The sequence below is a fragment of the Stutzerimonas marianensis genome (assembly GCF_022810315.1).
In the GTDB taxonomy this organism is placed as follows: domain Bacteria; phylum Pseudomonadota; class Gammaproteobacteria; order Pseudomonadales; family Pseudomonadaceae; genus Stutzerimonas; species Stutzerimonas marianensis.
The window spans coordinates 1-113,216 of the sequence record NZ_JALGRD010000012.1; the positions used below are offsets into that span (position 1 = coordinate 1).

At 62.2% G+C, this 113,216-nt stretch carries 113 protein-coding genes and 1 other RNA gene (1 of these 114 running past the window's edge); 48 read left to right on the plus strand and 66 right to left on the minus strand.

Annotated features, from left to right (window positions below; translation table 11 throughout):
- Positions 1-215 precede the first annotated feature (215 nt).
- The 6 genes from msrQ to MST27_RS19225 all read right to left on the minus strand — a co-directional run bounded on the left by msrQ (position 216) and on the right by MST27_RS19225 (position 6,156).
- A complete protein-coding gene (msrQ, locus tag MST27_RS19200) occupies positions 216-821 on the minus strand; it encodes a protein-methionine-sulfoxide reductase heme-binding subunit MsrQ (protein WP_243607528.1) in 606 nt (201 codons plus the stop codon).
- The gene (gene msrP / locus MST27_RS19205) at positions 821-1,834 is read right to left on the minus strand and encodes a protein-methionine-sulfoxide reductase catalytic subunit MsrP (protein WP_243607529.1); all 1,014 of its coding nucleotides are present in this window, start codon (positions 1,832-1,834) and stop codon (positions 821-823) included. The genes msrQ and msrP overlap by 1 nt, the downstream gene beginning before the upstream one ends.
- Positions 1,835-1,891: 57 nt before the next feature.
- Positions 1,892-2,725, minus strand: a complete 834-nt coding sequence (pssA, locus tag MST27_RS19210) for a CDP-diacylglycerol--serine O-phosphatidyltransferase (protein ID WP_243607530.1) — start codon at positions 2,723-2,725, stop codon at positions 1,892-1,894.
- 148 nt (positions 2,726-2,873) lie between these two features.
- On the minus strand, positions 2,874-3,890 hold the full coding sequence (gene ilvC, locus MST27_RS19215; RefSeq protein ID WP_243607531.1) for a ketol-acid reductoisomerase: 1,017 nt from the start codon (positions 3,888-3,890) through the stop codon (positions 2,874-2,876).
- Positions 3,891-3,937: 47 nt separating this feature from the next.
- The gene (gene ilvN / locus MST27_RS19220) at positions 3,938-4,429 is read right to left on the minus strand and encodes an acetolactate synthase small subunit (protein WP_243607532.1); all 492 of its coding nucleotides are present in this window, start codon (positions 4,427-4,429) and stop codon (positions 3,938-3,940) included.
- Between the two features lie 2 nt (positions 4,430-4,431).
- Positions 4,432-6,156 carry an acetolactate synthase 3 large subunit gene (locus MST27_RS19225; RefSeq protein ID WP_243607533.1) on the minus strand — a complete coding sequence of 575 codons (1,725 nt, stop codon included), beginning with the start codon at positions 6,154-6,156 and terminating at the stop codon, positions 4,432-4,434.
- Between the two features lie 400 nt (positions 6,157-6,556).
- On the opposite strand from MST27_RS19225, the gene MST27_RS19230 reads away from it, so the two are divergent.
- Entirely contained in the window at positions 6,557-6,985 is a 429-nt protein-coding gene (locus MST27_RS19230; RefSeq protein WP_243607534.1) for a DUF4124 domain-containing protein, read from the plus strand.
- Between the two features lie 41 nt (positions 6,986-7,026).
- Here MST27_RS19230 and MST27_RS19235 read toward each other — a convergent pair whose 3' ends face one another.
- Genes MST27_RS19235 through mrcB form a run of 3 tightly spaced genes read right to left on the minus strand, consistent with a single transcriptional unit; the run spans position 7,027 to position 10,412 of the window.
- Positions 7,027-7,359 carry a YqcC family protein gene (locus MST27_RS19235; RefSeq protein WP_243607535.1) on the minus strand — a complete coding sequence of 111 codons (333 nt, stop codon included), beginning with the start codon at positions 7,357-7,359 and terminating at the stop codon, positions 7,027-7,029.
- On the minus strand, positions 7,359-8,048 hold the full coding sequence (locus tag MST27_RS19240) for a tetratricopeptide repeat protein (RefSeq protein ID WP_243607683.1): 690 nt from the start codon (positions 8,046-8,048) through the stop codon (positions 7,359-7,361). Before MST27_RS19240 ends, MST27_RS19235 begins: the two co-directional genes overlap by 1 nt.
- Positions 8,049-8,099: 51 nt before the next feature.
- Positions 8,100-10,412 (minus strand): penicillin-binding protein 1B, encoded by a 2,313-nt coding sequence (gene mrcB, locus MST27_RS19245; RefSeq protein WP_243607536.1) that lies wholly within the window; start codon positions 10,410-10,412, stop codon positions 8,100-8,102.
- A gap of 154 nt (positions 10,413-10,566) precedes the next feature.
- Between mrcB and MST27_RS19250 the strand changes: the two genes are divergently transcribed.
- From MST27_RS19250 to MST27_RS19265, 4 genes are all read left to right on the plus strand, one after another.
- Entirely contained in the window at positions 10,567-12,129 is a 1,563-nt protein-coding gene (locus MST27_RS19250) for a bifunctional aminoglycoside phosphotransferase/ATP-binding protein (protein WP_243607537.1), read from the plus strand.
- A 113-nt stretch (positions 12,130-12,242) separates the two neighbouring features.
- Positions 12,243-13,028 (plus strand): class I SAM-dependent methyltransferase, encoded by a 786-nt coding sequence (locus MST27_RS19255; RefSeq protein WP_243607538.1) that lies wholly within the window; start codon positions 12,243-12,245, stop codon positions 13,026-13,028.
- Positions 13,010-13,282: a TfoX/Sxy family protein gene (locus MST27_RS19260; RefSeq protein ID WP_243607539.1), complete on the plus strand. Its 273-nt coding sequence runs from the start codon at positions 13,010-13,012 to the stop codon at positions 13,280-13,282. The genes MST27_RS19255 and MST27_RS19260 overlap by 19 nt, the downstream gene beginning before the upstream one ends.
- Positions 13,283-13,386: 104 nt before the next feature.
- Positions 13,387-14,184 carry a cyclic nucleotide-binding domain-containing protein gene (locus MST27_RS19265; RefSeq protein WP_243607540.1) on the plus strand — a complete coding sequence of 266 codons (798 nt, stop codon included), beginning with the start codon at positions 13,387-13,389 and terminating at the stop codon, positions 14,182-14,184.
- 218 nt (positions 14,185-14,402) lie between these two features.
- On the opposite strand, the gene MST27_RS19270 is transcribed toward MST27_RS19265, so the two are convergent.
- Positions 14,403-15,284, minus strand: coding sequence for a ChaN family lipoprotein (locus tag MST27_RS19270; RefSeq protein WP_243607541.1), 882 nt, complete (start codon positions 15,282-15,284; stop codon positions 14,403-14,405).
- 133 nt (positions 15,285-15,417) lie between these two features.
- Between MST27_RS19270 and MST27_RS19275 the strand changes: the two genes are divergently transcribed.
- From MST27_RS19275 to MST27_RS19330, 12 genes are all read left to right on the plus strand, one after another.
- Entirely contained in the window at positions 15,418-15,765 is a 348-nt protein-coding gene (locus tag MST27_RS19275) for a Rieske (2Fe-2S) protein (protein WP_243607542.1), read from the plus strand.
- The gene (locus tag MST27_RS19280; RefSeq protein ID WP_420864257.1) at positions 15,743-17,545 is read left to right on the plus strand and encodes a protein-disulfide reductase DsbD; all 1,803 of its coding nucleotides are present in this window, start codon (positions 15,743-15,745) and stop codon (positions 17,543-17,545) included. The genes MST27_RS19275 and MST27_RS19280 overlap by 23 nt, the downstream gene beginning before the upstream one ends.
- Positions 17,546-17,692: 147 nt before the next feature.
- On the plus strand, positions 17,693-18,136 hold the full coding sequence (aroQ, locus tag MST27_RS19285) for a type II 3-dehydroquinate dehydratase (RefSeq protein WP_243607543.1): 444 nt from the start codon (positions 17,693-17,695) through the stop codon (positions 18,134-18,136).
- A 75-nt stretch (positions 18,137-18,211) separates the two neighbouring features.
- Positions 18,212-18,667: an acetyl-CoA carboxylase biotin carboxyl carrier protein gene (gene accB, locus MST27_RS19290; RefSeq protein WP_243607544.1), complete on the plus strand. Its 456-nt coding sequence runs from the start codon at positions 18,212-18,214 to the stop codon at positions 18,665-18,667.
- 17 nt (positions 18,668-18,684) lie between these two features.
- Complete coding sequence (accC, locus tag MST27_RS19295; RefSeq protein ID WP_243607545.1) at positions 18,685-20,034, plus strand: acetyl-CoA carboxylase biotin carboxylase subunit; 1,350 nt, start codon at positions 18,685-18,687, stop codon at positions 20,032-20,034.
- 148 nt (positions 20,035-20,182) lie between these two features.
- Positions 20,183-21,064: a 50S ribosomal protein L11 methyltransferase gene (gene prmA, locus MST27_RS19300; RefSeq protein WP_243607546.1), complete on the plus strand. Its 882-nt coding sequence runs from the start codon at positions 20,183-20,185 to the stop codon at positions 21,062-21,064.
- Positions 21,065-21,152: 88 nt separating this feature from the next.
- Positions 21,153-22,427: a DUF3426 domain-containing protein gene (locus tag MST27_RS19305; protein WP_243607547.1), complete on the plus strand. Its 1,275-nt coding sequence runs from the start codon at positions 21,153-21,155 to the stop codon at positions 22,425-22,427.
- A 193-nt stretch (positions 22,428-22,620) separates the two neighbouring features.
- Entirely contained in the window at positions 22,621-23,634 is a 1,014-nt protein-coding gene (gene dusB / locus MST27_RS19310) for a tRNA dihydrouridine synthase DusB (protein WP_243607548.1), read from the plus strand.
- Positions 23,631-23,951, plus strand: coding sequence for a DNA-binding transcriptional regulator Fis (fis, locus tag MST27_RS19315; RefSeq protein WP_243607549.1), 321 nt, complete (start codon positions 23,631-23,633; stop codon positions 23,949-23,951). The genes dusB and fis overlap by 4 nt, the downstream gene beginning before the upstream one ends.
- Before the next feature lie 91 nt (positions 23,952-24,042).
- Complete coding sequence (gene purH / locus MST27_RS19320) at positions 24,043-25,647, plus strand: bifunctional phosphoribosylaminoimidazolecarboxamide formyltransferase/IMP cyclohydrolase (protein ID WP_243607550.1); 1,605 nt, start codon at positions 24,043-24,045, stop codon at positions 25,645-25,647.
- 98 nt (positions 25,648-25,745) lie between these two features.
- Positions 25,746-27,035: a phosphoribosylamine--glycine ligase gene (purD, locus tag MST27_RS19325; RefSeq protein ID WP_243607551.1), complete on the plus strand. Its 1,290-nt coding sequence runs from the start codon at positions 25,746-25,748 to the stop codon at positions 27,033-27,035.
- A 108-nt stretch (positions 27,036-27,143) separates the two neighbouring features.
- Positions 27,144-29,951 (plus strand): hybrid sensor histidine kinase/response regulator, encoded by a 2,808-nt coding sequence (locus MST27_RS19330; protein WP_338052461.1) that lies wholly within the window; start codon positions 27,144-27,146, stop codon positions 29,949-29,951.
- A 13-nt stretch (positions 29,952-29,964) separates the two neighbouring features.
- On the opposite strand, the gene MST27_RS19335 is transcribed toward MST27_RS19330, so the two are convergent.
- On the minus strand, positions 29,965-31,215 hold the full coding sequence (locus tag MST27_RS19335) for a cytochrome P450 (RefSeq protein WP_243607552.1): 1,251 nt from the start codon (positions 31,213-31,215) through the stop codon (positions 29,965-29,967).
- Between the two features lie 200 nt (positions 31,216-31,415).
- On the opposite strand from MST27_RS19335, the gene MST27_RS19340 reads away from it, so the two are divergent.
- Together MST27_RS19340 and MST27_RS19345 are read left to right on the plus strand one after the other, a co-directional pair.
- Complete coding sequence (locus tag MST27_RS19340) at positions 31,416-32,369, plus strand: lysylphosphatidylglycerol synthase transmembrane domain-containing protein (protein ID WP_243607553.1); 954 nt, start codon at positions 31,416-31,418, stop codon at positions 32,367-32,369.
- 78 nt (positions 32,370-32,447) lie between these two features.
- Positions 32,448-33,188 (plus strand): VC0807 family protein, encoded by a 741-nt coding sequence (locus tag MST27_RS19345; protein WP_243607554.1) that lies wholly within the window; start codon positions 32,448-32,450, stop codon positions 33,186-33,188.
- A gap of 9 nt (positions 33,189-33,197) precedes the next feature.
- On the opposite strand, the gene MST27_RS19350 is transcribed toward MST27_RS19345, so the two are convergent.
- Together MST27_RS19350 and rfbD are read right to left on the minus strand one after the other, a co-directional pair.
- Positions 33,198-34,097: an AEC family transporter gene (locus MST27_RS19350; protein WP_243607555.1), complete on the minus strand. Its 900-nt coding sequence runs from the start codon at positions 34,095-34,097 to the stop codon at positions 33,198-33,200.
- Positions 34,098-34,219: 122 nt separating this feature from the next.
- Entirely contained in the window at positions 34,220-35,140 is a 921-nt protein-coding gene (rfbD, locus tag MST27_RS19355; RefSeq protein WP_243607556.1) for a dTDP-4-dehydrorhamnose reductase, read from the minus strand.
- Positions 35,141-35,484: 344 nt separating this feature from the next.
- Here rfbD and MST27_RS19360 point away from each other — a divergent pair, with 344 nt between their 5' ends.
- The 3 genes from MST27_RS19360 (at position 35,485) to MST27_RS19370 (ending at position 36,664) form a co-directional block, all read left to right on the plus strand.
- Complete coding sequence (locus MST27_RS19360) at positions 35,485-35,880, plus strand: Rho termination factor N-terminal domain-containing protein (RefSeq protein WP_243607557.1); 396 nt, start codon at positions 35,485-35,487, stop codon at positions 35,878-35,880.
- A gap of 11 nt (positions 35,881-35,891) precedes the next feature.
- Positions 35,892-36,029, plus strand: a complete 138-nt coding sequence (locus MST27_RS19365; RefSeq protein ID WP_243607558.1) for a hypothetical protein — start codon at positions 35,892-35,894, stop codon at positions 36,027-36,029.
- A gap of 101 nt (positions 36,030-36,130) precedes the next feature.
- Positions 36,131-36,664: a ferritin-like domain-containing protein gene (locus MST27_RS19370; protein WP_243607559.1), complete on the plus strand. Its 534-nt coding sequence runs from the start codon at positions 36,131-36,133 to the stop codon at positions 36,662-36,664.
- Positions 36,665-36,756: 92 nt separating this feature from the next.
- On the opposite strand, the gene lpxC is transcribed toward MST27_RS19370, so the two are convergent.
- The 18 genes from lpxC to rsmI form a co-directional block, all read right to left on the minus strand.
- Positions 36,757-37,668: a UDP-3-O-acyl-N-acetylglucosamine deacetylase gene (gene lpxC, locus MST27_RS19375; protein ID WP_243607560.1), complete on the minus strand. Its 912-nt coding sequence runs from the start codon at positions 37,666-37,668 to the stop codon at positions 36,757-36,759.
- A gap of 111 nt (positions 37,669-37,779) precedes the next feature.
- Entirely contained in the window at positions 37,780-38,967 is a 1,188-nt protein-coding gene (gene ftsZ, locus MST27_RS19380; RefSeq protein WP_243607561.1) for a cell division protein FtsZ, read from the minus strand.
- 45 nt (positions 38,968-39,012) lie between these two features.
- Positions 39,013-40,260: a cell division protein FtsA gene (gene ftsA, locus MST27_RS19385; RefSeq protein ID WP_243607562.1), complete on the minus strand. Its 1,248-nt coding sequence runs from the start codon at positions 40,258-40,260 to the stop codon at positions 39,013-39,015.
- Between the two features lie 12 nt (positions 40,261-40,272).
- Positions 40,273-41,130 carry a cell division protein FtsQ/DivIB gene (locus MST27_RS19390; RefSeq protein WP_243607563.1) on the minus strand — a complete coding sequence of 286 codons (858 nt, stop codon included), beginning with the start codon at positions 41,128-41,130 and terminating at the stop codon, positions 40,273-40,275.
- A gap of 3 nt (positions 41,131-41,133) precedes the next feature.
- Complete coding sequence (locus MST27_RS19395; protein WP_243607564.1) at positions 41,134-42,075, minus strand: D-alanine--D-alanine ligase; 942 nt, start codon at positions 42,073-42,075, stop codon at positions 41,134-41,136.
- Positions 42,072-43,532 (minus strand): UDP-N-acetylmuramate--L-alanine ligase, encoded by a 1,461-nt coding sequence (murC, locus tag MST27_RS19400; RefSeq protein WP_243607565.1) that lies wholly within the window; start codon positions 43,530-43,532, stop codon positions 42,072-42,074. Before murC ends, MST27_RS19395 begins: the two co-directional genes overlap by 4 nt.
- Positions 43,525-44,595, minus strand: coding sequence for an undecaprenyldiphospho-muramoylpentapeptide beta-N-acetylglucosaminyltransferase (gene murG, locus MST27_RS19405; protein ID WP_243607566.1), 1,071 nt, complete (start codon positions 44,593-44,595; stop codon positions 43,525-43,527). The genes murC and murG overlap by 8 nt, the downstream gene beginning before the upstream one ends.
- Positions 44,585-45,817, minus strand: coding sequence for a putative lipid II flippase FtsW (gene ftsW, locus MST27_RS19410; protein ID WP_243607567.1), 1,233 nt, complete (start codon positions 45,815-45,817; stop codon positions 44,585-44,587). The genes murG and ftsW overlap by 11 nt, the downstream gene beginning before the upstream one ends.
- Positions 45,817-47,160, minus strand: a complete 1,344-nt coding sequence (gene murD, locus MST27_RS19415) for a UDP-N-acetylmuramoyl-L-alanine--D-glutamate ligase (protein ID WP_338052462.1) — start codon at positions 47,158-47,160, stop codon at positions 45,817-45,819. Before murD ends, ftsW begins: the two co-directional genes overlap by 1 nt.
- Positions 47,161-47,166: 6 nt before the next feature.
- Positions 47,167-48,249 carry a phospho-N-acetylmuramoyl-pentapeptide-transferase gene (gene mraY, locus MST27_RS19420; RefSeq protein ID WP_243607568.1) on the minus strand — a complete coding sequence of 361 codons (1,083 nt, stop codon included), beginning with the start codon at positions 48,247-48,249 and terminating at the stop codon, positions 47,167-47,169.
- A complete protein-coding gene (locus MST27_RS19425) occupies positions 48,249-49,625 on the minus strand; it encodes a UDP-N-acetylmuramoyl-tripeptide--D-alanyl-D-alanine ligase (protein WP_243607569.1) in 1,377 nt (458 codons plus the stop codon). Before MST27_RS19425 ends, mraY begins: the two co-directional genes overlap by 1 nt.
- Entirely contained in the window at positions 49,618-51,081 is a 1,464-nt protein-coding gene (locus MST27_RS19430) for a UDP-N-acetylmuramoyl-L-alanyl-D-glutamate--2,6-diaminopimelate ligase (RefSeq protein ID WP_243607570.1), read from the minus strand. Before MST27_RS19430 ends, MST27_RS19425 begins: the two co-directional genes overlap by 8 nt.
- On the minus strand, positions 51,082-52,809 hold the full coding sequence (locus MST27_RS19435) for a peptidoglycan D,D-transpeptidase FtsI family protein (protein ID WP_243607571.1): 1,728 nt from the start codon (positions 52,807-52,809) through the stop codon (positions 51,082-51,084).
- Complete coding sequence (ftsL, locus tag MST27_RS19440; protein ID WP_243607572.1) at positions 52,806-53,093, minus strand: cell division protein FtsL; 288 nt, start codon at positions 53,091-53,093, stop codon at positions 52,806-52,808. The genes MST27_RS19435 and ftsL overlap by 4 nt, the downstream gene beginning before the upstream one ends.
- Complete coding sequence (gene rsmH, locus MST27_RS19445; protein WP_243607573.1) at positions 53,090-54,028, minus strand: 16S rRNA (cytosine(1402)-N(4))-methyltransferase RsmH; 939 nt, start codon at positions 54,026-54,028, stop codon at positions 53,090-53,092. Before rsmH ends, ftsL begins: the two co-directional genes overlap by 4 nt.
- 5 nt (positions 54,029-54,033) lie before the next feature.
- The gene (mraZ, locus tag MST27_RS19450) at positions 54,034-54,489 is read right to left on the minus strand and encodes a division/cell wall cluster transcriptional repressor MraZ (protein WP_243607574.1); all 456 of its coding nucleotides are present in this window, start codon (positions 54,487-54,489) and stop codon (positions 54,034-54,036) included.
- A 288-nt stretch (positions 54,490-54,777) separates the two neighbouring features.
- An RNA gene (rnpB, locus tag MST27_RS19455) (RNase P RNA component class A) lies at positions 54,778-55,136 on the minus strand.
- Positions 55,137-55,215: 79 nt separating this feature from the next.
- Entirely contained in the window at positions 55,216-56,082 is an 867-nt protein-coding gene (rsmI, locus tag MST27_RS19460; protein ID WP_243607575.1) for a 16S rRNA (cytidine(1402)-2'-O)-methyltransferase, read from the minus strand.
- A gap of 121 nt (positions 56,083-56,203) precedes the next feature.
- On the opposite strand from rsmI, the gene MST27_RS19465 reads away from it, so the two are divergent.
- From MST27_RS19465 to MST27_RS19480, 4 genes are all read left to right on the plus strand, one after another.
- A complete protein-coding gene (locus tag MST27_RS19465; protein ID WP_243607576.1) occupies positions 56,204-57,979 on the plus strand; it encodes a penicillin-binding protein activator in 1,776 nt (591 codons plus the stop codon).
- 5 nt (positions 57,980-57,984) lie between these two features.
- Entirely contained in the window at positions 57,985-58,344 is a 360-nt protein-coding gene (locus tag MST27_RS19470; RefSeq protein ID WP_243607577.1) for a YraN family protein, read from the plus strand.
- 73 nt (positions 58,345-58,417) lie between these two features.
- Positions 58,418-59,011 (plus strand): phosphoheptose isomerase, encoded by a 594-nt coding sequence (locus MST27_RS19475; RefSeq protein ID WP_243607578.1) that lies wholly within the window; start codon positions 58,418-58,420, stop codon positions 59,009-59,011.
- Positions 59,008-59,586, plus strand: coding sequence for a BON domain-containing protein (locus MST27_RS19480; protein WP_243607579.1), 579 nt, complete (start codon positions 59,008-59,010; stop codon positions 59,584-59,586). Before MST27_RS19475 ends, MST27_RS19480 begins: the two co-directional genes overlap by 4 nt.
- 49 nt (positions 59,587-59,635) lie before the next feature.
- Here the strand turns inward: MST27_RS19480 and MST27_RS19485 are convergent, their stop codons facing one another.
- The 7 genes from MST27_RS19485 to rplM form a co-directional block, all read right to left on the minus strand.
- On the minus strand, positions 59,636-60,043 hold the full coding sequence (locus MST27_RS19485) for a ClpXP protease specificity-enhancing factor (protein ID WP_243607580.1): 408 nt from the start codon (positions 60,041-60,043) through the stop codon (positions 59,636-59,638).
- A 15-nt stretch (positions 60,044-60,058) separates the two neighbouring features.
- Complete coding sequence (locus tag MST27_RS19490; RefSeq protein ID WP_243607581.1) at positions 60,059-60,676, minus strand: glutathione S-transferase N-terminal domain-containing protein; 618 nt, start codon at positions 60,674-60,676, stop codon at positions 60,059-60,061.
- An 87-nt stretch (positions 60,677-60,763) separates the two neighbouring features.
- Positions 60,764-61,573 carry a cytochrome c1 gene (locus MST27_RS19495; protein WP_243607582.1) on the minus strand — a complete coding sequence of 270 codons (810 nt, stop codon included), beginning with the start codon at positions 61,571-61,573 and terminating at the stop codon, positions 60,764-60,766.
- Positions 61,573-62,784: a cytochrome b gene (locus tag MST27_RS19500; protein ID WP_243607583.1), complete on the minus strand. Its 1,212-nt coding sequence runs from the start codon at positions 62,782-62,784 to the stop codon at positions 61,573-61,575. Before MST27_RS19500 ends, MST27_RS19495 begins: the two co-directional genes overlap by 1 nt.
- Positions 62,784-63,377: a ubiquinol-cytochrome c reductase iron-sulfur subunit gene (gene petA, locus MST27_RS19505; protein WP_243607584.1), complete on the minus strand. Its 594-nt coding sequence runs from the start codon at positions 63,375-63,377 to the stop codon at positions 62,784-62,786. The genes MST27_RS19500 and petA overlap by 1 nt, the downstream gene beginning before the upstream one ends.
- A 249-nt stretch (positions 63,378-63,626) precedes the next feature.
- On the minus strand, positions 63,627-64,019 hold the full coding sequence (rpsI, locus tag MST27_RS19510; RefSeq protein WP_243607585.1) for a 30S ribosomal protein S9: 393 nt from the start codon (positions 64,017-64,019) through the stop codon (positions 63,627-63,629).
- Between the two features lie 14 nt (positions 64,020-64,033).
- Positions 64,034-64,462, minus strand: a complete 429-nt coding sequence (rplM, locus tag MST27_RS19515) for a 50S ribosomal protein L13 (protein ID WP_243607586.1) — start codon at positions 64,460-64,462, stop codon at positions 64,034-64,036.
- Positions 64,463-64,808: 346 nt separating this feature from the next.
- Here rplM and MST27_RS19520 point away from each other — a divergent pair, with 346 nt between their 5' ends.
- Entirely contained in the window at positions 64,809-65,846 is a 1,038-nt protein-coding gene (locus tag MST27_RS19520; RefSeq protein ID WP_243607587.1) for an NADP(H)-dependent aldo-keto reductase, read from the plus strand.
- Between the two features lie 99 nt (positions 65,847-65,945).
- Positions 65,946-66,638 (plus strand): energy-coupling factor ABC transporter permease, encoded by a 693-nt coding sequence (locus MST27_RS19525; protein WP_243607588.1) that lies wholly within the window; start codon positions 65,946-65,948, stop codon positions 66,636-66,638.
- 3 nt (positions 66,639-66,641) lie between these two features.
- On the opposite strand, the gene yacG is transcribed toward MST27_RS19525, so the two are convergent.
- The 5 genes from yacG to pilB all read right to left on the minus strand — a co-directional run bounded on the left by yacG (position 66,642) and on the right by pilB (position 71,386).
- Positions 66,642-66,839 (minus strand): DNA gyrase inhibitor YacG, encoded by a 198-nt coding sequence (gene yacG, locus MST27_RS19530; RefSeq protein WP_243607589.1) that lies wholly within the window; start codon positions 66,837-66,839, stop codon positions 66,642-66,644.
- Positions 66,836-67,444: a dephospho-CoA kinase gene (coaE, locus tag MST27_RS19535; protein WP_243607590.1), complete on the minus strand. Its 609-nt coding sequence runs from the start codon at positions 67,442-67,444 to the stop codon at positions 66,836-66,838. The genes yacG and coaE overlap by 4 nt, the downstream gene beginning before the upstream one ends.
- A 149-nt stretch (positions 67,445-67,593) precedes the next feature.
- On the minus strand, positions 67,594-68,463 hold the full coding sequence (locus tag MST27_RS19540; protein WP_243607591.1) for a prepilin peptidase: 870 nt from the start codon (positions 68,461-68,463) through the stop codon (positions 67,594-67,596).
- Positions 68,464-69,681: a type II secretion system F family protein gene (locus MST27_RS19545; RefSeq protein WP_243607592.1), complete on the minus strand. Its 1,218-nt coding sequence runs from the start codon at positions 69,679-69,681 to the stop codon at positions 68,464-68,466.
- 1 nt (position 69,682) lies between these two features.
- Positions 69,683-71,386, minus strand: coding sequence for a type IV-A pilus assembly ATPase PilB (pilB, locus tag MST27_RS19550; protein ID WP_243607593.1), 1,704 nt, complete (start codon positions 71,384-71,386; stop codon positions 69,683-69,685).
- 226 nt (positions 71,387-71,612) lie between these two features.
- Between pilB and MST27_RS19555 the strand changes: the two genes are divergently transcribed.
- Positions 71,613-72,035, plus strand: a complete 423-nt coding sequence (locus tag MST27_RS19555; protein ID WP_243607594.1) for a pilin — start codon at positions 71,613-71,615, stop codon at positions 72,033-72,035.
- 678 nt (positions 72,036-72,713) lie between these two features.
- Positions 72,714-73,259 (plus strand): REP-associated tyrosine transposase, encoded by a 546-nt coding sequence (locus MST27_RS19560; protein ID WP_243607595.1) that lies wholly within the window; start codon positions 72,714-72,716, stop codon positions 73,257-73,259.
- A 124-nt stretch (positions 73,260-73,383) separates the two neighbouring features.
- On the opposite strand, the gene cysN is transcribed toward MST27_RS19560, so the two are convergent.
- From cysN to MST27_RS19575, 3 genes are all read right to left on the minus strand, one after another.
- On the minus strand, positions 73,384-75,282 hold the full coding sequence (cysN, locus tag MST27_RS19565; protein WP_243607596.1) for a sulfate adenylyltransferase subunit CysN: 1,899 nt from the start codon (positions 75,280-75,282) through the stop codon (positions 73,384-73,386).
- Between the two features lie 12 nt (positions 75,283-75,294).
- The gene (gene cysD, locus MST27_RS19570; protein ID WP_243607597.1) at positions 75,295-76,212 is read right to left on the minus strand and encodes a sulfate adenylyltransferase subunit CysD; all 918 of its coding nucleotides are present in this window, start codon (positions 76,210-76,212) and stop codon (positions 75,295-75,297) included.
- Between the two features lie 153 nt (positions 76,213-76,365).
- Positions 76,366-77,124, minus strand: coding sequence for a Nif3-like dinuclear metal center hexameric protein (locus tag MST27_RS19575; RefSeq protein WP_243607598.1), 759 nt, complete (start codon positions 77,122-77,124; stop codon positions 76,366-76,368).
- A gap of 186 nt (positions 77,125-77,310) precedes the next feature.
- Here MST27_RS19575 and algW point away from each other — a divergent pair, with 186 nt between their 5' ends.
- The gene (algW, locus tag MST27_RS19580; protein ID WP_243607599.1) at positions 77,311-78,471 is read left to right on the plus strand and encodes a Do family serine endopeptidase AlgW; all 1,161 of its coding nucleotides are present in this window, start codon (positions 77,311-77,313) and stop codon (positions 78,469-78,471) included.
- Between the two features lie 53 nt (positions 78,472-78,524).
- Here algW and hisC read toward each other — a convergent pair whose 3' ends face one another.
- The 11 genes from hisC to MST27_RS19635 all read right to left on the minus strand — a co-directional run bounded on the left by hisC (position 78,525) and on the right by MST27_RS19635 (position 87,144).
- On the minus strand, positions 78,525-79,583 hold the full coding sequence (hisC, locus tag MST27_RS19585) for a histidinol-phosphate transaminase (RefSeq protein WP_243607600.1): 1,059 nt from the start codon (positions 79,581-79,583) through the stop codon (positions 78,525-78,527).
- A gap of 100 nt (positions 79,584-79,683) precedes the next feature.
- Positions 79,684-80,994 carry a histidinol dehydrogenase gene (hisD, locus tag MST27_RS19590; protein ID WP_243607601.1) on the minus strand — a complete coding sequence of 437 codons (1,311 nt, stop codon included), beginning with the start codon at positions 80,992-80,994 and terminating at the stop codon, positions 79,684-79,686.
- Between the two features lie 122 nt (positions 80,995-81,116).
- A complete protein-coding gene (hisG, locus tag MST27_RS19595) occupies positions 81,117-81,746 on the minus strand; it encodes an ATP phosphoribosyltransferase (protein ID WP_243607602.1) in 630 nt (209 codons plus the stop codon).
- Positions 81,747-81,906: 160 nt separating this feature from the next.
- Positions 81,907-83,172 carry a UDP-N-acetylglucosamine 1-carboxyvinyltransferase gene (murA, locus tag MST27_RS19600; RefSeq protein WP_243607603.1) on the minus strand — a complete coding sequence of 422 codons (1,266 nt, stop codon included), beginning with the start codon at positions 83,170-83,172 and terminating at the stop codon, positions 81,907-81,909.
- A gap of 104 nt (positions 83,173-83,276) precedes the next feature.
- Entirely contained in the window at positions 83,277-83,516 is a 240-nt protein-coding gene (locus MST27_RS19605) for a BolA family protein (protein ID WP_243607604.1), read from the minus strand.
- A gap of 98 nt (positions 83,517-83,614) precedes the next feature.
- The gene (locus MST27_RS19610; RefSeq protein WP_243607605.1) at positions 83,615-84,097 is read right to left on the minus strand and encodes a phosphate-starvation-inducible protein PsiE; all 483 of its coding nucleotides are present in this window, start codon (positions 84,095-84,097) and stop codon (positions 83,615-83,617) included.
- 11 nt (positions 84,098-84,108) lie between these two features.
- On the minus strand, positions 84,109-84,423 hold the full coding sequence (locus MST27_RS19615; RefSeq protein WP_243607606.1) for an STAS domain-containing protein: 315 nt from the start codon (positions 84,421-84,423) through the stop codon (positions 84,109-84,111).
- The gene (locus MST27_RS19620) at positions 84,416-85,069 is read right to left on the minus strand and encodes an MlaC/ttg2D family ABC transporter substrate-binding protein (protein WP_243607607.1); all 654 of its coding nucleotides are present in this window, start codon (positions 85,067-85,069) and stop codon (positions 84,416-84,418) included. The genes MST27_RS19615 and MST27_RS19620 overlap by 8 nt, the downstream gene beginning before the upstream one ends.
- Before the next feature lie 11 nt (positions 85,070-85,080).
- Positions 85,081-85,539, minus strand: a complete 459-nt coding sequence (gene mlaD, locus MST27_RS19625; protein ID WP_243607608.1) for an outer membrane lipid asymmetry maintenance protein MlaD — start codon at positions 85,537-85,539, stop codon at positions 85,081-85,083.
- Positions 85,539-86,336 (minus strand): lipid asymmetry maintenance ABC transporter permease subunit MlaE, encoded by a 798-nt coding sequence (gene mlaE, locus MST27_RS19630; RefSeq protein ID WP_243607609.1) that lies wholly within the window; start codon positions 86,334-86,336, stop codon positions 85,539-85,541. Before mlaE ends, mlaD begins: the two co-directional genes overlap by 1 nt.
- A complete protein-coding gene (locus MST27_RS19635) occupies positions 86,329-87,144 on the minus strand; it encodes an ATP-binding cassette domain-containing protein (RefSeq protein ID WP_243607610.1) in 816 nt (271 codons plus the stop codon). Before MST27_RS19635 ends, mlaE begins: the two co-directional genes overlap by 8 nt.
- A 258-nt stretch (positions 87,145-87,402) precedes the next feature.
- On the opposite strand from MST27_RS19635, the gene MST27_RS19640 reads away from it, so the two are divergent.
- The 10 genes from MST27_RS19640 (at position 87,403) to MST27_RS19685 (ending at position 94,524) form a co-directional block, all read left to right on the plus strand.
- The gene (locus tag MST27_RS19640; RefSeq protein WP_243607611.1) at positions 87,403-88,377 is read left to right on the plus strand and encodes a KpsF/GutQ family sugar-phosphate isomerase; all 975 of its coding nucleotides are present in this window, start codon (positions 87,403-87,405) and stop codon (positions 88,375-88,377) included.
- Position 88,378: 1 nt separating this feature from the next.
- Entirely contained in the window at positions 88,379-88,900 is a 522-nt protein-coding gene (locus MST27_RS19645; RefSeq protein WP_243607612.1) for a KdsC family phosphatase, read from the plus strand.
- Between the two features lie 8 nt (positions 88,901-88,908).
- Complete coding sequence (gene lptC / locus MST27_RS19650) at positions 88,909-89,481, plus strand: LPS export ABC transporter periplasmic protein LptC (protein ID WP_243607613.1); 573 nt, start codon at positions 88,909-88,911, stop codon at positions 89,479-89,481.
- Positions 89,468-90,016 carry a lipopolysaccharide transport periplasmic protein LptA gene (lptA, locus tag MST27_RS19655; RefSeq protein WP_243607614.1) on the plus strand — a complete coding sequence of 183 codons (549 nt, stop codon included), beginning with the start codon at positions 89,468-89,470 and terminating at the stop codon, positions 90,014-90,016. Before lptC ends, lptA begins: the two co-directional genes overlap by 14 nt.
- Entirely contained in the window at positions 90,016-90,741 is a 726-nt protein-coding gene (gene lptB, locus MST27_RS19660) for an LPS export ABC transporter ATP-binding protein (RefSeq protein ID WP_243607615.1), read from the plus strand. The genes lptA and lptB overlap by 1 nt, the downstream gene beginning before the upstream one ends.
- A 145-nt stretch (positions 90,742-90,886) precedes the next feature.
- Complete coding sequence (locus tag MST27_RS19665; protein ID WP_243607616.1) at positions 90,887-92,401, plus strand: RNA polymerase factor sigma-54; 1,515 nt, start codon at positions 90,887-90,889, stop codon at positions 92,399-92,401.
- A 77-nt stretch (positions 92,402-92,478) separates the two neighbouring features.
- Positions 92,479-92,787 (plus strand): ribosome hibernation-promoting factor, HPF/YfiA family, encoded by a 309-nt coding sequence (gene hpf / locus MST27_RS19670; RefSeq protein ID WP_243607617.1) that lies wholly within the window; start codon positions 92,479-92,481, stop codon positions 92,785-92,787.
- A 7-nt stretch (positions 92,788-92,794) separates the two neighbouring features.
- Complete coding sequence (gene ptsN / locus MST27_RS19675) at positions 92,795-93,259, plus strand: PTS IIA-like nitrogen regulatory protein PtsN (RefSeq protein ID WP_243607618.1); 465 nt, start codon at positions 92,795-92,797, stop codon at positions 93,257-93,259.
- A 126-nt stretch (positions 93,260-93,385) separates the two neighbouring features.
- Positions 93,386-94,243 carry an RNase adapter RapZ gene (rapZ, locus tag MST27_RS19680; protein WP_243607619.1) on the plus strand — a complete coding sequence of 286 codons (858 nt, stop codon included), beginning with the start codon at positions 93,386-93,388 and terminating at the stop codon, positions 94,241-94,243.
- 8 nt (positions 94,244-94,251) lie between these two features.
- Complete coding sequence (locus MST27_RS19685) at positions 94,252-94,524, plus strand: HPr family phosphocarrier protein (RefSeq protein ID WP_243607620.1); 273 nt, start codon at positions 94,252-94,254, stop codon at positions 94,522-94,524.
- A 129-nt stretch (positions 94,525-94,653) separates the two neighbouring features.
- On the opposite strand, the gene pmbA is transcribed toward MST27_RS19685, so the two are convergent.
- The gene (gene pmbA, locus MST27_RS19690) at positions 94,654-96,000 is read right to left on the minus strand and encodes a metalloprotease PmbA (RefSeq protein ID WP_243607621.1); all 1,347 of its coding nucleotides are present in this window, start codon (positions 95,998-96,000) and stop codon (positions 94,654-94,656) included.
- A 107-nt stretch (positions 96,001-96,107) separates the two neighbouring features.
- Between pmbA and yjgA the strand changes: the two genes are divergently transcribed.
- Positions 96,108-96,629 carry a ribosome biogenesis factor YjgA gene (gene yjgA / locus MST27_RS19695; RefSeq protein ID WP_243607622.1) on the plus strand — a complete coding sequence of 174 codons (522 nt, stop codon included), beginning with the start codon at positions 96,108-96,110 and terminating at the stop codon, positions 96,627-96,629.
- A gap of 60 nt (positions 96,630-96,689) precedes the next feature.
- On the opposite strand, the gene tldD is transcribed toward yjgA, so the two are convergent.
- The 8 genes from tldD to mreB form a co-directional block, all read right to left on the minus strand.
- Entirely contained in the window at positions 96,690-98,132 is a 1,443-nt protein-coding gene (tldD, locus tag MST27_RS19700; protein WP_243607623.1) for a metalloprotease TldD, read from the minus strand.
- Positions 98,133-98,134: 2 nt separating this feature from the next.
- Positions 98,135-98,980 (minus strand): carbon-nitrogen hydrolase family protein, encoded by an 846-nt coding sequence (locus tag MST27_RS19705; protein ID WP_243607624.1) that lies wholly within the window; start codon positions 98,978-98,980, stop codon positions 98,135-98,137.
- Positions 98,981-99,009: 29 nt separating this feature from the next.
- Positions 99,010-102,810, minus strand: a complete 3,801-nt coding sequence (locus MST27_RS19710) for a YhdP family protein (protein ID WP_243607625.1) — start codon at positions 102,808-102,810, stop codon at positions 99,010-99,012.
- Positions 102,811-102,859: 49 nt separating this feature from the next.
- Positions 102,860-104,317 carry a ribonuclease G gene (gene rng, locus MST27_RS19715; RefSeq protein ID WP_243607626.1) on the minus strand — a complete coding sequence of 486 codons (1,458 nt, stop codon included), beginning with the start codon at positions 104,315-104,317 and terminating at the stop codon, positions 102,860-102,862.
- A gap of 91 nt (positions 104,318-104,408) precedes the next feature.
- Positions 104,409-104,999 carry a Maf family protein gene (locus tag MST27_RS19720; RefSeq protein WP_243607627.1) on the minus strand — a complete coding sequence of 197 codons (591 nt, stop codon included), beginning with the start codon at positions 104,997-104,999 and terminating at the stop codon, positions 104,409-104,411.
- 86 nt (positions 105,000-105,085) lie between these two features.
- On the minus strand, positions 105,086-105,574 hold the full coding sequence (gene mreD / locus MST27_RS19725) for a rod shape-determining protein MreD (protein ID WP_243607628.1): 489 nt from the start codon (positions 105,572-105,574) through the stop codon (positions 105,086-105,088).
- Entirely contained in the window at positions 105,571-106,539 is a 969-nt protein-coding gene (mreC, locus tag MST27_RS19730; RefSeq protein WP_476756135.1) for a rod shape-determining protein MreC, read from the minus strand. The genes mreD and mreC overlap by 4 nt, the downstream gene beginning before the upstream one ends.
- A 250-nt stretch (positions 106,540-106,789) precedes the next feature.
- Entirely contained in the window at positions 106,790-107,827 is a 1,038-nt protein-coding gene (gene mreB, locus MST27_RS19735; protein ID WP_243607629.1) for a rod shape-determining protein MreB, read from the minus strand.
- Between the two features lie 313 nt (positions 107,828-108,140).
- On the opposite strand from mreB, the gene gatC reads away from it, so the two are divergent.
- The 6 genes from gatC to MST27_RS19765 form a co-directional block, all read left to right on the plus strand.
- Entirely contained in the window at positions 108,141-108,428 is a 288-nt protein-coding gene (gatC, locus tag MST27_RS19740; RefSeq protein ID WP_243607630.1) for an Asp-tRNA(Asn)/Glu-tRNA(Gln) amidotransferase subunit GatC, read from the plus strand.
- Positions 108,429-108,442: 14 nt separating this feature from the next.
- Entirely contained in the window at positions 108,443-109,894 is a 1,452-nt protein-coding gene (gene gatA, locus MST27_RS19745) for an Asp-tRNA(Asn)/Glu-tRNA(Gln) amidotransferase subunit GatA (RefSeq protein WP_243607631.1), read from the plus strand.
- A gap of 13 nt (positions 109,895-109,907) precedes the next feature.
- Positions 109,908-111,353 carry an Asp-tRNA(Asn)/Glu-tRNA(Gln) amidotransferase subunit GatB gene (gene gatB / locus MST27_RS19750; RefSeq protein WP_243607632.1) on the plus strand — a complete coding sequence of 482 codons (1,446 nt, stop codon included), beginning with the start codon at positions 109,908-109,910 and terminating at the stop codon, positions 111,351-111,353.
- Positions 111,354-111,475: 122 nt separating this feature from the next.
- The gene (locus MST27_RS19755; RefSeq protein WP_243607633.1) at positions 111,476-111,856 is read left to right on the plus strand and encodes a septal ring lytic transglycosylase RlpA family protein; all 381 of its coding nucleotides are present in this window, start codon (positions 111,476-111,478) and stop codon (positions 111,854-111,856) included.
- Positions 111,857-111,889: 33 nt separating this feature from the next.
- A complete protein-coding gene (locus tag MST27_RS19760) occupies positions 111,890-112,975 on the plus strand; it encodes a calcium/sodium antiporter (RefSeq protein ID WP_243607634.1) in 1,086 nt (361 codons plus the stop codon).
- A gap of 32 nt (positions 112,976-113,007) precedes the next feature.
- Positions 113,008-113,216, plus strand: partial view of a calcium/sodium antiporter gene (locus MST27_RS19765; RefSeq protein WP_243607635.1) — the start only. 889 nt of this gene lie beyond the right edge of the window; the window shows 209 of its 1,098 coding nt (coding positions 1-209); the start codon lies at positions 113,008-113,010; its stop codon lies beyond the right edge, outside the window.

A 113,216-nucleotide genomic window follows, 5' to 3' on the forward strand; every position in this document is an offset into this window, starting at 1 on the left:
ACCTCCTTCCACCACCCCGATCATCCGGCCAGAGCCGCCAGCAGCGCTTTACCTCCGCCCGGCCAGCGCGGCGCATTCTACTCGAATCCGCCCTCCGTGCAAGCCCTTTATCTCGATAACCTATTGATATACAAATGGTTTTTCGAAGAGGCCACGCCGGAGAAGGTGCGCATTATAGGGCGCACGACCAGCGCGTCAACAAATATCTTCGCGCCTCACCTACTACCCTGTCGCCCCACCCCCACCAACGAGCGCTGCACGCTCGGCAAGCGAGCTGTGAGCAACACCGCCCCGACAGTCGCGTACAGTGCCCACCGGCCCGCATCGGCCCTGACTACCCAGAGCATATGCAGAAGCGCCAGCAACAGTATTGGATAGATGCACTTGTGGAGCCGCTTCCAGCGCTTCCCCAATTTGAGCATGGCCCAACGCGTCGAAGTCGCAGCCAGTGCAAGCAATCCCAGCCAGGCAGCCGCTCCAACCGTAATATAAGGACGCTCGAGCACTTCCGTCGGTAGGCTCTCAACATCTAGCCCAAGAAGGAAAAAGAGGTACGCCATCAGATGCATCGAGGCGTAAGCGAAAGACCACAGCCCTAGCTGACGACGCAACGCAATCCAGCCGGGCCAGCCGGAAACCTTCTGCAGCGGCGTCATCGCCAACGAGCACAGTAGAAATACCAATGCCCCCTGCCCAAGGTTATCGACAAGCACCTTCCCCGGGTCCGGCCCGAGATCGCCCACGCCGCCAAGGTAGAGCCAGTATGCAGGCACAAGGGCGCCGATGATAAACACGGCCAACCGCAACCATGGGTAGCGCATCAATATTCCTTGCTCAGATCCATGCCGGCATAGAGCGACGCGACGTCATCAGCATACCCATTGAATAGAAGCGTATCGCGAACGTTGGGACTGAATAGGCTGCCTGGCAATCTTCGTTCGCGAGCCTGTGACCACCGCGGGTGGGAAACTTGTGGGTTCACGTTGGCATAAAAACCGTATTCCTGCGGAGCCATGGTTTGCCAGGTGGTGGCCGGCTGGCTACGTAGGAAACTGATCCTGACGATCGATTTGATACTTTTGAAACCGTACTTCCAGGGCACGACCAACCGCAGCGGTGCGCCATTCTGATTTGGCAAAACCCGACCATACATGCCAACCGCCATCACGGTTAATGGATGCATAGCCTCGTCCATTCTCAACCCTTCGACATAAGGCCAGTCGATGAGCGAAAAACCGGCTCGCATGCCAGGCATTTCCTCTGGCCGACTGAGCGTCTCGAAACTGATGTATTTGGCGTGCGAGGTCGGATCGAGGCGTTTGATCAGGTCGGCCAACGGAAATCCGAGCCACGGGATGACCATCGACCACGCCTCTACGCAGCGCAGCCGGTAGATCCGCTCCTCCAGCCGGGCCAACGAAAAGAGATCATCCAGTACGTAACGGCCAGGCTTCGACACCTCACCATCGACCACTACCGCCCAGGGTTCAGTCGACATTTTTGGCGCGTATCGAGCAGGGTCACCCTTGTTCGGACCAAACTCGTAAAAATTGTTGTAGCTGGTGGCGTCTTTATAAGGCGTGACAGCCTCGCCCTTTACCGTTACCGCTTGCCAACGAACATCAGTCAGCTTGGCATTGAACCATTCAGGCGCGTCGACGCTATCGACATCAGCATATTGACTGCCACTCGCAGCCAGGGTGTGCGACGGTAGTGCGGCAGCCCCCGCTGCCAAGAGCGATCCATGAACGAACCGGCGGCGACTGAGATACAGCGCCTCGGGAGTAACTTCAGATTCGTGACAATCGCTGCGACGGCGGTTTCGGATAAGCATGACGTGCTCCGCTGCCCGTAGGTGGGAACACCACTAGACAGCGGAACAGAAGAGAAATCAACCTTCGACGCGCTTCCGTCGACGCATCAGGAACTGAACGGGACCAGACACGGCATACGCCAGGAAAATCAACAAGAGGATACGCGGGGGATCACTGAACACTACTGCAAAGACCAGCACGACCACCAAGATGGCAACGAAAGGTACTCGGCCTTTCAGGTCCAGGTCCTTGAAGCTGTAGTACTTGATATTGCTGACCATCAAAAGCCCAGCGCCCGCCACCAACAGAGCAAACAACATCACCACCGCAAGCGGGAGATCCACTCCGCGGATACCTGGCTCATCAAGCGCCCAGACAGCCCATACCGAACCGGCGACTACACCAGCTGCCGCCGGACTCGCCAGCCCAATGAACCAACGCTTGTCCACCTTGCCGATCTGAGTATTGAAACGAGCCAACCTCAGTGCGGCACAAGCCACATAAATGAATGCCACTGTCAGGCCCACATTACCCAGACCAGAGAGTGCCCACTCGTAAGCCAGGACAGCCGGCGCAAGGCCAAAGGCCACCATATCGGAGAGCGAATCGTATTCCGCACCGAAAGCGCTTTGCGTATTCGTCAAGCGCGCCACCCGACCGTCCAGGCTATCAAGGACCATCGCGACAAAAACGGTGGCTGCCGCAACGTAAAAATTACCGTTGATCGCGGTGATGATGCAGAAGAAACCGGCGAACAGATTCGCCGTGGTGAACAGGTTGGGCAGCAAGTAGATGCCACGATGCCTGACCTTGCGCCCTTCTGAGTCCTGAATTTCCTCGACGTGCTCGTCGATCGGGAGCAGGCTCTCGGGCTCGACGGAATTGTTCGGCTCTTCGGGACGCTCATTCATGCACTTCACCCTACAGCTGCTTTAAATATTTTGGACCGGCGCCGGCTATGCGGGTTCACCCGGCACCAGCGGCGCTTTTATATCAGAGTTCTACTGGCATAACGAAAGAACGCGGCCTGGGCCGCGTTCTAGTCATCCAGAACTGCCGTCAGTTCTTGGTTTTGTCGACGATCTTGTTCGCCGCGATCCAAGGCATCATCGAACGCAACTTTTCGCCCACGACCTCAATGCCGTGAGCCGCATTGTTACGGCGATAAGCCGTCATAGACGGATAGTTGGCAGCGCCCTCGGTGATGAACATCTTGGCGTATTCGCCGTTCTGAATCCGCTTGAGCGCATTACGCATGGCCGCACGCGACTCGGCATTGATCACTTCCGGGCCGGTTACGTACTCGCCGTACTCCGCGTTGTTGGAGATTGAGTAGTTCATGTTGGCGATGCCGCCCTCGAACATGAGGTCCACGATCAGCTTCAGCTCGTGCAGGCATTCGAAATAAGCCATTTCAGGGGCGTAGCCCGCTTCCACCAGCGTTTCGAAGCCCGCCTTCACCAGCTCGACGCAACCGCCACAAAGAACGGCCTGCTCGCCGAAGAGGTCGGTTTCGGTTTCGTCCTTGAACGTTGTTTCGATGATACCGGTGCGACCACCGCCCACACCCGAAGCGTAGGACAGCGCTACGTTCTTGGCATTGCCGGAGGCGTCCTGATAGATCGCGATCAGGTCAGGAATACCGCCACCCTTCACGAATTCGGAACGGACGGTGTGGCCCGGAGCCTTGGGCGCGATCATGATGACGTCAAGGTCGGCACGCGGAACGACCTGGTTGTAGTGGATCGAGAAGCCATGCGCGAACGCCAGCGTTGCACCCTTCTTCAGGTTCGGCTCGATCTCGTCGCGGTACAGCCGCCCCTGGAACTCGTCGGGCGTCAGGATCATCACCACGTCGGCGGCCGCTACAGCAGCAGCTACGTTGTCGACCTTCAAGCCATGGGCTTCGGCCTTGGCCACCGAAGAAGAGCCAGCACGCAGGCCGACCGTCACGTCCACCCCCGAATCCTTAAGGTTGCAGGCGTGGGCATGACCCTGCGATCCGTAGCCGATGATCGCTACTTTCTTCCCCTGGATAATGGAAAGATCGCAGTCTTTGTCGTAGAAAACTTTCATGGTGATACCCCTGTTGCCGCCCATTCGGGCCATTCGATAAAAAGAAATTAAATGCTCAGCACTTTGTCGCCCCGGGATATCCCGGTGACACCGCTGCGCACGACCTCCAGGATCGACGTTGTGCCGATGGCCTGAATGAAACTGTCCAACTTGTCGCTCGTGCCGGCCAGCTGGATGGTGTAGACGTTCGAGGTCACGTCCACGATCTGGCCGCGAAAGATATCAGTGGTGCGTTTGACTTCGGCACGCTGGGCGCCGGTCGCTTTCACCTTGATGAGCATCAGCTCGCGCTCGATGTGAGCGCTTTCCGACAGATCCACCAGCTTGACCACTTCGATCAGCTTGTTGAGGTTCTTGGTGATCTGCTCGATCACCTCCTCGTGACCGATCGTAGTCAACGTCAGACGCGACAGCGTGGGATCTTCCGTCGGTGCGACCGTGAGGCTTTCGATGTTGTAATTGCGTTGCGAGAACAGACCGACCACGCGGGACAGCGCGCCTGGCTCGTTTTCCAGCAACAGGGAGATGATGTGTCTCATGATCAGGTCCGCTCCGTCTTGCTGAGCCACATGTCGCGCATGGCGCCGTCTTTGATCTGCATCGGGTAGACGTGCTCGCTGGTATCCACGGCAATATCGAGGAACACCAGGCGATCCTTCATTGCGAATGCCTCCTCCATACGCGGCCGCAGGTCCTTCAAGTCGGTAATGCGCATGCCGACGTGCCCATAGGCCTCGACGAGCTTCACGAAGTCAGGCAGCGACTCCATGTAGGAATGGGAGTAGCGGCTGTTGTATTGCATGTCCTGCCACTGCCGGACCATCCCCAGCGCACCGTTATTCAGATTCACGATCTTCACCGGCAGGTCGTACTGCAGGCAGGTCGAGAGTTCCTGGATGTTCATCTGAATACTGCCCTCGCCGGTCACGCAGGCGACATCGGCGTCTGGGAAGTTCAGCTTGGCGCCCATTGCGGCTGGAAAACCAAACCCCATTGTCCCTAGGCCACCGGAGTTGAGCCAGCGATTCGGCTTGTTGAACCGATAATATTGCGCGGCGAACATCTGATGCTGCCCTACATCGGATGCGATGTAGGCCTCGCCCTTGGTGACTTCGCACAACATTTCAACAACCGCCTGCGGCTTGATGATGGTGCCGTCACCCTTGTCGTACGGGAACAAGCCGCGGCTACCGCGCCACTCTTCGATCTGTTTCCACCAACTGGCCACCGTCTCGGCGTTGGGCGCCTGACCAATCTCCTTGACGATCGCGACCATCTCGGTCAGCACGCTGTCGACCGGTCCAACGATCGGAATATCGGCCTTGATCGTCTTGGAAATCGAGGCGGGATCGATGTCGATATGGATGATCTTGGCGTTCGGGCAGAACTTGGTCGCGCCGTTGATCACGCGATCGTCGAAGCGAGCGCCGACCGCCAGGATTACGTCGGAATGGTGCATCGCCAGGTTCGCCGTGTAGCTCCCGTGCATGCCCAGCATGCCGACGAACTGACGATCGCTACCCGGATAGCACCCAAGCCCCATCAGAGTATTGGTCACTGGCAGGTTGAGCATCTGCGCCAGCTCGGTCAGCTGAGAAGAAGCGCCACCCATGACAACGCCGCCACCTGCATAGATGATCGGGCGCTTGGCTGCCAGCAGCAGCTCGGCAGCCTTGCGAATCTGGCCGGAATGACCGCGCACTGCAGGGCTGTAGGAACGCAGCTTCGCCTTCTTCGGGTAGACGTATTCGAACTTCTCGGCGGGGTTGGTCATGTCCTTCGGAATGTCCACCACGACCGGACCGGGCCGACCCGACTGCGCGAGGTAGAAAGCTTTCTTCATCACCTCGGGAATTTCCGAGGGATGCTTGATCATGAAACTGTGCTTAACGATTGGCCGGGAGATACCGATCATGTCGGTCTCCTGAAACGCATCGGTGCCGACCATGTTGCTCGCGACCTGGCCGGAAATGACGACCATCGGAATCGAGTCCATGTAGGCAGTGGCGATACCGGTGATCGCGTTGGTTGCACCAGGGCCGGAAGTCACCAGCACGACGCCGGCCTTGCCGGTTGCGCGGGCGTACCCATCAGCCATGTGGGTTGCGGCCTGCTCGTGCCGGACAAGGATGTGCGTGACTTCTTTTTCCTTGAACAGCGCATCGTAGATGTGCAGCAAGGCGCCGCCTGGATAGCCGTAGATGTACTTAACGCCTTCGTCACGCAAGAAGCGGACGACCATTTCAGCGCCGGATAAAAGTTCCACGTTGTTCACCTCTAGAACGCCAGTTAGCCGCTCCGCGTCGGACCGGCCAGAAAGTAGGTTTACTGCCAAACAGCGGCGTGAGCGACGGTGGTCGCCGACTACGTCAGCTGCTGACTTGGCAATCAGGAAGGTCCCAAAGTGTTGCGGGACGCTCCTCCCAGCGCGAGGTAACGCGTTGCGGGTGTAGCAAGTCGGCGCGGGTGAGCGCCTATCGAAGGACTGAGTGCAGCACTTGGCCGGGCACTCAGAACGGCAAGCCCTGAATTGTTCGGATTAGATACCGGCAAGTCAAGCCCGCTATCGGCGTTCGACAGCTTTCACCTGTGATGCAGCGCAGCATGAGCGGTCAGCGCTTTTGCGTATAGTAGGGCCAGGTTTCGCATCCAGGATAGGGACAAGCATGCGTTCGAGGATTCTTGCGGGTGGGCTGCTGCTCGTATTGAGCGGTGGTGTTATGGCAGGTCAAATCTACAAGTGGGTGGACGCACAAGGCGTTACGCACTTCGGCGCGCAGCCGCCGGCTGGCCAGGCCGCCGAGTCGTTCAGCACCGCCACCCCCGTTCCGAAGCCTGTCAGCACGCCGCCAGCGGCTGGGTCCGAAACCGAACCGGACCAGCAGGCGATCGATGAAAAAGTGAAACGCGAGGTCGCCAGGCAAGAGGCGGATCGCAAGAGCTACTGCACGACCCTGCGCACCAATCTGGCGCAACTGGAAAACAACCCCAGAGTACGAATCGAAGAAGCCGGACAGCTCAGACGGCTGGGCGAGGAAGAACGTCAGCAGCGCATCAGCGAAACGAAACAGAAAATCTCAGACACCTGTTCCTGATTCGGTGAGCTGACACGCTTGACCGGTGGCGACCGTGCCTCTCAGGCGGGATGGCCACCGATCAACTGATCGAAACGTTCCAAGGCTTCCATGAGGCGCGACACCCGCGCCTGGTCGTTCTGGTACACCATTTCCGCCATCGCCAGAATGCCGGAAACCGAGGGAAGTGCCCGCCCCTCTTCCAGGATGGTCTTCATCCGTGGAAGAAAGATCCATTGCAGCCATTGCTCAAACGACAGCGTGTCCACGCAGAACGGCTCCTGACTGGCGAGTGCTTCGGGGCTCGGCGCCTCCATAGCCCAGGCGCCCAGGACACGCAATTCCCGCTCGATGAGGAGCAGCTGTTCGGCCAGCGCTGGCACGCGGCGGTCCATCACAATCGGACCTTGGCACGTTCACGCGCCTGAGCTGCGCCAGCCGCGTCACCCTGGCGCTCACGGGCCTGAGCGATGAGCTCCCACAGGCTCGCCTGCAGAGCCGGTCGCTCAGCGGCATAACCCAGGGCTCGGCGCGAAAGCTGCTCCGCCTGGACCGCATCCCCTTGCGCAAGACGGACCTGCGCCAATCGATAGAGCACCTGCGGCTCCCGAGGAGCGATCCGCTGCGCGCGTTCCAGACTCGACGCAGCACCGTTCAGATCGCCTCCGCCCTGTTGCTGCTGGGCGGTCGTCAGCAATGCCAGTACAGGCCCATCCAGTTGCTCATCCGCCGAGAGCGTGCCGGTGGACGGAATACCGCTCGGCGCCGGGCGAGGTGCAGGAGCGGGTTGTGCAGGTGCCGCTTGTTCAGACGCGCTCGGTGAAGGTACCGACCCACCGGACCATACGGATTCAGGTGCCGCGAAGGTCTGCAATGGCTCCGAGCTTTGCGGCGGTACCATGACCATGACCTCCGAGTCTTGTACAGCCGTTCCAGAGGCGGCCGCCGGGGCCGCAACCGAACCACCGGCCCGCCGCGACGACACCTCTTCCGACACCGGTGCACCGGCGTCAACGACGGGGATCGCGCCACGCTTGACCGAAGCGCAACCCTGCACCAGCACTAGGCCGGCCACCAGCGCCATCCAATATCTTTTCACTCTTTCGTCCTCAAGAATCTAACGCAGCAGTTCGAATCAGGGCAGCCAGCCGCGCACCCAGTCCATGACGGATTCGGCAGGGGCGCGCAACCCGCAGCCAGGGCCGGGAGCCGGTTCGCTGCCACGTATATATGGCATCTGGACAGCGTCGGGGCAGTTTTCCGCCGACCCCTGACCTGTGCGGGCGTCCACCCAGGCCATCACGACATTGCTTGGCGTCGGGGTTTGCAGGGGCAGTGGGTCGGCCCGACGCATGAAATCCGCCCAGACCTGCAACGCACCAGTCGCCCCCGTGAGGCTGGTCTTGCCGTTATCGTCTCGACCAAGCCAGACAACTGCGAGCAGATCCTGACTGAAACCCGCGAACCAGCTGTCACGCGAATCGTTCGTCGTACCCGTCTTGCCCGCCAATGCCAGTGATCTGGGCACGTGGTTATAGACGGATCGGCCAGTGCCCTCGAGCATCGTACGCTGCATCGCGTATTGCGTAAGGTAGATCGCACCAGCATCGAAGCGCTGCTGGATCTTGAACGGGTAACGACTCAGCGGCTCACCATCGGCCGCAACCACGCTGCGAATAGCACGCAACGGTGTGTTGAAACCACCGTTCGCCAAGGTCTGGTACATGTCGGCGACTTCGATCGGCCGCAAACCGCCCGCCCCGAGCAGCATCGACGGATAAGCCGGCCATTGCGGAGAGGCGCCTAGCCGCTCGAGCGTGCGCAGCACGTGCGGTACGCCAAGGTCCATGCCAAGGCGAGCCGTGGACAAATTGTACGAGTTGGCCAGCGCCTGATAGAGGTAGACGGTGCCGTGGGCAGTACGCCCGTAGTTCTGCGGCTTCCAGACCTTTCCATCGGCACCCTTGACGGAAAAGGGTTCATCCTGCAGCAAGCTGGTCAGGGTGTATTCGCTGGGTTTCTCCAGGGCGGCGAGGTAGATGGCAGGCTTGATCAACGAACCGATCGGACGCGACGCATCCAGCGCACGGTTGAAACCGGCGAATCCGGGTTGACGGCTTCCTAGCATCGCTTGAAGTTCCCCGGTTTCCGGATTGGTTACCAGCATCGCGCCTTCCACACCTTCTGCAGCCTTGCCCAGCCGCTTGAGCGTCTCGCTCATGGCTTTTTCAGCCTTGAGCTGAAGGATCGGATCGAAACTGGTGAATACGCGGAGCCCTTCCTCGGTCAGGTCCTCGTCGCGATAGTCCTCGCGCAGCTGCCTTTTAACCAGATCGAGAAACGCCGGATAGGAACTGTCGGCCATGCTGCCCCGCTGGGTGACGCCTAAGGGCGCCTTGCGTGCCTGGGTGGCCTCTTCCGCGCTGACCACCTGCTGTTGTTCGAGCAGGTCGATCACCAAATTGCGACGCTCCAACGCCCGCTCCGGATGACGACGCGGGTTGTAATAGGTCGGCCCCTTGACCATGCCGACCAGCAGAGCGACGTGTTGAAGCTTCAATTCGGCCAGCGGCCTGCCGAAGAAGTATTGGCTAGCCAGCCCGAATCCATGAATGGCGCGGCGCCCATCCTGACCGAGGAACACCTCGTTCAGATAAGCCTCGAGAATCTCGTTCTTGTCGTAATGCAACTCGAGCAACACGGCCATCATCGCCTCGGTGGCCTTGCGGCTGAGGCTGCGCTCGTTGGTCAGGTAGAAGTTCTTCACGAGCTGCTGTGTCAGGGTGCTGCCGCCCTGGCGCACCGCTCCTGCCGTCAGATTCACCCAAACGGCGCGGGCGATGGACTTGGGCGAGACACCGAAGTGCTCGAAGAACTCACGATCCTCGACGGCGACCAAGGTCTCGATCAGATACGGCGGCACCTGATCCAGCTTGATCAGGATGCGGTCCTCGTTGTGCGCTGGATACAACCCGCCGATCAACAGCGGCTCGAGCCTCGCGACCGGCAGGTCGCTACCGTCCGACTGCGCCAGACCCGCCACGAAATCGCCGGAAAAACGAACACGAATACGCCTCGACTCCTCGAGCCCTTCGTAGAACTGAAAACCACGGGTATGCATTTCCACGGCATTGGCAGCAACAGAAACCGAGCCAGGACCGCTGAGCGCGCGCTCGCGCCGATAGCCCAGCGCGTCCAGCTCCGCCAGGAAATCGTCCTTGTGCAATTTCTGCCCGACAAACAGCTCCAGCGGACGTGCGTAGACGCTGGCAGGGATGGTCCACCGCTTGCCGGAAAACTTTTCCTGCACCACCGCATCGAGATAAACGGCGATACCGGCGAGTATCACCAGCGCAACGATGGAGAGTTTGATGGCCCAACCCAACCAGGGGCGTGACCCACCGGAACGGCGTTTGGGGCGAGAACGAGCGGAGCGAGATTTAGTCATGGCGGCGCATTATACGCACTTCCGTTTCAGTGCAAGACGCCCTCCCGGCGGTTTGCACGCTCACGAGGGATCGACATAATGGTGCGCTTTCAGACTGTGTGACCTATGTCCCGATGTGCTCACACGCCCGTCCAACGCCTCGAAAGGAATGACCGTGAGCCAAGCATTGATCGCCGCGCTGCAAAACCCAGCCCTTTATCCACACCCGGTGGATGGATTCAAGGTGATCGAAACCCATATCTCCTGGGTCATCTTGACCGGCCGCCATGCCTACAAGATGAAGAAGCCAGTCGATTTCGGTTTTCTCGACTTCACCACACTGTCGGCGCGCAAGCATTTCTGCGAAGAGGAGCTGCGCCTGAATCAACGCATGGCGCCAGCGCTGTACCTGCAGGTGCTGCCGGTAACAGGCAGTATCGAAGCACCTAGCATCGATGGCGACGGGGAGCCGATCGAATATCTCTTGCAAATGAGCGAATTCCCGCAGAGCCAGTTGCTTGCCGAGGTGCAGGCCAGAGGTGAGCTGGGCGATGCGCACATCGATGCCCTTGCCGAACAGATCGCCCGGTTCCACATGGAGATTCCCCAGGTCCCGACCGGTCACCCGTTGAACAGCGCTGACGCCATCGTGGCGCCCATGCGCCAGAATTTCGAGCAGATCCGGCCATTGCTGAACGAGCCGGGTGATCTGCAACAGCTCGACGCACTCATGGACTGGACCGAAACCAGTATCGCGCGGCTCCAACCTCTGCTCGAGGCGAGATGCCAGGGCGGCTTCATCCGAGAGTGTCACGGCGACCTGCACCTGGGGAATGCCACCCTCATCGATGACAAGGTCGTGCTGTTCGACTGCATCGAGTTCAACGAACCCTTCCGCCTGATCGACATAGCGTCCGACGCCGCGTTCCTGGCAATGGACCTGGAGGATCGCGGGCTGAAATGCCAGGCGCGTCGCTTTATCAACGGCTGGCTCGAGCACACCGGCGACTACGCGGCGCTGGAACTGCTCAACCTGTACAAGGCCTATCGGGCGCTGGTGCGCGCGAAGATCAGCCTGTTCCGCCTCCACCAGGAGCAGGATCCGGTCCAGCGCCGGGTAGTCCTTCGCCAGTACCGCAGCTACGCGAACCTCGCCGAAAGCTACAGTGCGATTCCTTCGCGCTTCCTGGCGATCACCCACGGCGTATCGGCCGTCGGTAAAAGCGGTGTAGCGTTGCGCCTGGTCGAGGCCCTGGGTGCACTGCGGCTGCGTTCGGATATCGAGCGCAAGCGACTGTTCGGCGCCCAGGCGACCACAGCTGTTGGTCAACTTGACCGAGGCATCTACGATGCAGCCTCGACCGAAGCAACGTACCGGCGCCTTCATGAAATCGCCGAGCGAGCGCTGAATGCGGGTTTTTCCGTGGTGATCGATGCGACCTATCTCAAACAGCAGCCACGCCAGGCGGCGTGGCAAGTGGCCGAGGCCACCGGCGTTCCGTTCATGATCATCGACTGCCATGCGCCCGACGCGGTGATTGCCGAGTGGCTGAGCCAGAGACAGGCACAAGGAGGCGACCCCTCCGACGCTACGCTCGAAGTCATCGAATCACAGCAACGAAACCGTGAGCCGTTGACCGATGATGAGCGGTTGCTGGCACGGCGCGTTGACACGCTTGACGCCTCGAGCCTGGATGAACTTGTCGCCGCCATCCGGACGAAGCTGCCTGGTCTTTGACTACTCGATGCGGCGCCAGGCAGAACCGGGCGTCGCATCTATACTTGCGCAGGCCTGCCTGCGGAAATTAGCCATGCCAAACCGTTCAACAACCCCGCAACCGGCCCGTTGCCATGAGTGACAGCGTCCGGCTCTTCTCGATCGATTCGGGCCAGTACGCCCAGTTTCGGCCGACCTATCCCGCATCGCTGTTCACCTGGCTCGCCGAAAAGGCCCCGCGACATACGCTGGCGCTCGATGTGGCTGCCGGAAGCGGGCAGGCAACACTGGGACTCGTCCCACGGTTCGATACCGTCCTGGCCTGCGACGCCAGCGTCACGCAATTACAGGAAGCGTCAGGCTGGGCCACCGCCAAACGCTTCGCGGCGAACGCCGAGCGTTTGCCGCTGACCTCCGGAACAGTCGACCTGCTGGTCGTGGCACAGGCCCTCCACTGGTTCGCCACGCCTGTTTTCTTTGCCGAAGCCCGGCGCGTCCTCACGGCCGATGGCCTGTTTTGCGCCTGGTGCTACGGCCTGCTGCGTCTTACGCCCCGGATCGACGCAATCATAGATCACCTCCACGGCACGACACTCCGGGGCTATTGGCCAGACGGCCGCGCCAGCGTTGACGCCGGGTATCGCGACATTCGACCTTCGGTCCCCTTTCCACTCATCGAACCACCCGCGTTCTTCATCGAAGCACATTGGCGCCTGGACCAGCTGCTAGGCTACCTGCGCACCTGGTCAGCCGTCAGGCAATGGCAGCAGATCCACGGTGAAGACCCGATCGAGGCTATCGCAGCATCGCTTCAACACCTTTGGGGTAATCCCGAGCGCGAGCTCGACGTACGCTGGCCGCTGCACTTCATAACTGGCTATCCCGGTGCACAGGAGACACCATGCCCGACGAACTGCTGACCCTGAAGAACCTGGGAAAGACGTCCGCCCAATGGCTGCACGCCTCCGGCATCCACACGGCCGAGGATTTGCGCCGAATTGGTTCGGTGAATGCTTATCACGCGGTGAAATCAAGAGGGTTTGGCGCCTCGCGCGTGTTGCTCTATGCGATTGAGGGCGCATTGCGTGACGTCAGCTGGAAGGACCTACCCGACGTGCTGAAGCACGAACTGAACACCAACTTCGACAGTTGCATTCACGGCAACAAGAGCTAGCTCACAACCTCCACGCCGCGCGATTTACTCGCCGATAGCCGCCGCCTTATTGTCTGCGCGCGCACCGCTTTAATTCATCGTGGGCTCGCTCAAGGACCGTCGCCATGTATTTACTCGGGGAACAACCGGCCTACGCCGACCGCCTCATCAACCGCCTGCAGGGAATCCCCGCCCAGCTTCTCGAAGGCCTCGCCCCTTCTGGTGCTCCGATCGAAATCAAGGGATCGAATGATCTGGGTAGCCAGCTGCCGGAGCAGCAATTGTTCGTCATCGAGAGCGGCCTGCTGCATGCGCTTGTCGATGACCGCCCCCTCTTCTACCTCCAGGAGGGCGATCTGCTCGGCCTTCGGCAAGGCATCGAGCTGCCCCAATGCCGGTATCGCAGTGACGAGTCCATACGACTGATCCCTTATGCCCGCAGCGATGTATTCGCCCATATCCACGCTGATCAGCAGCGCCAGGAACTCTTTACCGAGTACCTGATTGGCCAGACTGCCCTGCTGTCCGATGCGCTGGCTCGGCTCAAGCAACCCGAGATCCACCCGACTACCGGCTTCCAGCATTTCGCTGTGGGCGAGGAGCTGATTCGCCAAGGCGACGAAGCCGATAACGTCTTCGTCATCATCGAAGGTCACGCCGAAGCGGTTGTGGATGGACAGAAGGTTGGTGATGTCCAACGTGACGAGATATTCGGGGCCATGGCCGTTTTCACCCGCGAAAAGCGCAGCGCCACCGTGGTCGCGACAGAACCCTGTACGGTCATGATGATTCCCAAGGATCAGTTTCTTAGCCTGATGCAGAGCAATCCAAAGATTGCGCACAGCCTCATCGAGAGCATGGCCCGTCGCATCGACCTCCTTAACAAGGAAGTCACTCAATTACGTCTGCCGATGAGCGCCTGAACCCTTCGCCTCAGCCCGACGAACGGTGACAAAGAAAGTACAGTTTCGCGGTTGACTGTGAAATGAGAATTGTTATTATTATCGCAACTGATCGCGAGATCAGTCGATAAGCTGGAAGGCCAGGCAGTCGGACTTTCAGGTTATCTCCTCATCAGGCTAATCACGGTTTTTGACCCGGCTCTTGCCGGGTCTTTTTTTGCCTGCTAACAAAGCATCACTTACTGCGCCTCGCGCCTGAAGCGGGCGCAGTGATCGACATACGGCTGGGCTGGCGTGAACCAGACGAAGTCCGCCTCCTCAGCGCCTACCGTGTCGCCCACTTCAGCCAATAGCAGTACCTTCGATTCATCCGACTGCCTGGCGTCAAGGTGCAACGGCACCCCCAGGTCCCGGCGTACATGGAAGGCTCCCGCGATCAGCATGGCCGGCAAGGGGGCCTGGCTCATCTGACGCGCCATACGCCGGTCACGCTGTTGTTGCACCGCGAGCATGGCAGGCAGCTGACCGTAGGGCAGCAGGTCGCAATGCGATTGACGGATCTGCTCGAGCAGCACGGATTGGACCTTCGGCTCTGCGGCTCGCCCGTCGACTTCGGGCTGCCCGCGGTAGATTTCACTGATCTCGCCCCGATCAAGATTCGCCTGCAGCAGGGGGTAAGTCTGGTGCAATGCGTATTCGACCAGCGGACCGTACTGCCTCCAGTCCCAGCCGTCCTGCCAGGCCAGCGCCACCGGCACATCCACTGGAGGCTTGCCCTCGGCGAAAAGAGTCTGGACCCGCCGAACCCGATCCTGCTGGTCCGGGCTGATCATCTCCATCAAAAGACTGCCCTGCTCTCGACGCTGGGCCAGTGCCTGCAGGAGCCAGAGCTGCAACGCGTGGTGATCCGGATTGTCGTGCCGCTCGCCGATCAGCAACAGGTCCGCCTCGGCCAGGTGATCGACGAGCTGCGCAGGGCTCAACGTCGTGTCGCCTCGCAGATCCAGAATCTGCCCGACGTCAGGGTGATCGAGCCCCTCGGGACTCTGCCACGCCGGAAGCGGAGGCACGGTCTGGCACGCAGCCAGGGCGACAAACACGACAGGGAATAGGAAACGCATCGGGACTCCATCACGGGTGGGCTCGGTGTCTGATGCTAACCAAACCCGAACCGGCACGGCCAAGAAACGCTGCGTCGCCTGCCCTGACACAACGCGGATCCTGAGCGACAATCGGCATTTGCCAGGAGCGACCATGATTCGATTATGCGCCGCAGACGAGCTGCTCGAAGGCCACAGCAAAGGCTTCGACGTGGAGGGCCAGCGCCTGTTCGCCGTACGCAAGGACGGCGCGATCCATCTCTACGAGAACAGCTGCCCCCACCGAGGTGTTCCCCTCGAGTGGCTGCCCGACCAGTTTCTCGACAGCAGTGCGAGCCTTATCCAGTGCGCGACCCACGGTGCCTTATTTCTGGTCGAAAGCGGCGAGTGCGTCGCTGGCCCCTGCGAGGGACAGAGGCTGAAATCTCTGCCAGGCATCGAGCTGGACGGCCAAGCGGCGGGCCGGTGCCTCCGGTATCATGAGCGACGTTGCTACAAGTGAGATGACCATGCGCCGCTTGCTGAGTCTGCTGCTAATACTCGTTGCCCTGCCCGCAGCCGCCGGGCTCTTTGACAGTCGACCCAGCCCGACGCTGGGTGGGCTCAATAACAGTGCCGACTTTCTACCGGTACGCGAAGCCTTCCGCCTGACCCTGGCCGAAACGTCTCCCGAGCGGGTCAAGCTCCGTTTTACCGCAGCCGAGGGCTACTACCTCTACCGCCATCGCTTCCAGTTCAAGACGCCCACGAGCACGGTCGACATCGGCGAGCCGGTGCTGCCTGCTGGCGAAGCCAAGAACGACGAGTATTTCGGCGACGTGGAGGTCTACTACGGAATACTCGACATCGAACTGCCGATACGCAACCCGAGCGGCGAGCCTTTCACGCTGAACGTCACGTATCAGGGCTGCGCCGACAAGGGCCTGTGCTATCCGCCTGAGACCGAATCGCTGAACATCGGGGCTGTCGCATCAGCAACAAGTGTGCTCGACGCCCCTGCCGCTGCCGATCGGGCAACCTTCACCTGGCGGGCAGTCGCCCTTTTCTTCCTGGCCGGCCTCGGGCTGACTTTCACGCCTTGTGTATTACCGATGCTCCCCATCCTGTCGGGAGTGGTGCTTCGCGGACAACCTGGCGGCATGCGAAGCTTTCTACTCGCGTTGGCCTACGTTCTGCCCATGGCCGGTGGGTTCGCGCTGCTGGGTGCCCTCATGGGCCTGTTCGGTGCAGAGCTGAACCTGCAAGCACGCCTGCAATCCCCCTGGGTGCTGATTCCCTTTGCCTTGTTCTTCGTCGCCTTTGCCCTGGCCATGTTCGGCCTGTTCGAACTGCGCCTGCCGCAATGGGTCGCCACTCGCCTGGACCGGGCTGCCGGAAGTGCCAAAGGCGGTTCATTCCTGGGCGCAGCATTGCTCGGTACGATTTCCAGTCTCCTCGTATCACCCTGCGTATCCGCGCCGCTCGCCGGCGCGCTGCTCTACATCAGCAGCAGCGGAGATGCGTTGGGCGGAGGGCTGCAGCTGTTCGCCCTGGGCCTCGGCATGGGTGTTCCGTTGATCATCTTCGCAACGGGCGGCGGCGCACTATTGCCACGAAGCGGCCCATGGATGGTGACGGTGCGCAACACCTTCGGCGTGCTGTTACTCGCCGTGGCCATATGGATGCTTGAACGCGTCGTTCCAGGCGAGGTGGCGCTGGCCCTTTGGGGCGGTCTCGCTGCGGGCGCCGCGCTGTTTCTCGGCACGCTCGAACTGACGAGCAAGACGCCCAGGCAGAAGCTCGCTCAGCTGCTTGGGCTGGCATTGCTGGTCTACGCCCTCAGCGCCTGGATGGGCGCGCTGCAGGGCGGTTCGGACCCACTGCGCCCCATTCCTCAAGGCTTTGCTGCAGCCGGCTCTGCAAAGAGTGCCGGTGAAGCCTGGCAGACCATCACCACGCCTTCACAACTTGACGCCGAGCTCGCCATGGCGAAAACAGCGGGCCAACCCGTTATGCTCGACTGGTATGCCGACTGGTGCATCAGCTGCAAGGTGATCGAGCGGGAGGTCTTTGCTGATACTCAGGTCGCACCACGCCTTGCTGACTACCGCCTGATCCGCTTCGACATCACGGAAAGCAATCCGGCACAAAGGGCGCTGCTCGATCGCTACAAGTTGTTCGGCCCGCCTGCGATCCTCTTTTTCGACCGCAAGGGGAGCGAGCTGCAGAATGCTCGCGTCGTGGGTGAAATAGACGCGGACGCCTTCTTGCAGCGACTGGACCGCGCCGAAGCCGCTCTTTGAGCAGTCTGTCGCAATCTCCAGTCATAATGCGGGCATTTACGCCGATCGCGACATGACTGGACAGTCAGCCCATCCTTCGTGCATAGTTTTTCCTTCACCGCAGGTGCCCGCCGCGCCTACGTCCGGCTAGAACAACAAGGAATGCCCATGGCGACGTTTCTGGTCTTGAACGGCCCGAACCTGAACATGCTCGGAACCCGAGAGCCCGGCGTTTATGGCGCCGTCACACTCGCCCAGATCAACCAGGATCTGGAACAACGTGCGCGTGACGCAGGCCATCATCTCCTGCACCTGCAGTCCAACGCCGAATACGAGCTTATCGAACGCATCCACGCCGCACGCAGCGAGGGCGTGGATTTTATCCTGATCAATCCGGCGGCCTTCACCCATACCAGCGTCGCGTTACGTGACGCGTTGCTGGCCGTGAGCATCCCATTCATCGAAGTGCACCTGTCGAACGTGCATAAACGTGAACCTTTCCGCCATCACTCCTACTTCTCCGATGTTGCGGTAGGCGTGATCTGCGGTCTCGGGGCCAGTGGTTATCGACTGGCACTGGAAGCCGCCATGGAACAAGTCACCGCATCCTGAGGCCGGCGCTACAGGCGCCAGCTTCGAGACGCGAGCATCAATGCCCCTCTGAACCTACTTGGGAGTTAACGCTTCATGGATATTCGCAAAGTCAAGAAACTGATCGAGTTGCTGGAAGAGTCCGGTATCGACGAACTGGAAATCCACGAGGGCGAAGAATCCGTCCGCATCAGCCGTCACAGCAAACAGGGCCCTGTGCAGCAACCATACTACGCACCGGCCCCAGCTGCTCCGGCGCCTGCGCCAGTCGCCGCAGCACCAGCTGCCGAAGCGGCACCCGCCCAGCCGAAACTCAATGGCACCGTCATCCGCTCTCCGATGGTCGGTACCTTCTATCGCGCCTCCTCGCCTGAGTCGGCCCCATTCGTAGACGTCGGCAAGACTGTCAAGAAGGGCGACATCCTCTGCATCGTCGAAGCCATGAAGATGATGAACCACATCGAGGCTGAAACCAGTGGCACTATCGAATCCATCCTGGTGGAGAATGGTCAGCCGGTCGAATACGACCAGCCGCTGTTCACCATCGTTTGAATCGCGGAGAGCCAACGATGTTGGAAAAAGTACTGATCGCAAACCGCGGTGAAATTGCCCTGCGGATTTTGCGAGCCTGCAAGGAAATGGGGATCAAGACGGTCGCCGTACACTCCACGGCTGACCGCGAGCTGATGCACCTGGCGCTGGCAGACGAGTCGGTGTGCATTGGCCCTGCCCTTGCCACTCATTCCTATCTGCACATCCCGGCGATCATCGCCGCGGCCGAGGTGACAGGGGCCACCGCAATCCATCCCGGCTATGGCTTCCTCGCCGAGAACGCCGACTTCGCAGAGCAGGTCGAGAATTCGGGCTTTGCGTTCGTCGGGCCGAGAGCCGAAACCATCCGCCTGATGGGCGACAAGGTGTCGGCCAAGGACGCGATGAAGAAAGCGGGCGTCCCCACGGTGCCGGGTTCCGATGGTCCGTTGCCGGAAGATGAGGAAACCGCCCTGGCGATCGCGCGCGAGGTTGGTTATCCGGTGATCATCAAAGCCGCGGGCGGCGGCGGTGGTCGCGGCATGCGCGTGGTGCACAAGGAAGAGGACCTCATCAAGTCCGCCAAGCTGACCCGCACCGAGGCCGGTGCTGCGTTCGGCAATCCGATGGTCTACCTGGAGAAGTTCCTCGGCAACCCACGTCACGTCGAGGTCCAGGTCTTGTCCGACGGCCAGGGCAATGCGATTCACCTCGGTGACCGTGACTGTTCGCTTCAGCGCCGCCATCAGAAGGTCCTCGAAGAAGCGCCCGCCCCGTACATCGATGAGAAGGCACGTGCCGAAGTGCTCCAGCGTTGCGTCGATGCGTGCGTCGAGATCGGCTACCGCGGAGCCGGTACCTTCGAATTCCTCTATGAAGACGGCAACTTCTACTTTATCGAGATGAACACGCGCGTGCAGGTCGAGCACCCGGTGACCGAGATGGTGACCGGCGTGGACATCGTCAAGGAAATGCTGAGCATCGCGGCGGGCAACAAGCTGTCGATCAAGCAGAAGGACGTCGTCATTCGCGGGCACTCGCTGGAATGCCGTATCAACGCGGAAGATCCGTCCAACTTCCTGCCCAGCCCGGGCAAGGTCAAGCATTTCCATGCACCAGGCGGCAATGGCGTTCGGGTCGATTCGCACCTGTATAGCGGGTATGCCGTGCCACCGAACTACGACTCGCTGATCGGCAAGCTGATCACCTACGGTGCCACGCGCGAAGAGGCCATGGCTCGCATGCGCAACGCACTGGACGAGATCGTCGTCGACGGCATCAAGACCAATATTCCGCTGCACCGGGACCTGGTGCGTGACGCGGGCTTCTGCAAAGGTGGTGTAAATATCCACTACCTGGAAAAGAAGCTGGGCATGGACAAGCACTAACGCTGCAAGCTGCAAGCTGCAAGCTGCAAGCTGCAAGCTGCAAGCGATATGATGCGCATTCGAAGGGAGCGGCCCAGCCGCTCCCTTTCTTTTTTCTCCAGCCTCAGGCGCGCCGTCTGAGGTTGCATCATCTGGAGGTCGCTTTCGCATGCCCTGGTTACAACTACGCCTCGCCATCGAACCGGAACAGGCAGCCGAACTCGAGAACGCCCTGCTCGAGGTCGGCGCCGTATCGGTCACCTTCATGGACGCCGCGGACCAACCGATCTTCGAGCCGGATCTCAACACCACCCCGCTGTGGTCTCATACGCACCTGCTGGCTTTGTTTGAGGGTGACGTCGACGAAACCGAACTCATCGCGCACCTGCGCTGGCTATTGGGCGCCGAACTGCCCGAACATCACCTGGAGCACATCGAGGACCAGGACTGGGAGCGCAGCTGGATGGACAATTTCCATCCGATGCGCTTTGGCCGAAGGCTCTGGATCGTCCCGAGCTGGCATGCCGCGCCGGAGCCCGACGCCGTGAACCTGTTACTCGACCCGGGACTGGCCTTTGGGACCGGCACCCACCCCACCACTGCGTTATGCCTGGAGTGGCTGGATGCGCAGACGCTTGCTGGTGAACAGGTGCTGGATTTCGGCTGCGGTTCGGGGATTCTCGCCATTGCGGCGCTACTGCTGGGTGCCGACCACGCCATCGGCACGGATATCGATATCCAGGCGATCGAAGCATCACGGGACAACGCCAAGCGCAACGGCATTGCTGAAGACCGCTTCGCCCTGTACCTACCCGAGCAGTTGCCTGCAGGGCAATCGGACACCGTGGTCGCCAATATTCTCGCCGGCCCGTTGGTGGCCCTTGCGCCGCAGATCATCGAACGGGTAAAGCCGGGCGGACGCCTGGCCCTGTCAGGCATTCTTGCCGAACAAGCCGATGACGTCCGCGCGGCCTATGCCGATGCCTTCCGACTCGATCCAACCGCGGAAAAAGACGGCTGGGTACGGATCAGCGGCACTCGTCACAAATGAACACCGCGGCCACGACCCCGGCGAAACCCACCTGCCGCTGATCCGCAGGCATGCGCTAGACTAGCCGGGTTTTCCGTCGGACCAGCGCATGACCAGCTTCGTCACTCAATGCCCCCACTGCCAGACCAGCTTCCGCGTGAGCGGCGCGCAGCTGTCCGCCGCACATGGCGTGGTGCGTTGCGGCGCGTGCATGGCCGTCTTCAATGCCGCGCGGTACCTGCAGGCACCAGTAACGGAGACGCCGCCCGCACCTCGGGCTACATCACCGATCCCGGAGTCGCCGCAGCATCTGCTTCAGCCTGCACCGATCAAACCGCCAAAAGGCGATCCGAACACCTTCTGGATTCACGATGACCTGGATCTGGACGATCTCGATCTGGACGAGGAGCTCGCCAAGCTCGAGCGCCAGGAACGAGAACTCTCCAGAGAGTTTCAGGCCCTGCAGAGCAACCACACCGGGACGCCGAGCCGGCGTGTTGAGCCCACTGACAGCCAGGACGAGACCTGGGCAGAACGGCTTCTCGGCGACGACATGTCCAGCACCGATACGCCTGCCGCGCCACATTCCGAGCCGGTCCACGATAGCGAACCACGCCACGCGGAGCTGCGCTTGACCGCCGTGACCGATGCGCACCCGGCACCACCTGCCCCCCTCGCCTCGACGGGCAGCCCCCTGAGCGATCACCTCGACGCACCGGCCGACCCGCCACGCAGCGAACCTGCCGTCGAGGAGATGCACGCTCCCGACGAGCCAGCGCCAACCGCATCGCCGGTGCGCGGCGAACGCCAGCCGCGAACCCGCAAGAGTCAGGACGACGCCCCTCTGTTCGAGCTCGACGACGAGCCACTGCAATTGGACTGGCAGCAGGCACGCCGCCGTCCCTGGGGCCGCTGGCTGGGCTGGGGCATGCTCTGTCTGCTGGCATTGGCGACCCTCGCCGGGCAATACGTCTACTTCAATTTCGACGAACTGTCCCGCCAGGATGAATACCGCCCCTGGCTCGCCCGCGTGTGTCCTTCACTGGGTTGCGAGCTGCCTCCCAAGGTCGATATCAGCCAGATCAGAAGCAGCAACCTGGTCGTGCGCAGCCATCCGGAATTCACGGGCGCCCTGGTGGTGGATGCGATCATCTACAACCGCGCGTCCTTCCCTCAGCCCTTCCCCTTGCTGGAAATACGCTTCGACGATATCAACGGCCGGACCTTGGCGCGTCGCACGTTCAAACCGGGCGAATACTTATCGGGCGAGCTTGCCGGGCAGCGGGAAATGCCTTCGCAAATCCCCATCCACATTGCGCTGGACATCCTTGACCCGGGCGCGAAAGCGGTCAACTACAGCTTGAGTTTCCGCTCGCCCGAATAGCAGGCGCAACGCTGCTGCCGACCGGCACCGCCCGTCGAATGGCCGTGCCAACCCAACCGCCCGATATAAGCTTCAGGCTGTTCAGATTTTGTTCAGGACAGCCTTTAACCGGTCATGCGGAGCGGGTATCATGCACACCCTTTTTTGCTGTCCCCGATCGACCTAACAAGCAGGCTCCAAGCAGGGAATCTTCATGTCCGCGGTACGCATCGGCCCCTACACCCTTCCGAATCGTCTGATTCTCGCGCCCATGGCCGGCGTGACCGATCGGCCGTTCCGTCGGTTGTGCCGCCAACTGGGCGCCGGGCTGGTCGTGTCGGAGATGGTTACCAGCGACATGCGCCTGTGGAGCAGCCGCAAATCGCGCCTGCGCATGCTCCACGAGGGCGATCCGGAGCCACGCTCCGTGCAGATCGCCGGAGGCGACCCGCAAATGCTGGCCGACGCCGCGGCCCGCAACGTCGAGCTCGGTGCGCAGATCATCGACATCAACATGGGCTGTCCCGCCAAGAAGGTCTGCAACAAGGCCGCCGGCTCCGCGCTCATGAAAGATGAACAACTGGTCGCTCAGATCCTCGAGGCTGTTGTCGCAGCGGTCGAGGTTCCGGTGACCCTGAAGATCCGCACCGGATGGGACCGCGAGAACAGGAACGGCCTGCGGGTCGCGAAGATCGCGGAACAATCGGGTATCGCAGCACTGGCGGTCCATGGCCGTACGCGCGCCGACCTCTATACCGGTGAAGCGGAATACGAAACCATCGCTCGCATCAAGCAAGCCCTTTCGATCCCCGTATTCGCCAACGGCGACATCGACTCGCCACACAAGGCCCGAGAGGTGCTCAACTTCACCGGAGCCGATGCGCTGCTCATCGGCCGAGCCGCTCAAGGCAGGCCGTGGATCTTCCGGGAGATCGACCATTTCCTCAGCACGGGCGAACCCTTGCCGGCGCCCGGGCTGGATGAGATCGAGCAGGTTCTGCTCGATCACCTGGAGGCGCTGTACGCCTTCTATGGCGACGTGATGGGCGTTCGCATCGCGCGCAAGCACGTCAGCTGGTATCTCGCTACACAACCGGGGGCACGGGAATACCGGGGCCGATTCAATTGTTTGGAAGACAGGGATGCGCAATGCGCCAGCGTCCGGGACTTTTTCGCCGAACGCCGTACACGCCCTGGCTCAGGGGATGAAACAGGGGTGGCTGCATGACGCTACTGAATGAAACATTGGCTATTGGAACAACGTCCGTGAGCGACAACGTGAACCTCAAGCAGCACTTGAACACCCCGAGCGAAGCAGGCCAGACACTGCGCGGGAGTGTGGAGAAAGCGCTGCACAACTACTTTGCCCACCTCGAAGGCGCTGACGTCACGGACGTTTATAACCTGGTGCTTTCGGAGGTCGAGGCCCCCCTGCTTGAAACCGTGATGACCTACGTCAAGGGCAACCAGACCAAGGCCTCCGAGCTGCTGGGGCTCAATCGCGGCACCCTGCGCAAGAAACTCAAGCAGTACGACCTTCTCTGACGCGGCAGTGGGCTCCGGCGGGCGCGGCTGCAGCACCGGGTCCTGTCTGCCGGGCCCTCCGCCAGCAGCCCGTAGCTCTTAGGAAAACTCTATGACCGACCAAAGCACCCGCCTTCCCGTCCGCCGCGCGCTGATCAGCGTGTCCGACAAGACCGGCGTCGTCGATTTCGCCCGTGAACTCTCCGCACTAGGCGTCGAGATCCTGTCCACCGGCGGCACCTTCAAGCTGCTACGCGAAAACGCCATCGATGCGATCGAAGTCGCGGACTACACGGGTTTTCCAGAGATGATGGACGGGCGAGTCAAAACGCTGCACCCCAAGATCCACGGCGGCATTCTCGGTCGGCGCGAACTGGACGCCGAAGTGATGAGCGAGCACGACATCAAGCCTATCGACCTGGTCGCGGTTAACCTGTATCCCTTTGCCGCCACCGTAGCCAAGCCAGGCTGCACGCTCGCCGACGCCATCGAGAACATCGATATCGGCGGCCCCACAATGGTGCGCAGCGCTGCGAAGAACCACAAGGATGTCGCCATCGTGGTCAATGCCGGCGACTATGCCCAGGTCCTGGAGAATCTGCGCAGCGGTGGTCTGACCTATGCACAGCGCTTCGACCTCGCGCTCAAAGCGTTCGAGCACACGGCAGCCTACGACGGCATGATCGCCAACTACCTGGGTACCGTTGACCAGAGCGCGCCCACCCTTTCGACCGAAGGCCGCAGCCCGCTGCCGCGCACCTTCACCACCCAGTTCGTCAAAGCCCAGGACATGCGCTACGGCGAAAATCCGCACCAGATTGCCGCCTTCTATGTGGAAACGCCCGACGAAGCCTGCGTCGCCACGGCGCGCCAACTGCAGGGCAAGGAGCTCTCGTTCAACAATGTGGCGGACACCGACGCGGCGCTGGAGTGCGTCAAGAGCTTCGTCAAGCCCGCTTGCGTTATCGTCAAGCATGCCAACCCCTGTGGCGTCGCGGTCGTTCCGGAGAACGAAGGCGGCATTCGCAAAGCCTACGAGCTGGCCTACGCCACCGACAGCGAATCGGCGTTCGGCGGCATCATCGCCTTCAACCGCGAACTCGACGGCGACACTGCCAGGGCGATCGTCGAACGTCAGTTCGTCGAAGTCATCATCGCGCCGAGTATTTCGGCGCAAGCGCGCGAAGCGGTCGCTGCCAAGGCCAACGTGCGTCTGCTCGAATGCGGCCAGTGGCCGACCGACCGCGCGCCGGGCTGGGACTTCAAGCGCGTCAATGGTGGGTTGCTGGTCCAGAGCCGCGACATCGGCATGATCACCGAAGCCGACCTCAAGGTGGTCACCCAACGCGCCCCGACCGAACAGGAAATTCATGACCTGATCTTCGCCTGGAAGGTCGCCAAGTTCGTCAAGTCCAATGCCATCGTCTATGCAAAGAATCGCCAGACCGTCGGGGTGGGTGCAGGCCAGATGAGCCGGGTCAATTCGGCGCGAATTGCCGCGATCAAGGCCGAACATGCCGGCCTTTCGGTGCCTGGCGCCGTGATGGCTAGTGATGCGTTCTTCCCCTTCCGCGATGGTATCGACAACGCAGCGAAAGCCGGCATCACCGCCGTGATCCAGCCGGGCGGCTCCATGCGTGACCCCGAGGTAATCGCGGCGGCCGACGAAGCCGGCATCGCCATGGTCTTCACGGGCATGCGCCATTTCAGGCACTGAAGCCGGCAGCTTGAGCGGGTCGCTGACGCCTGAAGCCTTGTCGCTTTCGGCTACCAGCCTCCCGCTTCGCGCTCCGGCTCTCGAAGAGAGAGCTATTCATGAATGTATTGATCATCGGCAGCGGCGGGCGCGAGCACGCGCTGGCCTGGAAAGTCGCGCAGGACAGCCGTGTCGAGAAGGTCTTCGTTGCGCCTGGCAATGCCGGCACCGCGACCGAAGCCAAATGCGAAAACGTGGCGATCGACGTCCTCGACATCGAACGTCTGGCCGATTTCGCCCAGGCTAACGTGCAGCTCACTATCGTCGGCCCCGAAGCGCCACTCGTGAATGGCGTCGTCGACCTGTTCCAGGCCCGCGGCCTGGATTGCTTCGGCCCGACCGCAGCCGCCGCACAGCTCGAAGGCTCCAAGGCCTTCACCAAGGATTTCCTCGCCCGTCACCGCATCCCCACAGCCGCCTACCAAAACTTCACCGAAGTCGAGCCCGCACTGGCGTACCTGCATGAAAAGGGCGCGCCTATCGTCATCAAGGCGGACGGCCTGGCAGCGGGTAAGGGCGTGATCGTTGCCATGACCTTGGCGGAAGCCGAGGATGCGGTGCGTGACATGCTCTCGGGCAACGCGTTTGGCGACGCCGGGGCCCGCGTGGTCATCGAAGAATTCCTCGAGGGCGAGGAAGCCAGCTTCATCGTCATGGTCGATGGCAAGAACGTGCTGCCCATGGCCACCAGCCAGGACCACAAGCGGGTCGGCGACGGCGACACAGGCCCCAACACGGGCGGCATGGGAGCCTATTCACCGGCGCCGGTTGTGACGTCCGAGGTCCATCAGCGTGTTATGGATGAGGTCATCTGGCCAACCGTCCGGGGCATGGAGGCCGAAGGCAACCTGTATACCGGCTTTCTCTACGCGGGCTTGATGATCGACCGTAGCGGCGCGCCCAAGGTTATCGAGTTCAACTGCCGGTTCGGTGATCCCGAGACGCAGCCCATCATGCTGCGCCTGCAGTCGAGCCTGGTTCTGCTGGTTGAAGCGGCACTGGCCAAGGCGCTGGACAAAGTCGAGGCCCAGTGGGATCCGCGGCCCAGTCTAGGGGTGGTGCTGGCCGCTGGTGGCTATCCTGGCGATTATGCGAAAGGCGCCGCCATTCAGGGTCTGGACGCAGCAGCCCAACTGAACGGCAAGGTCTTCCATGCCGGCACAGCGCTCGCGAACGGGCAAGTGACCACCGCAGGCGGACGTGTCCTCTGCGCCACCGCCCTGGGCGAGACAGTATCCGCCGCGCAGCAGAACGCCTATGCCCTGGCGGCTCGCATCGAGTGGCCGGGGCACTTCTACCGGCACGATATCGGCTATCGCGCAATTGCTCGCGAACAAGGATTCAGCTGACCGTTACGGCCCCTCATGTGCGCCCGGTCAGATACACCGTGGCGCCCATTACAGGGGTTCGTCCGCATGGCTATAATCTGCCGTCACACAGATGAAGGGATTTCAATCGTGCGTCGACTCGGGGTCGCCATTGCGTTTGCCTTCGGTCTGTTGCTGTTCGCTCTGGGTGCGCAGCCTTCGCTTGCCGCGTCCACTGAACCCGGCGAAACCGTCGCTCAATTGACGGAGTCCGATCCGCCCACACAACCCAACTGGCGCATGCTGATTGACCAGTCAGGGCGCCTGACGCTCGATGAGGTCGTGGCGCAACGCGCCCTGTTTCAGCGCATCGAGAAACGCTCCTACAGCGCTCCTGCCAGTGACAATGCGGTCTGGATACAGGTCAGCCTGCCTCCATACAGCGAACCCCACTGGCTGTGGTTCTTCGCACCGCGCGTGCAATACCTCGACTTTTACCTGTTGCGAGATGGCCAGCTCGAGCAAGTCGTGGAAACCGGCGAATTGCGCCCTCTGGAATCGCGGCCTTTACCAGCACGTGCCTACCTGTTCAACGTCCCGAACGATAACGTGACGCGTGAGGCCTACATCCGGCTGCACTCCTCGCATCCGATCATGGCGTGGTTCTTCACCGTCGATGAACGCCAGCTGGTCGAACACGCCCGCCCCGCATACTTGTTCGGCGCACTCTTCGGCGCGCTTGCGCTGCTGATGATCTACAACCTGCTGCGCTTCGCCTATACCTTTACCTATAGCCACATCTGGCTCGCGCTGCTGCATGGCGCCCTGCTCTGCTGCGCGGTAGCCAACCTCGGTCTGCTGGCGGTCTGGTCGCCGAAGCTCATCTACAGCCAGCCGATGGTAGCGGACATGTCGGCGATGCTGGCCTGTATCTCCATCCTGGTGTTTACCCTGGGCTTCTTCCAGCCCCGCCGCAAACCCTGGGTCAACTGGCTGCTGGGGCTGCAGATCGCTGTAGTGGTGGTGGTCGCGACGCTCATCCTGACCACGGGCCAGTTCTGGTACAGCTGGCTGATCTACTCGCTGGTGCTGATCGCGGCCCTCAGTGTCACGGGCGTTGCCTTCCATTACTGGCGTCAGGGCTACGACCCAGCCCGTCTGCTGGTCGCCGGCATGCTGTTGTTCGATGCCGGTTTCATATCGGTCTTCCCGATCCTGCTCGGCTTCAATCAGGTAGACCCAGACTGGCTGACCGGCGTGGTGTTCAGTGTGGCGACCTGCTCCGGATTGATCCTGAGCTTCGCCCTGCTCGAACGGCAGCGGCAGATCCAGGCCGACACCCGCTCGCAGCACACCGCGGCGGCCGTAACCAGTGCTGAACTGCGGACCAAAGCCGACTTCCTAGCCAAGATCAGCCACGAAATCCGTACGCCGATGAATGGCGTGCTCGGCATGAGCGAACTGCTACTCGGCACCTCGCTATCGGCGAAACAGCGCGACTACGTACAGACGATCCATAGCTCCGGCAACGAGCTGCTCAACCTGATCAACGAGATTCTGGACATTTCAAAACTAGAATCCGGCCAGATCGAGCTCGACGACGTCCAGTTCGACCTCAACGCGCTGATCGAAGACTGCCTGGGCATCTTCCGGGCCAAGGCCGAGCAGCAGAAAGTGGAGCTCATCAGCTTCGTCCAGCCGCAGATTCCTCATGTCGTCTCCGGCGACCCGACTCGACTGCGCCAGGCCTTGCTCAATCTGTTGGAGAACGCGTTCAAACAGACCGAGGAGGGCGAGGTGTTGCTGATAGCCGCCGTGGATGATGCCGACGCGGGGAAACCCCGATTGCGTATCACCGTGCAGGACAGTGGGCGTCCGCTGGAAAGCGAGGAGCGCGATGCCCTGCTCAACGCAGCGGTCGACAGCCGCGACTTCCTGGCAGCGACCTTCCACGGTGGCCGCCTGGGCCTGATCGTGGCGCGCCAGCTCGTCCACCTGATGGACGGCGAATTTGGCATCCAGACAGGAGGACTGACTGGAAACACGTTGTGGATCAGCCTGCCGCTCGATCCCGAATCCCTGATCCAGCCCGCGAATGACCTGGAAAGCCCGCTGCAAGGCGCTCGTCTGCTGGTCGTCGACGACAACGACACCTGCCGCAAGGTGCTTAGCCAGCAGTGCAGCAGCTGGGGGCTGGACGTCAGTGCCGTGGCGTCCGGCAAGGAGGCGCTGGCCTTGCTTCGCACAAAGGCCCACCTGAACGAGTATTTCGATGTCGTTCTCCTCGACCAGGACATGCCAGGAATGACCGGCATGCAACTGGCCAGCAAGATCAAGGAGGATTTCAGCCTCAACCACGACATTCTGCTGATCATGCTCACCGGGATGAGTACCGCCCCAAGCAAGATCATCGCGCGCAATGCGGGCATCAAGCGCATCCTCGCCAAGCCGGTCGCCGGCTACACGCTCAAGACCACGCTGGCGGACGAGCTCGCGCGACGCAGCAGTGCCAGCAGCAGTTGGCCCACCACCACGCAGGCCAGCGCGCCGCTTGCCGTACCGGAAGATTTCAAGATCCTGGTTGCCGAGGACAACACCATCTCGACCAAGGTGATCCGCGGCATGCTCAACAAGCTCAACCTCAAGCCGGACACCGCGAGCAATGGCGAAGAGGCGTTGGCCGCCATCAAGGCACAGCCTTACGACCTGGTTCTCATGGATTGCGAAATGCCGGTCATGGACGGCTTCCAGGCGACCGCCCTCCTGCGTGAATGGGAGGCCAGCACAGGCCGTCCCCGCACCCCGGTCGTGGCGCTCACCGCGCACATCCTCAGTGAGCATCGGGAGCGCGCGCGAGAAGCGGGCATGGACGGTCACATGGCCAAGCCGGTAGAAATGTCGCAGCTGCGCGAACTGATCGAGCACTGGGTCGAGGCCCGCAGTGCTCGTCACGCATGAGTGGTGCGGCTGCTCAGTCCCGCCGAGGCGTGATGTCCGAGATCACGAAAAGGCTTTCTGGCTGGGCCGGCATGCGCGAGCCCGGCATCTGCAAGTCCTGCGCCGGCACCCCGTAGCTCATCTCACGGGTCAGCATGATGAGCGCCTGTTTGAGCAGTTCGATTGCCAGCCGCTCACCCGGACATCGGTGCCCGGTTCGCACGTCACCACCCCCTTGGGTAATGAAATTGAACGCGCCGCCATCCCATTCGGCGAAGCGCTCGGGCCGGAACTGTTCCGGGTCGTCCCACAGACGCGGGTCCCGATTGGTCCCATAAAGGTCCAGCAGCACACGTGTGCCCTTGGGGAACCGATAACCTCGCCACTCGAAGTCGGTCCGCACGCGCGCGGCGGTGAAGGGAAAGAACGCATGCAAACGTCGAACCTCCTGAGCAAAAGGCTCGAGCATCGCATCGTCGCTTTGCAACCGCTCACGCCAATGCGGGTGAGCCAGCAGCTCCATGGCCGCATAAATGACGAAGCGGGACACGGCGACCGTCGGCCGCAGGAGGTTGAGCAGTTCGACCGCCGCGACACGCTCATCGAGCAAGGCGCCTTCTGGATCGCGGTGTGTGGCGACGACCGCAAGCGCGCAGGTCGGCTCGATAGTCAGCTGACCGCGGCGTACCTGCGCGATCATCTCGCCAACCCAAGCCTCGGCTTCACGGCGCGCCTTGCGGGCCTTCCAGTGCCGTGCGCCGACACCACCGGCTCCGTCGATCATCGCGGCCAACTGGTCGCGACGGTGCAGCACGTCGGCGTCTGCAAGCGGTACACCGGCCCACTGGCAGACTGCCCGCGTCATGATCGCCTGTACTTCAGGCAGCAGTGTAACGCGCTCTTGCAGCGCCCAGCTGCCGATCGCGCACCGCCAGTGGGCCGCAGCCAGTCGAACCATGTGCTCGACAGCCCGCTCATCCAACAGACCAAGAAACAGCGATTTGCGATGCCGATGCGCCTGGTCATCAAGGCCCTGGACACCGCCCCGGCCGAACAGCGTCTTCTGCAACATTCGCGGCGCAGCACGCTCGCGCTGGAAGCGTGTCTCGTCATAGAACAGCCTGGCCGCTTCCTCACCACTCATGCAGATGGTGTTCTGCATCAGCAAGCGCACCTGGAAGACATCGGTATTCAGCCGCCGACAGCGCTCCGGGATGAACGAGTACCCCTCTCCCAGCAGCGCCAGCGAACGCTCGACGTGCCCCTCTCGCGGGATATCCGGCATGACCACCTCCACAATGTTCGGTATAGCGGTGGACAGCGGTCGGCTCGTCGGGTGCCCGCCTCCTGTCCAGGTCGATGGAATGAACAAATCGCGCGTTGCGCTGCCGATAATCAGAACGGCCCAACAGTCCGTCAGGCGCGAATCCCGGTTGATCGGCCCATTCTCAGACCAAGCGCGCCGTCGCCAAGGAGCCCATCCGCATGATGAAGAGGAGCGATGCCGCCTGGACAGTCGTCGGCATCACCGCAGTGCTACTTTCCGGCTACCTGCTGTACCACGAGATCCGTAACCTCTCGTTGAGCGAACTGACCGACAGTCTCGCGGCCATCAGTTATCGCAACTGGATATTGGCGGGGCTGGCGACACTGGGTGCCTACGTCGCGCTGGCCTGGTACGACCGCATCGCCATCGCCCACCTGGGCCGCAGGATATCCTGGTGGTTCATTACCCTGTGCTCGTTCACCACCTATGCCTTGGCACACAATATCGGCGCCTCGGTGTTTTCCGGGGCGGTCGTCCGATACCGCGCGTACAGGAGCAAAGGGCTGACCCCGAACGAGATCGGTGTGCTCATCGTGTTCTGCTCGCTCACCTTCTTTCTCGGTACGCTGCTGGCCGGCGGCGCCGTGCTGATGCTGCGCCCGGACCTGCTGAACCGGGTGGTCGACGCCGACCCCTGGTGGTCACTGGCGATCGGCGCGGGGCTGTTGAGCCTGGTCGCGCTTTATGTCTTCGGGGCCTGGCGGCACCTGCCTCCACTGCAGCTGGGTAAATGGCGGATCGAATATCCGCGTCTGCCTATCGTGGGCAGACAGCTGATGGCGGCGCCATTGGAGCTGCTGTGTGCCGCAGCGATCATCTACTTCGCGCTCCCGGCGGCTGGCAATCCCGGATATCTCGTGGTGCTTGGAGTGTTCCTTGCGTCCTTTTCGCTGGCGTTGCTGTCCCACGCCCCCGGTGGCCTCGGCGTGCTCGAGGTGACCTTTCTCGCGGCAATGCCGGAATTGCCGACAGCCGACGTGCTGGCGGCACTGATCGTGTTCCGGGCCCTGTACCTGCTCCTGCCTTTTGCACTGGCGATTCTCGTCGTTGCGGGCTTCGAATCGAGCCAATGGGCCGGGCGCCGCCGAAAGGGCACCGACACGCATCCGTAAAGTCCTGTCACAACGCGGTATGGTCAAGTGCCCATGCGCGGGCGATCATGCGCGCTCTTCCCGTACGAATCGAACGACATGAGTGAATTCCGCGACAAGCAGGCCCATCCCGAACAAGCCAAACCCGAGCGAAGGCCGCGCCCATTGGTCGACCTGGTCATCAGCATCGTGATTCCTTCGCTGATCCTGATGAAACTGAGCGGCGAGGACCGTCTTGGCGCTGACGGCGCCTTGCTGCTGGCCTTGGCGTTTCCGTTGGGGTGGGGGGTGTTCGAGCGAATCCGCCATCGCACCTTCAATTGGATCGCGGTGCTTGGCCTGGTCAGCGTTCTGCTCACGGGCGGGATCGGCCTGCTGCAACTGGACCCGGAATGGCTGGCGATCAAGGAAGCGGCGATACCAGGCATCATCGGTGTCGCCGTGCTGGCCTCGACGCGCACCCGCTTCCCGCTGATCCGCACACTGCTCTACAACCCCAACGTGCTGAACGTCGAAAAGGTTCATGAACAGCTCATACGCCATGGTCAGGTCGAGCACTTCGAGACGCGTCTGCTGCGTGCCACCTACTGGCTCAGCGCGACCTTTTTCTTCTCGTCGTTCATGAACTACGTCTTGGCGAAATGGATCGTGCGCAGCCCCGCCGGCAGCGAGGCCTTCAACGCGGAGCTGGGCAGGATGACGCTGCTCAGCTATCCGATGATCGCCATTCCGAGCATGGTGATGATGATGGGCATCTTCTACTACCTCTGGCGCACCATTCACGGCCTGACCGGCTTGCGGCTGGAAGATATCCTTGCGAACCAGCGCCAGGAGCGCTGAAACCTCTGATCAGGCCGATACCAGCAGCATCCAGGCGGGCAGCGTAATCGCCGCCAGCACCGTGGACAGAAACACGGTCGAACTCACCGGACGGATGTCGTCCGGATTGACCGCGAAGGCCAGCACGTTCACACCGGAAGGGCATGCTGCCAGCAACACCAGGACGCTACGCGCCTCGCTTCCGATACCGGGCAAGAGGCCGCTAAGCCACCAGACCATCAGCGGGAAAAGGCCCAGTTTGATCGCGGTCAACACCAGACCCGAGAGGCTTGGGCGAAGCCGAAAACGTGACAGGCTGGTGCCTAGAACGATCAGCGCGCACGGTAGCGCGGCCTGCGCCAGCCAGTCGGCCATACGCCAAATGGGTTGAGGAAGCTCCAAGCCCGAGAGGTTCAGCGCGGCGCCCAACAGCAGACCGATGATCAGCGGGTTGGCCAGATTCTTGAGCAAGGCCCCGCCACTGATCTTCTGACCCGAGCCGAAGGCGCTGTAGAAGCTCTGCAGCGAGAACAGAATCAGGCTGTGAAAGACGAGGATCGAGAACACGTAGACCAGGCTGTGCGAACCAAGCAAGGTCGTGACCAGCGGGATGCCGACCAGCACGTTGTTCGAATAGGCGGCCGTAAGCCCCAGGGGCGACGCCCTACCCTGCATCCGATGGGCCACCAGCGAAACCCCGACGAAAACGGCCAGCACGGGGCCGAAATAGCCCAGCAGCAACATGGGCGACATGCCGTTCCCGAGATCCGCCCGAGCGATACCCGTGAACAGCACTGCCGGCATGAACAGCTTGAAGGTGATGCTCGCCAGGCCGTTGGCCGCTTCGCCCGTCAACCAGGCTCGTCGTCCCAGCACGAATCCGAGCATGATCAAACCGAAGATGGGAAGGATTGCCTGAAACACGACCACTGCACGAACTCCGGCGAGCGGCGCGGCCCGATGCCGCACTGCAAAAAGCCGCCAGAATAACCCGTCGCGGTCGCTACATCAGCTAGATGTTCGCCGTGCTCTACCCGGGCTGGGTGGGCACGTCAGGCCTGGGAATGGTGCACCGCTGCCTGGCGTGTCTCGCTGCGCTGAAGGGCGTCGAGCACGCCGGCGAGCTCCTCCCGCCAGTCATGCGTCGGGATACCGAAGGTGGACTCGAACTTGGAGCAGTCGAGTACCGACCACGCCGGGCGCCGGGCCGGAGTCGGGTATTGGGAGGTGGAAATGGAAGAGACCTTTGGCTCCTTGTCGAGCAGTCCCTTGGCGGCAGCTTGACGGAAGATCTCGACGGCGAAGTCGTACCAGGTGCATGGTGAGCGACCGCTGTAGTGATAAGTCCCCCACGCCAGGCGCTCCCCTTTTAGATGACGCTTTGCCAGTTCCAACAGCACCTCGGCAATGCTGGCCGCCGCTGTCGGGCAGCCATGCTGGTCAGCCACGACAGACAAGGCGTCGCGCTGGCGACCGAGGCGCAGCATCGTCTTGACGAAGTTGTGCCCATGAACGCCATAGACCCAGCTGGTCCGCAGAATCAGATGTTGCTGCAGCGCGGTCTGGATGACGCGTTCACCGGCGAGCTTGCTTTCGCCATAAACACCGGTCGGAGCGACCGCATCAGTTTCCTTATAGGGCTGGCGGGCTTCACCGGAGAACACATAATCCGTAGAAATATGCAGCAGGGGGATCGAGGCCCTCCGGCAAGCTTCGGCAAGGCTTGCGGCACCGTCTCGGTTGACGGCGTAAGCCTGCGCCGCGTTCGCTTCGGCGTTGTCTACGTGAGTATAAGCCGCCGCATTGATCACCAGGCCCGGGCCAAGGTTATGCACGGCGTCACAGACCGCTTCGGTCCGGGTGATATCGAGCTGCTCGCGCGTCATGCCGAGCGCCTCGAGGCCATATGTCCGAGCACGGTCGACCAATTCATGACCAACCTGGCCATTGGCACCGCAAACAAGGATTCGCATGGTATCGCCTCGTCGTAGGCCCGCTTCAACAAGCGGGATTGAAGAAACAGGTGGCACCGCGCTGCGCTACAACCAGCTAGCTAGCGCATGGCGTGCTTGGTTCAGGCCAAGATAAATCGCTTTTGTTCCCCTGGTGACAGGCGGGACCGCAATTATATTTTCGACTGCCTCGAAAGCCGGCCATTGGCCATACAAAACCCCGCTCCGGGCCGGTCGGGTCAGCGGGAGCCGAATGCTAACACAGGTGAAACTAGAGCCCCTCGCCGCGGCCCAAACAAGGGAGGCCAAACAGGCCCCGTGATTGTAGACGCATCATTTGATACCCATTTGCTCGAGGAACGGTCATGCCCAGAGGCGACAAATCCAAGTATTCGGACAAGCAGCAACGCAAGGCGGAGCACATCGAGGAAAGCTACGAAAAACGCGGCGTATCCGAAAAGGAAGCCGAGGCGCGCGCCTGGGCCACAGTCAACAAGCAGTCCGGCGGCGGGGAGCGCAAGGGCTCCGGACGAAACAAGAGCGAAACAGCCAAACGGGCTGACCGCAAGGACTCCGCCCATCGCGCCGCCGATGCTCGCAAAGGCGACTCGCCCAACAAGGGCTCTGCGCGCAATAAGGGTGGGGGCAGTACATCGCTTTCGGACATGACGCGCGATGAACTGATGCAGAAGGCGCGGGATCGCGACGTTAAAGGTCGTTCGCGGATGCGCAAGGACGAACTGATAAAGGCGTTGTCCTGAGGAGACTCCGCATGCAAGAGCCTGATCCACGCGACGACGGTACGCCCAGCCCGGTTCCGCCCCCCGAACAAAAGGAGCCAGGCGACCCCGTGCCCATCGAAGAGCCGGGCGGCGATGGCAGCGGGCCTGATGAATCGCACAAGCACTAAACTTTCCGCGCCCTCGCCCATCACAACTAACGGCCCAGCGAGACGCCCCAGGCGCACCGGCCAACAGAAGGATCAACAGGAAACGAATCCAGGAGACCGTGATGAGCTACGTACAACTCAGCGATAAACAAACCTTGCGCGAACGTGCACGCCAGCATGTCGAAAACGGCGCCGTGACAGAAAGCTATTCGGCCGATCGCGAGACAGTCATCAACTTGCTCAACGAAGCGCTGGCGACCGAGCTGGTCTGCTATCTGCGCTACAAGCGTCACTACTATATGGCGACCGGCCTGAAATCGAGCGTCGCCGCGGAAGAGTTCCTCGAACACGCCAATGAGGAACAGGAACACGCCGACCGACTTGCCGAACGCATCGTGCAACTGGGCGGCGAGCCCGACTTCAACCCCGACACCCTGACCGAACGGGCCCATGCGCAATATGCCGAGGGCAACGGTCTTCGCGACATGGTCTTCGAAAACCTGGTCGCCGAGCGCATCGCAATCGACAGCTATCGGGAGATCGTTCAATACATCGGCGACAAGGATCCGACCACCCGCCGGATCTTCGAGGACATCCTCGCCCAGGAAGAGGAGCATGCAGACGACATGGCTGGCCTGCTCGACGGGATGAACTGATGGCCGCAACCAGGGCAAAAGGTTGCCACGCAGCCAGATAAAAAAAGGCCACCCGAGGGTGGCCTGATAATTCAAGGAAGGAGAGTTGTTGCTCAGCCGGCGGCTGCCGGGCGCATATAGGAGATCGGTGCGGTCTGGGAATCATCGAACGTGACCATTTCCCACGCGTCTTTCTGGTCCATCAGAGTGCGCAGCAAGCGGTTGTTCAATGCATGTCCGGATTTATAGCCGCGGAATTCGCCGATCAGACTGGTTCCCAACAAATATAGATCACCGATAGCATCGAGAATCTTGTGCTTGACGAATTCGTCCTCGTACCGAAGGCCATCTTCGTTCAGCACGTGATCTTCGTCGACCACGATTGCGTTCTCCACGCTGCCCCCCAGGGCCAGGTTGTGCGAGCGGAGAAATTCGATATCGCGCATGAACCCGAAGGTCCGCGCACGGCTCACTTCCTTAACGAAGGAAGTGCTCGAAAAGTCCACGCTGGCGGTCTGGGTGCGCCCGCGGAAAACCGGGTGGTCGAAGTCGATCTCGAAACTCACCTTGAAGCCTTCGAATGGTAGGAAGGTGGCGCGCTTGTCACCGTCTTCCACCGTGACTTCACGGATGATGCGGATGAACTTCTTCGGGGCGTCCTGCTCCTGCAGTCCGGCTGATTGAATCAAGAACACGAAAGGACCGGCACTACCGTCCATGATCGGCACTTCCGAAGCGGAAAGCTCGACATAGGCGTTGTCGATCCCAAGCCCGGCCATGGCCGAGAGCAGATGCTCCACCGTGTCAACCTTGACGTCGCCGCTGATCAGCGTCGTCGACATGGTGGTCTCGCCGACGTTTTCAGCCCGTGCAGCGATCTCCACGGACGGATTGAGGTCGGTGCGACAGAACACGATACCCGTGTCCACCGGTGCCGGCTTCAGGGTGAGGTAAACCTTTTCCCCCGAATGCAGGCCGACGCCCGTGGCGCGAATGATGTTCTTCAGTGTGCGTTGTCTGATCATGGCTTGAGTTCGCTATTGCGCTGTTGCGAATGGTTTCCAACAAATGCGGCGATCATAGCAGAACCCCACTTTGCTGAATACCAATCGATCCAATCATGTTGATATAGCCTATCAATCAGCCTGACGACGCAGGAACGCCGGAATGTCCAAATAGTCTAGGTCCTCTTGAGGATTCATCTTGGCGGCAGTGGCGGCCGCATGGGCCTGGTTGCGCATGACCGTTGGGCGCTCCAGATCGCGGTAGTTCACGGCCGATTGCTCTTGGCGAGCCGCCGGAACGGCTTGCGGGGCGACCGCTGCGGTCTGCAGAGTATTGTCCACGACCTTGACCGGCTTCTCGTTGCGCGGTCCCAGACCGGTGGCCACGACCGTGACGTGCAGTTCGTCGAGCATGTCCGGGTCGATCACCGCACCGACCTTGACGGTCGCTTCGTCAGAGGCGAAGGCCTCGATGATCTCGCCGACAGCGGCGTACTCGCCCAGCGACAGGTCCAGACCAGCTGTGATGTTGACCAGAATGCCCCGCGCGCCCTGCAGGTTCACGTCTTCGAGCAGCGGATTGCGAATCGCGGCCTCGGTCGCCTCGCGGGCGCGGTTCGGGCCGGTGGAGCAGCCAGTACCCATCATCGCCATGCCCATCTCGCCCATCACGGTCTTGACGTCAGCGAAGTCGACGTTCATCAGACCCGGACGCTGCATGATGTCGGAAATGCCACGAACCGCGCCGGTCAGCACGTCGTCGGCCTTGGCGAAGGCGGCCAGCAGGCTGGCGTCCTTGCCGAGGATGGTCAGCAGCTTCTCGTTGGGGATGGTGATCAGCGAGTCGACACATTCGGACAGCTGACGGATGCCCTCCTCGGCGACCTGCATACGGCGACGGCCTTCGAACGGGAACGGACGAGTCACGACCGCGACGGTCAGAATGCCCATTTCCTTCGCCACCGAGGCGATTACAGGCGCGGCGCCGGTACCGGTACCGCCGCCCATGCCGGTGGTGATGAACACCATGTCGGCTCCCTGGAGAACCTCGGCGATTCGCTCACGATCGTCCATCGCGGCCTGGCGGCCGATGTCCGGGTTGGTACCAGCACCTAGTCCTTTGGTGATGGTCGAGCCCAACTGCAACACGGTCCGTGCTTCGATCTTTTTCAGTGCCTGAGCGTCGGTGTTGGCGCAGATGAACTCCACACCCTCGACGTTGTTACGCACCATGTGATTGACGGCATTGCCGCCTCCGCCGCCAACGCCGATGACCTTGATCACTGCACTTTGCGGGGTATGGTCTACGAGTTCGAACATTTCCCTCTCTCCTCCAGCTTTCTAGTTTTGGTACTGCCGCTTTGCTCAGAAATTGCCCTGGATCCAGCTCTTCAAGCGGTCCACGACAGATGTTTTGGGTTCGTCGGCATATTGGCCGAGACCGGACATGGGGATGCCGTCGGCCTGCTTGCGCAAGCCGTAGAGCAACAGGCCCACGCCTGTTGAATAGATGGGGTTGCGGACGACGTCGGTCAGCCCTTCGAAACTGTGGGGGACGCCCAGGCGTACCGGCATATGGAAGATTTCCTCGGCCAGTTCGACGGCGCCCTCCATCTTCGCGGTACCGCCGGTCAGCACGATGCCGGCGGGCACCAGATCCTCGTAGCCGCTGCGCCGCAGCTCGGCCTGAATCAGCGTGAACAGCTCGTCATAACGTGGCTCCACCACTTCGGCCAGGGCCTGACGCGAGAGTTCCCGCGGCGGACGGTCGCCGACGCTCGGGACCTTGATCGTCTCGCCGGGGCCGGCCAGCTTGGCCAAGGCGCAGGCATAGCGGATCTTGATCTCTTCGGCGTACTGCGTCGGCGTGCGCAAGGCCATCGCGATATCGTTGGTGACCTGATCGCCCGCGATCGGGATCACCGCGGTGTGGCGAATGGCGCCTTCGGTAAAGATGCAGATATCGGTCGTGCCGCCACCGATGTCGACCAGGCAGACCCCCAGTTCCTTTTCGTCGTCGGTCAGCACCGCATGGGCCGACGCGAGCTGCTCGAGGATGATGTCGTCGACTTCCAGGCCGCAGCGGCGGACGCACTTCTCGATGTTCTGTGCCGCATTCACCGCGCAGGTCACCACGTGGACCTTGGCTTCGAGGCGGACGCCGGACATACCCAGCGGCTCACGCACGCCTTCCTGATTGTCGATCACGTAATCCTGCGGCAGCGTGTGCAACACGCGTTGGTCGGCCGGAATAGCCACGGCCTGGGCGGCGTCGAGCACACGTTCGAGGTCGGCATTGCTGACCTCGCGGTCGCGGATGGCGACGATGCCATGGGAGTTCAGGCTGCGGATGTGGTTGCCGGCCAGCCCGACGAAGGCCGAATGAATCCGGCATCCGGCCATCAGCTGCGCCTCTTCCACGGCGCGCTGAATCGACTGCACGGTGGACTCGATGTTGACCACCACGCCTTTCTTCAAGCCGCGCGACGGATGGGTGCCGATCCCGACGATCTCGAGTTCGCCATCCGCCGTGACCTCGCCGACCAACGCCACCACTTTGGAGGTGCCGATATCCAGGCCGACGATCATCTTGCCGCTTTGCACGCTAGACATGTGTTTCATTCCTCAATTCTTCGCAACGACGGGTTCGTCCGTCGTGGTCGGGGCCGGCTCATGCCATGCCACGGCGAGGCCGTTGGCGTAGCGGAGGTCGATCCGCGCAATTTTGTCGTTTTGCTGGGCCAGCTCCTGCTGGTAGATGGCGATGAAACGCCGCATCTTCTCGATGATCTGGTCCCGGCCCAGCAGCAGTTCGATGCCCTGCTTGGTAGTCAGGAACCAGCTGCCTCGCGCTCGCAACTCGAGGCGAGAGATGGAGAACCCCAGCGGACGCAGCATCTGACTGAGCATCTGGTACTGCTGCATGACCCGCTGCTGGGCCCGCTTCGGACCATACAACTGCGGCAGGTGTTCATATTTCATCGGGTCATTCGGCGCAAATGCCTGCCCGTTGTTGTTCAGCAACGCTTCGTCGCCCCAGCGGGCGATCGGTAATTGTTCCTCGAGTCGTACCGTGACCTGGTCGGGCCAGACCCGGCGGACCTCGACACTGGCGATCCAAGGCATCTGTTCAAGGTCATGACGCAGGCCGTCGAGGTCAACCTCGAAGAAGCTGGCCTCGACGAACGGAGCCATTCGCGCCTGTACCGCCTGCTGATCCACATAGGTCAGGTCGCCACGCACGCTGACGTTGCTGATCGGGCGATCAGCGTAAGGCGCCAGATGCTGGGCCAGCTCATACAGCCCGAACCCCAGCGCAACAAGCATCACCGGCCACAGTCCGCGCTTGAGCCCGTTCAGGCTCGGCCGCGGCAAGCGCGCCGACAGAGGCTCGCGCGGGACCAGGCGACTCGCCCCCCGCGGAGCCGGCTTGCGCGTGGCGCGCCCGGCACCAGGCTGTGAATGACGCAGCGTGGCGATCATCGTTTACTCCCCCGCCATGCTGGCGTCGAGAATGGCCAATACCAGTTGCTGGAAATCCAACCCCGCCGCCCGAGCGGCCATCGGCACCAGGCTGTGGTCGGTCATGCCCGGGACGGTATTGACTTCCAGCAGCCAGAACGCGCCCGTGCTGTCCTGCATCACGTCCACGCGCGCCCAGCCCTGCACGCCAACCGCCTCGCACGCGCGAGCGGACAGGTCCCTGAGCTCCTGCTCCTTGGCGGCATCCAGTCCGCAAGGAATCCGGTACTGGGTGTCATTGGCCAGGTACTTGGCGTCGTAGTCGTAGAAGGTGTGCGGTGTGCCGAGGCCGATGGGCGGCAACACGGTGCCCCGCAGCGTGGCAATGGTGAACTCCGGGCCCTGTATCCACTGCTCGACCAATACCTGCGAGTCGTAGGCACTCGCAGCACGCCAGGCAGCGATCAGTTCGGCGATGCCGCCAACCTTCGCCATGCCGATGCTCGAACCCTCGTGGGCCGGCTTGACGATCAAGGGGAAACCCAGCGCCTGCGCGGCCGCATGACAATCGGCTTCGCTGGCCAGAACAGCATGTCGCGGCGTCGGCAGGCCAAGGCTCTGCCAGACCTGCTTGGTCCGCAGCTTGTCCATCGCCAACGCCGAGGCCAGGATGCCGCTGCCCGTATAGGGAATGCCGGCACATTCGAGCAGGCCCTGCATGCTCCCATCCTCGCCACCGCGACCGTGCAACACGATGAAGGCGCGGTCGATGCGCTCGCGGTCCAGGCGCTGCAGCAGGTCATCGCCGACATCGATGCCGAAGGCGTCCACGCCCGCAGCCTGGAGAGCCGACAGCACGGCCTCACCGGACTTCAGGGACACTTCACGTTCGGCACTCTTGCCGCCGTAGAGCACTGCAACCCGGCCGAAGGCCTGGGGTTCACGGGTCGATTGCAAGGCTGTCATTCGCTTTTCCTCGCGGCGCTTGCCTGGGCCGCAAACACAGGACTGTTGAGCAGTTGCGGGGCCAACCCACCGATATCGCCGGCGCCCTGGCAGAGCAGGATGTCGCCGGCGCGCAGCAACGGCTTGAGCACGGGCGCCAGGTCGACGCCGCGCTCGACATAGATCGGATCGAGCTGTCCGCGCTGGCGGATGCTGTGGCAGAGATGACGGCTGTCGGCGCCCGGAATGGCGTCCTCACCCGCCGGATAGACTTCCATCAGTAGCAGCACGTTGGCGTCAGCCAATACCTGGACGAAGTCGTCATAGAGATCTCTGGTACGGCTGAAGCGATGCGGCTGGTAGACCATCACCAGACGCCGCTCCGGCCAACCGCCGCGCACCGCCTGGATCACGGCCGCGACTTCGCGTGGGTGATGGCCGTAGTCGTCCACGAGCATCACGCTGCCTCCATCCGCCGGCAGCTCGCCGTAGACCTGGAAACGACGACCCACACCGGCGAAGCCGGACAGCCCCTGAACGATGGCCTCGTCATCGATGCCTTCATCCGTGGCAATGGCAATGGTTGCCAACGCATTGAGGACGTTGTGGTTGCCGGGCATGTTGACCGACACACCGAGCGGGTCGAAGCCGTCGCGCAACACGGTAAAGTAGGTCCGCATGCCCTCCTGACGGACATTGATCGCACGCACGTCAGCGTCTTCGCTGATGCCGTAGGTGGTGATCGGACGGCCAACCTGGGGGATGATTTCGCGAACCACCGGATCATCCACGCACAGCACCGCCAGGCCGTAGAACGGCAGGTTGTGGAGGAACTCGACAAAGGTCTTCTTCAGCTTGCCGAAGTCGCCGCCATAGGTACTCATATGGTCGGCGTCGATATTGGTCACCACGGCGACCATCGGCTGCAGGTGCAGGAAACTGGCGTCGCTCTCGTCGGCCTCGGCGATCAGGTAGCGGCTGGTGCCGAGCTGGGCATTGGTGCCCGCTGCGGTCAAACGCCCCCCAATGACGAACGTCGGATCCAGGCCGCCCGCGGCGAACACGGACGCCAGCAGGCTGGTGGTGGTGGTCTTCCCATGGGTGCCTGCAACAGCAATCCCATGGCGATAGCGCATCAGCTCGGCGAGCATCTCGGCACGCGGCACGACCGGAATCCGCTGCTCCAGTGCGAAGGCAACTTCCGGGTTAGCCTGGTTGATGGCGCTGGAAACGACCAGCACATCGGCACCGGCGACGTTGGCCGCCTCATGGCCGATAAAGATATGCGCGCCGAAATTCTGCAGGCGCTCGGTACTCGGCGAACGCTTCAGGTCCGACCCCGACACGTCATAGCCAAGGTTGAGCAGCACCTCGGCGATCCCGCACATGCCGACACCGCCAACCCCGACGAAATGAATTCGACGGATACGACGCATGCGCCGCACTTCCGCCTTGACCGCTGCAGGTGACTTAGCCATGCGCGACCTCCAGGCAAATGTCGACGACGCTACGGGTCGCGTCCGGGCGAGCCAGGCGACGCGCGGTGGCGCCCATGGCCTTGAGTTTTTCCGGCTGCATCAGTACCTCGTTCAGCTGCGCGGCCATGGTGGCGGCGTCAGTCGTAGCTTGCGGCAGAAGGACGGCAGCACCCTCCTTCGCCAGGTATTCGGCGTTGCGTGTCTGGTGATCGTCGATCGCATGGGGCAGCGGCACCAGGAACGCCGGCAATCCCGCAGCGGCCAGCTCGCAAACGGTCAGCGCGCCGGCACGGCACACCACCAGATCGGCCCAGGCATAGGCCTGCGCCATGTCTTTGATGAAGGGCGCCACCTCGGCCTCGACTCCGGCCTGTGCGTAGCGCTCGCGGGTGATCTCCGCGTGCTGCTTGCCAGCCTGGTGGAAAACCTCCGGGCGCAGTTCCGCGCTCACTTGACCCAGCGCTTCGGGGAGCAGCTTGTTCAGCGGCTCGGCGCCCAGGCTGCCGCCGAGCACCAGCAAACGGGGCCGCCGCCCCACCAGCGTTTGTCGCGGCGTCTCGAGAAAGAGCTCCTGGCGCACCGGGTTGCCGGTGGTCCGCCGCTTCTCGCTCGGACGGAACGTGCCGGGGAAGGCTTCGCAGATGCGCTGGGCGAAAGGCACCAGGCTGCGATTGGCGGTCCCGGCCACGGCGTTCTGTTCATGAATGACCAGCGGCACGCCTGCCAGCTTCGCCGCCAGCCCGCCTGGACCGGTCACATAGCCACCCAGACCCAGCACGCAGACGGGCCGGAGTTCGCGCATCACCCGACGAGCCTGCAACAACGAGCGCGCCAATTGGAACGGTGCCTTCAGCAGCGACGCGACACCCTTGCCCCGCAGGCCGGTCACCTGGATCAGGTGAAGCGGCAGGCCAGCGGCTGGCACCACTTCGTTTTCGATACCGCGCGGCGTACCGAGCCAATGCACGCGGTAACCGCGGCTCTGGAACTCGTAGGCACAGGCGAGCGCGGGGAACACGTGGCCGCCGGTGCCGCCCGCCATGATCAGCACGTTACCGGCCATGTGCGATCTCCCTGCCCTTGGTCTGCGGTGGTTCCTGGAAGTCGTTCTCGCTGAACTCGACATCCTCGCTGCCCAGTACGGTGCGACTTTCCCACTCGATCCGCAGCAGCAGCGCCATGCTGGCGCAGGTCACCACCAGCGAGCTGCCGCCGTAACTGAGAAAAGGCAACGTCAGCCCTTTGGTCGGAAGCAGCCCGACATTCACGCCGACGTTGATCAGAAACTGGCCCAACCAGAGGAACGCCAGGCCCCACGCGACATAGGCGGCGAAGAACTGCCGCGCCCGCTCTGCCGCCAGCCCGATATAGAGCGCGCGGACACCAACGAAGGCGAACAGCAGAATGGTGAGCAGCGCACCGGCCATGCCGAGTTCCTCGGCCAGGACGGAAAAAACGAAATCGGTATGCGCTTCGGGCAGGTAGAACTGCTTCTGCACGCTATTGCCGAGCCCCAACCCCAGCCACTCGCCTCGACCGAAGGCGATCAACGCCTGGGTCAGCTGATAACCCGCGCCGTATTGGTCGGCCCAGGGATCGGTGAAGGTGATCAGGCGTTGCAGGCGATACTCCTGGGTTTGCACCAGCACGAACACTGCGCCCACCGCGAGCACGACCAGCAGACTGAAGCGAATCAGGCCGACGCCGCCCAGGAACAGCATCGCAACGGCTGCCCCCATCATCACGACCGTCGCACCGAAATCCGGCTCGAGCAGCAACAACAAGGCCATTGGCAGCAGCACGAGGAACGGCTTGAGGAAACCCCAGAAACTCTCTCGCACCTCATGCTGACGGCGCACCAGGTAACCGGCGAGATACACAACGACAAACAGCTTGGCCAGTTCCGACGGCTGGACGTTGAACAGGCCGAAGCCGATCCAGCGCATCGAGCCGTTCACTTCGCGGCCAATACCCGGCACCAAGACCAGGATCAACAAGGCGAAGGCGGCGAGCAGCAACATCCAGTCCAGTCGCTGCCAGGCCGAAAGCGGCACGAGCAAGACGGTCGCAGCGGCGACCAGCCCCATCAGCACATAGATAAGGTGGCGAATGGTGTAGTACATGGAGCTGCCGGCATTCACCGCAGCCACCTCCGACGAAGCCGAGGTGATCATCACCAGCCCCAGCCCCAGCAGTGCCAGGCAGCCAGCCAGCATCGGGAAGTCGAGATCGACACCACGACGGCCGAAGAGCGGCGAAGGCGCACTACGCAGGAAAGCGAACATCAACTGAGCGCCCCCACCGCTGCCGCGAACTGTCGCCCGCGATCTTCGAAGTTCTCGAACATGTCCAAACTGGCGCAGGCGGGCGAGAGCAGTACCGCATCGCCGGGCTGGGCAAGCTTGGCGGCCAACTGCACGGCCTGCTGCATGGACTCGGCCCGGTGGATCGGCGCGGCGCCTTCGAGCGCCGTCGCCAGCAAGTCGGCGTCGCGCCCGAGCAGAACGACTGCACGGCAATAGCGGGAGACGGGGCTGTGCAACGGAGCAAAATCCGCACCTTTTCCATCCCCACCGGCAATCAGGACCAACCGCCCGTCGATATCGCTACCCAGACCGTCGATTGCCGCCAGGGCCGCACCGACGTTGGTGGCCTTGGAGTCATCGTAAAAACTCACGCCCTTGCGCTCGCTGACCCACTGGCAGCGATGCGGCAAGCCCGTGAAACGACGCAACACATCGAGCATCGCCGTGAACGGCAGCCCGACGGCATGACCGATGGCGAGCGCCGCCAGTGCGTTGGACTGGTTGTGGGCACCGCGAACCTTGAGCTGGCTCGCCGGCATCAAGGCATCGAACTGGAACGCCAGGTACTTCTCACCGTTCTCCTCGAACAATCCGAATCCCTTGAAATCCGGCTTGCCGAGGCCAAAGGACCAGGCGGGCAGATCGTCCGCAACAAGCGGCCGGCTGAGGCGATCATCGCGGTTGATCACCACCCGCCGCGCACCCCGGAAAATGCGGTGCTTGGCCTGATGGTAGGCCGGCAGCCCGTCGTAGCGATCCATGTGGTCTTCGCTGATGTTCAGGCAGGTCGCGACCTCGGCGTTGAGCTGGTCGGTGGTTTCCAGCTGGAAGCTCGACAGCTCCAGCACATAGAGTTCGACCTGATCGTCCAGCAGATCCAGCGCAGGCACGCCGAGATTGCCGCCAACGGCGACCTTGCGCCCGGCTTCGATGGCCATCTCGCCGACCAGCGTCGTTACGGTGCTTTTCGCATTGGAACCGGTGATCGCCACGATAGGCGCCTTGGCCTCGCGGGCGAACAGATCGATGTCGCCGGACAGCTTGACGCCACGCTCGGCGGCAATCTTCAGCGCCGGCGTGCTGACGGGCAGCCCCGGGCTCACGATCAGCTCACTCGCGCGGCAGAGGAACTCGGGGTCGAGCTCGCCACAGCGAACCTCGATGCTCGGGTATTGCGCCGTCAAGGTGGCCAGTTCCGGCGGATTCTCGCGCGTATCGACCACGGCGAACGGCAAGCCCCGGCGCACCAGGTGGCGAACCACGGACATGCCGCTCTTGCCGAGGCCGACAACGATGCGGAACTGATCGGACGCGATGAGCACTCTCGGTTACCTCAGCTTCAACGTGGCGAGGCCGACCAGCACCAGGATCACCGTGATGATCCAGAAGCGCACGATCACGCGTGGCTCGGGCCAGCCTTTGAGTTCGAAATGGTGGTGGATCGGCGCCATGCGGAACACCCGCTTGCCGGTCAGTTTGAAAGACGCGACCTGAACGATGACCGACAGGGTTTCCATGACGAAAACCCCGCCCATGATGAACAGCACGACTTCCTGGCGAACGATCACCGCAATGGTTCCGAGCGCTGCACCGAGCGCCAGGGCACCGACGTCCCCCATGAACACCTGCGCGGGGTAGGTGTTGAACCAGAGGAAGCCGAGGCCCGCACCAATCAACGCCCCACAGAAGACGATGAGCTCACCGGCACCCGGCACGCTGGGAATCAGCAGGTATTCGGCAAAGTTCACGTTGCCGGACAGGTAGCAAAAGATGCCCAAGCCGCCACCCACCATCACCGTCGGCATGATGGCCAGGCCGTCCAGGCCGTCGGTGAGGTTCACCGCGTTGCTCGAGCCGACGATCACGAAATAAGTCAGCACCACGAAGCCGATCCCGAGCGGAATCTCGATGTCCTTGATCAGCGGAAGAATGAGTGTCGTCTCGATCGGGGACTGCGCGGTCGCGTAGAGAAACACCGCCGCGCCCAGGCCGAATACCGATTGCCAGAAATATTTCCAGCGGCTCGGCAGGCCGCGGGAATTCTTCTCGATCACCTTGCGGTAGTCATCCACCCAGCCGATCGCACCGAACAGCAGGGTCACGATCAGCACCACCCACACATAGCGGTTGCTCAGGTCGGCCCACAGCAAGGTACTGATGGCAATGGCGCTGAGAATCAGCGCCCCGCCCATGGTCGGGGTACCGGATTTGGACAGATGCGACTGCGGACCGTCGTTGCGCACGGCCTGGCCGATCTGGCGCAGCTGCAGCGTGCGGATCAGCCAGGGGCCCATCCACAGCGAAAGCACCAGCGCACTGAGCACGCCCAGGATGCCTCGCAAGGTCAGGTACTGGAAAACCGAGAAGCCCTTGTGGAACTGTTGCAGGTACTCGGCGAGCAGCAGCAGCATTAATGTTTCTCCATGGCGGGGAGCGACAGCGCGGCGACGACCTTGTCCATCGCGGCGCTCCGTGATCCCTTGATCAAAAGGGTCGTGCCGTTGCCCTGTTCGAGCCGCAACACATCGATCAGGCGCTGCTGATCCTCGAAATGACGCGCACCGGCGCCGAATGCAGCGACGGCGTGCTTCATCAGGGGGCCGACGGCCAGCAAGGCGTCGACCTTGCCGACGGCATAGCGGCCAACGTCACCGTGCCCTTGCTCGGCCCATTCACCAAGTTCGCCCATGTCACCGAGCACCAGCACCTTGCGACCGGCGAACCCGTTCAGGACGTCAATGGCCGCACACACGGAAGCCGGGTTGGCGTTGTAGGTATCGTCGATCAACCGCACACCGTTGGGCAGCATCTGGGCGACGCCACGGCCCTTGACCGGCTGCAGACGCTCCAATCCGGCGACGATATGCTCGACTGATACACCCAGCGCATGGGCAGCGGCTGCAGCGGCAAGCGCATTGGCCACGCTATGCCGGCCGAGCAGATTGAGCTGGACACGAGCGGAGCCATTCGGCCCATTGAGCATAAAATTCGGGCAACCGCGCTGGTCGTAGGCGATCGAAGCCGGATGGAAGTCGGCGAGTGGGCTCTGCATGGCGAAGCTCAGCACGCGCCGAACGCCCGCTCGGGTCTGCCAGGTCGCGAAGGCCTTATCATCGCGATTGAGCACCGCAACGCCATCGCTCGACAGCCCCTCGAGAATTTCACCCTTTGCTTCGATGATCTTTTGCGGCCCACCAAACTCACCCACGTGCGCCGTACCGGCGTTGGTGATCACGCTGACATCGGGCCGGGTCAGGTTCACGGTGTAGGCAATTTCACCGACGCGCGAGGCTCCCAGCTCGATTACTGCCGCGCGATGCCCGGCACCCAGCTCCAGCAGGGTAATGGGCGCTCCGAGGTCGTTGTTCAGATTGCCGCGAGTAGCCAGCACCGCTTGGTCGCCAAAGGCTGCGCGGAGGATGCTGGCCAACAGCTCCTTCACGCTGGTCTTGCCGCTCGAGCCCGTGATGGCCGCGACCGGTCCCTTGAACGCGGCGCGGTTCAGTGCCCCCAGCTGTCCCAGAGCGATACGACAATCGGCGACGACCAGCTGCGGCAGGTCGACGTCCGCCACGTGACGTTCGACCACCGCCGCTACCGCGCCCTTGCGCGCAACGTCCGCCAGATAGTCATGGCCGTCGAACCGCGGCCCGGCCAAGGCGATGAAGAGCTGGCCCGGGCCTATAGCGCGACTATCGGTGGAAACGCTATCGAACGCGACATTGTCGCCTACCAGCGTGCCTGAAAGTGCACCGGCAATATCGTTCAAGTGAAGGGCATCAAGCATGGGCAGCTCTCCAGGCGGCCAGGGCGATGGTGGCCTGCTCGATATCCGAGAACGGCAGACGATCACCCTTGATTTCCTGATAATCCTCATGCCCCTTGCCCGCCAGCAGGACGACATCGTCATGGCTACTGGCAGCGATGCAATCGGCAATCGCAGCGGCACGGCCGGGGATGAATCGGACCTTGTCCGGGTCGACGAAACCTGTGCGAATATCGTCGAGGATTCGCAGCGGGTCTTCCCCGCGAGGATTGTCGTCGGTGACGACCACGTCGTCGGCCAGCCGCTCGGCGACCTGTGCCATGAGGGCACGCTTGCCGCGGTCGCGCTCGCCGCCACACCCGAAGAGGCACAGCAAGCGCCCCCGGGCATGCGGGCGTAACGCATCAAGAACCTTCTCCAGCGCGTCAGGCGTGTGCGCATAGTCCACGACTACCAGCGGCAGGTCGCCGCCACCCAGCCGTTGCATCCGACCTTCCGGCCCTTCGAGCAGCGGCATGGCCGCAAGGATTTCGTCGAGCGGGTAATCCATGCCCAGCAGGGCACCGATCGCCGCCAGCACGTTGCTGACGTTGAACCGCCCCAGCAGGGTGCTACGCAGCGAGCGTTCGCCCTGCGGAGTGACGAGTCGGGCGTGCAGCCCATCGTCATCGAGCCGGGCGTCCGCGCAATAAAGGTAGGCCGAAGGGTCTTCCAGGCTGTAGGTGATCAAACGCGACTCGGCTTCTTTGGTCGCCAGAGCCCGGCCGAACGGGTCGTCCAGGTTGAGCACGCGACAGCGCAGGCCGGGCATTTCGAACAGGCTCGCCTTGGCCTCGCCATAGGCTTCCATGGAGCCGTGATAGTCCAGATGATCACGAGACAGGTTGGTGAACACCGCGACGTCGAACGCCAACGCCGCCACGCGCCCCTGAGACAGGCCGTGGGACGAAACCTCCATGGCTGCTGCGCGCGCGCCTTGTTTGCGCAGCGCGGCCAGCGTCGCCTGGACGCCAATGGCATCCGGCGTGGTGTGACGCCCCAACGCAAGCTCGCCATGGAAGCCGGTACCCAGCGTACCGATGATGCCGCACCGCTCGCCGAGACGGTCGAGTGCCTGGGCGATCAGGAACGTTACCGTGGTCTTGCCGTTGGTGCCGGTCACACCCGCCAGATGCAGGCTACGACTCGGCTCACCGTAAAAGCGTCCGGCGATCGCCGAAAGCTGCTCGGCGAGGCGTTGTACCGGCACCAGCCTGGCACCGGATACGTTCATTTCGCCGGCACCTGCCGCCTCATAAGCGACAGCCGCAGCACCGCGAGAAATCGCATCGGCGATGTGCGCACGGCCGTCCTGCTGTAACCCGGGTACGGCCAGGAACAGATCGCCCGGGCGAACCTTGCGGCTGTCCAACGTCAGTTCACGGATCAGCTCCGCCCCGTCAGCCTGAGGCAGCAGTTGATTCAATGGCATTGGCATTCAGGTACGCCCTCCCTTGCTCTTGAGGGCTTCGGCAGTTTGCACGTCGACCGGCGGCGCCAGGTTGTCCGGCGCAATGTTCAGCAGGCGCAAGGCGCGCGCTGCGACCTTGCCGAAGACCGGCGCCGAGACCAGACCACCGTAATAGCCGCCCTCGCTTGGCTCGTCGACCACCACCACGATGGCAATCCGCGGGTCCGTCACAGGCGCAACGCCGGCAAAGAAGGCGCGATAGGCGTCCTTGGTGTACCCGCCCGTCCCGGAGATCTTCTTTGCGGTCCCGCTCTTGCCGCCGACGTGGTAGCTCGGCACCTTGGCACGCATGCCGCCGCCGCCATCCTCTTCGACGACAGCCTGCAACATGCGCAGGACTGTCTTCGAGATTTCCTTGTCGATGACCTGAACCCCTTCCTGGGGCTGGTCGAGACGCAGCAGCGACAAGGGGACGTTCTTGCCTTCGTTACCGAGCATGGCGTAGGCGTGAGCCAACTGAACGGCCGTCACCGACAGCCCGTAGCCATAGGCGAGCGAAGCCGTCTCGGCATCGCGCCATTTGCGATGGTTGGGTAGATTGCCAACACGCTCGCCCGGGAAACCCAGCCCCGTGGCCTGGCCAAAACCGGCCTGCTGCATGACGGTGTGCACCGGCTCGGGACCGATATCCAACGCGATCTTGCTGATGCCCACGTTGCTCGATTTCATCAGGATGCCGGTCAGGTTGAGCATGCCGCCGCGCGATACATCTCGGATGGTGTAGCGGCCGATCCGCATCCAGCCGGGCAGCGTGTTGACGACCGACTCGGGATGGTATTTGCCCGTTCCGAGCGCCGCTGCAATGCTGAACGGCTTGACCGTCGAGCCCGGTTCGAAGACATCGATCAGCGCCCGGTTACGCATCGCCGCCGGTTGAAGGTTGCGTCGGTTGTTGGGGTTGTAGGTCGGCTGGTTCGCCATGGCCAGAACTTCGCCGGTCTTGACGTCGACCATCACCAGACTCGCGGCCTTGGCGCCGTGCTCCTGCATGACCTTGCGCAGCTCGCTGTGCGCCAGGTACTGCAAGCGCAGGTCGATCGACAGGGCTAGCGCCTTACCAGCCTTGGCATTCTTGACCACCTGGACATCCTTGATCAGGCGCCCACGACGGTCCTTCAGCACCTGACGCTTACCCGGCACACCGGCCAGCCATTCGTCATAGGCCAACTCCATACCTTCGCGCCCCTGGTCGTCGATATCGGTGAAACCGACGACGTGTGCCGCCACTTCGCCGGCCGGATAGAAGCGGCGAAATTCTTCCTGGGCATAAACGCCCGGGATGTTCATGTCTAGCACGCGCTGCCCTTGCTCGGGCGTCAAGCCCCGCACCAGATAGGTGAACTCACGTTCGGCCTGCTCGCTCAGCCGCTTGCTTAATGCGGCTGGGTCTTGCCCCAGGACCTTCGCCAATTCGTCCCAGCGAGCGCGGGAGGCCTGCAGTTCGCGGGGATTGCCCCACAGGGTGGTGACCGGCGTACTGACGGCCAGCGGCTCGCCATGACGATCAGTGATCAGGCCGCGGTGCGCCGGGATCGGAATGTGTCGCACGCTGCGCGCGTCGCCTTGCCCCTGCAGGAAGGGCTGATCGAAAACCTGTAGATCCACGATGCGCCAGGCGAGCGCAGCCACCATCGCTGCCAACAAGCCCAGGACGATGCGGAAACGCCAGGGATACAGTGCGCCCTCGAGCTTCATTGGCTCACCAGCCTGACGTCAGCCGCCTCTGGGATGTGCATGTTCAACCGCTCGGTGGCCAGCGTTTCGATGCGGCTGTGCGCTGTCCAGGTGCTCTGCTCGAGAATCAGTCGTCCCCACTCGGCCTGCGCCTTGTCGCGAACACTGAGCTCACCGTACAGCTCGTTCAGCAATTGGCGATTCCAGTGCGCGCTGTAGGCGACCGCGATGGCAGACAGCAACACGGCGATGAACAGCACCAGCATGACCAGGCTGCCATTGGGCATCGAGCGCAGCCTGGTCATCCGAGCTTCTCCGCAACGCGCATGACCGCACTTCGCGAACGCGGATTGGCCTTGACCTCTTCAGCCGAAGCATATTGCGGCTTGCCCAACAGCTTAAGGCGAGGCACGAATTTTTCCGGGATGACGGGCAGGTCGCGCGGCAGCTTATCGGCCTCACCCTTGGCGTGACGCCGCATGAACTGCTTGACGATCCGGTCTTCCAGCGAGTGGAAGCTGATCACCACGAGACGACCGCCGACGTCCAGCGCGTCCAGTGCGGCATTCAGACCGGCCTCAAGATCTCCGAGCTCGTTATTGATGAAGATACGCAGTCCCTGGAAGGCACGCGTGGCCGGATTCTTGCCCTTCTCCCAGGCAGGGTTGGCGTCAGTCAGCACCTGTGCCAGATCAGCGGTGCGTTCGAATGGGCGCTCGGTGCGCCGCTGCACGACCGCTCGCGCCATGCGCTTGGAGAATCGCTCTTCGCCGTAATCCTTGAAAACCCGGGCGATCTCGTCTTCCGTGGCCGTCGCGATCCAGTCGGCCGCGCTGACGCCGCGCGCCGGATCCATGCGCATATCCAACGGCCCATCGTTGAGGAAGCTGAAGCCACGCTCGGGGTCGTCCAACTGCGGGGAGGACACGCCCAGATCCAGCAATACACCGCTCAAGGTACCGGCCCAGCCGCGCTGTCCCAGTTCCTCGCCCAGCTCTGCGAAACTTCTCTGCACAACGACAAAGCGGCCGTCTTCGGCCGCCAGCGCTTGCCCCGTTGCGATTGCCAACGGGTCCTTGTCGAACCCTAGCACCTGGCCATCAGGCCCTAGCTGCCGGAGCAGCAGCCGGCTATGGCCTCCACGTCCGAAGGTGCCGTCCACATAACGCCCGTCGGCACGCACGACAAGTGCCGCAACGGCCTCGTCGAGTAGCACGGTGACATGTTTATAGGCGCTCATCTGGCTCACAGGATTAGGTCACGCAGTTCTTCCGGCAACGCGCCGGGTTGTTTGATGGCCGCCAGATCCGCATCGGCTTGAGCGTTCCAGTCGTCCTCGTTCCACAGGCTGAACTTGTTGAGCTGCCCAACCAGCATGGCCCGCTTGTCCAGCGCCGCGTATTCACGCAAGCGAGGCGGTACGAGCACCCGGCCCGCACCGTCCATCTCCAGATCGACAGCATTCCCTATCAGCAAACGCTGTAGTCGACGACTTTCCTCTCGCAACGACGGAAGCTCGCGCAGCTTGGTTTCGATCTGCTCCCACTCGGGTAATGGATAGATACAGAGGCAACGATCAACCGCATCGATGGTGATGATGAGCTGACCCTGGCAGCGCGAAACGAGCTCGTCACGATACCGACTGGGCATAGCTAGCCTGCCTTTGGCATCGAGACTGATGGCGTTAGCTCCGCGAAACACGGCTGCGCTTCCCCTGAAATTAGCTATCCATGCCCATAATTACCCACTTCATTCCACTTTCTACCACTTGTGCGCACTATAGAAACGCCCCGACCCCACCGTCAAGGTGAGCCCGACGGGAAAAACCCTTATGTGACGGGAATTTAGCTAGCGAAACGGGGATAAACGGCGAAGTGAGAATCGCCGTCGAAGGGCAAGCTGAACGCATGCATAGAGATGCATCACAAAGTTAAAGTACTTTGTGAAGAGCAAGAATTTTTCGGACTAAAAAGCGAGGGTAAAAGAAGGTCGGAGAGTCGATCTGTAAGCCGGGTTCTGTCGAGGACAGTCATTCCTCTACGACAGCCATCACTGACTGCCTCTAGCAACCTACCCGGATCCAGCGCGGGCCACGCCAATGGATCCCTATTTGGTCTTGCTCCAGGCGGGGTTTACCTAGCCACGAACTGTTACCAGTCGTGCGGTGCGCTCTTACCGCACCTTTTCACCCTTACCGGCACAGAAGTGCTTAGGCGGTTATTTTCTGTGGCACTTTCCGTGGGCTCACGCCCCCCAGGCGTTACCTGGCGCCTTGCCCTATGGAGCCCGGACTTTCCTCCCTCCCTTCTTGCGGAACAAAAAGAGACAGCGACTGTCCGATCGACTCTCCGGCGAGCAGGGTACTTCGGTGGAGCCCCAGCTGCAAGCCGTTCTCCGGCCAGGCGCCTGGCGGGCAACCCCGAAGGCCTAGGACTTTTCCTGCAGCGCGAGCTGATAGAGGAGATTCTTCCGCACGCCCGTGATCTCCGCCGCAACGGCCGCCGCTCTCTTCACGGGAAGCTCCGCCAGGAGGAGCTTCAGGACGCGTCGCGCATTATCGTCGACCGACTCTTCGCCCTCCGGCGCGCGGCAGCCGGCCACTACAACGACACATTCCCCGCGTTGCTGATTGGCATCGGCAGCGACCCACTGCTCCAGCGCGGCGAGCGGCGCCCCTTTCAACGTCTCGAAGGTCTTGGTCAGTTCCCGACCCAGGACGGCGACGCGCTCCCCACCGAACACGGACGCCATGTCCTGCAGGCAGTCCAGGATTCGATGTGGCGCTTCATAAAAGATCAGCGTTCGCGGCTCCTGGCGCAACTGCTCAAGGCGGCTTCTCCGCCCCGTCCGCTTGGCTGGCAGGAACCCTTCGAAGATGAACCGATCCGAGGGCAACCCCGCCGCACATAACGCGGCGACCAAGGCGCAGGCCCCCGGCACGGGCACCACCCGCACGCACGCCGCGCGCGCCTGCCGTACCAGGTGATAGCCAGGATCCGAAATCAGCGGAGTACCCGCATCGGAAATCAGCGCGACGCTATCGCCAGCCAGCAAACGCTGAATGAAGCGCCCACCCTCATCACGCTCGTTGTGCTCATGACAGGCGGCCAGCGGGGTCTTGATACTGAAATGCTGCAACAGCCTGGCCGAGTGCCGCGTATCTTCGGCCGCTATAAGCGCCACCTCATTCAATATGCGCAGCGCTCGTGCGCTGATGTCCTCGAGATTGCCAATAGGCGTTGCGACCACGTAGAGCGTCCCGATGGCGGAATTCACAGCGTCTGTCGCAGTCACAGGGCTACCTCACGTATGCAAAACGCGCATTGTAGCCCGTTTGCAGGACACGACATCGCCGCTCCGACAGGGCTTGGGTACAATCCTTCCACCTACCGCCAGCGCTTCAGGATTCCACCACATGATGGCTCGCTTTCGCCCACTTCTTTTTATCTGCTTCGCCGCGCTGCTCTCGGCCTGCGCCAGCTCCCCGTCCTCGACACTCGGAGAACTACCACGCACGCCCCAGGCGTCCACGCAGGAACTGCTGAAGCAGGCGGAAGCGAGCGATGCGAGCGAGGCCGCGCTACTGCGCCTCTCGGCAGCCGACAAAAGCCTGCAACAGGGCAACCTGTCACAGACCAGGCAGATTCTCGATCAGGTCCAGCTCGATCAACTGAAGCCGGCTCAGCAGGTCTTCGCTCGCACCCTCGAGGCAGAGCTTGCACTGGCCGAACAGGATCCCGCCCGGGCGCTGGCGGCCTTTGAGCATCCAGCTTTCGAGCGCCTGGCGGAGCTACCGGTCGATCAACAGCTGCGCAGCCAGATCGCTCGTGCAAAGGCATTCGAGGCCAATGATCAGCTGTTCGAGGCGGCGCGGGAGCGCACTTTCATCGCGCCCATGCTGAGCGGTGAACAGGCCACGCGGAATCATGAAGCGATCTGGGCACTCGTCTCCAAACTGCCAGAGGGTAAGCTGCAACCCACCGATGACAGCGATCTGTCCGGTTGGCTTTCGCTGGCGATGGCGGTCAAGCAGGCAGGCACACTCGGGCAGCAGCAACGAGCGGTCGATGCCTGGGTCGCCCAGAACCCCGAACACCCGGCAGCACGAACGTTGCCTGAGCCGCTGGAAAAATTGCGCCAGCTGGCAGACAAACCGCTCTCCCATGTTGCGTTGCTGCTGCCAATGGATGGCTCTCTGGCCAATGTCGCACGCGCACTGCGCGACGGGTTTCTCGCCGCACACCTCGAAGCCGGTGATAACCTGCGCATCGAACTGTTCGACAGCACTCGCATCGCTTCCCTGAACGACTTCTACCGGCAAGCCAGCGCGGCAGGTGTCGAACTGGTCGTAGGCCCCTTGGACAAGGAACTGGTTCGCCAGCTGGCCGCACGAGACGCGCTCCCGCTGACGACGCTGGCGCTCAACTACAGCGACGCGGACCAGACAGCGCCGCCACAACTTTTCCAGTTCGGCCTGGCCGCCGAGGACGAAGCACGGGAAGTCGCTCGCCGCGCCTGGGCCGATGGGCATCGGCGCGCCGTCGCCCTTACCCCACGCGGAGACTGGGGGAACCGGGTGCTCGACGCCTTCCGCCTGCAATGGCAGGAGCAGGGCGGCACACTGGTCGCGGCCGAACCTCTGGCAGAGCCAATCGAACTGGCCAATCAGATAGCCGACCTGCTTCAGGTCCGCAGCGCCAGCCGGGCCCAGGGTTCGAACGAAGCACCACCGACGCGCCGGCAAGATGTCGACTTCCTCTTTCTCGCCGCCACACCGCAACAGGCACAGCAGGTCAAGCCAACGCTGGTGTTCCAATATGCAGGAGACCTGCCGGTCTATGCGACGTCTCACCTGCACGCTGCAACTAACAACCGCAGCCAATACCTTGACCTTGAGGGGATCCGCTTCGCCGAAACCCCCTGGCTGCTCGACCCGCAACTGCCGCTGCGACAGGACATCGAGCGCAAATGGCCGCAGGCCCAGGGTAGCCTTGGCCGCCTCTACGCCATGGGCGCCGACGCCTATCTGCTGGCGCCTCGGCTGAACCAATTACTGGCGCTGCCTGAAACCGAACTGCAAGGGCTTTCCGGCACGCTCATGCTGACCCCAAAACAGCGCATCGAGCGCCATCTGCCCTGGGCAGAGTTCCGTGGCGGAGAGGTTCAGCGACTCCAGGATGAGGCCGATTGACACACGTGGACAGGCAACATCGCGGACAGGAAGCCGAAGACACCGCCAAGCACTATCTCGAGCGACAGGGTTTGCGCCTCGTACAGCGCAACTGGTCGTGCCGCAGCGGAGAGCTTGATCTGGTCATGCTCGATGGCGATACAGTAGTATTCGTGGAGGTTCGCTACAGACGCCACGCCGCATGGGGCGGCGCCCTTGAAAGCGTCGACCGGCGCAAACAGCAAAAGCTGATCAAGACAGCCCAACTGTTCCTACAACGGGAAACTCGCTGGGCCCGACACCCATGCCGCTTCGATGTCATCGCCATCGAGGCCGGTCGCAGCTCAGCAGCGCCCAACTGGATTCGCAACGCGTTCGATGGCTAAGCGCCAAGTAGCGTTTGCCTCCCCTCTACGGCATGGCCCAACGGCCATACTCGATACCGAAGGTCTGACATCGATGGACATGCAAACCCGTATACGCCAGCTATTCCAGGCAAGCATTGAAACCAAGCAACAGGCCGCCGAGGTCCTTGCACCCAGCATTGAGCAAGCCGGGCAGGTGATGGTCAATGCCCTGCTCAGCGAAGGCAAGATTCTGACTTGCGGCAACGGCGGCTCCGCCGGCGATGCGCAACACTTTTCCTCGGAGTTGCTAAACCGCTTCGAGCGCGAGCGCCCCAGCCTACCGGCGATCGCACTGACGACCGATAGCTCCACGCTGACATCGATCGCCAACGATTACAGCTACAACGAAGTATTTTCCAAGCAGATCCGAGCCCTGGGCCAGCCCGGCGACGTACTGTTGGCCATTTCCACCAGCGGCAACTCCGCCAACGTCATCCAGGCGATCCAGGCCGCGCATGATAGAGAGATGACCATCGTCGCCCTGACTGGGCGCGACGGCGGCGGCATGGCCTCACTGCTGCTCCCTGAAGACGTCGAGATCCGCGTGCCGGCTAAGGTCACCGCGCGGATTCAGGAAGTGCACCTGCTCGTGATCCATTGCCTGTGCGACCTCATCGACAACCAACTGTTCGGGAGCGAAGAATGAAGCCGACTCGACTGCATGTGCTGACCCTAGCGCTGTGCCTGGCCGCTACGGGTTGCAGCTCGATACTGACGGCGACCCGCGACGAGCCGATCAATGATGACCGAGGCACACGCACCATCGGTAGCAAGATCGACGACTCGCTCATCGAAACCAAGGCCGCCGTCAACATTGCCAAAGCGCATCCAGACCTCGACAGCGCGTCGCACATCGTCGTTGCCAGCTACAACGGCGTGGTATTGATCGCTGGGCAGACGCCACGCGAAGAACTCAAGCAGATCGCCGAGCAGGCCGCCAGCTCAGTCCAGCGGGTCAAGCGTGTGCATAACGAACTGCAGGTATTGAAACCCTCGTCCGCCCTAGCGCGCAGTAACGACTCCTGGCTGACCACGAAAATCAAGGCCCAGATGCTGGCGGATGAAAGCGTGCCCGGATCGCGCATCAAGGTGATCACCGAAAATGGGATCGTCTACCTGTTGGGCCTCGTGACCCGGCAGGAAGGCAACCGTGCAACCAGCCTCGTACAGGGCGTATCCGGCGTACAGCGGATCGTCAAACTGTTCGAATACATCGACTGACCCTTCGCCCTCGCTCTCAGGCTGGCCACATCCGTGTCCAGCCTCGGGGCTACTTGACGACCTTAAGACTCGGCCGGCCAGCTGCCGGCGCCGGCTTCGGCTTGCTCGCCGACGCGTCATCGCCTGACGCACCGTCGTCAGGCGGGGTCGGCTCGATCTCGAAGACCATGCCCTGGCCATTCTCCCGTGCGTATATGGCCAAGATAGCGGCAGAAGGCACGTAGAGGTTGTGCGCAACCCCTCCGAAGCGCCCTTCGAAACTGACCGCCTCGTTACTTATGTCGAGATGACGGACCGCGCCAGGCGATACATTCAACACGATCTGCCCATCGCTGGCGTAGCCCGACGGCACCTGCACGCCGGGGTGATCCGCATGCACGAGAATATGCGGTGTGCAGTCGTTATCTACGATCCAGTCGTACAGGGCACGAACCAGATAGGGGCGACTGGAAGTCATGACAAGCCTCTCTTGTTAACGCATGCCGCGCTCTACGGCGGATAAGCTGGCCTGGAAGGCCTCACGAGCGAAGTTGAGCTCCATATAGTCGAGCAGGGGCTTAGCGGCCCTTGGCAACTCGATTCCCAGTGTGGGCAAACGCCAGAGGATAGGCAACAGACAGCAATCGATGATGCTGATCTCGTCGCTCATGAAGTACGGCTTTTCGGCAAAAATGGGGGAGACGCCCGTCAGGCTCTCGCGCAGCTCCTTGCGAGCCGAGGCCTTGTTCTCCTCAGTCGCACGGTGGTCCCCGATTCGATCGACCAGAGCACACCAGTCACGTTGCACCCGATGGACCAGCAACCGGGTGTTGGCGCGCGCCACGGGATAGACCGGCATCAACGGAGGATGAGGATAGCGCTCTTCCAGATATTCGATGATGACGCCGGGCTCATAGAGCGCCAGGTCACGCTCGACCAGGGTCGGCACCGTAGCGTAGGGGTTCACCTCGACCAACCGAGGCGGATATTGCCCCGGCATTACATCGACCACCTCGACCCCTACGCCTTTTTCGGCGAGTACGTACCGCACCCGGTGCGAATAGTGGTCAGCCGGATCGGAATAGCAGAGCAACCTGTTGGCTACCGCCACGACGCCCTCCTCGTTAGATTTTTTTAGGGCTGAAAAAACACGCGCGCCCAAAAGGCGCGCGCAATGTACAGCGTTAAGGCAGGCGTATCAGTGAACGTCTTTCCAGTACTCACGCTTGAGCAGGTAGGCAAAGACAAAGAAGAACGCCAGGAACAGCAGGACGTAGGTCCCGATCCGCTGGCTTTCCAGCTTGACCGGGTTCGCCGAATAGGCCAGGAAGGTCACCAGATTGTGAACCAGCTGATCGTACTCAGCCTCGCTCAGCGTACCGGTACCCTCCTCCACTGTCAGCTGGCTGCAGTCTTCGTGGGTAACCGGCGTTCCGGTCAACGGATCGAACTGCTTGCGCCCGTCTTCGACCACCTGCACCTGCTTGCAGGCCACCGACTCACCTTCCGGCAGCTTGCTCGGCATGACCTGACGGCCCTGCAGCGGCGCCAGGACGTGCGGCATGCCGACGTTCGGGAACACCGTATTGTTCACGCCGTAGGGGCGAGTCGGATCCTCATAGAAGCTGCGCAGGTAGGTGTACAGCCAGTCGTTGCCGCGAACACGTGCGACCAGCGTCAGGTCGGGCGGTGCAGCACCAAACCAGGTCTTGGCGTCTTCTGGCTTCATACCGATCTTCATGTGATCGCCGATCTTGGCATCCGAGAACACGATGTTGTCCATCATGATTTCTTCGGGAATGCCGAGATCCCTTGCCACGCGCTCATAGCGCTGATACTGAGCGCCATGACAGCCCATGCAATAGTTGGCGAAGGTCTTCAGGCCATCCTGCAGCGCCGCCTTGTCGGTCAGGTCGACATCGATCTCATCCAGGTGAGCGCCCCCACCGGCCGCGAAACCGAAGGCCGGCACCAATGCAAGAATCAATGCAGCAATTTGCTTTTTCATCAGCCAGCCACCCTTTGCGGAACTACTTTGGTCTTCTCAAGCTTGGTGTAGAACGGCATCAGGATGAAGTAACCGAAGTAAATGGCAGTACAGATCCGAGATACCAGCGTTCGCTCCGGAGTGGGAGACAGCACGCCAAGCACGCCGAGGATGACGAACGAAATGCAGAACAGCACCAGGGCGATCTTGCTCAGCCAGCCCTTGTAGCGCATCGACTTGACCGGGCTGCGATCCAGCCACGGGAGCACGAACAGCACCGCAATGGCTGCGCCCATGGCGATTACACCGAGCAACTTGTCAGGCACCGCTCGCAGAATCGCGTAGTACGGGGTGAAGTACCACACCGGCGCAATATGCTCGGGCGTCTTGAACGCGTTCGCCACTTCGAAGTTCGGCTTCTCAAGGAAATAGCCGCCCATTTCAGGGAAGAAGAACACCACGGCGCAGAACACGAACAGGAAGACCACTACGCCGACGATGTCTTTCACCGTGTAGTACGGGTGGAAAGGAATGCCGTCCAGCGGGCGACCTGCTTCGTCCTTGGTCTTCTTGATGTCCACGCCCATCGGGTTGTTCGAGCCGACTTCGTGCAGGGCGAGGATGTGCAGCACGACCAGGCCGAGAATGACGATCGGCAGCGCAATGACATGCAGCGCGAAGAAGCGGTTCAGCGTAATACCGGAGATCAGGTAGTCACCACGGATCCATTGCGTAAGGTCATCCCCGATCACCGGAATGGCACCGAACAGCGAAATGATCACCTGAGCGCCCCAATAGGACATCTGCCCCCAGGGCAGCAGGTAACCCATGAACGCCTCGGCCATCAGCGCCAGGTAGATCATCATGCCGAAGATCCAGACCAATTCGCGAGGCTTCTGGTAGGAGCCGTACAGGATGCCGCGGAACATGTGCAGGTAGACGACGACGAAGAACGCCGACGCACCGGTCGAATGCAGATAGCGGATGATCCAGCCGTACTCGACATCACGCATGATGTATTCGACGGAGGCGAAGGCGCCCTCGGCCGACGGCTCGAAGCTCATTGTCAGCCAGATGCCAGTAAGGATCTGATTGACCAGAACCAGCAGCGCGAGCGAACCGAAGAAATACAGGACGTTGAAATTCTTCGGCGCGTAGTACTTGGTCAGATGGTCTTCCCACATCTTGGTCGCCGGGAAGCGCGCATCGACCCACTCCATGAACTTGCTCATTACGCGTTCTCCTGATCCACGCCGATGACGATCGTGGTGTCCGTCTCGTACGAATGAGGGGGAACCGGCAGGTTCAAGGGCGCAGGCTGCCCCTTGTAGACGCGGCCAGCCATGTCGTATTTCGAGCCATGGCAGGGGCAGAAATAGCCACCAAGCCAATCGGCGCCCAGATCCGCTGCTGCGACTTCAGGGCGGAAGGATGGGGAACAACCGAGGTGAGTACAGAGTCCGACGACGACCAGCACCTCTGGCTTGATCGAGCGCACGTTCGGGTCGACATAGGTCGGCTGGACCGACTCTTTCGACTCCGGATCAGCGACCGTGTCCGCCAGCTTGCCAAGATTGGCCAGCGTCTCTTCGGTACGACGCACGATAAACACGGGCTGCCCGCGCCACTCGGCGACCATCTGCTGGCCGGGCTCGATCTTGCCGATGTTTACCTTAACCGGTGCGCCGGCTGCCTTGGCCTTGGCACTCGGGAACCACGATCCCACGAACGGGACCGCCGCCCCCACCGCCCCTGCAGCACCTACTACCGAAGTAGCGGCTACCAGGAAGCGACGCCGGCCAGCATTCACGCCGTCATTGCTCATTCAGTCGTCTCCCATCAGTTTCTTATGGCCCACCGAGGCAGGCGTCTACTACGTAAATCAGGCCGCGAAAAAATTCGCCAAATGGTAAAGAAAACCCCCTCGCCTGACAAGGTAATAACCGGATACAACAGCGCGCGAAGGCCCGTGAATCGGGACTCGCAGCACGTGACAAGCTGTCGCAGGAACAAAATGGACAGGCAAAAAAAACGCCCAGATCCGAAGACGCTGGGCGTTTTTTCTGAAGCAGAATTAGCGCTTCGAGTACTGCGGACGCTTACGCGCCTTGCGCAGACCGACCTTCTTACGCTCGACTTCACGCGCATCGCGAGTGACGAAGCCAGCCTTGCGCAGCGCAGGACGCAGACCTTCGTCGTACTCCATCAGAGCGCGAGTGATACCGTGACGGATCGCACCGGCCTGACCACTGACGCCACCACCAAGAACGGTAACGTACACGTCGAACTTCTCGACGGTGTCGGTCAGCTCGAGCGGCTGGCGAACAACCATGCGAGCGGTTTCACGGCCGAAGAAGTTATCCAGCTCGCGATTGTTGATGGAGATCTTGCCAGTGCCCGGGCGCAGGAAGACGCGCGCGGTTGCAGTCTTGCGACGGCCAGTGCCGTAATTTTGAGTCGCCGACATAGTGAACTATTCCGTTAAATCTTCAGTTCTTGGGGCTGCTGAGCGGTATGCGGGTGGTTGGCACCCTTGTAAACCTTCAGCTTACGATACATGTCGCGACCCAGCGGGTTCTTGGGCAGCATGCCCTTGACTGCGGTCTCGATCACACGCTCTGGCGCCTTGGCGATCAGCTTTTCGAAGTTGATCGACTTGATGCCACCCGGGAAGCCGGAGTGGGAGTAGTACATCTTGTCGGTGAGCTTGGCACCGGTAACACGCACTTGCTCGGCATTGATAACGACGATGTAGTCACCGGTATCGACGTGAGGGGTATATTCAGCCTTGTGCTTGCCACGCAGGCGGCTAGCGATTTCGGTTGCCAGACGACCCAGGGTCTGGCCGGCAGCGTCGACGACAAACCAGTCGCGCTTGACGGTTTCCGGTTTAGCAGTAAAAGTCTTCATTCGTTATAGCCTCAGGGGCCGCCCTGAAAATAAGACGGCGAATCTTACTGAATGGTGCTCGCCCTGGCAAGGCCAGGACAGCCGGAAACAGACGCTATCGGGGGCTCGGGTCAGCGCGTCCGCCACGGCATTGATTCGGTGGGCTAGGCATCCCCCACCTCGGTATTGCGTCGACAGGCTAGGCATCCCCGGCGACAGGCTGCGGAATTATCCTGATTGCGAACGAAATAGCAAGCAGCTTCGACGTCCAGCGCAATGAACTTCGCGGCATCACACGGTCGGAAGCTTGATACCTTGGCCGTAACAGACGCCACTCCCGCATCCAGAGAATAGATAAGGACATGATATGCAACTGCGCCAACTCGGCCGCACCGATCTCCAAGTCAGCGCACTCTGCCTCGGCACCATGACCTGGGGTGAGCAGAACGACCAGCAGGAAGCCTTCGCGCAGCTCGATCGCGCCAAGGCCGCCGGGATCAATTTTATCGACACAGCCGAGATGTACCCGGTACCACCTCGCGCGGAAACCTACGCGACCACCGAGCGCTACATCGGCGAGTATTTCAAGGCGCGCGGCGACCGGAACGACTGGGTACTCGCCAGCAAGGTTGCGGGCCCCGGCAACGGCATTACGCATATCCGCGACGGCCAGCTAAAGATGAATCGGCAGCACATCGTCGCAGCGCTGGACGCCAGCCTGCAGCGCTTGCAGACCGACCGGATCGACCTCTATCAATTGCACTGGCCTGAGCGCAGCACCAATTTCTTCGGCCAGCTGGGCTACCGCCATCATCAGGCGAATTTCACGCCACTTGAAGACACCCTACAGGCGCTCGACGAGCAGGTTCGCGCAGGCAAGATTCGCCATATCGGCCTATCCAACGAAACGCCCTGGGGCACGATGAAATACCTCCAACTGGCCGACGAACGCGGCTGGCCCCGGGCAGTGTCGATCCAGAACCCTTACAACCTTCTGAATCGGAGCTTCGAGGTCGGACTTGCCGAAATCTCGATTCGCGAGCAATGCGGCTTGCTCGCCTATTCGCCCCTGGCCTTCGGCATGCTGAGCGGCAAGTATGAAGGTGGCGCACGTCCCGAAGGCGCTCGCATCACGCGCTTCAGCCGTTTCGCGCGTTACATGAACCCGCAAGCCCAGGCCGCCTGCTCCCGCTACGTCAATCTGGCAAGGGAGCACGGCCTGGATCCCGCGCAGATGGCGCTGGCCTTCGTGACCGGGCAACCCTTCGTTACTAGCAACATCATCGGCGCCACCTCGCTGGAACAACTGGAAAGCAATCTCGGCAGCATCGACGTGACGCTCTCTCCCGAGGTGCTGGAAGGGATCGAGGCCATCCAGGTCGCGCAACCCAACCCGGCGCCCTGACCGTTCCCGCTCCAACGACTGACGGAATAAAATCCGTACGACAGCACGTTGGCGGGGCCGTTGCTGTCGACACATGAACAGCGAGTCGAGGAGTGCCGAATGATTGCCGCTGACCTGCTTGCCCCTTCCAGCCTGCTCCTGGGCTGGCTGCTCTATCTGGCCGCCCTCGTGTGGGCCGGTGCTCGAGCGCCCTGGGTCGAACTGTTCAGCGATACGCGTCGCCAGCACCTGCTGTTCGGCGCCGTCCTGGCGATCTTCCTGCTCTGGCTGGTCCGTCGGGATTTCGACTCCGGTCTGTCATTCCACTTCATCGGGCTGACCGCCGTCACACTGCTACTGGACTGGCCACTGGCAATCCTGGCGGCCTTCACGGCACAGCTAGGCCTGACCGTGACCGGCCACCAACATCTGCTGTCTCTCGGTGTCAATGGCGTGCTGCTGGTGCTGATTCCCGTCGCAGTGACGGAGTGCTGCGCGCAACTGGTCGAGAGAACGCAGCCGCGCAACCTTTTCGTCTATATCTTCTTTTCCGGCTTCTTCGCGGCGGGGCTAGCCGCCCTGCTCTGCATACTGGCAGGCCTCGGGGTGCTGCTCTTCGACGGCCGGTATCCGATGCCGCCCTGGCTGGCGGACTTTGCCGGATATATCTGGCTGGTGATGTTCCCGGAGGCTTTCATCAATGGCATGGTGATCAGTGCGTTGGTGGTGTTCTACCCGGACTGGATGGAAACCTTCAACCGAACGCGCTACCTGCAAGCCCCACGAGAGGACGACGGCGACAAGCACGCCTGAGAATTAATGCTGACGAGGAGGCACGTCGCCGGAGAACAGGTCATCCTCCAGTTCATTGCCGGGAATAGCATGCTCTTCCGCCGCCCATGCCCCCAAATCGATCAGCTTGCAACGTTCGGAGCAGAACGGCCGGCTCGGGCTCTGCGGGCCCCACTCGACCGGCGCGCCACAGGTGGGGCATTCTATAACGGTTATGCTCATGCCTTACCTCCTCGCAGGGTCAGATAGAAACGGTGCAGGCTCTCGACCTCAGCGGCGAGCCATGACATGTCCCGGTCGTTGACCAATACATCATCGGCATGGCGCAACCGCTCTTCACGTCGGGCCTGCGCAGCAATGATCGAACGGATCTGCTCTTCCGTCACGCCATCACGACGCGACGCACGCTCGAGCTGCAACGCCTCAGGCACATCCACCACGAGCACACGCGTCGCCTGCCGATACTGACCGGACTCGATAAGTAATGGAGACACCATGATCGCGTAGGGTGACTGCGCCTGCGCGAGCTTGTCGGCCACCTCCTGACGGATCAGCGGGTGCAACAACTGCTCGAGCCACTGCCGCTGCACCGGATCAGCGAACACCAGTCGCCGCAGTGCTGCGCGGTCCAGGCTGCCGTCGCTCGCCAACACCTGATCACCAAAGCGAGCTGCAATGGTCGCCAGTGCCGGCCGCCCGGGCTCCACCACCCAACGCGCCGCATGATCGGCATCGACCCAATGCACGCCGAGCCGTCCGAAGTGCTCGACCACGGCGCTTTTACCGCTGCCGATACCTCCCGTAAGGCCGAGAATCCAGGGCGTCATACTGCACCTATCGATTGAAAACGACGCGCAGTAAAAACCGTTAGGCGGCCGAGATGCAAGCGCGACGAATGAGAGATGCCGCGCGGCTGGGCAAGCCAGGCCAGTGAGGACACGAGACGGCCGAATCGGCCACCTCTAGAAAAGGAAGTCTAGAAATTCGCGAAGCGCAGATAGCCGGCCGTGATCTGCTCACCCCACAAAAGGGCAATCCATCCGGCGATGGCGAGATACGGGCCAAAGGGAATGGGTGTACCGTTCTCAGCCTTTTGCATGCGCAGCGTGATAGTACCAAGTACTGCCCCGACCACCGAGGACAACAGAATGGTCAGCGGTAACACTTGCCAGCCACCCCAGGCGCCCAGCATCGCCAGGAGCTTGAAGTCGCCATACCCCATCCCCTCCTTGCCGGTGATCAGCTTGAACAGCCAATACACCGACCAGAGGCTGAGATAGCCAGCCACAGCTCCCCACAGCGCATCCGTCAGCGGTGCGAACAATGCCTGAGTGTTGAGAATGAGCCCCAGCCAAAGCAGCGGTAGAACGATTGAGTCCGGTAGCAATTGATGGTCGACATCGATCATGCTCGCCGCCAGCAACCCCCAGGCCAGAACCAGCATGGCCCCGGCCTGAACGGTGAACCCGAAGTGCCAGGCGATATAGCCCGACAGCACACCGCAGGCCAGTTCCACCAAGGGATATCGATAGCTAATCGGCGCGCTGCAAGACGAGCATTTACCACGCAGCGCCAGCCAACTGATCACCGGCACGTTCTCCCAGGCACGAATCCGGTGGTTGCAATGCGGGCATCGCGACGCCGGCCACATCAGATTGAAGCGCGCCCCAGCGGCTTCGGCAGGCAACTCAAGGTACTCACGGGCCTGCATACGCCACTCGCGCTGCATCATGACCGGCAAACGATAGACGACCACATTGAGGAAACTGCCGACCAGCAGGCCGAGCACCGTCGCACAGAAAACAAAGGCCGGCGCATGGCCGGCCAGAAAGGAAAAGACGCTCATTCAGACCACGGAGCCCAACTGGAAGATTGGCAGGTACATCGCGATGATCAAGCCGCCCACCAGCACACCCAGCACCGCCATGATCATTGGCTCCATCAGAGCCGTGAGGCCATCGACCATATTGTCGACCTCATCCTCATAGAAGGTCGCCACCTTGGCAAGCATCTCGTCCAGCGCACCTGACTCCTCGCCGATCGCAGTCATCTGGATCGCCATGCTCGGGAAGGTATTGGTGGTGCGCATGGAGAAGTTGAGCTGCATGCCGCTGGAAACGTCGGATTTGACCTTCGCAGTCGCGTTGCGGAACACCACGTTACCTGTCGCGCCGGCGACTGAATCCAGCGCATCGACCAGCGGTACACCGGCGGCGAAAGTAGTAGACAGGGTTCGGGCGAAGCGTGCGACTGCGGATTTGTAGAGGATGTCGCCCACGACAGGGATCTTAAGCACGAACCGATCGAACGAGTTGCGAAACTTTTCAGATCGAGTATGGGCCTGCCTGAACACGACACCAACTCCAAACAATACTAGCAACAAAGCCCACCACCATTTTTGAAGCATTTCCGAGATTTTTATAACCATAAGGGTAAAGGCGGGCAACTCTGCACCAAAGCCGGCGAATACCTCTTGGAATTGCGGTACTACCTTAATTAATAGAATTGCAGATACGATCACAGCAACAAGTACCACAGCGATAGGATAGTTCATCGCCTTCTTGATCTTGGCCTTCAGCGCTTCGGTCTTTTCCTTATAGGTCGCCACTCGGTCCAGCAGTGTTTCCAAGGCACCGGACTGCTCACCCGAATCGACTAGATTGCAGTATAGGTCGTCAAAATATTGGGGCTTTTTCCGCAATGCCGTGGCGAAGCTGTTCCCCGCCGCCACCTCCTGCTTGAGGTCATCGACCAGCTTGCGCATGTTCGGGTTATCGAAGCCCTCGCCAATGATGTCGAACGACTGCAGCAAGGGCACCCCCGCCTTCATCATGGTCGCCATCTGCCGGGTGAACAGGGCGATGTCCATCGGCTTGATCTTTTTGCCGGCACTGAACAGCGAGACGGACTTCTTGCGAACCTTCAGCGGGTTGACGCCCTGCTTGCGCAGCTGGGCCTTGACCAGGGCCGGGCTCGCGCCACTCAGCTCGCCCTTGACCCGGGAACCCTTGCGATCCGTGCCTTCCCAGGTGAATACGCTGGTCTTGATTGCTTTCTGAGCCATGTTAGTCCTTGGTCACCCGGTTCACTTCTTCCAGGCTGGTCACGCCCTGCATGGCCTTCAGCAACGCCGAGGCCCGCAGATCGTTGAAGCCGTCTTTGCGCATCTGGGTGGAGATATCGATTGAGTTGCCGTCCTCCATGATAATGCGCTGCAGAGCGGGCGTGTTTTTAACCACTTCATAAATACCGACACGCCCCTTGTATCCGCCCTTGCAGTTTTCGCAACCCACCGGCCCGTAAATTTTGAACGTACCGATCAGATCTTCCGGAAAGCCTTCACGCAGCAGCGCATCCCGTGGAACCTCAACCTCCTTTTTGCAACTGCCACAAAGCTTGCGCGCCAGGCGCTGAGCGATGATCAAGTTGACAGAGGTCGCGATATTGAAGGCAGGTACGCCCATATTACGCAGGCGCGTCAGGGTTTCCGCCGCGCTGTTCGTGTGCAGGGTCGACATCACCATATGCCCCGTCTGCGCCGCCTTGATGGCGATCTCGGCCGTTTCCAGGTCGCGAATCTCGCCGACCATGATGATGTCCGGATCCTGACGCAGGAAGGCGCGCAGCGCCTGGGAGAAATCCATACCCTGCTTGGGATTCACGTTGACCTGGTTGATACCCTCCAGATTGATTTCGACCGGGTCCTCAGCGGTAGAGATATTGACGTCAACAGTGTTGAGGATATTGAGGCCGGTATAAAGCGATACGGTTTTGCCCGACCCGGTTGGCCCGGTTACCAGGATCATGCCCTGCGGTTGGCGAAGAGCATTCATATAGAGTTCTTTCTGCGACTCCTCATAGCCCAGTGCGTCGATCCCCATCTGCGCACTGGTCGGGTCCAGGATCCGCATGACGATCTTCTCACCCCACAAGGTTGGCAAGGTGTTCACGCGAAAATCGATGGCCTTGGTCTTGGACAGCTTCATCTTGATCCGGCCGTCCTGCGGCTTGCGCCGCTCGGAAATATCCAGCCCTGCCATCACCTTCAGCCGCGCAGAAATACGAGGCGCGAGCTGGATGGGTGGGCGGGCGATCTCGTGAAGGATGCCATCGGTTCGGAAGCGGACCCGGTAGGCCTTCTCATAAGGCTCGAAGTGCAGATCTGAGGAGCCGCCACGAATGGCGTCGAGCAACATCTTGTTGACGAAGCGGACGACCGGAGCATCGTCTGCGGCGTCTCCGGCATCGTCATTGGACACGTCATCCGAGACGGTCTGGACGTCAACGCCGTCGAGATCAACGTCCTCTAAGTCATCCAGCCCCGTCGTGGCGCTTTCAAAAAACTTATCAATAGCAATACCAAGCTTGTCATCCTCAACAAGAATGGCCTCGGTCGTCAGGCCAGTGCTGAACTGAATATCCGTCACGGCCTGATGGTTGGTAGGGTCGGATACTGCCACGAACAGCTTGTGACCCCGCTTAACCAAAGGGAGCACCCGGTGCTGTCGCGCCAGCTTTTCGGATACCACATCCTTTAACTGGCTTTCCTTGTCCAGTGCATTGAGGTCCATATAGGCCACGCCGAACTGGTCAGCCGCCAGCTCCGCCACAGCACGTCCGCTGGCGAGCTTGTTCTGGACCACATAGGTCACCAGCGACAGCTTGTTTCGCACGGCTTGCTGGTGTGCTTGCTGGGCCGTTTTGTCGTCGAGCAGGCCGGCCAGCACCATCTGCTTGGCCAATCCGGAGAGGGCAACGTTGTCGGTCATGAGCGAGGATTCGTCTGGATTAATGCCCGCCTTATAGCGCAGATAGCCAGGCGTGCCAAACCGCGCCGAAACACATGACAAATTTTGTCAGAAGCGCGCGAATCGAGGCAGCGTGCATGGTTCGCATTGTTTCGCAAGCCCGCGAGAATATGGGGCTTAGAAAGTTGGCACGCCGGGTGCAATAGCGATATCAGGCTGATTGCCTGAACATCTCAAGGAGAAACACATGAAAGCTCAGATGCAAAAAGGCTTTACCCTGATTGAATTGATGATCGTTGTCGCGATCATTGGCATCCTTGCAGCGATTGCTCTGCCGGCGTACAGCGACTATCAAGCACGCTCGAAAATGACGGCGGGTCTCGCTGAAATCTCTGCAGGCCGTACGGCTTTTGAAGAGATCGTAAATAATGGCGACACACCGACGCTTGCTTTGGTCGGCCTGCAAGCCAGCACTAACAACTGCAACATTACCGTCACGGGCACCACAATCTCCTGTGCCATCCAGAACGCACCTACTCAGGTCGCATCGGCAACTCTGACCTGGACTCGTACTGCGGCCGATGGCACATGGGCATGCGCGTCCTCTGGCGCTAGCGACGCTAAATTTGCGCCAAACTCTTGCCCACAGGCGGCAGCTACCACTCCGTGATTTTTGATAACGTAGCCACGCAGGGTCGGTAAAACCCGCGCGGTTACACGTCGCCTGACCGGAACCCAAAACCCCGCCTTAACCGGCGGGGTTTTGTTTTTATGAGCATCGACGGAACATGATCAATCATGCTTACTGCCTATAATGAGGTTTCGCGTCGCTCCAACCCGCTTTCGGCGCGATTCACCCGCCCTACGGTTATTCGACTTCTCGCATGGCGCCCGCCACGCCGCTGCCCGCCCAATCCGCGGAATAAACGTCATGCCGAACCCAACGATGGAACGACAACCATCGCCAATCAATGGCAGCCCTGTAGGGTGGGTGAAGCCCGCGCGGTTACACATCGCCTGATCAGAACCCGAAACCCCGCCCTATCTGGGCGGGGTTTCGTTCTATGCATCGGCACGAATTGCCAATACGGTCAGGCGGATCAACTTGTAGCTTCGTAGGATGGAATCGCCGGAGGCGCTTCCGTCGGTTACCGCGCATCGGCACGTGAATAAACCAAACACGCACCAGCACGCACCCACGTGAACGCCGGATTACGCCTTCGGCTAATCCGACCTGCGTTGCCTGCGTATCGATTGGCGTATCGGCCTTTTGTTTACCGTGAATAGGCCGCATCAGCTGCGATTGATCTCGCCTACACTTCAAGCAACTGCAACGCTGGAGGCAAGGATGCCTAACTACCATCGCGCCCTTGTCCCGTGGGCGAGCTGGTTTTTCATAGTGAATCTGCTGGAGCGACGCGGCAACGATTTGCTGGTGCGGCATATCGATCTGTTTCGGGCGTCGGTCCGGCGGGTACACCGGCTCCATCCGTTTACCATCGACGCCTGGGTTGTGCTCCCCGAGCACATGCATTGTGTTTGGACGCTACCGCCAGGTGACGCGGACTACGCTATGCGGTGGCGACTGATCAAAACGTTCTTCAGCCGCGCCTTGCCTACTAGCGAACATCGATCGGCGGTGCGCCTGCAACGAGGTGAGTGCGGTGTCTGGCAACGTCGCTACTGGGAGCGCATGATTCGCGATGAAAGCGACTTCCGTCGGCATGTCGATTACGTTCACGTCAATCCACTCAAGCACGGCCTGGTTCGGCGCGTATGCGATTGGCCCTATTCCAGCTTTCATCGTGACGTGCGTGCGGGACTCTATGCCGACTGGGCGGGCGATCCGTCGCTTGTCGTCCCTGGCGCAGAGCGCGGGCCTCGTGACACATAGCCTCTGTCGGATTACGCCTTCGACTAATCCACCTACGTTGCATGGCACTTTGTAATGGCGATAAATCAGCCCAAACAAAAACGCCCTGCATTAGCAGGGCGTTTTCGCGTCAATGAAGGGTCGCTTAGATCGCGCCGCGCTTACGCAGCAAATCAATCACCTGCTTGGCACCCTCTTCCACGCTCAGCGACTCGGTATCAATGACGAGGTCAGCGTTGCCCGGCACATCGTAGGGGAAGGACTCGCCCGGGATGTTGTCGCCACCGGCAGCATAAAGCCCCTGCGGGTCGCGCTGTTGGCAAGCCTGTGGAGAGGCCTGTACGTAGACGGTGATGGTCCGGTCAGTACCGATCAGCGCCTTGGCCTGTTCACGGCCCTCGGCATCTGGTGCGACGAACGCTGCCAGGGTGATCAGGCCGGCCTCGTTGAACTGGCGCGCCACGTGCGCAGCGCGGCGCCAGTTCTCGGTGCGGCCAGCGCGATCCTGTGGTAGGCCTTTATTGAGGTCGTGACGCAGGTTCTGGCCGTCGAGGACGTAAACCGCTCGACCCATGTCGAACAACTTGCGCTCGACCGCATAGGCCAGGGTGCTCTTGCCCGCGCCGGAAAGCCCGGTGAACAGGACGGTCGCCGGCTGCTGACCAAAACGGGTCGCGCGCTCGTCGGTCGACACGTGCGCGAGCGCACCATGGTGACCAGACCCACCGTGAGCCACCGGATCGGCGATGATCATGCCCGCACCCACGGTGCCGTTGGTCAAGCGGTCAATGATGATGAAGGCGCCGGTCGTGCGATTCTGCGCATAGCCATCGAGCGCGATCGGCGCGTCCAGGCTGACCTTTACCCGCCCGATCTCGTTGAGCTGCAGGCTGCTGGCCGGGCCATGCTCCAGGGTGTTCACATCCACGCGGTGCGTGATGCTGGCGATGGAACCGGGGACGTAGCTGGTGGCGCGCTTGATGTCATATTTCTTGCCAGGCAGCATCGGCTCCTCGGCCATCCACACCAGCATGGCGTCGAACGCGTCGGCGATGCGTGGCTGGTTGTCGGCGTGGACGAGCATGTCACCACGCGAGACATCGATTTCGTCCTCCAGCGTCAGCGTGATCGCCTCGCCCGGTGTCGCCTGCTCCAGTTCACCATCGTAGGTGACGATGGATTTGACGGTGCTGCGCTTGCCGGACGGCAGGACCACGACCTCGTCGCCCTTGCGCACGACACCGCTGGCCAGGGTGCCGGCAAAACCACGGAAGTTCAGGTTCGGGCGGTTGACGTACTGCACCGGGAAGCGGAGGTCGTCGAAGTTGCGGTCACCCGCGATCTCGACGCTCTCGAGAATTTCCATCAGCGACTGGCCTTCGTACCAGGGCGCACGCTCGGAGCGGTTGACGACGTTGTCGCCCTTGAGAGCGGACATCGGCACGAAGTGCAGCGACGTCGGCTGCAGCTCGATGCGCTCGGCGAAGGCCAGATAGTCAGCCTTGATGCGCTCAAAGACCTGCTGGTCGAAGTCCATCAGGTCCATCTTGTTGATGGCGACAACGATGTGCTTGATGCCCAGGAGCGAGGTAATGAAGCTGTGGCGCTTGGTCTGCGTCTGCACGCCGTAGCGCGCGTCGACGAGGATGATTGCCAGGTCGCAGGTCGAGGCACCGGTGGCCATGTTGCGCGTGTACTGCTCATGGCCAGGGGTATCAGCGATGATGAACTTGCGCTTGGCGGTGGAGAAATAGCGGTAGGCAACGTCGATGGTGATGCCCTGCTCGCGCTCGGCCTGAAGGCCGTCGACCAGCAGCGCCAGGTCGACATCGTCACCGGTGGTGCCGGATTTCTTCGAGTCGCGGGTAATGGCTTCCAGATGGTCTTCGTAGATCATCTTGGAGTCGTGCAGCAGGCGCCCGATCAAGGTGCTCTTGCCGTCATCCACGTTGCCGCAGGTGAGAAAACGCAGGAGCTCTTTACGCTCGTGCTGCGCCAGGTACGCGAGGATGTCCTGGCCGATCAAATCTGACTGATGAGACATGGTGCGTAATCCTTAGAAGTAACCCTGGCGTTTCTTTTCTTCCATCGACCCGGTGGCATCGTGGTCGATGACGCGGCCCTGGCGCTCGGAGGTGCGGGTCAGGAGCATCTCCTGGATGATCTCCGGCAGGGTCGTGGCGGTGGACTCGACGGCGCCGGTCAACGGGTAGCAGCCGAGAGTGCGGAAGCGGACCATGCGCTTTTCGATGCGTGCCTTTTCCTCATCGCTGAGGTGCTCGAGGATGCGCTCGTCGTCGATCATGATCAGCGTGCCGTTTTTCTCGATGACTTCGCGCTCGGCGGCGAAATACAGCGGCACGATCGGAATCTGCTCCAGGTAGATGTACTGCCAGATGTCCAGCTCGGTCCAGTTCGACAGTGGGAATACGCGGATCGACTCGCCCTTCTTGACGTTGCCGTTGTAGACGTTCCACAGCTCGGGGCGCTGGTTCTTCGGGTCCCAGCGGTGCTTACTATCCCGGAACGAGTAGACGCGCTCTTTGGCGCGGGACTTCTCTTCATCGCGGCGGGCACCACCGAAGGCGGCGTCGAAGCCGTGTTTGTCGAGCGCCTGCTTGAGGCCTTCGGTCTTCATGATGTCGGTATGCTTGGCGCTGCCATGCGTGAACGGATTGATGTTCTGCGCGACCCCATCGGGATTGATGTGGGTGATGAGGTCCAGATCCATCTCCGCGACCATCTTTTCGCGGAACCGGTACATCTCCTGAAATTTCCACCGAGTGTCGACGTGCATGACCGGAAACGGCAGCCGCCCGGGGAAGAACGCCTTGCGCGCCAGGTGCAGCATCACGGCCGAATCCTTGCCGATGGAATAGAGCATCACCGGGTTATCGAACTCGGCGGCCACTTCACGAATGATGTGGATGCTTTCCGCCTCCAGCTGTTTCAGATGCGTCAGTTTGTCGACCATGGCTACTCACGTAATGGCAGATGGACGGCCGGCGGGCCGGAACGAGGGCGCACTTTACCACGACGTTAGCTTCTAATCAGGAGGCTACTTAGATCTAAATGCTCTAGCTTTATGCCGGTCGCCGCGGGCTGCCCACTGACATCCGGTAGGCAGTCACGCCGGGTTCGGGCAGTCGATGAAGCGATGCTCGATCGCAAACTGCCGGGCCAGGTATTCGCCGAGCGCTTGCACACCGTAACGTTCGGTCGCGTGGTGGCCAGCGGCAAAGAAGCTGATGCCGTTCTCCCTGGCGACATGAACCGTCTGCTCCGACACCTCCCCCGTCAGGTACGCATCGACACCCGCCGCCACCGCCTGCTCGATATACCCTTGAGCACCACCGGTGCACCAGGCGACACGCTGAATCGACGCTGCGCCCTCGACCATCAGCGGCTCGCGGCCAAGCGCGAGCTGAATGCGGGATTTGAACTCGGCCGGCGTCAGCGGCGCCTCGAGCGCGCCAACCAACCCAACCGAACGCGGGTTATCCGGCTCGAGCGGCCCTTCAGCCACCAACCCCAACACTTTCGCGAGCTGCATGTTGTTCCCCACCTCCGGATGCACGTCCAGCGGCAGGTGATAAGCCAACAAACTGATATCGTGGAGCAGCAGCGTTCGGAGCCTGCGCTGTTTCATGCCGAGCACGCGCGGATCTTCGTTCTTCCAGAAGTAGCCATGATGAACCAGCACCGCATCGGCACCGGCTTCGACGGCCGCATCGAGCAACGCCTGGCTCGCCGTAACGCCACTGACGATACGGCGTACCTGAGCGCGGCCTTCGACCTGCAACCCGTTTGGGCAGTAATCAGCGATCTTTCCGACATTCAGGTAGCGATCGGCTTCCGCCACCAGTGTCGACAATGCAACCGCCATGCGGCCTCCTTCATATGAATTGATGGGCAGACACCGAACCGGCTTGCCTACATCGGGGATCGTGCCGTGCGGATAAGCACCCAGATTCGCGTGGACTAAGCTGCATTTCGTCGTCAGCTTCGTATAATGCCGCCACCTTAAAGGCGCCCCCTGGCCCCTCGCAACCTGTCCGGATTTTCAATCGCGATGATCAATGCCCTGCGTTTTCTCGGCTGGCCGTTGCTGGTGGGCCTGCTGCTGGCCCTGCTGATCATTCAGCGCTATCCCCACCTGGTCGGCATGGCCAGTGAACCCGACTACACCCTGCACCAGACCCCACCCAGCGGCGCACCCCGACAAGGTCCTTATTCCTATGCCAGCGCGGTCAGTGGCGCAGCACCGGCGGTGGCGAACCTGTACACCACCAAGGTGATCGACAGCTCGACGCAACAGCCGATGCTCAAGGACGACCCGCTGTTCCAGCGTTTCTACGGGGACAGCCTCCCGCGTCAGCGCCGCATGGAGTCGAGCCTGGGCTCCGCTGTGATCATGAGCCCTGAGGGCTACCTGCTGACCAACTATCACGTCACCGCGAACGCCGAGCAGATCGTCGTCGCCCTGCGCGATGGCCGGGAAACGCTCGCTCGCGTGATTGGTAGCGACCCTGAAACCGACCTCGCAGTCCTGAAGATCGACCTGGCCAACCTCCCGGCGATCACCATCGGCCATTCGGACAGCATCCGTATCGGCGACGTCACCCTTGCGATTGGCAACCCCTTCGGCGTCGGCCAGACCGTCACCATGGGAATCATCAGCGCCACCGGCCGCAATCAGCTCGGCCTGAATACCTACGAGGACTTCATCCAGACCGACGCGGCGATCAACCGCGGCAATTCGGGCGGCGCACTGGTCGACACCGCCGGCCACCTCATCGGTATCAACACGGCGATCATTTCCGAATCCGGCGGTTCGCAGGGCATCGGCTTCGCGATTCCGGTGAAATTGGCCATGGAGGTGATGAAGTCGATCATCGAGCATGGCCAGGTGATCCGCGGCTGGCTGGGTGTCGAAGTGCAGTCGCTCACTCAGGAACTGGCGGAATCCTTCGGTCAGGCCGGACGCCCGGGGATCGTCGTTGCGGGCGTTTATCGTGACGGCCCTGCCGAACGCGCCGGGCTTCAGCCAGGCGACCTGATACTCAGCATCGACGGTGAACAAGCCCTGGACGGCCGCTCTTCAATGAATCAGGTTGCACGCGCGCGACCTGGCGACCGAATCGATATCGACATCCTGCGCAACGGCAAGCCGCTGACATTGACCGCCGAGGTCGGCATGCGCCCACTGGTGGAAAAGAGCCCTCAGCAATAACAGGACAGGGTCGCAAACGGCACCACCTCGAAACGGGTGGCGCCGTGCCCCGTTCAGCCGAGGAGTTGACGCAGCGAATCGAGCAACACCTGATTCTGCTCTGGCGTGCCGATAGTGATGCGCAGGAACTGGTCGATCCGCGCCGTTTTGAAATGACGCACAATGACGCCCTGCTCGCGCAGCTTCGCCGCGATCTCCGACGCGTCACGCTGCGGGTGACGGGCGAAGATGAAGTTCGCCGACGATGGCAGCACCTCGAAGCCCAGCGCCTCCATCGCAGCGGTTACAGTTTCGCGACTATCGATCACTTGCCGGCGCGTCCGCTCGAAATGCTCGCGATCTTCGAATGCGGCTGCCGCCCCCGCTATGGCGATGCGGTCCAGCGGATAGGAGTTGAAGCTGTTCTTGATGCGTTCCAGCGCCTCGATCAGGTCAGGATGCCCAACGGCCAGCCCTACCCGCAGACCAGCCAGAGAGCGCGACTTTGACAGTGTCTGGGTGACCAGCAGGTTGGCATAGCGGTCGACCAGCGCGATGGCCGACTCGCCACCGAAATCGATGTAGGCTTCATCGATCAGCACGACCGAGTCGGAATTGCTTTCCAGCAATCGCTCGATCGCGCCAAGGCCGAGCAGGCAACCGGTGGGTGCGTTCGGGTTGGGAAAAATGATGCCGCCGTTGGGCTGCGCGTAGTCGGCCACGTCGATCTGAAAGTCGTCATTCAGCGGAATTGCTCGAAAATCGATGTCATAGAGCCCACAGTACACCGGATAAAAGCTGTAGCTGATGTCCGGGAACAGCAGCGGCTCGCGGTGCTGGAACAGCCCGTGAAACGCATGGGCAAGCACCTCATCGGAACCGTTGCCTACGAACACTTGCTCAGGCCGTACGCCGTAGTAGTCCGCTACGGCTCGTTTGAGCCGGTCGCCGCTGGGATCCGGATACAACCGCAGCGTTTCGCCCAACTCGGCCTGCATCGCCGCCACCGCTCTGGGCGAAGGCCCGTAGGGGTTCTCGTTGGTGTTGAGCTTTACCAGCTTGCTCAGTTTGGGCTGCTCACCGGGGATGTAGGGGACCAGATCCTTGACGAAGGGGCTCCAGAACTTGCTCATGCCCTTCTCTCCTCAAATTCGTTGAGATCTACATTGTGCAGTGCCCGCTTGCTCGCGATGCCTTTCAGCGCCACTCGCCCGCAGGGGGGCTCCTGCAAGGTCAGGGTTTGATCCGATACTCGGCGCTACGGGCATGTGCCGTCAGCGACTCGCCTCGCGCCAGCACCGAAGCAATCTTGCCCAGTTCGGACGCGCCGTCGGCCGAGCAATGGATGATCGAGGAGCGCTTCTGGAAGTCGTATACGCCAAGCGGCGAAGAAAAGCGCGCCGTGCCGGAGGTCGGCAGAACGTGATTCGGCCCGGCGCAGTAGTCGCCCAGCGCCTCGGCCGTATAGCGACCCATGAAGATCGCTCCGGCGTGACGAATGTGGGGTAGCCATTGCTCGGGCTGGGCGACAGACAGCTCCAGGTGTTCCGGCGCGATGCGGTTGGCGACATCAATCGCCTGCTGCATGTCCGCGACCTGAATCAGCGCGCCCCGACCCTGCATCGAAGCACGAGCAATATCGGCGCGCTCGAGGGTCGGCAGCAGCCGCGTGATGCTTTCAGCGACCCGATCGAGGAACGCCGCATCCGGACTGACCAGAATGGATTGAGCGTCTTCGTCGTGCTCGGCCTGGGAAAACAAGTCCATGGCGATCCAGTCGGGATCGGTCTGGCCGTCGCAAACCACCAGAATTTCGGACGGACCCGCGATCATATCGATGCCGACCTTACCGAACACATGGCGCTTGGCGGTCGCGACGTAAATGTTGCCGGGCCCGACGATCTTGTCTACTGGCGGTACGCTTTCGGTGCCGTAGGCCAGTGCAGCGACGGCTTGTGCGCCGCCGATGGTGAAGACGCGGTCGACACCTGCGATGCACGCCGCCGCCAGGACCAGTTCGTTGATCTCGCCCCGAGGCGTGGGCACCACCATCACCACTTCCGGCACGCCGGCCACCTTCGCCGGGATGGCGTTCATCAGCACGGACGAGGGGTACGAGGCCTTGCCGCCCGGCACATAGAGACCGGCGCGATCGAGCGGCGTGACCTGCTGGCCGAGCACCGTGCCGTCTGGCTCGGTGTAACGCCAGGAGTCTTGCTTCTGGCGTTCATGATAGCTTCGCACCCGCTCCGCAGCCGCTTCCAGCGCCTCGCGCTGGGCCGGTGTGATGCGCTCGAGTGCGGTTTCGAGGCGTTCGCGAGGCAGGATCAGATCGGCCATCGACGCAACTTCCAGCCCATCGAAGCGCTGGGTCAATTCGACCAGCGCAGCGTCGCCACGGGCTCGTACCGCCGCAATGATATCCAACACGCGCTGATTGACGGCCTCGTCGGACACGCTTTCCCAGCTCAGCAGATGATCCAGGTGTCGAGCAAAATCCGGATCAGCGGCGTTGAGTCGGCGAATGTCGAGGGAAGCGGTCATAACAGGCCTCATGAAGAATGCATATAGCGGTTGTCCAGGCGCGATAGAGTACCAAGCCAACCGCGCCGGCACCCGGGAATTTCGCTATGGTGCGGATAGCCGCGAGTCCGCCGACGCGACGCTCAGCCGCGCTGGTCGACCGCTCTCTGCAGGGTGTCGATCAGCGCCTGGATCCGTGCGTGCTGCATCTTCATCGACGCCTTGTTGACCACCAGGCGCGAGCTGATCATCGCGATCAACTCCTGCGGCTCGAGACCGTTGGCGCGTAGCGTATTGCCGGTGTCGACCACGTCGATGATCTTGTCCGCCAGCCCCACCAATGGCGCCAGCTCCATCGAGCCGTACAGTTTGATGATATCGACCTGACGACCCTGCTCGGCGTAGTAGCGCTTGGCGACGTTGACGAACTTGGTCGCCACTCGCAGGCGCCCCTTCGGCTCAGGCGCGCCTACCTTGCCCGCCGTCATCAGCTTGCAGTTGGCGATCTTCAGATCCAACGGCTCGTACAGGCCCTGCCCGCCGAACTCCATCAGCACGTCCTTGCCCGCTACGCCGAGATCGGCCGCCCCCTGCTCGACATAGGTCGGAACGTCCGTCGCGCGCACGATCAGCAGGCGCACATCGTCCTGCGTCGTCGGGATAATGAGCTTGCGACTTTTCTCCGGGTTCTCGGTCGGCTCAATGCCGGCAGCTGCGAGCAACGGCAGGGTGTCATCGAGAATGCGGCCTTTGGACAGGGCAATGGTGAGCATGGGCAAAGGATTTCCTTGAACCTAGTAAGTACCGCCGATTGGCCGGTAGAGGGCGCCCATCAGGCTAACCAACGAGAGGCCGCCAGCGTGAGGCAAGCCGGCAAGGCAGACTGCCCCGCCGGCAGCGTGCACGGCGGAGCCAGCCGGCATCAGCGCACCGTCAACCGGGTACGCGGCGAATCTTCGCGCCCAGCAGCTGCAGCTTTTCCTCGATGCACTCGTAGCCACGGTCGATGTGATAGATACGATCGATGAGCGTATCGCCTTCGGCCACTAGGCCAGCGATCACGAGGCTGGCCGAGGCGCGCAGGTCGGTCGCCATCACCGGGGCCCCCTTGAGCTTCGGCACGCCGGTAACGATCGCCGTATTGCCCTCGACGAGAATCTGCGCACCCATGCGGTTCATCTCGTAAACGTGCATGAAGCGGTTCTCGAAGACCGTCTCGATGACGGTACCCGTGCCCTCGGCCACGGCGTTCAGCGTGATGAACTGCGCCTGCATGTCCGTGGGGAACGCCGGATAAGGTGCAGTACGGATATTCACGGCCTTGGGGCGATTGCCCTTCATGTCCAGTTCGATCCAGTTGCTGCCGGTATCGATATGGGCGCCGGCCTCCTCGAGCTTGTGCAATACCGCTTCGAGCAGCGTGGCGTCGGTATCCTTAAGGCGTACGCGCCCACCCGTAGCGGCGGCTGCGACCAGGTAGGTGCCCGTCTCGATACGGTCCGGCATGACGCTGTATCGACCGCCACCCAGGCGCTTGACGCCGTCGATGACGATAGTGTCGGTGCCGGCACCTGAGATCTTTGCGCCCATGGCGTTGAGGAAGTTCGCAAGATCGACGACTTCCGGCTCACGAGCGGCGTTTTCCAGCACAGAACGACCATTGGCCAGCGCGGCGGCCATCATGATGTTCTCGGTGCCGGTCACGCTGACGATATCGAAGAAGAAATGCGCGCCGCGAAGACCGCCTGCCGGCGCCTTGGCCTTGATATAGCCACCGTCGACGTCGATCTGCGCGCCCATCGCCTCAAGGCCGCGGATGTGCAGGTCGACTGGCCGTGAGCCGATCGCACAACCGCCGGGCAGGGCCACTTCCGCTTCGCCGAAGCGCGCCACCATAGGGCCGAGCACGAGGATCGACGCGCGCATGGTCTTGACCAGCTCGTACGGTGCCACAAGCGTCTTGATACTGCTGGCGTCGACCTCGACGGCCAGTTTCTCGTCAATCACCGGCTGCACGCCCATGCGACCGAAGAGCTCGATCATCGTCGTGATGTCGTGCAGGTGCGGCAGGTTGCAGACGGTGACAGGCGTATCGGCAAGCAGGGTCGCGGCGAGGATCGGCAGCGCAGAGTTCTTCGCGCCGGAAATGCGAATCTCGCCATCGAGGCGGGCGCCGCCGGTAATGATCAATTTATCCATGGAAATTCCCGTAGCCCGCAGGCTCGAAGCCCATTCGAAGAAGGGCGCGCATGAACGACGCGCGCCGCTTGAAATCAGTCTTCACGATCGGCGTCGGGCGCCAATCAGTTACGCGCAGCCCAGTCGGCCTGGCTGAAGAACTTCATGGTAACGGCATGAATGCTGCCGTCAGCGATCCAAGGATTCAGATGGGCGTAGATCTGCTGCTGACGCTTGACTGGCCCTAGGGCCGTCAGCTCGTTGCTGATGATGTTCAACTGGAAGTTGCAGCCTTCGCCTTCGACTTCCACCTGAGCGCCTGGAAGCTTTTCTTCCAGCAAATTCTTAACTTCTGCAGCCTGCATGTTCTACCTCGATCGGCGCCGGACGCGCGCGGCCGGCCATCATACAAAAAACCCCGATAGCTGCGAACCCCGCGCCGTCACAAGCTGACGAAGCCCACTCAGTCGAGCGACTCGACCTCGCGATCGCGTTTTGGACGGTGTCGGTCTTCGGCGCTCACCGCCGGGAACCGCGAGGAGGCGTAGCGCACCACCAGGATCGCCAGCGCCAGGAGCAGGATCGCACCCGAAATGTAGACCACGCCCATATCCGGGCGGTGGTGATGCGAGACATCCGAGATCAACAGCCGAGTCAACGCCGTGATCGCCACGTAGATCAGGAAGCGCACCGGCATGTGGTTGGTCTTGAAATAGATGCCAACCATGGCGCCGAGCTCGAGATAGATGAACAGCAGCAGAATGTCGTCAACGCTGATGCTGCCCTTCTCTACCATGCCGAGAAAAGCCACCACCCCCGCCCACGCCGTGACCGCACCGATGGCGAACAGAGAAAGGTAGTGGAAGGTTTCGACGAAAAGATTACCCAGCGATTCCGCCGCCTTGTGCACCTTCGCCCGTGTCGCCTCCGCCCAGCGCAAGATCATCGGACCGCTCCCTATGCCTGTTCCTGTACCGTAAGAACATCCATCAAACCCGACACGCGAGCGATATCACGCATGTCGTCAGGCATGCCGACGATGACCGCCTGCCGCCCCGCCTTTCTCGCATCGCGGGTGAAGGCCAGCAACAGCGACAGCCCGACGCTGCTGGACTTCTCGACCCCGGAACAATCGATCAGCAGCCGCTCGCCACCGCCGTTGCCGATCAACGCCTGACCGTCTCGACGCAAGGCAGGGCCGGTCTGGTAGTCGAGCACACCGATGAGCCTGAGCGCACCGTCGGCCGCCGGCTCGATCCGTGCGTCACTCATCGCCGCTCGCCTTCTGGCCCGCGGCCGTGTCCTTCGCACTCGCCACGACCTGGGCCCAGCCGTCGATGGTCTTGTCGAGATCGCCGCCATTCTTCTGCATGGCGTCAGCGAACTGGTCACGAAACAATTTGCCGATGTTGATGCCGTTGATGATCACGTTGCGGACCATCCAGTCGCCACCCTGGTTGACCATCGTATAGGACACCGGATAGATCTCGCCCTGACGGCCGGTCACTTCCATGCCAACACTGGTGCGATCGGCATCCTGCTTGCCGCTGGCCGGTAAAACGCGGATCTGCTGGTTGTCGTACTCGAGCAGGGCATTGCCGTAGAACTGCATCAGGCTGCGCTTGAAGTTTTCTTCGAAGCGTTTCATCTGCTCCGGCGAGGCGCTGCGCGAATAACGCACGGTCATGATGCTGCGGGAAATTCCCTCGGCATCCACCACTGGCCCGAGGATCTCGTTCAGCGACTCGTAGAAAGCGTTGGGGTCCTGCCGATACTGCTCCTTGTTGGCCTTGAGGTCGGCCAGCAGGCGGTCGGTGGACGTCTGGATCACTTCGTGAGCACTGGGCGCGGCCTGAGCCACAAGAGGCAGGATGGCCGCGAACAGTACCAGCAGACCACGACGCAGGGCGATAGTCATAGGGTGGGTCCTCATTCTCTGTTTACCGAATTGAGCAGGAATTTGCCGATCAGGTCTTCCAGCACGAGCGATGACTGGGTGTCGCGAATGGTGTCGCCATCAGCCAGCGTTTCCTCGTCACCACCAACACTGATACCGACATATTTTTCGCCCAGCAGCCCAGCCGTCAGGATCGACGCCGTCGAATCGGCAGGCAGGATATCCACGTCCTCCTGGATCTCCAGAGTGACGCGGCCGGTATAGGTTTCACGGTCGAGATCGATCGCGGACACCTTGCCGATGGTCACACCCGCCATGGTTACTTTGGATCGGACAGTGAGACCGGCAATATTGTCGAAATAGGCGTACAGCTTGTAGCTATCGGCCCCGCCCGCGTTAAGACCGCTGACGCGCAGCGACAGCAGCAGCAAGGCCAGGATGCCCGCCAGCAGGAACAGGCCTACGCCGATTTCAAGGGTGCGGATGCGCATTAAAAGTCTCCAAACATCAACGCAGTCAAAATAAAGTCGAGGCCAAGTACCGCGAGAGAGGCATAGACCACGGTACGGGTCGTTGCGCGGCTGATGCCTTCAGAGGTCGGCTCGCAGTCATAGCCCTGGAACACCGCGATCCAGGTCACGACCAGGGCGAATACCAGGCTCTTGATCACGCCGTTGAGCACGTCCGAACTGAACGTCACGCTGTTTTGCATGTTTGCCCAGAACGAACCTTCGTAGACGCCCAGCCAATCCACCGCGACCATCGCGCCGCCCCAGATGCCGACGACGTTGAAGATCAGCGTCAGCAACGGTAGCGAGATGAAGCCAGCCCATAGTCGCGGGGCGATGATGTATTTCAGCGGATCGACACCGATCACCTCCAGGCTGGACAACTGCTCGGTGGACTTCATGTTGCCGATCTCTGCCGCCAGTGCCGACCCGGCACGGCCGGCAAAAAGCAGTGCCGTCACGACCGGTCCGAGCTCGCGCAGCAGGGTCAACGCAACCATCTGGCCGACGGCCTGCTCGGAGCCGTAGCTGCTGAGGATGCTGTAGCCCTGCAGCGCGAGCACCATGCCGATGAATATCCCGGACACCACGACGATGGCGAGCGACAGCACACCCACCGAATACAGCTGACGAACCAGCAGGGAAAAGCGGTTGTTCAGGCCACTCGACCCGAATAGCGCATGAAACAGGAACAAGGTCGCACGCCCCTGCGCGGCGACTACATCCAGCCCGGCCTCGCCAAGCATACGGATTCGTTCGATCGGGGAACGTCTACGCATCGGCGCCTCGCAACAGATCGTCCGCATAAGCCGGAGCCGGAAAATGGAACGGCACCGGACCGTCGGCCGAACCGCGCATGAATTGCTGGATCCGCGGATTTTCCGAGCGCCGCAACTCCTCTGGGGTCCCGTGCTCGAGCACCTGCCCTTCGCCAACGACATAGATGTAGTCGGCGATGCTCGCCGTCTCGACGAGGTCGTGCGAGACGACGATGCTGGTGATGCCCAATGCATCGTTGAGCAGACGGATCAACTGGACCAGAACGCCCATGGCAATGGGGTCCTGGCCAGCGAAGGGCTCGTCATACATGAGTATCTGCGGATCCAGCGCGATCGCCCGTGCCAGCGCCACCCGGCGCTTCATGCCGCCGGACAGCTCGTCGGGCATCAGGTCGACGGCACCACGCAGACCGACGGCCTGGAGCTTCATCAGGACGATGTCCCGGATCATCTCCTCCGGCAGTTGGGTGTGGACCCGCAGGGGAAAGGCAACATTCTCGAACACGTCGAGGTCCGTAAACAGCGCGCCGCTCTGGAACAGCACACCCATCTGTTTGCGCATGTCGAACAGTTCACGCCTGGACAGAGTCGGCAGGTTGGTACCGGCCACCCAGACCTCCCCGCGCTCGGGCTTGAGCTGTGCGGCGATCAGGCGCAGCAGCGTCGTCTTGCCGCAGCCGGACGGGCCCATGATGGCCGTCACCTTGCCTCGCGGTATGACGATATCAATGTCATGGAAAATGCTGCGCTCGCCGCGCTTGAAGGTGACACCCTTCAGCTCGACGGCGTTAGCGTTGGCGACGCTCATCGGTTCTCCTTGGATACAGCCTGCGAGTCAGACGCTCCCAGATGTTCCGGGGATACTTCGCGCGACTGTTTTCGGCGGCAAACTATAGCACTGCGCCAACCCCCTCCAAAGCGCGCGACTGTGTCTGCGCATGAATTGCATCGGTCGTTCAGTCTGTGTTCAGCGAGGCGCGGCGCGACGGATCCTGGCAGCTTTTCGATGAGCGACGATGGGTTTGCCGCTATAATCCCGCGTTTTAGCCCAGGTGATGATGCACAAATGAGCCAGAGCAGCCATTTGATCGAGACTGCCCAGCGCACTATCCGCATGGAAATCGAGGCGGTCGAGCAGCTTAAAGGCCGCATCGGCGCCGAATTCGTCAAGGCCTGCGAACTCATCCTGCAGTGCAAGGGGCGCGTCGTCGTGGTCGGCATGGGCAAGTCCGGGCACATCGGCAACAAGATCGCTGCCACCCTGGCCAGCACCGGCACAACCGCGTTCTTCGTCCACCCGGCCGAGGCCAGCCACGGCGACATGGGAATGATCACCCGAGACGACGTAGTGCTGGCCCTGTCCAACTCCGGGAGTACCAGCGAGATCGTCACGCTGCTCCCGCTGATCAAGCGTCTCGGCATTACGCTTATCAGCATGACGGGCAACCCCGACTCGGTCCTGGCCAAGGCGGCGCAGGTCAACCTGGACGCCAGCGTGGCCATCGAGGCATGCCCGCTCAACCTCGCCCCCACCTCCTCGACCACCGCCAGCCTGGTGCTGGGCGATGCCCTCGCCATCGCGCTGCTCGAGGCACGCGGCTTCACCGCCGAGGATTTCGCCTTCTCCCATCCCGGCGGCGCGCTCGGCCGTCGCCTGTTGCTCAAGGTCGAGCATGTCATGCACACGGGCAATCGCCTGCCGTGGGTCAACCGTGGCACCTCGGTGCGCGAAGCCCTGCTCGAAATGACCCGCAAGGGCCTTGGCATGACGGTCGTGCTCGAAGACGACGGGCGACTCGCCGGCATTTTCACTGATGGTGACCTGCGCCGCACCCTGGACAAGGGCCTGGACGTGCGCCAGGCGATGATCGACCAGGTCATGACCATTCACGGCAAGACCGCACAGGCCGAGATGCTCGCGGCCGAAGCCCTCAAGATCATGGAGGACAACAAGATCAACGCTCTGGTAGTGGTCGATGAGCAGGACCGCCCCGTCGGGGCCTTGAACATGCACGACCTGTTGCGCGCGGGAGTGATGTGACATGAATGACCTGCTGCAACGCGCCAGGAACGTGCGCCTGGCGATATTCGATGTCGACGGCGTACTGACCGACGGCAAACTCTATTTCCTCGTCGATGGCAGTGAGTTCAAGACCTTCAACACGCTCGACGGGCACGGCATCAAGATGCTTATCAATTCCGGTGTGCGCACCGCCATCATCAGCGGGCGCAAGACGCCAGTCGTCGAGCGCCGCGCGCAGAATCTCGGCATCCAGCACCTCTACCAGGGGCGCGAAGACAAGCTGGTGGTACTCGACGAGCTGCTCGCCGAACTTCAGCTCGATTACAGCGAGGTGGCCTATCTGGGCGACGACCTGCCGGACCTGACCGTGATTCGCCGGGTCGGACTGGGCATGGCGGTCGCCAGTGCCGACGGCTTCGTTCGCGAACATGCCCACGGCGTGACGAGCGCGCGGGGTGGTGAGGGTGCCGCGCGTGAGTTCTGCGAGCTAATCATGCGCGCCCAAGGCACCCTTGAGTCCGCCCAGGCCGCGTATCTGTAGAGGTGCCCATGCTGAGCAAGATCCGCCTGCCCGCCATCCTGCTGTTGATTGCCCTGCTGTTGGTCGCGGTCGGCTACTGGAACATCCGCCCCGAGAGCTTCATGGACGAGCCGGCCGCTGTCAGCGAACCGGAATCGCCCATCGATTTCTACGTGATCAATTCGCGCACCGTGCAGTACCAGCCTGACGGCAAGCGCAACTACGAACTGGTCGCCGAGAAGGTCGAACACCTCAAGGCGAGCGACACCAGCCTGCTGACGCGCCCGGACCTCAAATCTTTTCGCGGGACCGAGCTGCCCTGGCACGTCACCAGCGAGCGCGGCGAGGTAGGCCCTCAAGGCGAAGAAGTCGAACTGATCGACAACGTGCGCATCGAGCGAACCGATGCCAAGGGGCGCCCGACCATCGTGACGACCACTCGCATGACCGTACTGCCCGAGAAGGATTATGCCGAAACCCGGCAACCCGTTAGAATCGTCGCCGCGAACGGAGTGACCACCGCCACGGGCATGAAAGCGTATCTGAACGAAGGCAGGATGCTCCTGCTATCCAATGTAAGAGGCCAGCATGAGCTGCGTTAAGACTCTCCCTTTTTTGCTCGGTCTGAGCATCTTTCTGCTCGGCGGCAACGCCCATGCGCTGCCCGAAGATCGCAACCAGCCGATCCGCGTCCAGGCCGATACGGCCGAACTCGACGATCGCCAGGGCGTCGCGGTGTACCGCGGCGACGTGGTCATCACGCAGGGCACCATGAAGATCACCGGCGACACCGTCACCATCACCCAGAATGCCAACGGCGATGTGGAAGTCTTCACCTCGATCGGCAAGCCGGCCTATTACGAGCAGAAGCCCGCGGCCGACAAGGAAATCGTCAAGGCCTATGGCCTGACCATCCAGTATTTCGCGGCGAACGAGCGCATCGTGCTCATCGACCAGGCCAAGGTGGTTCAGGAAGGCAACACCTTCGAAGGCGAGAAGATCGTCTATGACACCCAGCGTCAGATCGTGAATGCCGGGCGCGCCACCAACGCCGACGTGACAACGCCTCGGCCGCGGGTCGACATGGTCATCCAGCCACGCAAGCGGGACCAGCCGGCAGCGGAGCAGACCGAGTAATGGCAATCCTCAAGGCCCAGCACCTCGCCAAGAGCTATAAAAGCCGCCAGGTCGTACGCGACGTCAGCCTGTCCATCGAAAGCGGCCAGATCGTCGGTTTGCTCGGCCCGAACGGTGCCGGCAAGACCACCTGTTTCTACATGATCGTCGGACTGGTCAGAGCCGACCAGGGCCGGGTTCTGATCGACGAGCACGACGTCACGCATTTGCCAATGCACGGCCGCGCACGCGCCGGCATCGGCTACCTGCCACAGGAAGCTTCGATCTTCCGCAAGCTGTCAGTGGCGGACAACATCATGGCGATCCTTGAAACCCGCAAGGACCTCGATCGCAGCGCACGCCAGCAGGCACTCGAAGGCCTGCTGCAGGAGTTTCACATCAGCCACATTCGCGACAGCCTCGGCATGAGCCTGTCAGGCGGTGAGCGGCGCCGTGTCGAGATTGCCCGCGCCCTCGCGACCGCACCGAAGTTCATCCTGCTCGACGAGCCCTTTGCCGGCGTGGATCCGATCTCGGTAGGCGATATCAAGCAGATCATTCACCACCTCAAGGCCAAAGGCATCGGCGTACTGATCACCGATCACAATGTGCGCGAAACCTTGGACATCTGCGAGACGGCCTATATCGTCAATGACGGCCAGCTCATTGCCGAAGGCGATGCTCAGACCATCCTGGCCAATCAACTGGTCAAGGAAGTGTACCTGGGCCACGAATTCCGGCTCTGACCGGTTTTTTTCAGGAGAGGTCGCGCCACGGGGCTAGGCAAAGGCTTCGCCAGCAGGCATATAATTTGCTTCCTCTGGCGCCCAAGCCGCCAACAGTCGGAACAGGCGCGGTTGCGCCGGCAAACAAGGTTCGAAGTCCTCTGCCATGAAACCATCGCTAGTCCTGAAGATGGGCCAGCAGCTGACGATGACACCGCAGCTGCAACAGGCCATACGGTTGCTCCAGTTATCCACGCTCGATCTCCAGCAGGAGATTCAGGAAGCGCTGGATTCCAACCCCATGCTGGAACGCGAAGAAGATGGGGACGATTTCGACGGCTCGGACGTAATGGCCGAAGCCATCGAGGCCAAGCCGGACAGCGCGACGACATCCGAGCCTGATGGCGCCGACAGCCGCTACGAGGACAGCATCGGCACGGCGGCGGACAACCCCGATGACGCGGACTGGAGCGATCGCATCCCCAACGAACTGCCCGTCGACACCGCTTGGGAAGACATCTATCAGACCAGCGCAAGCAGCCTGCCGAGCAGCGATGACGACGAGTGGGACTTCACCACCCGCACCTCTGCCGGCGAAAGCCTGCAGAGCCACCTGCTCTGGCAATTGAATCTCGCGCCGATGAGCGACACCGACCGCCTCATCGCTGCCACCCTGATCGACTGTATCAATCCACAGGGGTATCTGGAGGAAAGCCTCGAGGAAGTGCTGGAGTCCTTCGACCCGGAACTCGAGATCGAACTCGACGAGATCGAAGTGGTGCTGCGCCGCATCCAGCAATTCGAGCCCGCCGGCATCGGCGCCCGCGACCTGCGCGAATGCCTGCTCCTGCAGCTGCGCCAACTGCCCGAGCGGACACCCTGGCTGCCCGAGGCCATGCGCCTGGTCAGCGACCATCTGGACATCCTCGGCAACCGCGACTACAGCTTGCTCATGCGCCGCATGAAGCTCAAGGAAGACGAACTGCGCCAGGTCGTCGATCTGATCCAGACCCTGAACCCGCGGCCCGGCTCGCAGATCGAGACGAGCGAGCCTGAATATGTCGTGCCGGACGTCATCGTGCGCAAGCACAACGATCGCTGGCTGGTCGAACTCAATCAGGAGGCGATGCCCCGGCTGCGGGTGAACGCGCAGTACGCTGGCTTCGTCAAGCGCGCCGATTCCAGCGCGGACAATACCTTCATGCGTAACCAGCTGCAGGAGGCGCGCTGGTTCATCAAGAGCCTGCTGAGCCGCAACGAAACCCTGATGAAGGTGGCCACCCAGATCGTCGAGCATCAACGGGGCTTCCTCGATCATGGCGACGAAGCCATGAAGCCGCTGGTGTTGCACGATATCGCCGAGGCCGTGGGCATGCACGAATCGACCATCTCCCGGGTGACCACCCAGAAATACATGCATACCCCGCGCGGGATATACGAACTCAAGTACTTCTTCTCAAGCCACGTCAGCACCGCCGAAGGCGGCGAGTGCTCCTCCACCGCGATCCGCGCGATCATCAAAAAGCTGGTGGCGGCGGAAAACCCGAAAAAGCCGTTGAGCGACAGTAAGATCGCTGGTTTACTGGAGGAGCAGGGCATCCAGGTAGCACGCCGCACCGTCGCCAAATACCGTGAATCGCTCGGTATCGCGCCGTCCAGCGAGCGCAAGCGGTTGCTGTAGGTTACCGGTTGACCGACGATCTCTTCCGCTGGCGGGCCCGGTCCCGCCAATCCGCACGTGGCAAAAGGAGATGCAGTATGCAAGTCACTATCACTGGCCTTCACCTTGAAGTTACCGAGCCCCTGCGTGACTACGTCGAGGAAAAATTCGAAAGACTGTCGCGGCATTTCGATCGCATCATCGGTGTTCAGGTGATTCTCCAGGTCGAAAAGCTCAGGCAGAAGGCCGAAGCCACGCTCCACGTCGCCGGGCGCGAAGTCGTCGCCAATGCCGAGCACGAAGACATGTATGCCGCCATCGACCTGCTTGCTGACAAGCTCGATCGTCAGCTCATCAAGCACAAAGAAAAACAGCTCGACCACAACCAGGGTGCCCTAGCCCGCTAACCCCATCATGATCCGACTTGAACATATCCTGACCCCCGCACGTTCCCTCGTGAACGTGCCGGGCGGCAGTAAGAAGCGCGTCCTGGAACAGATCGCCAAGGTGATCGCCAGGGATCTCCCAGACCTCGACCCACAAGCCATCTTCGAAAGCTTCGTCGCACGCGAGAAACTCGGCTCCACAGGCTTCGGCAACGGAATCGCCATCCCCCATTGCCGTATGAGCGGATGCGCCTCGCCGCTGAGTGCCGTGCTGCACCTCGATGCTCCAGTGGATTTCGACGCGATCGACGGCGCCCCGGTGGACCTGCTGTTCGTCCTGCTGGTGCCCGAAGCGGCCACCGATGAGCACCTGGAACTGCTTCGCCAGATCGCCAGCATGCTCGACCGCGAGGATGTGCGTGAACGTTTGCGCCAGGCTTCGACGTCGGAGGCGCTCTACCAGACGGTGGTCGATATCCAGAGCGGCCAATAGCAGGGCTGGACACCGCACGCCAGCATGAAGTGAGGAACGAGACGTGCCCAAGACCTGTCAGCGCTCGAGACACCGACACCTGGCGACGCCAGGTGTCGAACACTTGCTCCAAGGGGCGGCGACGAGATGCGTCTGATTATCGTCAGTGGTCGTTCCGGTTCGGGTAAAAGCACCGCCCTCGACGTGCTCGAGGACAATGGTTTCTATTGCATCGACAACCTGCCGGCGGGACTTCTGCCCGAGCTTGCCGAGCGGGCGCTCCTGCACACCGAACTGCTGCAGCCGCAGGTAGCCGTGTCCATTGATGCACGCAACCTGCCGAGCCAGCTCAAACGCTTCCCTGAGCTTCTGATCGAGGCACGCGCACGCCATATCCAATGCGACGTGCTCTACCTGGACGCCGCGGACGAAACCCTGCTCAAGCGCTTTTCCGAAACCCGCCGACGCCACCCGCTGACAACGGAGCGCCGCTCGCTCGCCGAGGCCATTCGCGACGAAGAGAAGCTGCTCGCTCCGATCATCGACCACGCCGATCTCAAGATCGACACGACGCACCTGAATCTCTATCAGCTGCGTGACACGCTGAAACTGCGTCTGCTGAACAAACCCGAGCCCGGCACGGCGTTTCTCTTCGAATCCTTCGGTTTCAAGCGCGGCATGCCCGTCGATGCTGACGTGGTGTTCGATGTGCGCTGCCTGCCGAATCCCTATTGGAAAGCCGAGCTGCGCGACTATTCTGGTCTCGACCAGCCGGTGATCGATTACCTTGCGCAGCAGGCCGACGTGGAGGAGATGTTTCAGGACATCCATGCCTACCTCAGCAAGTGGCTGCCACGCTTCGCCGCCAGCAATCGCGCCTATGTCACGGTCGCGATCGGCTGCACTGGCGGGCACCACCGCTCGGTGTATCTGGCTGAGCGACTGTGTCAGGCGCTGCGCGAGCCTCTGAAGAACGTCCAGGTCCGCCATCGCGACCTGGTCTAGGAAGAACCATGCCTGCCTGCGATATCACCATCGTCAACAAACTCGGGCTACACGCCCGGGCCGCCGCCAAGTTCGTCGGGGTCGCCAACCAGTTCCCCTGCGACATCCGTATCGGCCGCTGCCCCGACACCGTGGTCGACGGCAAGAGCATCATGGCCGTGATGATGCTGGCGGCGAGCAAAGGGACCACCCTGCACATGCGCACCGAAGGCGAGCAGGAACAAGACGCCATGAATGCACTGATCGCCCTTATCGAGGACTATTTCGAGGAAGGGGAATAGGCTGGTCGCCGAGAGGCTGATTTCAGGCCAGGTGCCAATAGCGGTGTGATACCTGGATCGTCCGAGGGCTGCTGCTTCCGTTCTTGCCGGGGCAGATCGGGTTGACCGACCGGCCCCTCCCTTAGCCTGTCAGCTTCCGGCGACCTTCATACGCTCGATCAGCACCGAGCCGGTGTGGATGCTGCTGCGGGTTTCGATGTCACAGCCCACGGCGACGATCTGCTGGAACATATCGCGCAGGTTGCCGGCGATGGTCACCTCTTGCACCGGGAACTGGATCTCACCGTTCTCGACCCAGTAGCCGCCTGCGCCTCGCGAGTAATCGCCTGTCACCAGATTCAGCCCCTGCCCCATGAGCTCGGTCACCAGCAGGCCGCGCCCCATGCGGCGAATTAGCGCCGCCTGATCGTCCTTACCATGGGTGACGAAGAGGTTGTGCACTCCGCCCGCGTTCGCCGTGCTGGGCATCCCCAGTTTCCGGCCCGAATAGGTGCTGAGCACATAAGAGACGAGCTGCCCCTTGTCCACGAACGGCTTGGCGTAGGTCGCCAGACCATCGCCGTCGTAGCCGGCACTCGCCAGGCCCCGCAGCAGGTGCGGGCGCTCGTCCAGGCTCAGCCACTCGGGAAACAGCGTCTGGCCAAGCGCATCCTCAAGATAGGAAGCCTTGCGGTAGAGGTTGCCACCGGATATGGCAGACAGGAAATGGCCGAACAAGCCGGTGGCAAGCTCGGCCGAAAACAGCACCGGCACGTCACAGGTCGGCACTGGTCGCGCACCGAGGCGCCGCACCGCACGTTCAGCGGCACGCTGGCCGATCGACTCGGCGCCGCTCAGCTCGCTGGCGACGCGATTGACGTCATAGTGATAGTCGCGCTGCATCTGCCCGTCGGCCTCGGCAATCATCACGCAGCTCAGACTGTGCCGGCTACTGCAATAGCCACCGATGAAGCCGCTGCTGTTCCCGTAGCCACGGATGCTACGGTGCGTGCTCAGGCTGGTGCCGTCCGCATTGCGTATGCGGGCATCCGTGTCGAACGCCGCCGCCTCGCAGGTCAGGGCCAGCTCGATCGCCTCGTCCGGCGCAATCGGCCAGGGATGATAGAGGTCCAGGTCCGGCACCTCGCGGGCCATCAACTGGGGATCGGCGAGCCCGGCGAAGCTGTCTTCCGAAGCATGCCGGGCGATGGCCAGCGCGGCGGCCACGGTTTCACGAATAGCGTCATCACCACTGCCCGTGGTACTCGCCGAACCCTTCCGCTGGCCGAGATAGAGGGTGATGCCGAAGCCCTGATCCCGGTTGAACTCGACGGTTTCGACCTCGCGCTGACGCACGGTCGTGGACAGCCCCTGTTCCATCGACACCGACACTTCGCAGCCCGTGGCGCCTTGCTTGTGCGCCTCGTCGAGGATGCGCTGGACACGCTCGCGCAGTGCCGGCAGTGCGTCCGGGCCTATCGCATCAACTTCAGTCATAAAACACTCCGAACCCTGATTCACTGATTCGCAACCGTCGCGACCTGCCTGCCACCGGCCGGCGGGGCTGCTGTTATCATGGCGGCATTTCCATCTGGATCCGCCCCATGTCTGATATGTCCGACCTCGACGATTTCGAGGAAAAAAGCAAAAGCCAGGTCAAGCGTGAAATGCATGCGTTGCAGGAACTGGGTGAGCGCCTGACCACACTCAAGCCCGAGCTGCTCGACCGCCTGCCCTTGACTGACGCCTTGCGCAAAGCGCTGGACGACGCTCCGAAACACAAGGCCCACATCGCGCGTAAACGCCATTCGCAATACATCGGCAAGCTCATGCGCGACCAGGACGTCGACGCCATCCTGGCGCTGGTCGACCAGCTCGACGCCTCGACGCGCCAGTACAACGAGCGCTTCCATGCCCTCGAGCGGTGGCGCGATCGCCTCATCGCCGGCAATGACGAAACCCTCGAGGCCTTTGTCGCCGACTACCCGGAAACCGACCGGCAGCACCTGCGCAGCCTGATCCGTCATGCCCAGCATGAAGCCGCCCGAAACAAGCCCCCGGCCGCCAGCCGCAAGATATTCAAGTACATCCGCGAACTGGACGAGACGCAGCGAGGGCTGCGCTAAACCCATTCGGCTCGACGCTCGGCGCCAGACGGCGTCCGCACGTCGAGCTGACTTCCGGCATCAAGCGCCTGTGCCCCCGACGGTGATCCCGTCGATCTTCAGCGTCGGCTGCCCGACGCCAACCGGCACGGACTGACCGTCCTTGCCGCAGGTACCCACACCGCTGTCGAGCGCCAGGTCATTGCCGACCATCGAGACCTTGTTCATCACGTCAGGACCGTTACCGATCAGCGTGGCGCCCTTGACCGGTGCAGTGATCCGTCCATCCTCGATGAGATAGGCCTCGCTCGTTGAAAACACGAACTTGCCGCTGGTGATATCCACCTGCCCGCCGCCAAGATTGGCGCAATAGATTCCCTTCTTCACCGAACGGATGATTTCCTCCGGATCGCTCTCGCCCGCCAGCATGTAGGTGTTGGTCATGCGCGGCATCGGCAGATGCGCGTAGGACTCGCGCCGCCCGTTGCCAGTCGGCGAAACGCCCATCAGGCGCGCATTGAGCTTGTCCTGCATGTACCCCTTGAGCACGCCGTTCTCGATCAGCGTGGTGCACTGGGTGGGTGTGCCTTCATCGTCGACACTTAGCGAGCCGCGGCGATCGGCCAGCGTACCGTCATCGACGATGGTGCAAAGTTTGGAGGCGACCGGCTGCCCGAGGCGACCGCTGTAGGCCGAACTGCCCTTGCGGTTGAAATCGCCTTCGAGTCCATGGCCGACCGCCTCGTGAAGCAGCACACCGGACCATCCCGACCCCAACACCACCGGCAGGGTACCCGCCGGCGCAGCCACCGCCTCGAGGTTGACCAGCGCCTGGCGCAGGGCCTCACGGGCATAGCCCATGGCCCGATCCTCCTGCAGGAAATAGTCGTACCCGGTGCGACCGCCACCGCCCTGGCCACCGCGCTCGCGTCGACCGTTCTGTTCGACGATCACGCTGACATTGAAACGCACCAGCGGACGAATGTCGGCGGCCAGCGCCCCGTCCAGACCGGCCACCAGTACGTGGTCCCAGACACCCGCCAGGCTGACGGTTACCTGCTTGATTCGCGGATCGAGTGCACGGGTCGCAACGTCGATGCGCTTGAGTAGCTCGACCTTCTCGGCGCGCCCCATTCCGTCGAGCGGATTCTCCTGCCGATACAGCGGCTTGAACGTGGCGCGGGACAACACACCCACGCGTCCCTGCTGCCCGCTCCTGGCGATCGAACGCGCCGCCTCGGCAGCTTGCCGCAACGCGTCGGCGTTGATGGCATTGCTATAAGCGAAGCCAGTCTTCTCCCCTGACAACGCCCGAACGCCCACACCTTGCTCGATATGAAAACCGCCTTCCTTGACGATGCCATCTTCGAGCACCCAGGACTCGGTCACCTGGTCCTGGAAATACAGATCCGCCGCGTCGATACCAGGACCGGCCAGCTCCCCCAGCAGGCCCGGCAGGTCCTCGAGACCCAAGCCGCCAGGGGTAAGCAGGCGTTCGGTAACAGGCAACAGCAATTCACTCATAACTACTCCAATGTGCCAGAGGCCATACGGGGGGCGGAGAATCGGCGGTGACGCGACAGCGGCATGCGCTCGCGTGCGGCCTGCTGAGCCGCGACGTCGCGCTCGGCACTCAGGGCGACCTCGCCCTCGTCGCGTTCGGCGACGACCTGCCCCCAGAAGTCCACGATAGCCGAATGACCATGGGTCAGACGACCGCCGGGGTGTTCGCCACCCTGTGCTGCGGCCAGCATATAGCATTGCGTCTCGATGGCTCGCGCGCGAATGAGGATCTCCCAATGTGCCCGACCGGTGACGCGGGTGAAGGCTGACGGCGCGCTGATCAGCTCGGCACCGGCCAGACGCAGCGCGGTGTAGAGATCGGGAAAGCGCAGGTCATAGCAGACCGTCATCCCCAATCGCCCGACGGGCGTATCGGCGACCACGATCCGATCGCCCGCCGCGTAGCTGTCCGACTCGCGATAACGCCCCTGGGCATCGCTGACCTCGGCGTCGAACAGATGCAGCTTGTCATAGCGGGCGACGCGCTGCCCCTTGTCGTCGATCAACAGCGAACAGGCACAGACCTTGCCCTGCGGCTGGCCATCAGGCGGAAGCGGCAAGGTGCCACCGACCAACCACAAACCGAGCTCGGAGGCTGTGCGCGCCAGCCATGGCAGGATTGGCCCAACCCCCTCGGCCTCGTCGCGCCCCACACGGGCGAGGTCGGATCGCCCCATCGCTGCGAAATTCTCCGGCAACACGGCGAGTTTCGCACCGGCGACAGCGGCCTGCTCCAGCAGGCGCGTGGCTGTGGCGAGGTTGGTCGCGATATCGGCCTGGCTGGCCATCTGGATCACGGCTAGGGTCATCGGGGCACCAGCTCGGCAACCAAGGCCGATCAGTTGGGGTTCTCGAAGGGTCGATCGAAGGTGATCTGCGGCGCCTGCCAGGGGCCCTCGACCCGATATTGCACGGTGGCGAAGCGCGCGACCCTGTCGCCCAGCAGTTTATCCGCGACGAACAGCGCCCCGCCGATGGCGGGCGCTCCCACGATCAGTGCCGCCAGCGGCAGGTTGTTGCTGACCGGCAGCGTAACCAACAGTTTCGCATCGATCCGGTCATTGGCCATGTCGAGCTGCCCCTGCAATTCCAGGTTGCTCGACGGCCCGGTGACCTTGAGCGGCTCGCGTGTGACATAAAGCCCATCGGTCGCCTGCAGGTCGGCCGTGATCCGGTCATAACTAAGCCCCTTGCTGAACAGATCGGAAAAATCCAGCCTCAACCGCCGACCGATCGAATCGAAATTGAGCAGACCGAATACACGCAGTGCCTGCGCACTGCCATCGACCTCCCGCAGCTGCCCTTTTCGCAGGCTGCCCTTCAACGCACCCGATAGTCGCTGGAAACCAAAGAACGCCGGTGAGCCGGGCCAGCGCCCATCGACCGTCAGTGAAAAGGACTCGCTGGTGGTCGAGGGCGCAAAGCCCCACGCCAGCAAGACGTCGGCAAGGTTGGCCCCGGCCAACCCGCCCTTGTACCAGGTACGATCGCCGGCCCACCCGCCCTCGCCAGTCAAGTTGATACCGCGCAGGCCGAGGTTAAGGTCGCTGAATGCGACGCCGCCTGCGGCAGGCCGGAGCTTCAACGACCAGGGACCCAGAGCGGCGGAGCCCTGATACACCTGCCCGATCGAGACATCCATGGCCGGCACGCCGCCCGGATCGACACCGGCGAGCGGATCACGAGGCTCGGCACCAGCATCGGCCGGTGCGGGCGCAGGCAGGCGCAGATGGGAGAGGTTCAACGTGATCGGCTCGGTCGAGTCCGGCAGCTGGACCTCGCCTGCAATGGTCTCGCTGTCCAGCGCAAGTGACCAGCCGGCCGCCTGGCGCCTGAGATCGACACCCAACGCCTCGACGCGGGTGCCGAAGCCCTCGAAGCGGCCAATGTTCAGCTGCGCGCGCCGCAATAGCGAGACGGCACCAGCGTCTTCGGCGGGCTGGCCGAACGACTCGCGCAACGCCCCCCACTGACCCGCGTCGAGCGTCGCCAGGTTACCGCGCACATAGAGCCCAGGGTCGCTGCGTCGATTCGCCGCCCCGCCGCCCAGCACCAGCTCACCGCCGCCTTCCAGCAGTCTGCCGGTGGGCCCGCCGAACGCCAGCGTCGCCAGCTCGCCGTGCTTGAGGCTCAACCGTTGCTGCTCGCCACCGAGTGACAGCCGCAACGTGGTATCCCGACGCTCATCGGCAGACTTGGCGAAAGGCGCAGGCAGGTCGAGACGGGCACCGATCAGCGACGAATCCAACTGGAGCTGGTTGCCGTCTCCGCCGAGCGACAGGGCCAGCTGCAGCGGCACGTCGCCGGTGATGGGCAGGGCTCGTTCAATCTTCTGCCAATCCAGCAGCGCCTGTATCGCAACGCTCCCGGTGGCCTGGATGCGGGTTGCCGGCGCCCCGGGTTGCCCGGTTGCGCTGGCCGACCCGCGCCACTGCGCGCCCAGGCTTCGCGCCTGGATACCCTGCGCACTGAGGCCACGCTCGGTGTCGTAGCGGAAGGTCCCTGCCACCGCGTCGAACGCCAGGTCTGCCTGCGCGATATAAAGCGAGGCGTCACGGCTGGTGAAATCAACCTTGGCTTTCGGCGTCTCGCCCTTGGCGAGCGGTATGTCCAGGTCCAGCTCGCCAGTCAGCGGGCCTTCGCCCGTCCAGCCGGCGATCAGATCCGCCGTGCCGATCGGCGCGACCTGCAGCAGCGTCAACGCATCGCGGACGTTGCCCTCGACGGTGCCCTGCACGGACAGCCGCGGCACACCGCCCCCCAGGCTCCGGGGGATCTGCGCGCGGGCATCATGTACCTGGCTGTCGAGCATGCGCCCATCGGCCAGCCGCACCCGCACGCCGCTGTCTTCGATGAGCACTTCGCCATGCGCCTCCCGCAGCACGGGCCAACCCGGCTGGAAGGCCAGCTCGGCGTCCCTGACTTTGAAATACAGCCCCAGGCTGCGCGCCTCCTCGGCGGCATCCCTGGCGATCGAGCCCTGGTACTCGAAGTACCCCTGCTCGACGGTGCCGCCGCGAATAGCCGTCTGCAGCCACTCGGCCAGCGGGGCGCTGAGCGCCGGTGAACGCGTTGGCAGGTATCTGGCGGTGTAGGCGGCGTCGCCGTTGCGTATCCCCACGCGGAGATCCATGTAGTCCTCGAGGGCCGGGTCACGCATCAGCCGGATCAGGAAGTCGCCGGCGATCTGCCCCTCTTCGCCCTCAACCTGCAGGTAGGGCGCGACCAAGGTGAACGCTTCCTCATCGAAGGTCCAACGAAGGCTGCCCCGGCTGCTGCGATAGCGCCAGGGCTCGGCGAAAAGCTCGGCGAGATGCAGGCTGAAGTTCTGGTTGTCGAAGCGCAGCTCTCCGGCGCCGAGGTCACCGCGGACCAATCCGTTGACGTTGTGGACCGCCGGTATCCAGTGATAAGCGTCGATCCCTACCGCGTCCAGGTTGCCCGCGAAGGTCAGGCGTTCCGCGCCGGTTTCGCGTGGGCGGTAGCCGAGCTGCAGGTTGCGCAGCGTCCCTTCCGGCGCAAGGGCCTCAAGGTAGGCCTGCGCCATGTCGGGCAACGGCGCCAGCCCCTCGACAAGCCTGGCCAGAGTTGCCAGGGGGATGCGGTCGGCCTGGAGCTGCCAGCGGTCCGCCTCGGCATCCTGGCTAAGCAACACACGCATCTCCGGCCACCGGCTGTCACCCAGGCCGAAGGACAGGCCGTCGAGTTGCAGCCGATAGCCTTGTGGCTGACGGTCGAGGTAGGCGTTGAGCGCTAGGTCCTCGATCCCCAGCATTTCGCGCTCTGCCGGTCCGACCTCGACCTTCGGCAGGTTCAGCCGTGCCACGGCGCGTGCAACGCCCCGCTCACGCCAGTCGAGCCAGATTTCCCCGCCGCCCTGCAGCTGTCCGACGCGCAGGCCGTCAACCAGGCTGGCGGGCAACCAGTCGGCCCAATCACTCTGCGGCAGGCTGAGGTACAGGCGCGCCGTGACATCCTCCCAGCGCGCCGGCGCCCACTGTGCATCGGCCCGCAGCGCAAGCGGCTTGCCGTCCGGAAGCAGCATGCGGCCGTCCAGTTCGAACCCATCGCCTAAGCTGCGCAGTTCGACGTCGACGTAACTGAGCGTTAGCGGAGCGCCTGCCTGTGGCTGGAACGTGACCTGGCTGTCGTGCAGCCTGAGCTGCTCGACACTCCGAAGCCGCGCAAGGAGCTGTTCAGGAGATAGCGGCGGCGCGCCGGCGCGCTCCGGCATGCCGCTCAAGCGCCAGCCGCCCTCTGCCCCTTCGACGACGCTCAGGTGTACGCCGCTGAAGGTGACCGACGCCAGCTGCAACGTGCGCGACCAGAGGCTCTCGGCGAGGTCGGGCACGACCGCCAGCGAATCCAGGCGAACCGCCTCGTCTCCCTCGCCTAGCTGCACATCGCGGGCAACCAACCGCGGACGGAACCCCTCCCAGCGGCCTTCGAGGCGCCCCAGGGTCACCGGCATTCGCAGCAATTCCTGCGCTTTGCTCTCGGCTTCCGCACGATACTCGGCCACCCAGGGCACCAGCTGCCTGCCTAGGCTGACGTACAGCGCAGCCAGTATCAGGCCGACCGCGGCCAGCCAGAGGCATCGACGCGGCAGTGCGATCATCAGAGCTGGGAGCCGACTCATACGGATGCGCTCCAGTCATCCGGGCCTACGTGGCCAGGCTTGCATCTATTCAGAGCAGCACCACATCGTACTGTTCCTGGGAATACATGGTCTCGACCTGGAATTTGATCGAACGGCCGATAAAGCTCTCCAGGTCAGCGACATTGCCTGATTCTTCATCGAGCAGGCGATCGATCACCTTCTGGTTCGCCAGCACGCGGTAGCCCTCGGCCTGGTACGCGCGCGCTTCGCGCAGGATTTCGCGGAAGATCTCGTAGCAGACGGTTTCCGGCGTCTTCAGTTTGCCGCGCCCCTGGCAGCACATGCATGGCTCGCACAGGACCTGCTCGAGGCTTTCACGGGTGCGCTTGCGGGTCATCTGCACCAGCCCGAGTTCGGTGATGCCGATGATGTTGGTCTTGGCGTGGTCGCGCTCGAGCTGCTTTTCCAGCGTCCGCAGGACCTGCCGGCGGTGCTCCTCGTCCTCCATGTCGATGAAGTCGATGATGATGATGCCGCCCAGGTTGCGCAGGCGCAGCTGTCGGGCGATCGCGGTCGCCGACTCGAGGTTGGTCTTGAAGATCGTCTCTTCGAGGGTGCGATGACCGACGAAGGCACCGGTATTCACGTCGATGGTGGTCATGGCCTCCGCCGGATCAATGATCAGGTAGCCACCGGACTTGAGCATGACCTTGCGCTCGAGCGCCTTCTGGATTTCGTCCTCGACGCTGTACAGGTCGAAGATGGGGCGCTCGCCGGGATAGTGTTCCAGATGCTCGCTGAGTTCGGGCATCAGCTCGGCGACGAACTGCCGGACCTTCTGGAAGTTCTCCCTCGAGTCGATGCGAATCTTCTCGATCCGGGGATTGACCAGGTCGCGCAGGGTGCGCATCGCCAGGGACAGGTCCTCGTAGATGACCGATGGCGAGGCGGCGGTCTTCATCTGGCCGTCGATCTGTTCCCAGAGCCGGCGCAGATAGCGGATATCCATGAGAATTTCGTCGCTGCCGGCCCCCTCGGCCGCCGTGCGCAGAATGAAGCCACCGGTTTCCTTGATACCCTCGGCGGCAATGCACTCCATCACGACCTGCTTGAGCCGCTCGCGCTCGGCCTCGTCTTCGATGCGCAGGGAAATACCCACATGACTGGTGCGCGGCATGTACACCAGATAGCGCGAGGGAATGGACAGCTGCGTGGTCAGCCGAGCGCCCTTGGTACCGATAGGATCCTTGGTGACCTGCACCACCAGTGCCTGCCCCTCATGGACCAGCGCGCTGATCGGCTCGACGGCGTTGCCTTCACGCGCGGAGATCTCCGAGGCATGGATGAACGCGGCCCGCTCCAGGCCGATGTCGACGAACGCCGCCTGCATGCCGGGCAGCACTCTGACGACCTTGCCCTTGTAGATATTGCCGACGATGCCCCGGCGCTGTGTGCGCTCGACGTGGACTTCCTGCAGGACACCGTTTTCGACCACCGCCACCCGCGATTCCATGGGGGTGATGTTCATTAGAATTTCTTCACTCATTGTTCTTCTCGGCCGGTGGCGATGGTCTGGAGCAGCCGAAGCTGACGAGATTGGCCCGATTCTAACGGCATACGCGTACGAGCCACAGGCGCTAGGCCGAGCTTTTAGCCCAGTACGGCAGGCCGCGCGCCTCGAGCAGTTGTGCCGTTTCGCACAATGGCAGTCCCACCACGGCGGAGTAGCTGCCGCGCAGGCTGCTGACGAATATTGCGCCCAGCCCCTGGATGGCATAGGCGCCCGCCTTGTCCTGCGGCTCGCCGCTGGCCCAGTAGGCCTCGGCTTCGGCTGGCGTGATCGAGCGAAAGCCGACGTGGCTGCCGACCAGCCGCACCTCGCATCCTGCCTCTCCAGCCAGGGCGACAGCGGTCAGCACCTGATGCTCGCGCCCCGACAGGGCGCCGAGCATGGCCAGCGCATCGGCCCGGTCCGCCGGCTTGCCGAGGATGCGCTCGTCGAGCACCACGGTCGTATCGGCGCCGAGAACGAAGGCACCCGGCTCATCAAGCGCGGCAAGGCCGGCAGCAGCCTTCTCGCGTGCGAGACGCTGCACGTAGGCTTCAGGGGCTTCGCCAGGGAGGGGCGTCTCATCAATGGAAACGGATAGAAGCGAAAAGGGGGCGCCGATCTGGGTCAGCAGTTCACGGCGCCTGGGCGACGCAGAGGCGAGAAACAATGCAGCCATGCCTGATCCTTGAAATTACCGTCGGCGCAGGTTCGCATATCCCTCGAACAGCCGGAAGCGCATCAGCACGGCCGGACCATAGCCAATCAATAGACGTTGAAGCGCCGGCGCGCCCACTGCAGCGCCACGAAGACCCAAGGCCAGAGCAAGGCACTGACCGGGACGGGGACGAGAAAAAGCAGCGTCGGCGGACGGTTGCCGGTGAGCGTGTTGAGCCAGAGGTGAACCAGCTGCCCGAGCCCGAGAATCACCAGCAGGACCAGACTTTGCTGCAGCAGCGGGAACATGCGCAGGCGCTGGTTCAGGCTCAGCACAAGGAAGGTCACGAGCAACAACGGCAGCCCGTTCTGCCCGAGCAAGGTCCCGGCCAGCACATCCAGCATCAGCCCGAAGAAGAATGCCGCCGCCATGCCGCCGCGATGAGGCAGGGTAATCGCCCAATAGGCGATGAACATGCCCAGCCAGAGGGGCCGCGCGAGCTCCGTGTTGGCCGGCATCGGCGCGATGCTCAGCAGCAGCGCAACCGATAACGACACCCAGATGACCCAGCCGTTGTTCGCGCGACCGCTGATCACTGTCGTGCCTCGCCATCGGTACCCGGGGCCGCAGCGGGCACAGAATCTTCTGGGGTCCTGTCGGCATCACCAGCCGGAGCGGTATCTGCCCCGGGCGCGGCCTGCTCGGCGGCCTCGCGATCGGCCGACTCCTGCGCTTCGGCCGCCGCATTGGCGCGCTCTTCGGGTGTTCGTGAATCGCTGAAGACCAGCAGCAGGTAGCGGCTGCGATTGAGCATCGCCGTCGGCGTGGCGCGGACGATGGAGAATGGTTGGCCGGAACCCCGAATCACCTCAGTGACCTGGGCGACCGGATAGCCACTGGGAAAGCGCTGCCCAAGGCCCGAACTGACCAGCAGATCCCCTTCCTTGATGTCCGCCGTTTCCGCCACATGGCGCAGCTCCAGGTAGTCCGGGCTGCCGGTGCCGATGGCGATCGCCCGCAAGCCGTTGCGGTTGACCTGCACGGGAATGCTATGCGTAACATCGGTAATGAGCAGTACGCGCGCCGCATAGGGCATCACCTCGACGACCTGGCCCATCAAGCCGCTGGCGTCGAGCACCGGCTGGCCGACGAAAACGCCGTCGCGCTCCCCCTTGTCGATGAGGATACGGTGCGTGAAGGGATTGGGGTCGAGCCCGATCAGCTCGGCCACCAGCACCTTGTCATCGACCAGCGCTGCCGAATTCAGCAGCTCGCGCAGTCGCACGTTCTGCTCGGTCAAGGCGGCCAGTTTCTGCAGGCGCCGCTGCATGAGCAAGGCTTCAGCCTTGAGCTTCTCGTTTTCCGCGGCCAGGCTGGTGCTGGTGCTCAACTGCTCGGTCGCACGCTGCCAGGTCCGCACCGGCAGGTCGGCCAGCCAGTAGAACGGCGTCAGCACGAGGCCCATCTGGCTGCGCAGTGGTTTCAGCGTATCGAAGCGAGCATCCAACACCATCAGCGCGACACACAACACGGCGAGCACCAGCAGGCGCACACCGAGCAGAGGTCCTTTGGCAAATAGCGGTTTGATGAGCGAATCCTCGCACTGCAGGCTTCAAACTGAACGAGACAAGCCGAACACAGGGCGAGCCAGGGTTCGGCTTGTCACTTGAAACTGGCCAGACCCTCTACAGGCCGGCCGGAGGTGACCGGCGAGACGGTCGTAAGCGCATGGTCCAGGAGGCTGTGAGCGGACGGGTTGCAGCCGCCTCGCCCCAATGCACCGCGGCTTCGACGGCCCGGCCGACCGTGGATCACTCCGTGGAGAGCAGATCCATGGCGTGACGATCCATCATTTCCAGCGCCCGACCACCGCCCCGCGCCACGCAGGTCAGCGGCTCTTCGGCGACGATCACCGGCAGACCGGTTTCCTGCGCCAACAGCTTGTCCAGATCGCGCAGAAGCGCACCGCCACCGGTCAGCACCAGCCCACGCTCGGCAATATCGGACGCCAGCTCCGGCGGCGACTGCTCCAGCGCGCTTTTGACCGCCTGAACGATGGTCGCCAGCGATTCCTGCAGGGCCTCCAGCACTTCGTTGGAATTGAGGGTAAAGCTGCGCGGCACCCCTTCGGCCAGGTTACGTCCGCGAACGTCCACTTCGCGCACGTCGTTGCCAGGAAAGGCAGTGCCGATCTCCTGCTTGATGCGCTCGGCGGTGGACTCACCAATCAGACTGCCGTAGTTGCGGCGAACGTAGGTGACGATCGACTCGTCGAAACGATCGCCGCCGACCCGTACGGACTCGGCGTAGACCACGCCATTGAGAGAAATCAGGGCGATTTCGGTGGTGCCACCCCCGATATCGACGACCATCGAACCACGCGCCTCGTCGACTGGCAGGCCAGCGCCGATTGCGGCGGCCATGGGCTCCTCGATCAGGAAGACTTCGCGGGCGCCCGCGCCCAGCGCCGATTCACGAATGGCGCGACGCTCGACCTGGGTGGACTTGCAAGGTACGCAGATCAGCACGCGCGGGCTCGGCTGCAGGAAGCTGTTCTCGTGAACCTTGTTGATGAAGTACTGCAGCATCTTCTCGCAGACGCTGAAGTCGGCGATCACACCGTCTTTCATCGGGCGGATCGCGTTGATGTTGCCTGGTGTACGCCCGAGCATGCGCTTGGCGTCAGTTCCCACGGCAACGACGCTCTTCTGGTTGCCATGGGAACGAATGGCCACCACGGACGGTTCGTTCAGGACGATACCGCGGTCGCGCACATAAATAAGGGTATTGGCAGTGCCCAGGTCGATCGACAAATCGCTGGAAAACATGCCACGCAGTTTCTTGAACATGGGAAAAGGGCCCTGGGGCAAACGCGTGGGGAAAAAAGTGCCGCAAACTCTAACAATGGCGGGAAGCAAGGGCAAGGCGCGAGTCCAGGCCTGAAGGGCCAGACGTGAGCTGTTGCGCGAAAAATGCGCGCACGAGGAAAATGCATGAGTCGACGTGCAAGCCGCAGCCGTGCTACCGGCTGGGCCGACAGCCATGTAACATTGACGGCTTTTCCGGGCCCGTTGGCCCACTGCTGCAGATCGCCCCTGCCGCCCTCGCGTTGGCCCTGGCCGACGGAAGGCGCACCGATTCGCTTCCCGCTGGAGACTCCCGATGGCGCTTGAACGCTCCGAAGTGGAAAAGATCGCTCACCTGGCCCGCCTGGGTCTGGATGAAGCCGACCTGCCCCGCACCACCGAGACCCTGAACAACATCCTCGGCCTGATCGACCGCATGCAGGCAGTCGACACCACCGGCATCGAACCACTCGCCCATCCGCTGGAGACCCATCAGCGCCTGCGCGCCGACGTGGTCACCGAAAGCAATCAGCGCGACGCCTACCAGGCCATCGCGCCAGCGGTCGAAGAGGGCCTGTATCTGGTTCCACGGGTGATCGAGTAATGAAGGACGCCGACATGCATCAATTGACTCTTGCCGAGATCGCCCGGGCGCTGGCCGACAAGCAATTCTCGGCCGAGGAACTCACCCGTGCGCTGCTGGCGCGTATCCAGCAGCTCGATCCGCAGCTGAACAGCTTCATCACCGTTACCGAGCAGCAGGCACTGGACCAGGCGAAAGCGGCCGATGCACGCCGCGCGAAGGGCGAGAGCGGTGCGCTGCTTGGTGCGCCAATCGGTCACAAGGACCTGTTCTGCACCCAGGGTATTCGGACCAGCTGCGGGTCTCGAATTCTCGATGCCTTCAAATCACCCTACGACGCCACGGTCGTCGAGCGCCTCGCCCAGGCCGGTGCCGTGTCGCTGGGCAAGCTGAACATGGACGAGTTCGCCATGGGCTCGGCCAACGAGTCGAGCTACTACGGCCCGGTGAAGAATCCCTGGGACCTGTCCCGCGTCCCCGGCGGCTCCTCTGGCGGCTCCGCGGCGGCCATCGCGGCGCGTCTGCTGCCCGCGGCCACCGGCACCGACACCGGCGGCTCGATCCGCCAGCCAGCTGCACTGACCAACCTCACCGGCCTCAAGCCGACCTACGGCCGCGTTTCGCGTTGGGGCATGATCGCCTACGCCTCGAGCCTCGACCAGGGCGGCCCGCTGGCGCGCACCGCCGAGGACTGTGCGCTGATGCTCTCGGCCATGGCCGGTTTCGACCCGAAGGACTCGACCAGTGTCGATCAGCCCGTCGACGACTACCTCGCCGCGCTCGGCCAGCCATTGACCGGCCTGCGCATCGGCTTGCCGAAGGAATACTTCGGCGCCGGCCTCGACCCGAAGATCGCCGACGCGATGATGACTGTCGTCGAGGAGCTGAAGGCGCTTGGTGCCACGGTCAAGGAGATCAGCCTGCCGAACACTCAGCATGCGATTCCGTCCTACTACGTCATTGCGCCCGCGGAAGCCAGCTCCAACCTGTCACGTTTCGACGGCGTACGCTTCGGCTATCGCTGCGCGGACCCCGTCGACCTCACCGACCTCTACAAGCGCTCGCGCGCCGAAGGCTTCGGTGACGAGGTCAAGCGGCGCATCATGGTCGGTACCTACGCGCTCTCGGCCGGCTACTATGATGCCTATTACCTGAAAGCACAGCGCATTCGCCGGCTGATCAAGAACGACTTCGTCAGTGCCTTCGAGGAGGTCGACCTCATCCTCGGCCCGACCACGCCGAACCTGGCCTGGAAGCTGGGCGAGAAGAACGCCGATCCGGTGTCGGCCTACCTCGAGGATATCTACACCATCACCGCCAACCTGGCGGGCATCCCTGGCCTGTCGATGCCGGCCGGCTTTATCGACGGCCTGCCGGTGGGCGTGCAATTGCTGGCGCCCTACTTCCAGGAAGGCCGCCTGCTCAACGTTGCGCACCAGTACCAGCAGGTCACCGACTGGCACCTGCGCGCCCCGGCCGGATTCTGAGGAGATCGAACAGATGCAATGGGAAACCGTGATCGGGCTGGAAATCCACGCACAGCTCAGCACCCAGTCGAAGATCTTTTCCGGCAGCGCCACCACCTTCGGCGCCGAGCCCAACACCCAGGCCAGCCTGGTCGACCTCGGCATGCCCGGCACCCTGCCGGTGCTCAACGCCGAGGCCGTGCGCATGGCCTGCAAGTTCGGCCTGGCCATTGACGCCGAGATCGCCGAGAAGAACGTCTTCGCCCGCAAGAACTACTTCTACCCCGACCTGCCCAAGGGCTACCAGACCAGCCAGATGGATCACCCCATCGTGGGCAAGGGCCACCTGGACATCACCCTGGAAGACGGCACCACGCGCCGCATCGGCATCACCCGCGCGCACCTGGAAGAGGACGCCGGCAAGAGCCTGCACGAAGACTTCCACGGCATGAGCGGTATCGACCTGAACCGTGCCGGCACGCCGCTCCTGGAGATCGTCTCCGAGCCGGACATCCGCAGCGCCAAGGAGGCCGTCGCCTATGTGAAGGCGATCCACGCCCTGGTGCGCTACCTCGGCATCTGCGACGGCAACATGGCCGAAGGCTCGTTGCGCTGCGACTGCAACGTGTCGGTACGCCCGAAAGGCCAGGAAGCCTTCGGCACCCGCGCCGAGATCAAGAACGTCAACTCCTTCCGCTTCATCGAGAAGGCGATCAACCACGAGGTGCAGCGTCAGATCGAGCTGATCGAGGACGGCGGCAAGGTGGTGCAGGAAACCCGCCTGTACGACCCGAACAAGGACGAGACGCGCTCCATGCGCAGCAAGGAAGAAGCCAACGACTACCGCTACTTCCCCTGCCCTGACCTGCTGCCGGTGGTAATCGAGCAAAGCTTCCTCGACGAAGTGCGCGCCAGCCTGCCGGAACTGCCGGTGCAGAAGCGCGAACGCTTCGAGCGCGAGTTCGGTCTGTCGGCCTATGACGCCACAGTGCTGGCCGCCAGTCGCGAGATGGCCGACTACTTCGAACAGGTCAACGCCACCTGCGGCGATGCCAAACTGGCGGCCAACTGGGTGATGGGCGAGCTGTCCAGCCTGCTCAACAAGGAAGGCCTGGACATCGAGCAGTCACCAGTTTCCGCCGAGCAGCTGGGCGGCATGATCCTGCGCATCAAGGACAACACCATCAGCGGCAAGATCGCCAAGATGGTCTTCGAGGCCATGGCCGCCGGTGAAGGTTCGGCCGACGCAATCATCGAGAAGAAGGGCCTCAAGCAGGTCACCGACGCTGGTGCGATCGAGAAGATGCTCGACGAAGTGCTGGCCGCCAATGCCGAGCAGGTCGAGCAGTACCGCGCCAGCGACGAAGCCAAGCGCGGCAAGATGTTCGGCTTCTTCGTCGGCCAGGCGATGAAGGCGTCCAAGGGCAAGGCCAACCCGGCGCAGGTCAACCAACTGCTCAAGCGCAAGCTCGAAGGCTGAGCCACGACGCCGCCCCGGGTGCCAGTGATCGGGCACCCGGGAACGGCTGCGAGGTGAAAGGTTCGAATACTGCGAACCTTAAGCCAACCACCCTGCCTGACCTGTCAGGAAGGATCTGAGCCATGCGAAACCGATTGCTGATCGCTCCGATGCTGCTGGCGCTGGTCTCTGGCTGCATGGACTCGCCGGAGGCGGACGCCACCGAGAGCAGCCTGACCCAACAGGGCAAGGCCTCGTATTACGCGCGCAGCTTCCACGGCGAGGAAACGGCCAGCGGTGAAACCTTCAACCAGAACGAACTGGTCGCGGCGCACAAGACGCTGCCATTCGACACCCGCGTGCAGGTGACCAACCTGGACAACGGCAAGCAGGTGACCGTGCGCATCAATGATCGCGGGCCCTACAAGCCGGGGCGGATCATCGACTTGTCCCGGGTCGCCGCGAACCGGATTGACCTGCTGGAAGACGGCGTGGCCCCGGTCAAGATCGAAACGCTCGACTGACCCGCCACACCAACCTCATCACAAGGAGCCCCGATGACCCTGCTGACGTTCGCCTACCTGATTGCCGGCCTGATACTGCTGGTGGCAGGAGCCGAAGCCCTGGTGCGCGGCGCGTCGAACCTTGCAGCCCGATTCGGGGTATCGCCACTCATCATCGGCTTGACCGTCGTCGCCTTCGGTACCAGCGCGCCGGAGACCGCGGTCAGCATCCAGGCGTCTCTCGAAGGCAGCGGCGACATCGCGGTCGGCAACGTCATTGGCAGCAACATCGCCAACATCCTGCTGATCCTCGGTCTCTCCGCGCTGGTGGCGCCGCTGCTGGTGTCACGCCAGCTGGTGCGGCTGGACGTGCCGGTGATGATCGGCGCCGGCGTCCTGACCTTCCTGCTTGCCTGGAACGGCAGCGTCAGCCGCCTGGACGGCATGGTGCTGCTGGCGTTTCTCCTGCTCTATACCCTGTTTCTGATCATCCTGAGCAAGCGGGACAGAAAGCTCGCCGCCACGCTGGAGGCGGTGGAGGCCCCACCCGTCGAGGGCGACAGCCACCCGTTCGGCTGGCTGGTGCAACTGCTGCTGATCGTGCTGGGGCTGGGCCTGCTGGTGCTGGGCTCGAACCTGCTGATCGAAGGTGCGGTGGCCCTGGCCCGTGCACTCGGGCTGTCGGAACTGGTCATCGGCCTGACCGTCATCGCGGTCGGTACTTCGATGCCTGAACTCGCGACCTCGCTCCTGGCGGTCTACCGAGGCGAACGTGACATCGCCGTGGGCAACGTGGTTGGCAGTTGCATCTTCAACCTGCTCCTCGTGCTCGGGGCCGGCGCGGTGGTTTCCGCCGACGGGTTGTCCATTTCACCCAACGCCCTGGCCTTCGACCTGCCGGTGATGCTGGCGGTGTTCATCGCCAGCCTGCCGATCTTCTTTTCCGGCTATCGCATCAATCGCTGGGAGGGCCTGCTGTTCTTCGGCTATTACGGCGCCTATACCCTCTACCTGGTGATGTTCTCGACCGGACTGCCCGCGATCAGCCTGCTGCGCCATGCAATGACTTGGTACGTATTGCCCTTGACCGCCATCACGCTTTTCGTGATCTTTCTGCGCGCCTGGAAGCTCCAGCGCTAAGCCATTCCGTCCCTTCTCCGGAGAAGCCCTTCGTGACCCTGATGACGTCTGTCTATTTGATCGCCGGCCTGGTACTGCTGGTGGCCGGCGCCGAGGTGCTGGTGCGCGGTGCCGCCAAGTTGGCCGCACAGTTTGGCATTCCGCCCTTGATCATCGGGCTCACGGTCGTGGCGTTCGGTACCAGTGCACCGGAGACAGCCGTCAGCGTTCAGGCCTCGTTGAACGGCAGTGGCGACATCGC

What these genes read in the sequence shown, in the direction of transcription:
- MST27_RS19635 (WP_243607610.1), bottom strand. Translation starts at nt 87,144, where the DNA reads ATGAGCGTCGCCAACGCTAACGCCGTCGAGCTGAAGGGTGTCACCTTC.
- MST27_RS19495 (WP_243607582.1), bottom strand. Translation starts at nt 61,573, where the DNA reads ATGAAAAAGCAAATTGCTGCATTGATTCTTGCATTGGTGCCGGCCTTC.
- yjgA (WP_243607622.1), top strand. Translation starts at nt 96,108, where the DNA reads ATGTCTGATATGTCCGACCTCGACGATTTCGAGGAAAAAAGCAAAAGC.
- pmbA (WP_243607621.1), bottom strand. Translation starts at nt 96,000, where the DNA reads ATGACTGAAGTTGATGCGATAGGCCCGGACGCACTGCCGGCACTGCGC.
- ptsN (WP_243607618.1), top strand. Translation starts at nt 92,795, where the DNA reads ATGATCCGACTTGAACATATCCTGACCCCCGCACGTTCCCTCGTGAAC.
- MST27_RS19260 (WP_243607539.1), top strand. Translation starts at nt 13,010, where the DNA reads ATGCCCGACGAACTGCTGACCCTGAAGAACCTGGGAAAGACGTCCGCC.
- MST27_RS19395 (WP_243607564.1), bottom strand. Translation starts at nt 42,075, where the DNA reads ATGACAGCCTTGCAATCGACCCGTGAACCCCAGGCCTTCGGCCGGGTT.
- msrP (WP_243607529.1), bottom strand. Translation starts at nt 1,834, where the DNA reads ATGCTTATCCGAAACCGCCGTCGCAGCGATTGTCACGAATCTGAAGTT.
- MST27_RS19235 (WP_243607535.1), bottom strand. Translation starts at nt 7,359, where the DNA reads ATGGACCGCCGCGTGCCAGCGCTGGCCGAACAGCTGCTCCTCATCGAG.
- MST27_RS19335 (WP_243607552.1), bottom strand. Translation starts at nt 31,215, where the DNA reads ATGCCGGATATCCCGCGAGAGGGGCACGTCGAGCGTTCGCTGGCGCTG.
- MST27_RS19665 (WP_243607616.1), top strand. Translation starts at nt 90,887, where the DNA reads ATGAAACCATCGCTAGTCCTGAAGATGGGCCAGCAGCTGACGATGACA.
- MST27_RS19555 (WP_243607594.1), top strand. Translation starts at nt 71,613, where the DNA reads ATGAAAGCTCAGATGCAAAAAGGCTTTACCCTGATTGAATTGATGATC.
- MST27_RS19525 (WP_243607588.1), top strand. Translation starts at nt 65,946, where the DNA reads ATGATTGCCGCTGACCTGCTTGCCCCTTCCAGCCTGCTCCTGGGCTGG.
- MST27_RS19520 (WP_243607587.1), top strand. Translation starts at nt 64,809, where the DNA reads ATGCAACTGCGCCAACTCGGCCGCACCGATCTCCAAGTCAGCGCACTC.
- MST27_RS19710 (WP_243607625.1), bottom strand. Translation starts at nt 102,810, where the DNA reads ATGAGTCGGCTCCCAGCTCTGATGATCGCACTGCCGCGTCGATGCCTC.
- mreB (WP_243607629.1), bottom strand. Translation starts at nt 107,827, where the DNA reads ATGTTCAAGAAACTGCGTGGCATGTTTTCCAGCGATTTGTCGATCGAC.
- hisC (WP_243607600.1), bottom strand. Translation starts at nt 79,583, where the DNA reads ATGAGCAAGTTCTGGAGCCCCTTCGTCAAGGATCTGGTCCCCTACATC.
- rfbD (WP_243607556.1), bottom strand. Translation starts at nt 35,140, where the DNA reads ATGCGAATCCTTGTTTGCGGTGCCAATGGCCAGGTTGGTCATGAATTG.
- rapZ (WP_243607619.1), top strand. Translation starts at nt 93,386, where the DNA reads ATGCGTCTGATTATCGTCAGTGGTCGTTCCGGTTCGGGTAAAAGCACC.
- rsmH (WP_243607573.1), bottom strand. Translation starts at nt 54,028, where the DNA reads ATGAGCGCCTATAAACATGTCACCGTGCTACTCGACGAGGCCGTTGCG.
- MST27_RS19265 (WP_243607540.1), top strand. Translation starts at nt 13,387, where the DNA reads ATGTATTTACTCGGGGAACAACCGGCCTACGCCGACCGCCTCATCAAC.
- MST27_RS19240 (WP_243607683.1), bottom strand. Translation starts at nt 8,048, where the DNA reads ATGGCGCTGGTGGCCGGCCTAGTGCTGGTGCAGGGTTGCGCTTCGGTC.
- rpsI (WP_243607585.1), bottom strand. Translation starts at nt 64,019, where the DNA reads ATGTCGGCGACTCAAAATTACGGCACTGGCCGTCGCAAGACTGCAACC.
- MST27_RS19270 (WP_243607541.1), bottom strand. Translation starts at nt 15,284, where the DNA reads ATGCGTTTCCTATTCCCTGTCGTGTTTGTCGCCCTGGCTGCGTGCCAG.
- MST27_RS19425 (WP_243607569.1), bottom strand. Translation starts at nt 49,625, where the DNA reads ATGCTTGATGCCCTTCACTTGAACGATATTGCCGGTGCACTTTCAGGC.
- gatC (WP_243607630.1), top strand. Translation starts at nt 108,141, where the DNA reads ATGGCGCTTGAACGCTCCGAAGTGGAAAAGATCGCTCACCTGGCCCGC.
- MST27_RS19610 (WP_243607605.1), bottom strand. Translation starts at nt 84,097, where the DNA reads ATGATCTTGCGCTGGGCGGAGGCGACACGGGCGAAGGTGCACAAGGCG.
- MST27_RS19485 (WP_243607580.1), bottom strand. Translation starts at nt 60,043, where the DNA reads ATGACTTCCAGTCGCCCCTATCTGGTTCGTGCCCTGTACGACTGGATC.
- MST27_RS19615 (WP_243607606.1), bottom strand. Translation starts at nt 84,423, where the DNA reads ATGAGTGACGCACGGATCGAGCCGGCGGCCGACGGTGCGCTCAGGCTC.
- ftsA (WP_243607562.1), bottom strand. Translation starts at nt 40,260, where the DNA reads ATGTCTAGCGTGCAAAGCGGCAAGATGATCGTCGGCCTGGATATCGGC.
- MST27_RS19720 (WP_243607627.1), bottom strand. Translation starts at nt 104,999, where the DNA reads ATGGCTGCATTGTTTCTCGCCTCTGCGTCGCCCAGGCGCCGTGAACTG.
- rng (WP_243607626.1), bottom strand. Translation starts at nt 104,317, where the DNA reads ATGAGTGAAGAAATTCTAATGAACATCACCCCCATGGAATCGCGGGTG.
- MST27_RS19465 (WP_243607576.1), top strand. Translation starts at nt 56,204, where the DNA reads ATGATGGCTCGCTTTCGCCCACTTCTTTTTATCTGCTTCGCCGCGCTG.
- lptB (WP_243607615.1), top strand. Translation starts at nt 90,016, where the DNA reads ATGGCAATCCTCAAGGCCCAGCACCTCGCCAAGAGCTATAAAAGCCGC.
- MST27_RS19430 (WP_243607570.1), bottom strand. Translation starts at nt 51,081, where the DNA reads ATGCCAATGCCATTGAATCAACTGCTGCCTCAGGCTGACGGGGCGGAG.
- hisD (WP_243607601.1), bottom strand. Translation starts at nt 80,994, where the DNA reads ATGACCGCTTCCCTCGACATTCGCCGACTCAACGCCGCTGATCCGGAT.
- pilB (WP_243607593.1), bottom strand. Translation starts at nt 71,386, where the DNA reads ATGACCGACAACGTTGCCCTCTCCGGATTGGCCAAGCAGATGGTGCTG.
- MST27_RS19705 (WP_243607624.1), bottom strand. Translation starts at nt 98,980, where the DNA reads ATGACCCTAGCCGTGATCCAGATGGCCAGCCAGGCCGATATCGCGACC.
- mlaE (WP_243607609.1), bottom strand. Translation starts at nt 86,336, where the DNA reads ATGCGTAGACGTTCCCCGATCGAACGAATCCGTATGCTTGGCGAGGCC.
- accC (WP_243607545.1), top strand. Translation starts at nt 18,685, where the DNA reads ATGTTGGAAAAAGTACTGATCGCAAACCGCGGTGAAATTGCCCTGCGG.
- MST27_RS19340 (WP_243607553.1), top strand. Translation starts at nt 31,416, where the DNA reads ATGATGAAGAGGAGCGATGCCGCCTGGACAGTCGTCGGCATCACCGCA.
- MST27_RS19370 (WP_243607559.1), top strand. Translation starts at nt 36,131, where the DNA reads ATGAGCTACGTACAACTCAGCGATAAACAAACCTTGCGCGAACGTGCA.
- MST27_RS19360 (WP_243607557.1), top strand. Translation starts at nt 35,485, where the DNA reads ATGCCCAGAGGCGACAAATCCAAGTATTCGGACAAGCAGCAACGCAAG.
- MST27_RS19480 (WP_243607579.1), top strand. Translation starts at nt 59,008, where the DNA reads ATGAAGCCGACTCGACTGCATGTGCTGACCCTAGCGCTGTGCCTGGCC.
- gatA (WP_243607631.1), top strand. Translation starts at nt 108,443, where the DNA reads ATGCATCAATTGACTCTTGCCGAGATCGCCCGGGCGCTGGCCGACAAG.
- MST27_RS19755 (WP_243607633.1), top strand. Translation starts at nt 111,476, where the DNA reads ATGCGAAACCGATTGCTGATCGCTCCGATGCTGCTGGCGCTGGTCTCT.
- MST27_RS19685 (WP_243607620.1), top strand. Translation starts at nt 94,252, where the DNA reads ATGCCTGCCTGCGATATCACCATCGTCAACAAACTCGGGCTACACGCC.
- MST27_RS19605 (WP_243607604.1), bottom strand. Translation starts at nt 83,516, where the DNA reads ATGCAGGCTGCAGAAGTTAAGAATTTGCTGGAAGAAAAGCTTCCAGGC.
- MST27_RS19620 (WP_243607607.1), bottom strand. Translation starts at nt 85,069, where the DNA reads ATGACTATCGCCCTGCGTCGTGGTCTGCTGGTACTGTTCGCGGCCATC.
- MST27_RS19640 (WP_243607611.1), top strand. Translation starts at nt 87,403, where the DNA reads ATGAGCCAGAGCAGCCATTTGATCGAGACTGCCCAGCGCACTATCCGC.
- MST27_RS19390 (WP_243607563.1), bottom strand. Translation starts at nt 41,130, where the DNA reads ATGATCGCCACGCTGCGTCATTCACAGCCTGGTGCCGGGCGCGCCACG.
- MST27_RS19575 (WP_243607598.1), bottom strand. Translation starts at nt 77,124, where the DNA reads ATGGCGGTTGCATTGTCGACACTGGTGGCGGAAGCCGATCGCTACCTG.
- yacG (WP_243607589.1), bottom strand. Translation starts at nt 66,839, where the DNA reads ATGAGCATAACCGTTATAGAATGCCCCACCTGTGGCGCGCCGGTCGAG.
- MST27_RS19645 (WP_243607612.1), top strand. Translation starts at nt 88,379, where the DNA reads ATGAATGACCTGCTGCAACGCGCCAGGAACGTGCGCCTGGCGATATTC.
- pssA (WP_243607530.1), bottom strand. Translation starts at nt 2,725, where the DNA reads ATGAATGAGCGTCCCGAAGAGCCGAACAATTCCGTCGAGCCCGAGAGC.
- mlaD (WP_243607608.1), bottom strand. Translation starts at nt 85,539, where the DNA reads ATGCGCATCCGCACCCTTGAAATCGGCGTAGGCCTGTTCCTGCTGGCG.
- petA (WP_243607584.1), bottom strand. Translation starts at nt 63,377, where the DNA reads ATGAGCAATGACGGCGTGAATGCTGGCCGGCGTCGCTTCCTGGTAGCC.
- ftsW (WP_243607567.1), bottom strand. Translation starts at nt 45,817, where the DNA reads ATGTTCGCTTTCCTGCGTAGTGCGCCTTCGCCGCTCTTCGGCCGTCGT.
- MST27_RS19305 (WP_243607547.1), top strand. Translation starts at nt 21,153, where the DNA reads ATGACCAGCTTCGTCACTCAATGCCCCCACTGCCAGACCAGCTTCCGC.
- MST27_RS19230 (WP_243607534.1), top strand. Translation starts at nt 6,557, where the DNA reads ATGCGTTCGAGGATTCTTGCGGGTGGGCTGCTGCTCGTATTGAGCGGT.
- lptC (WP_243607613.1), top strand. Translation starts at nt 88,909, where the DNA reads ATGCTGAGCAAGATCCGCCTGCCCGCCATCCTGCTGTTGATTGCCCTG.
- gatB (WP_243607632.1), top strand. Translation starts at nt 109,908, where the DNA reads ATGCAATGGGAAACCGTGATCGGGCTGGAAATCCACGCACAGCTCAGC.
- cysN (WP_243607596.1), bottom strand. Translation starts at nt 75,282, where the DNA reads ATGTCTCATCAGTCAGATTTGATCGGCCAGGACATCCTCGCGTACCTG.
- MST27_RS19560 (WP_243607595.1), top strand. Translation starts at nt 72,714, where the DNA reads ATGCCTAACTACCATCGCGCCCTTGTCCCGTGGGCGAGCTGGTTTTTC.
- MST27_RS19545 (WP_243607592.1), bottom strand. Translation starts at nt 69,681, where the DNA reads ATGGCTCAGAAAGCAATCAAGACCAGCGTATTCACCTGGGAAGGCACG.
- MST27_RS19345 (WP_243607554.1), top strand. Translation starts at nt 32,448, where the DNA reads ATGAGTGAATTCCGCGACAAGCAGGCCCATCCCGAACAAGCCAAACCC.
- ftsL (WP_243607572.1), bottom strand. Translation starts at nt 53,093, where the DNA reads ATGACCAGGCTGCGCTCGATGCCCAATGGCAGCCTGGTCATGCTGGTG.
- coaE (WP_243607590.1), bottom strand. Translation starts at nt 67,444, where the DNA reads ATGACGCCCTGGATTCTCGGCCTTACGGGAGGTATCGGCAGCGGTAAA.
- dusB (WP_243607548.1), top strand. Translation starts at nt 22,621, where the DNA reads ATGTCCGCGGTACGCATCGGCCCCTACACCCTTCCGAATCGTCTGATT.
- murA (WP_243607603.1), bottom strand. Translation starts at nt 83,172, where the DNA reads ATGGATAAATTGATCATTACCGGCGGCGCCCGCCTCGATGGCGAGATT.
- hisG (WP_243607602.1), bottom strand. Translation starts at nt 81,746, where the DNA reads ATGCTCACCATTGCCCTGTCCAAAGGCCGCATTCTCGATGACACCCTG.
- MST27_RS19255 (WP_243607538.1), top strand. Translation starts at nt 12,243, where the DNA reads ATGAGTGACAGCGTCCGGCTCTTCTCGATCGATTCGGGCCAGTACGCC.
- ftsZ (WP_243607561.1), bottom strand. Translation starts at nt 38,967, where the DNA reads ATGTTCGAACTCGTAGACCATACCCCGCAAAGTGCAGTGATCAAGGTC.
- MST27_RS19275 (WP_243607542.1), top strand. Translation starts at nt 15,418, where the DNA reads ATGATTCGATTATGCGCCGCAGACGAGCTGCTCGAAGGCCACAGCAAA.
- lptA (WP_243607614.1), top strand. Translation starts at nt 89,468, where the DNA reads ATGAGCTGCGTTAAGACTCTCCCTTTTTTGCTCGGTCTGAGCATCTTT.
- MST27_RS19280 (WP_420864257.1), top strand. Translation starts at nt 15,743, where the DNA reads ATGAGCGACGTTGCTACAAGTGAGATGACCATGCGCCGCTTGCTGAGT.
- cysD (WP_243607597.1), bottom strand. Translation starts at nt 76,212, where the DNA reads ATGGTCGACAAACTGACGCATCTGAAACAGCTGGAGGCGGAAAGCATC.
- MST27_RS19435 (WP_243607571.1), bottom strand. Translation starts at nt 52,809, where the DNA reads ATGAAGCTCGAGGGCGCACTGTATCCCTGGCGTTTCCGCATCGTCCTG.
- MST27_RS19365 (WP_243607558.1), top strand. Translation starts at nt 35,892, where the DNA reads ATGCAAGAGCCTGATCCACGCGACGACGGTACGCCCAGCCCGGTTCCG.
- algW (WP_243607599.1), top strand. Translation starts at nt 77,311, where the DNA reads ATGATCAATGCCCTGCGTTTTCTCGGCTGGCCGTTGCTGGTGGGCCTG.
- purH (WP_243607550.1), top strand. Translation starts at nt 24,043, where the DNA reads ATGACCGACCAAAGCACCCGCCTTCCCGTCCGCCGCGCGCTGATCAGC.
- MST27_RS19540 (WP_243607591.1), bottom strand. Translation starts at nt 68,463, where the DNA reads ATGAGCGTCTTTTCCTTTCTGGCCGGCCATGCGCCGGCCTTTGTTTTC.
- aroQ (WP_243607543.1), top strand. Translation starts at nt 17,693, where the DNA reads ATGGCGACGTTTCTGGTCTTGAACGGCCCGAACCTGAACATGCTCGGA.
- purD (WP_243607551.1), top strand. Translation starts at nt 25,746, where the DNA reads ATGAATGTATTGATCATCGGCAGCGGCGGGCGCGAGCACGCGCTGGCC.
- ilvN (WP_243607532.1), bottom strand. Translation starts at nt 4,429, where the DNA reads ATGAGACACATCATCTCCCTGTTGCTGGAAAACGAGCCAGGCGCGCTG.
- MST27_RS19760 (WP_243607634.1), top strand. Translation starts at nt 111,890, where the DNA reads ATGACCCTGCTGACGTTCGCCTACCTGATTGCCGGCCTGATACTGCTG.
- mraY (WP_243607568.1), bottom strand. Translation starts at nt 48,249, where the DNA reads ATGCTGCTGCTGCTCGCCGAGTACCTGCAACAGTTCCACAAGGGCTTC.
- tldD (WP_243607623.1), bottom strand. Translation starts at nt 98,132, where the DNA reads ATGAGTGAATTGCTGTTGCCTGTTACCGAACGCCTGCTTACCCCTGGC.
- murC (WP_243607565.1), bottom strand. Translation starts at nt 43,532, where the DNA reads ATGGCTAAGTCACCTGCAGCGGTCAAGGCGGAAGTGCGGCGCATGCGT.
- MST27_RS19475 (WP_243607578.1), top strand. Translation starts at nt 58,418, where the DNA reads ATGGACATGCAAACCCGTATACGCCAGCTATTCCAGGCAAGCATTGAA.
- ilvC (WP_243607531.1), bottom strand. Translation starts at nt 3,890, where the DNA reads ATGAAAGTTTTCTACGACAAAGACTGCGATCTTTCCATTATCCAGGGG.
- hpf (WP_243607617.1), top strand. Translation starts at nt 92,479, where the DNA reads ATGCAAGTCACTATCACTGGCCTTCACCTTGAAGTTACCGAGCCCCTG.
- prmA (WP_243607546.1), top strand. Translation starts at nt 20,183, where the DNA reads ATGCCCTGGTTACAACTACGCCTCGCCATCGAACCGGAACAGGCAGCC.
- rplM (WP_243607586.1), bottom strand. Translation starts at nt 64,462, where the DNA reads ATGAAGACTTTTACTGCTAAACCGGAAACCGTCAAGCGCGACTGGTTT.
- lpxC (WP_243607560.1), bottom strand. Translation starts at nt 37,668, where the DNA reads ATGATCAGACAACGCACACTGAAGAACATCATTCGCGCCACGGGCGTC.
- murG (WP_243607566.1), bottom strand. Translation starts at nt 44,595, where the DNA reads ATGGCCGGTAACGTGCTGATCATGGCGGGCGGCACCGGCGGCCACGTG.
- msrQ (WP_243607528.1), bottom strand. Translation starts at nt 821, where the DNA reads ATGCGCTACCCATGGTTGCGGTTGGCCGTGTTTATCATCGGCGCCCTT.
- mrcB (WP_243607536.1), bottom strand. Translation starts at nt 10,412, where the DNA reads ATGACTAAATCTCGCTCCGCTCGTTCTCGCCCCAAACGCCGTTCCGGT.
- fis (WP_243607549.1), top strand. Translation starts at nt 23,631, where the DNA reads ATGACGCTACTGAATGAAACATTGGCTATTGGAACAACGTCCGTGAGC.
- accB (WP_243607544.1), top strand. Translation starts at nt 18,212, where the DNA reads ATGGATATTCGCAAAGTCAAGAAACTGATCGAGTTGCTGGAAGAGTCC.
- MST27_RS19500 (WP_243607583.1), bottom strand. Translation starts at nt 62,784, where the DNA reads ATGAGCAAGTTCATGGAGTGGGTCGATGCGCGCTTCCCGGCGACCAAG.